Source organism: Bradyrhizobium sp. Leo78 (assembly GCF_059512425.1).
Map to the genome: position 1 here is coordinate 169,580 of NZ_JCAMOT010000003.1, position 112,399 is coordinate 281,978.

Annotated in this window: 110 protein-coding genes (1 of these 110 only partly in view); 72 read left to right on the forward strand and 38 right to left on the reverse strand. The window is 63.6% G+C overall.

The annotated features are described in order from the left end of the window. Positions 1-442, forward strand: the 3' portion of a protein-coding gene (locus AC5ZG1_RS05465; RefSeq protein WP_456645527.1) for a PAS domain-containing protein. It extends 113 nt beyond the left edge of the window; only the last 442 of its 555 coding nucleotides appear in the window; the start codon falls outside the window, past its left edge; the stop codon is at positions 440-442. Between the two features lie 63 nt (positions 443-505). Continuing rightward, entirely contained in the window at positions 506-949 is a 444-nt protein-coding gene (locus AC5ZG1_RS05470; protein WP_456645528.1) for a cupin domain-containing protein, read from the forward strand. A 113-nt stretch (positions 950-1,062) separates the two neighbouring features. On the opposite strand, the gene AC5ZG1_RS05475 is transcribed toward AC5ZG1_RS05470, so the two are convergent. Beyond that, positions 1,063-1,452: a COG4315 family predicted lipoprotein gene (locus AC5ZG1_RS05475; RefSeq protein WP_028163244.1), complete on the reverse strand. Its 390-nt coding sequence runs from the start codon at positions 1,450-1,452 to the stop codon at positions 1,063-1,065. Between the two features lie 271 nt (positions 1,453-1,723). Between AC5ZG1_RS05475 and AC5ZG1_RS05480 the strand changes: the two genes are divergently transcribed. The 3 genes from AC5ZG1_RS05480 (at position 1,724) to AC5ZG1_RS05490 (ending at position 5,901) form a co-directional block, all read left to right on the forward strand. Beyond that, a complete protein-coding gene (locus tag AC5ZG1_RS05480) occupies positions 1,724-2,875 on the forward strand; it encodes a DJ-1/PfpI family protein (protein WP_496132196.1) in 1,152 nt (383 codons plus the stop codon). A 104-nt stretch (positions 2,876-2,979) separates the two neighbouring features. Beyond that, positions 2,980-5,337, forward strand: a complete 2,358-nt coding sequence (locus AC5ZG1_RS05485; RefSeq protein WP_496132197.1) for an Orn/Lys/Arg family decarboxylase — start codon at positions 2,980-2,982, stop codon at positions 5,335-5,337. A gap of 6 nt (positions 5,338-5,343) precedes the next feature. After that, the gene (locus AC5ZG1_RS05490; RefSeq protein WP_464344936.1) at positions 5,344-5,901 is read left to right on the forward strand and encodes a GNAT family N-acetyltransferase; all 558 of its coding nucleotides are present in this window, start codon (positions 5,344-5,346) and stop codon (positions 5,899-5,901) included. 14 nt (positions 5,902-5,915) lie between these two features. Here the strand turns inward: AC5ZG1_RS05490 and AC5ZG1_RS05495 are convergent, their stop codons facing one another. The 3 genes from AC5ZG1_RS05495 to AC5ZG1_RS05505 form a co-directional block, all read right to left on the reverse strand. Continuing rightward, on the reverse strand, positions 5,916-6,320 hold the full coding sequence (locus tag AC5ZG1_RS05495; RefSeq protein WP_245287252.1) for a hypothetical protein: 405 nt from the start codon (positions 6,318-6,320) through the stop codon (positions 5,916-5,918). Positions 6,321-6,331: 11 nt separating this feature from the next. Then, entirely contained in the window at positions 6,332-6,553 is a 222-nt protein-coding gene (locus AC5ZG1_RS05500) for a hypothetical protein (RefSeq protein ID WP_130229773.1), read from the reverse strand. 125 nt (positions 6,554-6,678) lie between these two features. Continuing rightward, positions 6,679-7,632, reverse strand: a complete 954-nt coding sequence (locus AC5ZG1_RS05505) for a cation diffusion facilitator family transporter (protein WP_496132198.1) — start codon at positions 7,630-7,632, stop codon at positions 6,679-6,681. Positions 7,633-7,769: 137 nt separating this feature from the next. Here AC5ZG1_RS05505 and AC5ZG1_RS05510 point away from each other — a divergent pair, with 137 nt between their 5' ends. Both AC5ZG1_RS05510 and AC5ZG1_RS05515 read left to right on the forward strand, forming a co-directional pair. After that, positions 7,770-8,324 carry a DedA family protein gene (locus AC5ZG1_RS05510; RefSeq protein ID WP_496132199.1) on the forward strand — a complete coding sequence of 185 codons (555 nt, stop codon included), beginning with the start codon at positions 7,770-7,772 and terminating at the stop codon, positions 8,322-8,324. Positions 8,325-9,021: 697 nt separating this feature from the next. Further along, positions 9,022-9,654: a LysE family translocator gene (locus AC5ZG1_RS05515; RefSeq protein ID WP_496132200.1), complete on the forward strand. Its 633-nt coding sequence runs from the start codon at positions 9,022-9,024 to the stop codon at positions 9,652-9,654. Here AC5ZG1_RS05515 and AC5ZG1_RS05520 read toward each other — a convergent pair whose 3' ends face one another. The 21 genes from AC5ZG1_RS05520 to katG all read right to left on the reverse strand — a co-directional run bounded on the left by AC5ZG1_RS05520 (position 9,655) and on the right by katG (position 34,482). Continuing rightward, a complete protein-coding gene (locus AC5ZG1_RS05520; protein WP_496132201.1) occupies positions 9,655-10,281 on the reverse strand; it encodes an FMN-dependent NADH-azoreductase in 627 nt (208 codons plus the stop codon). A 12-nt stretch (positions 10,282-10,293) separates the two neighbouring features. Next, entirely contained in the window at positions 10,294-11,865 is a 1,572-nt protein-coding gene (locus tag AC5ZG1_RS05525) for an isochorismatase family protein (RefSeq protein WP_496132202.1), read from the reverse strand. Positions 11,866-11,885: 20 nt separating this feature from the next. Next, positions 11,886-12,734, reverse strand: coding sequence for an MBL fold metallo-hydrolase (locus AC5ZG1_RS05530; RefSeq protein WP_463328344.1), 849 nt, complete (start codon positions 12,732-12,734; stop codon positions 11,886-11,888). A 45-nt stretch (positions 12,735-12,779) separates the two neighbouring features. Then, positions 12,780-13,667 carry an amidohydrolase family protein gene (locus tag AC5ZG1_RS05535; protein WP_463328343.1) on the reverse strand — a complete coding sequence of 296 codons (888 nt, stop codon included), beginning with the start codon at positions 13,665-13,667 and terminating at the stop codon, positions 12,780-12,782. Beyond that, complete coding sequence (locus AC5ZG1_RS05540) at positions 13,664-14,782, reverse strand: vWA domain-containing protein (RefSeq protein ID WP_496132203.1); 1,119 nt, start codon at positions 14,780-14,782, stop codon at positions 13,664-13,666. Before AC5ZG1_RS05540 ends, AC5ZG1_RS05535 begins: the two co-directional genes overlap by 4 nt. Next, entirely contained in the window at positions 14,779-15,660 is an 882-nt protein-coding gene (locus AC5ZG1_RS05545) for an AAA family ATPase (RefSeq protein WP_496132204.1), read from the reverse strand. The genes AC5ZG1_RS05540 and AC5ZG1_RS05545 overlap by 4 nt, the downstream gene beginning before the upstream one ends. An 11-nt stretch (positions 15,661-15,671) precedes the next feature. Beyond that, on the reverse strand, positions 15,672-16,694 hold the full coding sequence (locus tag AC5ZG1_RS05550) for a xanthine dehydrogenase family protein molybdopterin-binding subunit (RefSeq protein ID WP_496132205.1): 1,023 nt from the start codon (positions 16,692-16,694) through the stop codon (positions 15,672-15,674). A gap of 2 nt (positions 16,695-16,696) precedes the next feature. Next, a complete protein-coding gene (locus AC5ZG1_RS05555; RefSeq protein ID WP_496132206.1) occupies positions 16,697-18,274 on the reverse strand; it encodes a xanthine dehydrogenase family protein molybdopterin-binding subunit in 1,578 nt (525 codons plus the stop codon). A gap of 12 nt (positions 18,275-18,286) precedes the next feature. Then, positions 18,287-18,766, reverse strand: a complete 480-nt coding sequence (locus tag AC5ZG1_RS05560; RefSeq protein ID WP_456642709.1) for a (2Fe-2S)-binding protein — start codon at positions 18,764-18,766, stop codon at positions 18,287-18,289. Between the two features lie 19 nt (positions 18,767-18,785). Further along, complete coding sequence (locus AC5ZG1_RS05565; protein ID WP_496132207.1) at positions 18,786-19,604, reverse strand: FAD binding domain-containing protein; 819 nt, start codon at positions 19,602-19,604, stop codon at positions 18,786-18,788. 16 nt (positions 19,605-19,620) lie between these two features. Beyond that, positions 19,621-20,064 (reverse strand): SRPBCC family protein, encoded by a 444-nt coding sequence (locus tag AC5ZG1_RS05570; protein ID WP_130223919.1) that lies wholly within the window; start codon positions 20,062-20,064, stop codon positions 19,621-19,623. A 191-nt stretch (positions 20,065-20,255) separates the two neighbouring features. Beyond that, positions 20,256-20,693 carry an SRPBCC family protein gene (locus AC5ZG1_RS05575; RefSeq protein ID WP_130223921.1) on the reverse strand — a complete coding sequence of 146 codons (438 nt, stop codon included), beginning with the start codon at positions 20,691-20,693 and terminating at the stop codon, positions 20,256-20,258. A 9-nt stretch (positions 20,694-20,702) separates the two neighbouring features. Further along, on the reverse strand, positions 20,703-23,585 hold the full coding sequence (locus AC5ZG1_RS05580; RefSeq protein ID WP_496132208.1) for a flotillin family protein: 2,883 nt from the start codon (positions 23,583-23,585) through the stop codon (positions 20,703-20,705). A gap of 21 nt (positions 23,586-23,606) precedes the next feature. Further along, positions 23,607-24,440 carry a phosphoenolpyruvate hydrolase family protein gene (locus AC5ZG1_RS05585; RefSeq protein ID WP_496132209.1) on the reverse strand — a complete coding sequence of 278 codons (834 nt, stop codon included), beginning with the start codon at positions 24,438-24,440 and terminating at the stop codon, positions 23,607-23,609. 3 nt (positions 24,441-24,443) lie between these two features. Continuing rightward, positions 24,444-26,663 carry an ABC transporter permease gene (locus tag AC5ZG1_RS05590; protein WP_496132210.1) on the reverse strand — a complete coding sequence of 740 codons (2,220 nt, stop codon included), beginning with the start codon at positions 26,661-26,663 and terminating at the stop codon, positions 24,444-24,446. After that, positions 26,656-27,438 carry an ABC transporter ATP-binding protein gene (locus AC5ZG1_RS05595; protein ID WP_208826079.1) on the reverse strand — a complete coding sequence of 261 codons (783 nt, stop codon included), beginning with the start codon at positions 27,436-27,438 and terminating at the stop codon, positions 26,656-26,658. Before AC5ZG1_RS05595 ends, AC5ZG1_RS05590 begins: the two co-directional genes overlap by 8 nt. After that, entirely contained in the window at positions 27,431-28,501 is a 1,071-nt protein-coding gene (locus AC5ZG1_RS05600; RefSeq protein WP_496132211.1) for a branched-chain amino acid ABC transporter permease, read from the reverse strand. Before AC5ZG1_RS05600 ends, AC5ZG1_RS05595 begins: the two co-directional genes overlap by 8 nt. A 1-nt stretch (position 28,502) precedes the next feature. Beyond that, the gene (locus AC5ZG1_RS05605; protein ID WP_496132212.1) at positions 28,503-29,513 is read right to left on the reverse strand and encodes a branched-chain amino acid ABC transporter permease; all 1,011 of its coding nucleotides are present in this window, start codon (positions 29,511-29,513) and stop codon (positions 28,503-28,505) included. 272 nt (positions 29,514-29,785) lie between these two features. Continuing rightward, positions 29,786-30,613, reverse strand: a complete 828-nt coding sequence (locus tag AC5ZG1_RS05610; RefSeq protein WP_028162202.1) for a helix-turn-helix transcriptional regulator — start codon at positions 30,611-30,613, stop codon at positions 29,786-29,788. 124 nt (positions 30,614-30,737) lie between these two features. Beyond that, entirely contained in the window at positions 30,738-31,988 is a 1,251-nt protein-coding gene (locus AC5ZG1_RS05615; RefSeq protein ID WP_456642701.1) for an ABC transporter substrate-binding protein, read from the reverse strand. A gap of 319 nt (positions 31,989-32,307) precedes the next feature. Further along, entirely contained in the window at positions 32,308-34,482 is a 2,175-nt protein-coding gene (gene katG, locus AC5ZG1_RS05620) for a catalase/peroxidase HPI (protein WP_496132213.1), read from the reverse strand. A gap of 126 nt (positions 34,483-34,608) precedes the next feature. Here katG and AC5ZG1_RS05625 point away from each other — a divergent pair, with 126 nt between their 5' ends. Next, entirely contained in the window at positions 34,609-35,556 is a 948-nt protein-coding gene (locus AC5ZG1_RS05625) for a hydrogen peroxide-inducible genes activator (protein WP_456642699.1), read from the forward strand. Here the strand turns inward: AC5ZG1_RS05625 and AC5ZG1_RS05630 are convergent. Further along, positions 35,553-36,563: a LacI family DNA-binding transcriptional regulator gene (locus AC5ZG1_RS05630; RefSeq protein WP_456642698.1), complete on the reverse strand. Its 1,011-nt coding sequence runs from the start codon at positions 36,561-36,563 to the stop codon at positions 35,553-35,555. The genes AC5ZG1_RS05625 and AC5ZG1_RS05630 overlap by 4 nt on opposite strands. 121 nt (positions 36,564-36,684) lie before the next feature. Between AC5ZG1_RS05630 and AC5ZG1_RS05635 the strand changes: the two genes are divergently transcribed. Next, entirely contained in the window at positions 36,685-37,557 is an 873-nt protein-coding gene (locus tag AC5ZG1_RS05635) for a phytanoyl-CoA dioxygenase family protein (protein ID WP_496132214.1), read from the forward strand. A gap of 87 nt (positions 37,558-37,644) precedes the next feature. Beyond that, on the forward strand, positions 37,645-38,994 hold the full coding sequence (locus tag AC5ZG1_RS05640) for an MFS transporter (RefSeq protein WP_496132215.1): 1,350 nt from the start codon (positions 37,645-37,647) through the stop codon (positions 38,992-38,994). Between the two features lie 83 nt (positions 38,995-39,077). On the opposite strand, the gene AC5ZG1_RS05645 is transcribed toward AC5ZG1_RS05640, so the two are convergent. Both AC5ZG1_RS05645 and AC5ZG1_RS05650 read right to left on the reverse strand, forming a co-directional pair. Then, positions 39,078-39,743, reverse strand: coding sequence for a VOC family protein (locus AC5ZG1_RS05645; RefSeq protein ID WP_496132216.1), 666 nt, complete (start codon positions 39,741-39,743; stop codon positions 39,078-39,080). Positions 39,744-39,788: 45 nt separating this feature from the next. Next, entirely contained in the window at positions 39,789-41,150 is a 1,362-nt protein-coding gene (locus AC5ZG1_RS05650) for an epoxide hydrolase family protein (protein WP_496132217.1), read from the reverse strand. A gap of 234 nt (positions 41,151-41,384) precedes the next feature. On the opposite strand from AC5ZG1_RS05650, the gene AC5ZG1_RS05655 reads away from it, so the two are divergent. The 6 genes from AC5ZG1_RS05655 to AC5ZG1_RS05680 all read left to right on the forward strand — a co-directional run bounded on the left by AC5ZG1_RS05655 (position 41,385) and on the right by AC5ZG1_RS05680 (position 46,101). Then, complete coding sequence (locus AC5ZG1_RS05655) at positions 41,385-41,531, forward strand: hypothetical protein (protein WP_165435076.1); 147 nt, start codon at positions 41,385-41,387, stop codon at positions 41,529-41,531. A gap of 361 nt (positions 41,532-41,892) precedes the next feature. Next, positions 41,893-42,330 (forward strand): hypothetical protein, encoded by a 438-nt coding sequence (locus AC5ZG1_RS05660; protein WP_130223950.1) that lies wholly within the window; start codon positions 41,893-41,895, stop codon positions 42,328-42,330. Further along, positions 42,327-43,184, forward strand: coding sequence for an alpha/beta fold hydrolase (locus AC5ZG1_RS05665; protein ID WP_496132218.1), 858 nt, complete (start codon positions 42,327-42,329; stop codon positions 43,182-43,184). The genes AC5ZG1_RS05660 and AC5ZG1_RS05665 overlap by 4 nt, the downstream gene beginning before the upstream one ends. 20 nt (positions 43,185-43,204) lie before the next feature. Next, complete coding sequence (locus AC5ZG1_RS05670) at positions 43,205-44,401, forward strand: ABC transporter substrate-binding protein (protein WP_130223954.1); 1,197 nt, start codon at positions 43,205-43,207, stop codon at positions 44,399-44,401. Positions 44,402-44,452: 51 nt separating this feature from the next. Next, positions 44,453-45,337, forward strand: coding sequence for an NAD(P)-dependent oxidoreductase (locus AC5ZG1_RS05675; RefSeq protein WP_496132219.1), 885 nt, complete (start codon positions 44,453-44,455; stop codon positions 45,335-45,337). An 8-nt stretch (positions 45,338-45,345) separates the two neighbouring features. Next, entirely contained in the window at positions 45,346-46,101 is a 756-nt protein-coding gene (locus AC5ZG1_RS05680; RefSeq protein WP_496132220.1) for an IclR family transcriptional regulator, read from the forward strand. A 13-nt stretch (positions 46,102-46,114) separates the two neighbouring features. Here AC5ZG1_RS05680 and AC5ZG1_RS05685 read toward each other — a convergent pair whose 3' ends face one another. Further along, entirely contained in the window at positions 46,115-46,795 is a 681-nt protein-coding gene (locus tag AC5ZG1_RS05685) for a GntR family transcriptional regulator (protein WP_496132221.1), read from the reverse strand. 141 nt (positions 46,796-46,936) lie between these two features. Between AC5ZG1_RS05685 and tcuA the strand changes: the two genes are divergently transcribed. The 3 genes from tcuA to AC5ZG1_RS05700 all read left to right on the forward strand — a co-directional run bounded on the left by tcuA (position 46,937) and on the right by AC5ZG1_RS05700 (position 49,815). Further along, complete coding sequence (gene tcuA, locus AC5ZG1_RS05690; protein ID WP_496132222.1) at positions 46,937-48,337, forward strand: FAD-dependent tricarballylate dehydrogenase TcuA; 1,401 nt, start codon at positions 46,937-46,939, stop codon at positions 48,335-48,337. Then, positions 48,324-49,430 (forward strand): tricarballylate utilization 4Fe-4S protein TcuB, encoded by a 1,107-nt coding sequence (gene tcuB / locus AC5ZG1_RS05695; protein ID WP_456642687.1) that lies wholly within the window; start codon positions 48,324-48,326, stop codon positions 49,428-49,430. Before tcuA ends, tcuB begins: the two co-directional genes overlap by 14 nt. 82 nt (positions 49,431-49,512) lie before the next feature. Beyond that, positions 49,513-49,815 (forward strand): putative quinol monooxygenase, encoded by a 303-nt coding sequence (locus AC5ZG1_RS05700; RefSeq protein WP_130224099.1) that lies wholly within the window; start codon positions 49,513-49,515, stop codon positions 49,813-49,815. Between the two features lie 12 nt (positions 49,816-49,827). Here the strand turns inward: AC5ZG1_RS05700 and AC5ZG1_RS05705 are convergent, their stop codons facing one another. After that, positions 49,828-50,415, reverse strand: a complete 588-nt coding sequence (locus tag AC5ZG1_RS05705; protein ID WP_028162218.1) for an ANTAR domain-containing response regulator — start codon at positions 50,413-50,415, stop codon at positions 49,828-49,830. Beyond that, entirely contained in the window at positions 50,412-51,587 is a 1,176-nt protein-coding gene (locus AC5ZG1_RS05710; protein ID WP_496132223.1) for a transporter substrate-binding domain-containing protein, read from the reverse strand. The genes AC5ZG1_RS05705 and AC5ZG1_RS05710 overlap by 4 nt, the downstream gene beginning before the upstream one ends. A gap of 420 nt (positions 51,588-52,007) precedes the next feature. On the opposite strand from AC5ZG1_RS05710, the gene AC5ZG1_RS05715 reads away from it, so the two are divergent. From AC5ZG1_RS05715 to AC5ZG1_RS05755, 9 genes are all read left to right on the forward strand, one after another. Further along, positions 52,008-53,408, forward strand: a complete 1,401-nt coding sequence (locus AC5ZG1_RS05715; RefSeq protein ID WP_496132224.1) for an amidase — start codon at positions 52,008-52,010, stop codon at positions 53,406-53,408. A gap of 17 nt (positions 53,409-53,425) precedes the next feature. Then, positions 53,426-54,424: an acetamidase/formamidase family protein gene (locus AC5ZG1_RS05720; protein WP_130223970.1), complete on the forward strand. Its 999-nt coding sequence runs from the start codon at positions 53,426-53,428 to the stop codon at positions 54,422-54,424. Between the two features lie 33 nt (positions 54,425-54,457). Next, positions 54,458-55,696 (forward strand): urea ABC transporter substrate-binding protein, encoded by a 1,239-nt coding sequence (locus tag AC5ZG1_RS05725; protein WP_496132225.1) that lies wholly within the window; start codon positions 54,458-54,460, stop codon positions 55,694-55,696. Between the two features lie 82 nt (positions 55,697-55,778). Next, complete coding sequence (locus AC5ZG1_RS05730) at positions 55,779-56,645, forward strand: ABC transporter permease subunit (protein ID WP_028162223.1); 867 nt, start codon at positions 55,779-55,781, stop codon at positions 56,643-56,645. An 11-nt stretch (positions 56,646-56,656) separates the two neighbouring features. After that, positions 56,657-57,730, forward strand: a complete 1,074-nt coding sequence (locus tag AC5ZG1_RS05735; protein ID WP_130223976.1) for a branched-chain amino acid ABC transporter permease — start codon at positions 56,657-56,659, stop codon at positions 57,728-57,730. 1 nt (position 57,731) lies between these two features. Continuing rightward, entirely contained in the window at positions 57,732-58,451 is a 720-nt protein-coding gene (locus tag AC5ZG1_RS05740; protein WP_463328315.1) for an ATP-binding cassette domain-containing protein, read from the forward strand. After that, a complete protein-coding gene (locus AC5ZG1_RS05745) occupies positions 58,441-59,151 on the forward strand; it encodes an ABC transporter ATP-binding protein (RefSeq protein WP_130223980.1) in 711 nt (236 codons plus the stop codon). Before AC5ZG1_RS05740 ends, AC5ZG1_RS05745 begins: the two co-directional genes overlap by 11 nt. Before the next feature lie 76 nt (positions 59,152-59,227). Then, positions 59,228-59,989, forward strand: coding sequence for an SDR family NAD(P)-dependent oxidoreductase (locus AC5ZG1_RS05750; protein WP_496132226.1), 762 nt, complete (start codon positions 59,228-59,230; stop codon positions 59,987-59,989). A gap of 88 nt (positions 59,990-60,077) precedes the next feature. Then, a complete protein-coding gene (locus AC5ZG1_RS05755) occupies positions 60,078-61,481 on the forward strand; it encodes an amidase (RefSeq protein WP_496132227.1) in 1,404 nt (467 codons plus the stop codon). A 15-nt stretch (positions 61,482-61,496) separates the two neighbouring features. On the opposite strand, the gene AC5ZG1_RS05760 is transcribed toward AC5ZG1_RS05755, so the two are convergent. After that, positions 61,497-61,652 (reverse strand): hypothetical protein, encoded by a 156-nt coding sequence (locus AC5ZG1_RS05760; RefSeq protein WP_496132228.1) that lies wholly within the window; start codon positions 61,650-61,652, stop codon positions 61,497-61,499. A gap of 161 nt (positions 61,653-61,813) precedes the next feature. Here AC5ZG1_RS05760 and AC5ZG1_RS05765 point away from each other — a divergent pair, with 161 nt between their 5' ends. The 6 genes from AC5ZG1_RS05765 (at position 61,814) to AC5ZG1_RS05790 (ending at position 67,395) form a co-directional block, all read left to right on the forward strand. Then, the gene (locus tag AC5ZG1_RS05765) at positions 61,814-62,383 is read left to right on the forward strand and encodes a cytochrome c oxidase subunit 3 (RefSeq protein ID WP_496132229.1); all 570 of its coding nucleotides are present in this window, start codon (positions 61,814-61,816) and stop codon (positions 62,381-62,383) included. Position 62,384: 1 nt separating this feature from the next. Further along, positions 62,385-62,651: a cytochrome C oxidase subunit IV family protein gene (locus tag AC5ZG1_RS05770; RefSeq protein WP_496132230.1), complete on the forward strand. Its 267-nt coding sequence runs from the start codon at positions 62,385-62,387 to the stop codon at positions 62,649-62,651. A 105-nt stretch (positions 62,652-62,756) separates the two neighbouring features. Further along, positions 62,757-63,209, forward strand: a complete 453-nt coding sequence (locus tag AC5ZG1_RS05775; protein WP_496132231.1) for a c-type cytochrome — start codon at positions 62,757-62,759, stop codon at positions 63,207-63,209. Between the two features lie 40 nt (positions 63,210-63,249). After that, complete coding sequence (locus AC5ZG1_RS05780; protein ID WP_130223990.1) at positions 63,250-64,596, forward strand: cbb3-type cytochrome c oxidase subunit I; 1,347 nt, start codon at positions 63,250-63,252, stop codon at positions 64,594-64,596. A gap of 62 nt (positions 64,597-64,658) precedes the next feature. Then, positions 64,659-65,471, forward strand: a complete 813-nt coding sequence (locus tag AC5ZG1_RS05785; RefSeq protein WP_496132232.1) for a CbbQ/NirQ/NorQ/GpvN family protein — start codon at positions 64,659-64,661, stop codon at positions 65,469-65,471. 10 nt (positions 65,472-65,481) lie between these two features. Beyond that, positions 65,482-67,395, forward strand: coding sequence for a nitric oxide reductase activation protein NorD (locus AC5ZG1_RS05790; protein ID WP_496132233.1), 1,914 nt, complete (start codon positions 65,482-65,484; stop codon positions 67,393-67,395). Positions 67,396-67,629: 234 nt separating this feature from the next. Here the strand turns inward: AC5ZG1_RS05790 and hemN are convergent, their stop codons facing one another. The 3 genes from hemN to nirK all read right to left on the reverse strand — a co-directional run bounded on the left by hemN (position 67,630) and on the right by nirK (position 71,179). Further along, positions 67,630-68,982 (reverse strand): oxygen-independent coproporphyrinogen III oxidase, encoded by a 1,353-nt coding sequence (gene hemN, locus AC5ZG1_RS05795; protein WP_496132234.1) that lies wholly within the window; start codon positions 68,980-68,982, stop codon positions 67,630-67,632. A 146-nt stretch (positions 68,983-69,128) separates the two neighbouring features. After that, entirely contained in the window at positions 69,129-69,992 is an 864-nt protein-coding gene (locus AC5ZG1_RS05800; protein ID WP_496132235.1) for an SUMF1/EgtB/PvdO family nonheme iron enzyme, read from the reverse strand. A 65-nt stretch (positions 69,993-70,057) separates the two neighbouring features. Continuing rightward, complete coding sequence (nirK, locus tag AC5ZG1_RS05805; RefSeq protein ID WP_496132236.1) at positions 70,058-71,179, reverse strand: copper-containing nitrite reductase; 1,122 nt, start codon at positions 71,177-71,179, stop codon at positions 70,058-70,060. 205 nt (positions 71,180-71,384) lie between these two features. Here nirK and AC5ZG1_RS05810 point away from each other — a divergent pair, with 205 nt between their 5' ends. Then, on the forward strand, positions 71,385-71,564 hold the full coding sequence (locus tag AC5ZG1_RS05810; RefSeq protein WP_349645054.1) for a DUF1858 domain-containing protein: 180 nt from the start codon (positions 71,385-71,387) through the stop codon (positions 71,562-71,564). A gap of 8 nt (positions 71,565-71,572) precedes the next feature. On the opposite strand, the gene AC5ZG1_RS05815 is transcribed toward AC5ZG1_RS05810, so the two are convergent. After that, entirely contained in the window at positions 71,573-72,295 is a 723-nt protein-coding gene (locus AC5ZG1_RS05815; RefSeq protein WP_130224004.1) for a Crp/Fnr family transcriptional regulator, read from the reverse strand. A 188-nt stretch (positions 72,296-72,483) separates the two neighbouring features. Here AC5ZG1_RS05815 and AC5ZG1_RS05820 point away from each other — a divergent pair, with 188 nt between their 5' ends. Next, a complete protein-coding gene (locus AC5ZG1_RS05820) occupies positions 72,484-72,939 on the forward strand; it encodes a pseudoazurin (protein ID WP_130224006.1) in 456 nt (151 codons plus the stop codon). A gap of 199 nt (positions 72,940-73,138) precedes the next feature. On the opposite strand, the gene AC5ZG1_RS05825 is transcribed toward AC5ZG1_RS05820, so the two are convergent. Further along, positions 73,139-73,270 carry a hypothetical protein gene (locus AC5ZG1_RS05825; protein WP_283806988.1) on the reverse strand — a complete coding sequence of 44 codons (132 nt, stop codon included), beginning with the start codon at positions 73,268-73,270 and terminating at the stop codon, positions 73,139-73,141. Between the two features lie 253 nt (positions 73,271-73,523). Between AC5ZG1_RS05825 and AC5ZG1_RS05830 the strand changes: the two genes are divergently transcribed. The 6 genes from AC5ZG1_RS05830 to AC5ZG1_RS05855 all read left to right on the forward strand — a co-directional run bounded on the left by AC5ZG1_RS05830 (position 73,524) and on the right by AC5ZG1_RS05855 (position 81,276). Next, positions 73,524-74,831, forward strand: coding sequence for a hypothetical protein (locus AC5ZG1_RS05830; RefSeq protein WP_496132237.1), 1,308 nt, complete (start codon positions 73,524-73,526; stop codon positions 74,829-74,831). Between the two features lie 21 nt (positions 74,832-74,852). Next, entirely contained in the window at positions 74,853-75,359 is a 507-nt protein-coding gene (locus AC5ZG1_RS05835) for a DUF2249 domain-containing protein (protein WP_130224010.1), read from the forward strand. Beyond that, on the forward strand, positions 75,356-75,670 hold the full coding sequence (locus tag AC5ZG1_RS05840) for a metal-sulfur cluster assembly factor (RefSeq protein ID WP_028162241.1): 315 nt from the start codon (positions 75,356-75,358) through the stop codon (positions 75,668-75,670). Before AC5ZG1_RS05835 ends, AC5ZG1_RS05840 begins: the two co-directional genes overlap by 4 nt. Positions 75,671-75,904: 234 nt before the next feature. Further along, positions 75,905-77,764 (forward strand): flagellar hook-basal body complex protein, encoded by a 1,860-nt coding sequence (locus AC5ZG1_RS05845; RefSeq protein WP_496132238.1) that lies wholly within the window; start codon positions 75,905-75,907, stop codon positions 77,762-77,764. Positions 77,765-77,807: 43 nt separating this feature from the next. After that, positions 77,808-79,700, forward strand: coding sequence for a flagellar hook-associated protein FlgK (gene flgK / locus AC5ZG1_RS05850; RefSeq protein ID WP_496132239.1), 1,893 nt, complete (start codon positions 77,808-77,810; stop codon positions 79,698-79,700). Between the two features lie 7 nt (positions 79,701-79,707). Continuing rightward, positions 79,708-81,276 (forward strand): flagellar biosynthesis protein FlgL, encoded by a 1,569-nt coding sequence (locus AC5ZG1_RS05855; RefSeq protein ID WP_496132240.1) that lies wholly within the window; start codon positions 79,708-79,710, stop codon positions 81,274-81,276. Here the strand turns inward: AC5ZG1_RS05855 and AC5ZG1_RS05860 are convergent. Next, positions 81,273-82,046 carry an IclR family transcriptional regulator gene (locus tag AC5ZG1_RS05860; protein WP_130224018.1) on the reverse strand — a complete coding sequence of 258 codons (774 nt, stop codon included), beginning with the start codon at positions 82,044-82,046 and terminating at the stop codon, positions 81,273-81,275. The two genes, AC5ZG1_RS05855 and AC5ZG1_RS05860, sit on opposite strands and share 4 nt — an antisense overlap. A 169-nt stretch (positions 82,047-82,215) precedes the next feature. Here AC5ZG1_RS05860 and AC5ZG1_RS05865 point away from each other — a divergent pair, with 169 nt between their 5' ends. The 30 genes from AC5ZG1_RS05865 (at position 82,216) to AC5ZG1_RS06010 (ending at position 112,340) form a co-directional block, all read left to right on the forward strand. Then, positions 82,216-83,181, forward strand: coding sequence for a Bug family tripartite tricarboxylate transporter substrate binding protein (locus AC5ZG1_RS05865; RefSeq protein ID WP_496132241.1), 966 nt, complete (start codon positions 82,216-82,218; stop codon positions 83,179-83,181). Positions 83,182-83,218: 37 nt separating this feature from the next. Continuing rightward, on the forward strand, positions 83,219-83,836 hold the full coding sequence (locus tag AC5ZG1_RS05870) for a flavin reductase family protein (protein ID WP_496132242.1): 618 nt from the start codon (positions 83,219-83,221) through the stop codon (positions 83,834-83,836). A 23-nt stretch (positions 83,837-83,859) separates the two neighbouring features. Then, positions 83,860-85,182: an MFS transporter gene (locus tag AC5ZG1_RS05875; RefSeq protein ID WP_130224024.1), complete on the forward strand. Its 1,323-nt coding sequence runs from the start codon at positions 83,860-83,862 to the stop codon at positions 85,180-85,182. Positions 85,183-85,207: 25 nt separating this feature from the next. After that, positions 85,208-86,068 (forward strand): fumarylacetoacetate hydrolase family protein, encoded by an 861-nt coding sequence (locus AC5ZG1_RS05880; protein WP_463328302.1) that lies wholly within the window; start codon positions 85,208-85,210, stop codon positions 86,066-86,068. Positions 86,069-86,072: 4 nt separating this feature from the next. Next, complete coding sequence (gene hpaH / locus AC5ZG1_RS05885; RefSeq protein WP_496132243.1) at positions 86,073-86,876, forward strand: 2-oxo-hept-4-ene-1,7-dioate hydratase; 804 nt, start codon at positions 86,073-86,075, stop codon at positions 86,874-86,876. Positions 86,877-86,899: 23 nt separating this feature from the next. Continuing rightward, positions 86,900-87,292: a RidA family protein gene (locus AC5ZG1_RS05890; RefSeq protein ID WP_130224030.1), complete on the forward strand. Its 393-nt coding sequence runs from the start codon at positions 86,900-86,902 to the stop codon at positions 87,290-87,292. A 10-nt stretch (positions 87,293-87,302) separates the two neighbouring features. Then, on the forward strand, positions 87,303-88,172 hold the full coding sequence (locus AC5ZG1_RS05895; RefSeq protein ID WP_496132244.1) for an amidohydrolase family protein: 870 nt from the start codon (positions 87,303-87,305) through the stop codon (positions 88,170-88,172). A gap of 269 nt (positions 88,173-88,441) precedes the next feature. Further along, on the forward strand, positions 88,442-89,107 hold the full coding sequence (locus AC5ZG1_RS05900; RefSeq protein ID WP_496132245.1) for an HAD family hydrolase: 666 nt from the start codon (positions 88,442-88,444) through the stop codon (positions 89,105-89,107). Positions 89,108-89,116: 9 nt separating this feature from the next. After that, a complete protein-coding gene (locus tag AC5ZG1_RS05905) occupies positions 89,117-90,070 on the forward strand; it encodes a sugar-binding transcriptional regulator (RefSeq protein ID WP_028162254.1) in 954 nt (317 codons plus the stop codon). A gap of 158 nt (positions 90,071-90,228) precedes the next feature. Further along, the gene (locus tag AC5ZG1_RS05910; protein WP_496132246.1) at positions 90,229-91,542 is read left to right on the forward strand and encodes an ABC transporter substrate-binding protein; all 1,314 of its coding nucleotides are present in this window, start codon (positions 90,229-90,231) and stop codon (positions 91,540-91,542) included. Positions 91,543-91,605: 63 nt separating this feature from the next. Continuing rightward, positions 91,606-92,514 carry a carbohydrate ABC transporter permease gene (locus AC5ZG1_RS05915; protein WP_463328298.1) on the forward strand — a complete coding sequence of 303 codons (909 nt, stop codon included), beginning with the start codon at positions 91,606-91,608 and terminating at the stop codon, positions 92,512-92,514. 3 nt (positions 92,515-92,517) lie between these two features. Then, the gene (locus AC5ZG1_RS05920; RefSeq protein ID WP_028162257.1) at positions 92,518-93,348 is read left to right on the forward strand and encodes a carbohydrate ABC transporter permease; all 831 of its coding nucleotides are present in this window, start codon (positions 92,518-92,520) and stop codon (positions 93,346-93,348) included. 18 nt (positions 93,349-93,366) lie between these two features. Continuing rightward, a complete protein-coding gene (locus tag AC5ZG1_RS05925) occupies positions 93,367-94,371 on the forward strand; it encodes an ABC transporter ATP-binding protein (RefSeq protein WP_456642186.1) in 1,005 nt (334 codons plus the stop codon). Between the two features lie 13 nt (positions 94,372-94,384). Next, complete coding sequence (locus AC5ZG1_RS05930; RefSeq protein WP_456642185.1) at positions 94,385-95,158, forward strand: SDR family NAD(P)-dependent oxidoreductase; 774 nt, start codon at positions 94,385-94,387, stop codon at positions 95,156-95,158. Between the two features lie 28 nt (positions 95,159-95,186). Continuing rightward, positions 95,187-96,854 (forward strand): FGGY-family carbohydrate kinase, encoded by a 1,668-nt coding sequence (locus AC5ZG1_RS05935; protein ID WP_496132247.1) that lies wholly within the window; start codon positions 95,187-95,189, stop codon positions 96,852-96,854. Beyond that, entirely contained in the window at positions 96,845-97,780 is a 936-nt protein-coding gene (locus AC5ZG1_RS05940) for a carbohydrate kinase family protein (protein WP_496132248.1), read from the forward strand. The genes AC5ZG1_RS05935 and AC5ZG1_RS05940 overlap by 10 nt, the downstream gene beginning before the upstream one ends. A 414-nt stretch (positions 97,781-98,194) precedes the next feature. Next, the gene (locus tag AC5ZG1_RS05945; RefSeq protein ID WP_496132249.1) at positions 98,195-99,382 is read left to right on the forward strand and encodes an ABC transporter substrate-binding protein; all 1,188 of its coding nucleotides are present in this window, start codon (positions 98,195-98,197) and stop codon (positions 99,380-99,382) included. A gap of 10 nt (positions 99,383-99,392) precedes the next feature. Then, on the forward strand, positions 99,393-100,259 hold the full coding sequence (locus AC5ZG1_RS05950; RefSeq protein ID WP_496132250.1) for a branched-chain amino acid ABC transporter permease: 867 nt from the start codon (positions 99,393-99,395) through the stop codon (positions 100,257-100,259). 3 nt (positions 100,260-100,262) lie between these two features. Beyond that, positions 100,263-101,303, forward strand: coding sequence for a branched-chain amino acid ABC transporter permease (locus AC5ZG1_RS05955; protein WP_496132251.1), 1,041 nt, complete (start codon positions 100,263-100,265; stop codon positions 101,301-101,303). A gap of 68 nt (positions 101,304-101,371) precedes the next feature. Continuing rightward, positions 101,372-102,178, forward strand: a complete 807-nt coding sequence (locus AC5ZG1_RS05960) for an ABC transporter ATP-binding protein (protein ID WP_496132252.1) — start codon at positions 101,372-101,374, stop codon at positions 102,176-102,178. Continuing rightward, positions 102,175-102,870, forward strand: coding sequence for an ABC transporter ATP-binding protein (locus tag AC5ZG1_RS05965; protein WP_496132253.1), 696 nt, complete (start codon positions 102,175-102,177; stop codon positions 102,868-102,870). The genes AC5ZG1_RS05960 and AC5ZG1_RS05965 overlap by 4 nt, the downstream gene beginning before the upstream one ends. After that, positions 102,870-104,258 carry an MmgE/PrpD family protein gene (locus tag AC5ZG1_RS05970; protein WP_496132254.1) on the forward strand — a complete coding sequence of 463 codons (1,389 nt, stop codon included), beginning with the start codon at positions 102,870-102,872 and terminating at the stop codon, positions 104,256-104,258. Before AC5ZG1_RS05965 ends, AC5ZG1_RS05970 begins: the two co-directional genes overlap by 1 nt. After that, complete coding sequence (locus tag AC5ZG1_RS05975) at positions 104,255-105,064, forward strand: SDR family NAD(P)-dependent oxidoreductase (RefSeq protein WP_130224056.1); 810 nt, start codon at positions 104,255-104,257, stop codon at positions 105,062-105,064. Before AC5ZG1_RS05970 ends, AC5ZG1_RS05975 begins: the two co-directional genes overlap by 4 nt. Before the next feature lie 74 nt (positions 105,065-105,138). Continuing rightward, the gene (locus AC5ZG1_RS05980) at positions 105,139-106,305 is read left to right on the forward strand and encodes a CaiB/BaiF CoA transferase family protein (protein ID WP_496132255.1); all 1,167 of its coding nucleotides are present in this window, start codon (positions 105,139-105,141) and stop codon (positions 106,303-106,305) included. Next, entirely contained in the window at positions 106,295-107,089 is a 795-nt protein-coding gene (locus AC5ZG1_RS05985) for an enoyl-CoA hydratase/isomerase family protein (RefSeq protein WP_463328286.1), read from the forward strand. Before AC5ZG1_RS05980 ends, AC5ZG1_RS05985 begins: the two co-directional genes overlap by 11 nt. Before the next feature lie 12 nt (positions 107,090-107,101). Next, positions 107,102-108,037, forward strand: coding sequence for a hydroxymethylglutaryl-CoA lyase (locus tag AC5ZG1_RS05990; RefSeq protein WP_496132256.1), 936 nt, complete (start codon positions 107,102-107,104; stop codon positions 108,035-108,037). Between the two features lie 11 nt (positions 108,038-108,048). Beyond that, positions 108,049-109,251: an acyl-CoA dehydrogenase family protein gene (locus AC5ZG1_RS05995; RefSeq protein WP_496132257.1), complete on the forward strand. Its 1,203-nt coding sequence runs from the start codon at positions 108,049-108,051 to the stop codon at positions 109,249-109,251. 10 nt (positions 109,252-109,261) lie between these two features. Next, complete coding sequence (locus tag AC5ZG1_RS06000; RefSeq protein WP_496132258.1) at positions 109,262-110,635, forward strand: MmgE/PrpD family protein; 1,374 nt, start codon at positions 109,262-109,264, stop codon at positions 110,633-110,635. Beyond that, positions 110,632-111,456, forward strand: a complete 825-nt coding sequence (locus AC5ZG1_RS06005) for an aspartate/glutamate racemase family protein (protein ID WP_496132259.1) — start codon at positions 110,632-110,634, stop codon at positions 111,454-111,456. The genes AC5ZG1_RS06000 and AC5ZG1_RS06005 overlap by 4 nt, the downstream gene beginning before the upstream one ends. Beyond that, complete coding sequence (locus AC5ZG1_RS06010; RefSeq protein ID WP_496132260.1) at positions 111,453-112,340, forward strand: MBL fold metallo-hydrolase; 888 nt, start codon at positions 111,453-111,455, stop codon at positions 112,338-112,340. The genes AC5ZG1_RS06005 and AC5ZG1_RS06010 overlap by 4 nt, the downstream gene beginning before the upstream one ends. Positions 112,341-112,399 lie beyond the last annotated feature (59 nt).

Genomic DNA, 112,399 nt, shown 5'->3' on the forward strand with positions numbered 1-112,399 from the left:
CGACATTTTCGTGCTGTCCTACGAGCATGAGGCGGGCTTTCCCTTTCGCGTCGCCGGCACGCGCGTCTGCGCCCTGCTCGGCCGCGACCTCAAGAACAAGAGCTTTTCGGAGCTGTTCACCGGTGAGAGCCGCCGCCAGGTCGAGGATGTCGTCGCCTTCGTCGCCGAGGAGATGCTGCCCGCCGTCGCCGGCGTCACGGCCTCGAGCCAAGCGGGCACGCCGGCGCATCTCGAATTGCTGCTGCTTCCCTTCAACAACCGAGCGCATGTGCCGGTGAGCCTCACCGGACTGCTGGCACCATTCGAGAGCGTTGCGACCACGCTCTCCGATTTCACGCTGACCTCGTGGCGCTATCTGCACCCGCCGGAAAGATTTGTGCCGCGCGCGCTGCGAAAGCTCGCGATCGCGCGCGGATTCATGGTCTATGAGGGACTGCGGTAACCGCTGACGCGGCTGCGCGATCCGGCTATCATCCCTTTGGTTCAACGAAACCGGAGGAACGCCATGGACGCTGCTACGCCGCAGGCGCATCAGACTGCCGACACGCATTCCCATCTCGTGCGCCCGCAGGAAATGGACTGGCAAAAGACCCGTTTCCCTGGCTGCGAGGCCAAGACGCTGCTGTTCGACCGCAAGACCGGCTTGATGACGGCCTTGATGCGCTTTGCGCCGGGTACGGTGCTGCCCGACCACGAGCACGTCAATATCGAGCAGACCTATGTCCTCGAGGGTTCGCTGGTCGACAAGGAAGGCCCCGCGCAGGGCATTGCCGCGAAAGCGGGCGAGTTCATCTGGCGTGAGGCCGGCAGCCGCCACGTCGCCTGGTGCCCCGAAGGCGGATTGATCCTCGCGATCTTCCAGGTGCCGAACAAGTTCTTCGAAGCCGACGGCCGCGTCGTCGACGCGGCTGGTGCGGACTGGGACGAGGCGTGGGGACACACGAAATAACGGGCCGCCGACTTCTTTGCATCCCCGCGCGAGGCAGGTGTGCAAGCCAACTAGCGTGAACGGCGGATCATGCTGCGCTGATCCGCCTCTCGCATTATTGCGAGCTCAGCTCATCACGGCTGCGCAAGATGCCAGGCGCCGTTGAGGAAGCCGTCGCCGGTGATGTCGCCGGGTTTCTGATCCTTGGCGAAGGTGTAAAGCGGCTTGCCCTTGTAGGCCCACTGCTTGGAGCCATCATCACGGGTGATGATGGTGTAGCCCTCGCCCGCCTTGTCGCTCGCCTCAGCCTTCAGCACCGGCCAGTTTGTCGCGCAAGGACCATTGCAGGCAGACTTGCCGTCAGTGTCCTTGTCAAAGGTATAGAGAGTCATGCCCTTCGCATCCGTCAGCACACTTCCCTTCGCGGTGGTTCCGGTCTTGGTCGGCGGTGCGGCAAACGCCACGGAGACCGTCGCCAGGGAAATGGCGGTGGCGAGTGCGAAACCAATCGATGGGTTCTTCATGATAGCTCCTGTAAGGAAATAGCTTGCATGAGTAGGACATACGGAGGCGCGTTCTATTCCGCCGGAGAGCACGAGGAATTTTTTCGCTACGTCTGCTTGACGAGGGGAATAATTCGGCAAGTGGCTTTCGGCGAAATTCACCGATCCGCCCCTGTCCATCCATTGCCCCCTGTGTCGGTTTTTGCCGGATTTGCGTCATTTCGGAGCGCGGCGTGAGCGAGTAAGTTGCGCGGAGGGGGCGAGGTGACGAATTCGTTGAGCGACGTAAGCAATGAACTGGCGGCTTTTCGCGTGGGGCGGTGTTGCCGCCGCCGCGCTTTTCTTGACCATTGGTGGTGGCTGGCTTCTGACGCTGCCCTCGCGAGCTGCGTCTGGAAACGCGCCGCCGATCGCAAGCCAGGAGGGTGACGCGACCATCGCGGCGTTGAAGCCGCCGAAACGGCAGCGGCCGCTGATCGCGATCGTCGGCATCAATGAGCAGACCGAAACCACCGACTATCTGATGCCCTATGGCATCCTCAAGCGCGCCGACGTCGCCGACGTGGTGACGCTTGCGACGAGACCCGGACCGGTGACGCTGTTTCCGGTGCTGAAGGTCGAGCCGGATGCCACCATCGCAGCATTCGATGCCGAGCACCCTGATGGCGCCGACTATGTCATCGTCCCCGCCATGAGCCGTGACGACGATCCGGTCGTCGTGCAATGGATCAGGCAACAGGCGCAAAAGGGCGCGATCGTCATCGGTGTCTGCGTCGGCACCATGGTGGTCGCCAGCACTGGACTGCTCGACGGCAAGCGCGCGACGACGCATTGGTACTCCCTGAAAGACCTGCGCGAGAAGCATCCGACGATCCATTACATCAGGGACCGCAGGATCGTGGTCGACCAGGGCGTTGCGACCACAACGGGGATCACAGCTTCGATGCCGATGTCGCTCACGCTGGTCGAAGCGATCGCCGGCCGCGAGAAGGCAGAAGCCGTTGCCCGCGACATCGGCCTGCCCCATTGGGATGCCCGCCACGACAGCGGCGCGTTCCAGTTCACACGACCGTTCGCGCTCACGGCGATCGGGAACACGCTCGCGTTCTGGAACAAGGAGCAGCTCGGCATCGCGCTTGCGCCCGGCATCGACGAAGTCTCGCTCGCGCTCGCCGCCGACGCCTGGTCGCGGACCTATCGTTCGCGCACCGTGACCTTTGCCGCGACGGCGGAGGCGCAGCCAAGCCGCAACGGCCTGCGCATCCTGCCCGATCAGGTCGCGGCCCAGTGGCCCGCCGAGCGATTGCTGCAACCGGTCGGATCACTGGCGCCGGCGCAGGCGCTGGAGCAGACCTTGCTGCGGATCGAGGCACGCTATGGCGGGCGCACGGCCGATTTCGTCGCCATGCAGCTCGAATATCCGAGGCAACGCGTACCGGATTGAAGCGGCGTCGGCTCGCCACCAACAATTTTCCCCCGCCGGCGCCACCGTCATCTGCCTGTCACGAAATGTGCCGACTTCTCGCTCGGACCATTTCGAGGACACCGATGGACTATTTCCGACGCTTCACCTTCCTGTTCGCGGCGCCCGTATTCGATCCGGAGGATCTCGAGGGCATCCGCTTCAACCAGATCATCGACGAGATCCAGCGCTCCGGCTTCGAGGTCGTGCGCGCCCGCAAGCTCGAGGATGCCGAGATCGCGGTGCAGACCGACGCGGCGATCGGCTGCATGGTGGTGGACTGGGGCAAGAAGGGGCTGGAGGGCAAGACCGCATCGCTGATCAATTTGATGCGGCGGCGCGGCCTCGACTTCCCGATCATCCTCCTGATCCGCCGCAAGCGGTTCGAGGACCTGCCGGTCGAGGTGCTCGACTTCATCGACGGCTATGTGTTCCTGTCCGAGGAAACGCCGCCGTTCATTGCCAAGAATTTGATCAGCCGGCTGAAGCAATATGCGGAGACGCTGAAGACGCCGTTCTTCGGCGCGCTGGTCGACTATGCCGAAGAGGGCAACCAGCTCTGGACCTGCCCCGGCCACAATGGCGGCGTGTTCTACAGCCGCAGCCCGATCGGACGCGTGTTCGTCGAACATCTCGGCGAGGCCGTGTTCCGCGATGACCTCGACAATTCCGTGCTCGACCTCGGCGACCTCCTGACCCATGAGGGCCCGGCACTGCGGGCGCAGAAGGAAGCCGCCAGGATCTTCGGCGCGGAGAAGACCTATTTCGTGCTCAACGGCACCTCCACGTCCAACAAGGTCGCACTCGGCTCGCTGGTCACCGACGGCGACCTCGTGCTGTTCGACCGCAACAATCACAAGGCCGCCCACCATGGCGCGCTGCTGCTCGGCGGCGGCATCCCGGTCTATGTGCCGACCGTTCGCAACGCCTGGGGGCTGATCGGGCCGATGCGCTGGGACATGCTCGACGAGACGTCGCTGCGCGAGCGCATCCGCAACCATCCGCTGGTCAAGGACAAGGAGGCCTGGAAGCGGCCCCGTCCCTTCCGCGTCGCCGTGGTCGAGCAGTGCACCTATGACGGCACCATTCATAGTGCGGAGATGATCCTGAGGCGCATCGGTCATCTCTGCGACTACATCCTGTTCGACGAAGCCTGGGCCGGCTTCATGAAGTTCCATCCGATCTATGCCGGCCGCTTCGCGATGGGACTTGCCGACCTCGGCCCCGAGGCGCCCGGCATCATCGCCACGCAATCGACCCACAAGCAGCTCGCCAGCTTCTCGCAGGCTTCGCAGATCCATGTCCGCGACCGCCACATCAAGGGCCAGAAGCGCCGGGTCGAACACCGGCGTTTCAACGAGAGCTTCATGCAGCACGCCTCGACCTCGCCGTTCTATCCGCTGTTCGCCTCGCTCGACGTCGGCGCGCAGATGATGAAGGGCCGCTCCGGCGAGGTGCTGTGGGACGACACGATCCGGCTCGGCATCGAGCTGCGCAAGAAAATCCGCGCCGCCCGCCGCGAGTTCGAGGAGAACGAGGCGCGTCCCGAGCGGCGCTGGTTCTTCGAACCATTCGTGCCGGATCGCGTGATGATCCCGGACGTCGCGCGCGAAGGCGGGGCGCACAATGTCGCCTGGGAAACCATCTCTACCGACCAGCTCGCGACCAACCCTGCGTTCTGGCAGCTCAAGCCTGACGATAGCTGGCATGGCTTCCCGGAGATGACGGCGGGCTTTGCCATGACCGACCCGAACAAGCTGACGCTGCTCACGCCGGGATTCGACCATGCCACGGGCGCCTATGCCGAACACGGCATCCCCGCCCCGGTGGTGGCGCAATATCTGCGGGAGAACCGCATCGTCGCCGAGAAGAACGACCTCAACTCCCTGCTTTTCCTGCTCACCCCCGGCGTCGAGGCGAGCAAGGCGGGGACGCTGATCTCGGGGCTCGTCGCCTTCAAGAAATTGCATGACGACAATGCGCTGCTCGAAGACGTGATCCCCGAATTCTTCCGCCGCCGGCCTGCCCGCTATGCCGGCGTGCGCCTGCGCGACCTCTGCGGCGACATGCACCGCTTCTTCCGCGCGGCCGATGTGAGCGCGCTGCAGCGCAAGCAGTTCCTGCCCGAGCATTTGCCCGAGATCGCGATGTCGCCGCGCGAAGCGTCACGCTACCTCGTGCGCAACGACGTCGATTATCTCCCGATCGGCGAAATTTCGGGCCGCATCGCCGCAACGCCGTTCGTGGTCTATCCGCCCGGCATCGCCACCATCGTGCCCGGTGAACGGCTGTCGGAACAGACGCGGCCGATGATCGATTACCTCAAGATGTTCGAGGCATCGTTCAATGCGTTCCCGGGCTTCGAGGTCGAGATCCAGGGCGTCTACAAGGAAATCGACGATGCGGGCCACGTGCGCCTGTTCACCTACGTGATTTCCGAGTGACGGCCGATGAACGAAGAGCGGATCATCGTCAGGGCCTCGCGCGAGGCCGATGTCGAAGCCATGCTGTCGATCTACCGCCGCCACATAAGGCGCGGCGTCGACGACAGCGTCGAGGACAGCGGGGTGCCGGAGCCGGATGATTTCCGCGACCGGCGCAAGAATTTCCGCAACCATCGCCTGCCCCATCTGGTCGCGACACGCGACGGCGAGGTGGTCGGTTATGCCTATGTGGTGCTGTTTCGGAAGCGGCCGGCCTATCGCTATGCGGTAAAGCATTCGATCTATGTCCGTCACGACCAGGTCGGCCGCGGCATCGGGCGCCTGCTGCTCGGCGAACTGATCGACGCCTGCGCGGCGGCCGGCTTTCGCCAGATGATCGGCTATATCGACAGCGACAACGCCGCATCGCTGGCGCTGCATCAGCGTTTCGGCTTCGCCCGCGCCGGGCTGTTGCCGGGCGTCGCCTATCGCTTCGGCCGCTGGGCCGACACCGTGATGGTGCAGCGCTCGCTCGGCCCCGGCACCACCGAGCCGCCGCCGCCAGCCCCGCTGTCGCGACGCTAAGCTGCGACGGCCGGCTATGTCGGCCGCCAGCGCACGGGGAAGCTCCGCGCCACCGCAAGCGCCGAGCGCTCGTTGGCCTCGAGCGCGATCTTCTGCGCCAGCATGACGTCTCCGGCCACCAGCGTATCCCTCGGCACGAAACACCAGCCCGCATGCAGCCGGCCGAGTTCGTCCAATTCATAGATGTTCATGCCGGTGCCGTGCCGGATCCGGTAGCGTTTGCCGGAGTGGCAGCCAACGACGTCGAAATAGCCGCTCGTCTCGTACTGCACGAGCTGCTCGGGCGTCAGCCATTCCTTCAGCAGCGCCAGACCGCGCGACTGGCTGTCATCCAGCACGCAATATTCGACGAACCGCCGCCAAGCCGCCCGCGAGAGCCGCGCGGCCTCGGCGAACGCCCGCGACAGCCTGCCGGACATGACGGACCGGCCTAGCCGCCGACAAGTCGCGGATAGAACAGCGTCTCTTCGGCCTTCGGATCGAAGGAACGGACCACGGTCGGCTGTCCCGACACGTCCCGCACCGCAGCGGTGTAGCCGCTCTTCATCAGTGCGTCGAAGCGCAGTTGCGCTTCGCGCAGGGCCTTCTCGTCGGCGGGATTGAAATTGTGCCGGCTGTCGCCAGTGTGATCCATCACGATTTGCGTCGCCATCCCCGCACTCCCTTGCTGGATGAAACTGCAAAGCTAATGAGAGATTAGGGCGAAAGTTCCGACTGCGCCAGTGCAAAGTCGCGAGAGACCTTTCGATTTCGCACGCCGGCATGATCGCCTCAATTTTAGCCACCGCCGAACCGGCCGCGGCGCACCGCCTCATAACGGTGGCGGGTTTGTGGCTTGATGAACAGCGAGACCACTTCGGGATGCGCCGCGCGGATCCGCTTCTCCAGCGCCTCGACGCAGCGCTCGATATCCGGAGTGCGCAATTCATCGGAAAATTCCAGGCTGAGGCTTGCCACAATCTGGTCCGGGGCGAGGTGAACGGTGGTGACGCCGTTGACGCCCTCGACGCACGGCTCCTTCTCGGCGAGCGCCACGATCGATGCGTTGATCGCACTGTGTGCGGGTTCGCCGATCAGGAGCTCCTTGGTTTCGCGAGCCAATAGCCAGGCGGTTGCCGCTAGCACCAGGCCGATCAGGATCGAGCCGACACCGTCGATTTCGGGCCGTCGCAGGCGGACCGACAAATAGATGCCGAGCGCGGCGATCGAGATGCCGACCAGCGCGGCCGTATCCTCCAAGAGCACCATGAAAGACGGCGGATCCTTGCTTTTCCGCACTGCCTCCAAATAGCTGCTGCCGCCCTTGGAAGCGCGAAATCCCTTCAGCGCGAACCACCATGAGGCGCCCTCGAACAGAAATGACAGCGCCAGCACGACATAGCTCGCCATCACATTCTCGATCGGGATCGGGGTCATCACATGCGAGACGCCCTCATAGAGGGAGACGCCGGCGCCCAGCGCGAACAGCAGGATCGCGACCACGAAGCTCCAGAAATACAGCTCGCGGCCATAGCCGAGCGGATGGCTTGCATCCGGCTCCAGGCTGGACCGATGGTAGCCGTAGAGCAACAGCGCTTCATTGCCGGTATCGACCAGCGAATGCACCCCTTCGCTCAGCATCGAGGAGCTGCCGGTGAACAGCGCCGCGGCAAACTTTGTCACGGCCACCAGGAGATTGCCCGCCAGGGCCGCATAGACAATTTTCTTTGATCGCGACGAAACCCGGGCCATGGTTCTCTTTACCGCAATTCCAAACTGCGGATGCCGCGACGCGTTCCGCAGGTTAGAGTGATGTTCCTGGAACCGGCTTCCCCATCGCGGATTTCCAGTGGCGGTGACGGCGAAGGCGGATCGGAAGCGGCGGTACGATGTCCCTCGAAGATTCCGCCCGGCATGTCGTCGAGTTCGTCAGGGATCACCGCGCCTGGGCGGCGCCGATCGTGTTCGCCCTCGCCTTCGCTGAATCGCTCGCCTTCCTCTCGCTGCTCGTGCCGGCTTGGGCGGTGCTGGTCGCGATCGGCGCGATGATGCGGAGCGGCGGCATCGCCTTCCTGCCGATGCTCCTCGCCGGCGCGCTTGGTGCAGCGTTCGGCGACTGGCTGTCCTACTGGATCGGCGGCAAGTTCGAGCATTCGATCGCCAGGATGTGGCCGTTCTCGCGGTATCCTCATCTTTTGGTGCAGGGCGAGGCCTTCCTCAAGAAATGGGGCGTGCTCGCGATCTTCATCGGCCGCTTCTCCGGCCCCTTGCGCGCCTCGGTGCCGATCGTCGCCGGCATGCTGCGGATGCCGCAGCAGCCGTTCCAGATCGCGAATTTCGTCTCGGCGTTCATCTGGGTCGCGGTGCTGCTGCAACTCGGCGACATCGGCGGGATCGTGTGGGCGTGGCTGTGGGAGCATGTGGTGCAGCGGTTTTGGCGGTGAGCGGCGCGCTCGCTGACGCCGTCATTGCGAGCGGAGCGAAGCAATCCATCTCGCCACTTGCGGAGGCATGGATTGCTTCGCTCCGCTCGCAATGACGGGTGGTGAGTTCCGATACAAATTTCAAACAGCGAGAGGATGTGCGTTCGCATTCTCGCGGCGCTTTGCGTCCGAGCTTTGCATCACGTTCCGCCCTCTCGAAGCACAGAGGGCGCAGGGAAAGCCGGGTGCTGGTTGCACCCGTGGGTCCCGTGCAACAAAAAGCACGGGGGTAGGACCACAGGTTCAACCGAAGCATTCCGGCTTTCCCTGCGCGATGGTGTTACGGTTTCCTTCGTGCTCTCCTTGGTGACCGGGCTTTCTTGCCACCATCGCCTCTCGCGCGGATTTCTTCGCGCAAAAAAACTTAGCGCCAGCGTCGGGGCGCCAGGACCACACGACTTCGCCGTCCGTGAGTGCCACGCTCGTCAGTCGTGACACTCCCGTCCACCGCATCTCACCGCAACGTTCGTGACGATCGCGACCCGCCCCTCATTCGCGCTGAGACGCGCGGAGTTAAATCACTGATTTGCCCGACGGGTTAAGCGATTTATTTTTGTGCGAAGGTCTGGACGCGGCAAATCACGTTGAAATCGTTAGAAAAAATGGCGGATAGCCGCATCGGTATCTGACGACCAGTCCACACTCGATCGACCAATTCGTGATCGAGATCAAGGCGGCATCGCTCGAAGTCGCGATAAATGGGCCAATGGACAAGGTTACTTTCGTCGCGGCCACGCTGTCGTTGCTGGCAACGCCAGGCCCAACCAATACGTTGCTTGCTACATCGGGAGCCGGCGTCGGACCATGTCGCTCGGCCCATCTGCTGGCGGCGGAGCTGAGCGGTTACCTGCTCGCCATCGTTTTGCTGCGATCCATCCTGGGCCCGGTCATCGCGACGGTACCCGAGTTCGGGATCGGCCTTCGGATCGCCGTCGTGATCTATCTCATCTACCTCGCTGCGATGCTCTGGCGTCATGGAGCTCGTCAGGTGGGCGACGCTGCGCCGGTGACCTTTGGCCGTGTCTTCGTCACCACCTTGCTGAATCCCAAGGCGATCATCTTTGCCTTCACGATCCTGCCATCGGCGATCGGTCCGGTCGAGCTGCTGCCCTGGCTTGCGGCTTTGGCGACCCAGATTGTCACAGTTGGCGCCGGCTGGTTTCTGCTCGGCACTTCGCTACGCCATGGGTTTGGCGGCAGGGTAGGCCCTGCGATCGGCTACAGGCTCAGCGCGATCGCGCTCGTTGTGCTGGCGGCAATGATCGGCGTGCATTCCCTCGGGATCGCCTGATCAGAAGTTCACCGCCATCTCGGCGAGACGGCGATGGGCATGCTCGCGCGCGATTCGGATTGGTTCGGCCGGGCCGGTGGTGGGCCCGATCGGCACGAAACGCACGCTGCTGATGCCGATGAAGCGGAGCGCCTCGCGCAAATAGGGCGTCGCCATATCGATGCGTCCGCGATTCATGCCGGTGATGAAGTCGCTGCCGCTGGCGAGGATGACGAGCGTCGGCCGGTCTTTGAGCAGCGGCAGATAACCTTGCGACGGATCGAAACGGAACGTCAGCCCGGGCTGGATGATGACGTCGAGCCAATGCTTGAGCTTGTAAGGAATGCCAAAGTTCCACATCGGTGTCGAGATCAGCACGCGGTCGGCGAGAGCGAGACGCAAGGCGATGCTCTCGGCGGCGGCGAAGCCGTCACGCTCGGCATCAGTGAAAGCCTGGCCCTTCAGGCGGGCGTATTTGGCATCGAGGATCGCGCCGGAAAATTCTGGTAAATGATCGCTCCAGAGGTTCATCAGGTCGATGTCCCAGTCCGGCCGCGCTTTCCGAAAATGCTCGAGGAAGATGCGCGCGCCGGCTGCCGATTCCGAATCGGCGCGCGGCGAGCAGGCGAGATGAAGGAGCTTGGGCACCCCTTGCGCCTTTCACTCCAGCGCCTTGATGACGATGTCGGCGTTGATCACGACCGCGACGTTCTGCAGCGCGAAGTTGATCGAGGCATTGTGCCAGTCCGCATTCATGGTCGAGCAGCAATCCTCCGGCACGATCATGAAATAGCCCTTGTCAGCGCCGGTGCGGGCGGTGTGCTCGACCGACATGTTGGTCCAGGCACCCGTATTGATGATCATGTCGCGGCCTGTGGCCTTCAAGATGGTTTCCAGCCGCGTGCCCTCCCAGGCGCTCATGCGCATCTTCTCGACGACGAAATCGCCCGCGCGCGGCTCGAGCCCCGACACCGGCGCGGCGCCCCAACTGCCGCGCACCATGGCCTTGCTGTCGACGAGGCCTTCGAACAGCGGCGCATTCAGCGTGACGCCCGGCGCGCCCGGCTCGACGATGAACCAGACATGGATGATGACGACGCCGCGCGAGCGCGCGACTTCCGCAAGGCGACGAACATTGTCGACGACGCGCTGTTGCCGCGCATGCGCCGGCGCACCTGATTCCGCGAACGCGCCGCCGTCCATGATGACGTCGTTCTGCAGATCCTGGATGATCATCGCGCAGCGCTGCGGATCAAGCCGCATCTCGCCATCGGTCAGGTGAGGGGCGGGCGCCGAAGAAGCCGCAGCAGCGCTACCGCGCCGGCCGCTCATATAGGGCTCGTGACGCGGACCGACCTTGGTCGGGATCGCGTAGACCGAATGGGTCGCGGTCAGATAAAGCGTGCGGAAGTCAGGACCGCCCCAGGCGAGATTGGCGACAAGCTCGGGCAGGCGCACCTTGCCGAGCAATTCGCCGCTGCGCGAATAGACCCAGACGCCGCCGGGCGCGGTGACCCAGACATTGCCGTGCTGGTCGCACTTCATGCCGTCGGGCACGCCGGGCTCGAACTCTGAACGGATGTTGCTGGCAAAGACGCGCGGATTAGCGAGCGCGCCGTCGGCCTCGACGTCGAAGGCGCGGATCAGCGCCTGCACGGTGTCGTTGACGTAGAGCACACGCTCGTCCGGCGAGAAACAGAGTCCGTTCGGTTGCTCGAACAAATTGCGGTCGACGAGCAGGCGGGGTGCGCCGCCACCTGGCGGCACGCGATAGACGCCCTGGAAGCCGAGCTGGCGCGGCCGCTCGACGCCATAGACCGGCATGCGGCCATACCATGGATCGGAGAAATAGATCGCGCCGCTCGAATGGACACAGACGTCGTTCGGGCTGTTGAGCTCCTGGTTCTCGAAATGCGAAGCGAGCACGTCGCGCCGTCCATCCGGCCGCTCGCGGATCAGCGAGGAGGTGGCGTGCTCGCAGACGATCAGGTTCAACTCCGAGTCATAGGTCATCCCGTTACATTTGTTGGAGGGGCGCCTGACCTCGACGACGCCGCGCCGCGCATCCCAGCGCCGGCGCACGTCGGCCGGCATGTCCGAGAACAGGAGATAATGATCGGTCGGATGCCAGATCGGGCCCTCCGTGAACTCGAAGCCGGTGCCCACCTGGCCGACCGGCGCATAGGGATCGATCAGGTTCTCGAATTCCGGCCGCAGCGTGACGTGCGTCATCGGCTAAAGTCCTCTTGCGCTCACGCCGGGAACCAGTGGCGCTCCGGCAGGCTCTGCACGATCGGGCCCGGCACCTGGTCGTGCAATCGGCCGACCACTGCACCGCCTTCGATCTTGGCGGGTCGGTCGTGGACCGGCAGCAGATAGCGCGAGCTGCTGAGCAGCTTCTTGATCGCGGCCTTCTCCGCGCGCTTGCTGGTGCCGTGGTTGCCGGTGGTTCGCGGCTCCCAGTCATGGATCTCGTTGAAGGGCGTCACGATCTGGTCGTTGAAATCATAGATCACGTCGCCGCAGATCGTGGCGATGCCATCGGCGGTGTGGACGTGGATATTCATCGAGCCCTCGGTGTGAGCATTGGCGGCGTCGCAATAGACGCCGGGCATCAGTTCGATCGGGCCGGTGATCTCGAGATCGAGGAAGCGCAGCGCGCCTTTGGTGTGCAAGCGGTCGACCAGGTGCTTGATGTCGGGCGCCGGATATTGCGGATGCATCAGGCCGGACACGGAATATTCCAGCTCGCGGCGGTTGAGAACGACGGTCGTGTTCATCGGAAACAGATCGTCCTTGCCGGCGTGGTCGATATGGAGATGAGTGTGGCAGACGAAGCGCACGTCGCCCATGCGTACGCCGTGACGCGCAAGCTGGTTCTCGATCATGTTCTCGTGGAATTGCAGGCCGCGCATGCCCAGCGTCTCCATGATCTGGTTGGAGCGATAGCCGGTGTCGACCACGACAGGATAGGGGCCGCCGAGGATCAGGAAACCGAGCGTCAGCACGCGCCGGGTGCGGCCGCAGTCGCGCCCGAGCACGAGGAAGCTCGACTCCAACTCGATATCGCCATAGTCCAGGATCTTGATTTCCAGCGGCATCCATTCCCTCCCGATTGATCTTGCTTTGTGCGACTTCGTGCGCCGTCATCCGATACGATAGACGCGCATCGCGGTGGCCCTGAAGATGGCGTCGCGCTGCTCACCTCGAAGCTGCACGGTGGCCGCGCGATAGGTGGCGATCAGTTCGCGGTAGCTGGTCCAGAGTTTCTCGATCGGAAAGTTTGAGCCGAACAGGCAGCGCTCGGCGCCGAAGACATTGACGGTGTCTTCAATGATCCCACGGATATGTGCGAGGTCGTTGCGATGGATGAAGGTGCCGAGCCCCGAAAGTTTCGAGACCACGTTCGGGCAGCGTGCGAGCCTTGCCATGCCGGCGCGCCAGGCGGCGCGGCCTTCCGGCGACAGGTCTTCCAGCATGCCGGCGTGCTGCAGGATGAAGGTTACGTCGGGGCAGGATTCGGCGAGGCCGGCGGCATCCGCCATCTGCGGTGCGAACACCTGCAGGTCAAAACTCCAGCCATAATCAGCAAGGTGGCCGACGTTGCGGCGGATCACGGGATCGGCGCAGAGATCGGCGCGCGCGGCGAAACGGTAGAGCGGATTTTCATGCCAGTGCAGCTGCATGCGCACGCCACGCACCAGCGGATAGCGCGCGAGGCGGTCGAGTTGCGGGCGCACGTCGCTGGCGGAGAAGTCGGCATAGGCGACGATGGCATGCGGCCAGCCGTGCTCGCCCGCTGTCTGCTGCACCCAGGCCGCCTCGTCCTCGAAGCGATCAGTGGGCCAGTTGGTCTGGACATAGACCGAGCGGATCACGCCGGTGCCGGCGAGGTCGTCGAGATATTCGCGGATCGGATAGTCGCGGCGGATCGGCTCATAAGGGCCGAAGATGCGCGGCTGCATCGGGCCGGACAGCCAGGCGAGATCCGCCTGCCGCCAGATGTGGTGGTGGGCGTCGACAATGTCGGTCATGCCGCTCTCCTTCCTCCGAGCGACAACAGATGCGATACGACGGCGGCGCTCGACCCGCCGTCGGAGAGGTCATCGACGAAACGCGCGATCGCGATCAGCGCTTCGGTCTGCGGCCGGAAGTCAGGTCCGCTCGCAAGCGGCGTCAGCCAACTCAGGGACCAGGCGCGTCGCGACAATTTGGCGACCGCGTCGCGCAAGGCTGAGATGTCGCCGCGCTCCAATCCGTCGGAGACCACGACCACGGCGGCGCCGCGCGCGTAGCCGCCAAACCGCGGCACGGCGAGAAATGCCTGCAAGGCGTCGCCGATGCGGGTGCCGCCGTCCCAGTCGCTGACGAGATGTGCGGCTGCGTTCAGCGCCTGCTCGCGACGCTTCAGGCGCAGCGCGCGGGTGACGCGCGTCAACCGGGTGCCAAAGGTGAACACCTCGACATTGCGGGCGGCCTGGATCAGCGCATGCGCGAGCTTCATGTTCTCCTCGGTGCGCGCCTTCATCGAGCCCGAGACGTCGATCAGGAGCAGAATCTTGCGCGGGCGCTGGCGGCGTTTCAGATGCCCGAGACGCAGCACCTCGCCGTCATTGCGCACGCTGTCGCGCAAGGTGCGGCGGATGTCGGCGAAGGGGCCGCGGCGCGCCCGCATCCGCCGGTGGCCGCGGCGACGCGGCAGCCGCCGCGGCGCTTCGCGCGCGAGCCGGCGCAGCACATCGCCGGTCGTGCCGTGGGCAAAGCGGCGCTCGACCAGCGCCTCGGTGCGGGCGGCGGCGAGGCCGGATTCGTTGGCCTCGTCGGCGAGCGGCGGTTCGTCCTCGCCGCGGCCGTCCTCCTGCAGGCGCACGATGTCTTCGTCTTCGCCCTCGGCCCGCTCGATGGCCTCAGCACCGCGGAAATGGATATCGAACAGCCGGTCATAGGTCGCGCGCCGTTCCGGCGGCGGCGCGAGTGTCGCGAGACCCGCGCGGCGGATGTGCTCCAGGCTGCGCGGCCCGAGCAATTCGATCGCGGCGAGGAAGGCGGTGGTTTGTTCTGGCGCGACGGCGAAGCCGTTGTGGCGCAGCAGCGCGACGAAGGAGATGAACGCTTGTGCGGCGCGCGGCAGTAGCAATTCGTCGGTCACGCTGCAGCCTCCGCTATCAGCGCATCGAGCCGGGGCGAGATGAAATGCAGATCCTCCTCGTCCTTCAGCGCGACGCCGATCGAGCGCTTGAACGCGTCCGGCCAGCGTGCGCCGCCCTTATGCAAGAGCGTCGCCGCCTCGGCCCAGTCGACGGCTTCCGCGATGCCGGGCGCCTTGCTCAGCGGTTCGCGCCTGAGTTTTTCGACCGCGGCAACGACAGCGCGGGCGGTGGAGTCGGCGACGCTGGAAGCCCGCATCATGACGATACGCGCTTCGCGCTCGGCCGAGGGATAGTCGATCCAGTGGTAGACGCAGCGGCGGCGCAGCGCCTCGTGCAGGTCGCGCGTCCGGTTCGATGTCAGCACCACGACCGGATGTTCCGACGCACGCACCGTGCCGCGCTCGGGAATGGAGATCTGGAAATCGGAGAGGAATTCGAGCAGGAAGGCCTCGAACTCCTGGTCGGCGCGATCGATTTCGTCGATCAAGAGCACGGTCGAGTCAGGCGCGCGCAGCGCAGCGAGCATCGGCCGTTCGATCAGGAAGCTCTCGCCATAGATGTCGATGGTCTCGTCGCCGGCCTGCCGGATCGCCAGCATCTGGCGCGGATAGTTCCACTCATAGAGCGCGGCCGCGGCGTCGATGCCCTCATAGCATTGCAGGCGGATCAATCTGCGGCCGAGCACGGCGGCGATCGCCTTGGCGGCCTCGGTCTTGCCGACGCCGGGCGCGCCTTCGAGCAGCAGCGGCTTGCCGAGCGCGAGCGAGAGATAGGCTGACGTCGCGATGCCGTCGTCGGCAAGATAGTAGGCTGCGCGCAGCGCCTTCTCCAGCGCCTCTGGCGAGTCGATGCCGACGATGTTGCTGCGAACCGGCATATCTGCTGCCTCTAGCGCCGCGCCTGCGGCCGCGCGCCGCCCTGCGCCTTGATCGCGCGCAGAACCTTTTCCGGCGTAATCGGCAGTTCATCGATGCGGACGCCGACGGCGTTGAAGATCGCGTTCGCCACAGCCGGCAGCACCGGGTTGGCGCACATCTCGCCCGGGCCCTTGGCGCCGAACGGTCCGTCGGCGGCGGGGCGTTCCAGGACCGCGATGTCATGCGGGCAGATGTCGCCGGGCCCCGGCATCAGATATTCGACGAAGTCGCGCGGGCCGTGGCTCGGGTCGGGATAATAGGGCTCGGGCGTCTCGTAGAGCGCGTGGCTGATGCCCATCCAGGCGCCGCCGACCAGTTGCTGCTCGACCAGCCGCGGATTGAGCGCACGCCCGAGCTCATAGGCGCTGTCCATGCGGACCATCGCGACTTCGCCGGTCTCGTCATCGACCTCGACCTCGGCGACCAGGCAGGCATGCGCGTAGCATGTGGCAGGCGACATCTCGCCGGTTTCAGGATCGACGTCGGAGAGCGGCACCAGGAAGATGCCGCGGCCGGAGATCGTCTTGCCCTGCTTGAACTGCGCGGCGATCGCCACATCCTTGGTCGAGATGGATCGATGCGGCGCGCCCTTGACGTGGATGTTACCGCGGCCGTCGGTATCGAGATCGGCGGCGTTGAGTTCCAGCTCTTCGGCGGCCGCTTCCATCATCACGCCACGAGCCTCGCGTGCGGCCATCATTACCGCATTGCCGACGCGATGCGTGCCGCGCGAGGCAAACGAGCCCATGCAGTGCGGCCCGGTATCGGAATCGGCGGTGTCGACATAGACGTCCTCGACCGGCACGCCGAGCGTCTCCGCGCAGATCTGCCGCGTCACCGACTTCATGCCCTGGCCGAGATCGATCGAGGACAGCGCCACCGTGAACTTGCCGCTGGGATTGGAGTGCACCAGCGCCTGGCTGGGGTCGCCGCCGAGATTCATCCCGATCGGGTAGTTGATCGACGCGATGCCGCGTCCGCGATGTCTTGTCATGGTCAGCGCCTCCTGGTGCCGAAGACGGAGGAGAAGCGCGCGGCGCCATGCGATGGCGCCTGCGGCCGCGGGGGAGGGGGCGGTGGCGACGGCGGAGGCGGCTCGCGCGAGGCGGCGGGCGCGCGGTCATAGGTCGTCCGTTGTTGCGACGGCGTCGCGACCGGCGCGTGGGAATCGCGTGGCGTCGGCGGGATCGCGGCGCGGCTGCCGCCGCCATCCTTGCGCGAGGAGGCGCGCTTGAAGTCCTCGCGGATCGGCCATTTGGCCTTCTCGGCGGCGACCTGGACGCATTCGATCAGCGCGCAGTTCTTGGCTTCGCGGCGATGCGCCTTCATGTCGCCGTCGCGATAGGCGTTGAGGATGCGGAACTCCATCGGGTCCATACCGACGAGATGCGCGAGCTTGTCCATCTGGCACTCGATCGCGAAGTCCATCGCGGTGACGCCGAAGCCGCGCATCGCAGTCGCTGGCGTCCGATTGGTGAAGACGCAATAGACGTCGCCGTAAACGTTGGGGATCGTGTAAGGGCCCGGCAGATGCGCGGCGCATTTGACGGCGGCGTAGCTGGAGAGGCGCGTATAGGCGCCGCTGTCGAAGTAGGCGCGGATCTTGCGCGCCACGATCCGCCCGTCGCGCATCACGCCATCCTTGATGTAGATGCGCTCGGCGCCGCGCGGCGGGCCATATTGCATCTCTTCCTCGCGCCCGAACATGTAGCGCACCGGACGCCCGGTCAGCATGGCGCCGAGGATGGAGAGCGGCTCGGTGAGCGTATCGACCTTGCCGCCGAATCCGCCGCCCACGGTGCCGCCGATGAAATGGAAGGTGTTCGAGGGTACGTCGAGGATCTTGGCGCAGGTGTCGAGCGAGAAGAACAGCGCCTGGGTCGAGGTGTAGACGATGTAGCGGCCGTTGGTGTCGGGTGCGGCGATCGAGCCGTTGGTCTCGGTCGGCGCGTGCTCGATCGGCGACATCTGGTAGCGCTGCTCCAGCACATGGTCGGCCGCGGCGAGGCCGCGCTCGACGTCGCCGAAGCGCAGCTTCTGGTGATCGTAGATATCGTGATAGATGAACGCGTTCTTCGGATAGGTCTCGTTGACAACGGGCGCGCCCGGCTTCAGCGCATCCTCGACTTCGAACACGGCCGATAGCGGCTCGTAGTCGATGCGGACCTTGGCCATTGCCTCATAGGCCTCGCGCGGGCTGTCGGCGACGATGGCGACGATCGGCTCGCCCTTGTAGCGCACCTTGTCGACCGCGAGCGACGGCTCGTCATCTTTGCCGAAATTGATCAGGCTGAGCAGGGTGTTGAGATTGCGCGGCACGTCGCTGCCGCGGATGATCCGGCGCACGCCCGCCGCCCGCTCGGCCTCGCTGGTGTCGATGCGGCGCAGCCGCGCATGGGCATGGGTGCTGCGAACCACCTTCAGATGCAGCATGCCCTGCAGCTTGTGGTCGTCGAAATAGGTCGAGGTGCCCGTGACATGCCCGAGCATATCCTGCCGCTGCGTGCCCTTGCCGATTTCCTTCAGATTGTCGTCGCGTTCGTCGGCGAAGATGTCCTTGCGCAATTCCAGCATGGCTCAAGTCCTTCAAGCGCGGGCACGACCGACCGAGGCGGCGGCGAGCACGGCGTTGATGATGGGTTCGTAACCGGTGCAGCGGCAGATATTGCCCGAGATCGCTTCGACCACATCGGCGCGGCTCGGCTGCGGGTTGCGGTCGAGCAACGCCTTGGCGGCCATCAGCATGCCCGGCGTGCAATAGCCGCACTGGGCGGCAAAATTGTCGGCGAATGCGCGCTGCAGCGGATGCAGGTTCGGGCCATCCTTGATGCCATCAAGCGTTTCCACCGAGCGGCCGGCGACTGTCTCGGCCAGTGTCAGGCAGGAGAGATGCAATTCGCCGTCGATCAGGACGCTGCAGGCGCCGCAGCCGCCCTGGCCGCAGCCGAATTTCGGCGTCATGTCGCCGATCAATTCGCGCAGCGCGACCAGGAGATTGGTGCCGCCGTCGACGAAGATCGCGACGTCGCGGCCGTTGTGTCGGAATTGCAGGGCGGTCTTGGCCATCGTGATTCTCTTGGTGATCCTATTCCTGACCGGACAGCAAACGTCTAAGGTGAACGCCGACGATCTCGCGCCGGTACCAGCCGGAGGCGAGCGCATTGTCGGCGGGCGAGGTGCCTTCGACCGCAGCCGCGGCGGCGGCACTGATCGTCGCTGCATCGAGCGTGCGCCCCTCCAGCGCCCGCTCGGCGGCACGGGCGCGAATCTGTGTCGGCGCCATCGAGCCGAGCGCGATGCGTGCGCCGACTATGCGGCCGCTGCTGACAGGCAGATGCGCGGCGAGCGTGATCACGGCGCCGCCCTTCGGCTTGATGCGGGCGATCTTGCGGTAGCGGAACGCGTCCGCGCTCGCCGGCTTCTGAAAGGAGACCGCGAGCACGAGCGTGCCGGTCTGCCGCTCGCGCGTCTGCAAAAATTCCTCGATCGGCACGTCGCGGCTGCCGAGGCCGCCCTGCACGGAAATCATCGCGTCGAGCGCCAGCAGCGCGACGGCGAAGTCGCCATATGGATTCGTGGCAAACAGATTGCCGCCGACCGTGCCCATGTTGCGCACCGCCGGGCCGCCGATCGAGCGGGCGGCAGCGTGCAGGAAGGCGAGATCGCGCTCGGCGAGGATGCGGGCAAAGGTAACGCCCGCGCCGATCGCGACGCGGGAACCGGTCGCATCGATCCGCGTCAGCGCGTGGTCGCTGGCGCGCACAATGGTGGAGATCGAAATATCGCCTTCGTTCAGCGCGCGCATCACCAGCGTGCCGCCGCCGAAATAGCGCGCGCCGCGATCTGATGAGAGCGCCGCGGCTGCCTCGCCGGTTGAGGTAAAGGTCCTTACCGTGACGGTCATGGGCATTCCTCCGCGCTCATGCGGCCTCCTTCAGGTGCCGGCGAATGGCGTCGAAGCCGGCCTGGTAGATCTCTTCGGAAACCGTCTGCGTGATGCTGGCGCTGTCCTCCGGCCGCGTCGTGAACCGCGATTCCCAGTGCCAGAAGGTGCGATCGCCGTCGGTGACGGGCAGCAGGCGGACATGCGCCACATAGTTGAACATCGGGATCGGCGTATCGAGCAGGCAGTAGCTGAAGGACTGCTCGAGGTCGGACAGCGCCAGCAACTGCTCGCGCAGCTCCGAGCCGTCCTTGAGCTTGAACCGCCTGATGCAACCGATCTTGTCGGCGCCATGTGCGCGCTCGATCGTGCTGGTCGCGACTGCCGGATGCCAGCGGTCGTGGCCGTTGAAATCGCGGAGCACGCCCCACACCGCCTCGGTCGGCGCATCGATGATCGTGCTCTTGACGATATGCGGCACGCTAGCCTCCGGTCACTGTCACCTCTCCCCGCAGGGGAGAGGTCGGATCGCATCGCAAAATGCGATCCGGGTGAGGGGCGGCGGTCTCTCGTGGGACCTGAACCCCCTCACCCGGCGCTTCGCGCCGACCTCTCCCCGATGGGGAGAGGTGGAACATCGTCGCGACAGCGGGTGGACTCAATCGCATCGCGCTAGCCTCCGAAGGCGCGTTTGAGGGCATCGAAGCCGCCCTGAAAGACGCCGCCACCGATATTGCCGACGAGTTCGGCCTCGCGCTCGGGCGTGCAGTCGAACTCGGCGGTCCATTCGAGGAAGGTCTGGTCGCCATCGGTGACCGGCGTCAGCCGCAGCGTCGCGACATAGTTCTCCACCCCCATCGGCGATTCCAGGATGGAGTAGGTGCAGAACATGTCGTAGTCGGACAGGCCCAGCAGCTTCTCGCGGATGCGGTCGCCGTTGCGCAGGCGGAAATCACGCACACATCCGATCTTGTCGGCGGGCTCGCCGCCTTCGATGCGGCTCTCGGCGATCGCCGGATGCCAGTTCGGCAGGCCGTTGAAGTCGCGCACGCGGGCCCAGACGCGATCGTTGCGGGCGTTGACGACGGTGGAGACATAGACCCTGGCCATGGCGCGTGCTCACTCCTTCTTGCGCGGCGGGCGCGGCTCGCCCGTGGCGGGACTTGCGGGCGGCTTGGCTTCGCCGCTCTTGCGGGTCGTGGAATCCTTGATGCCCTGCATGTCGCGCGCCTCGCGGATCAGGCCTGGCATCTTCGCAAGGCTGCCGCCCTCGACGCCGATATCGGACAGGATGGAGTCGATCAGGGGCGCCTGCACGCGGTAGCGCAGCGCGGAGTCGATCACTTCGTCGGTGGCGCTGCGGGACGAACCATTGCCGTGGCCGTTGCCGTTGAGGCCGTCGACCTGGAGGATGCGGATGCCCTCGATCTTCTCCATCGGCTTGACGCTCTCGCGCACGATGCCCTCGATGCGGTCGAGCAATTTGCGGCGGAACAGCGAGTAGCGCGCCTGGTCGGTGAGCACGTTCTCGGCCTCGTTGAGCAGCCGCTGCGCCTCAGCCTCCACCGCGGCGCGCACCCGCTCGGCCTCGGCCGCGATCCGCGTCTCCTCGGCCTGCTTCTCGGCGAGCAGCACTTCCACCGTCTTGCGGCGCCGTGCGATCTCGCTCTCGCGCGCGGTGACGACGCGCTCGGCAGCTTCCGTCGCGCGCACCCGCGCGTCTTCTGCCGCCACCTTGGCTGCGGATTCTTCCAGCGACTTCTGGTAGAGGGCGATCGCCTTGTCCATTAAGGCGGTCTCGACGTCCTTCTCGCGGTTGACCTCGAGCCGGCGCAGATCGCGCTCGCGGCCGACCCGGGCCTCGTCGAGGCCGCGGTCGGAGGCGATGCGGGCGCGCTCGACCTCCTCGCGGGAGGCGATCTCGGCCTCCTGCAGCGACTGGACGCGCGCGACCTCGAGCTGCTCGATGGCGCGGCGGCGTTCGATCCGTGCTGCCTCCAGCGCCTGCTCGCGCGAGACATCGGTGGTCTCGACTTCCTTGCGCGCCACGATTTCCGCCTGCCTGACCTGGCGGTCGGCATCGATGCGCTCGGACCGCTTGGCGGACAGCGCGATCACCCGCTCCTCGTCGGCGATCTCGATCGTCTTCTTCTGGTCGATATTGAGCACCTCGCGGGTCCTGGAGGAGGCGATCCGCTCGGATTCCAGCGCAAGCTCCACCCCAATCCGCTGGCGCTCGATTGCGTCGCGCCGCTTGAGGTCGGCTGCCTCGATCGCTTCGCTGCGCGCAATTTCGAGGGCGCGCGTCTCTCGCTCGGCCTGAATGCGCTCGGCGGCAACGGACTTCTCCTGCGCGATGCGCGCGGCCTCGATGGCCTCGCGCGAGGCAATGTCGGCTTCTTCCACGGCGCGGTTGCGCGCAATCTCCAGCGAACGGATGCGTTCTTCCTGGGCGATACGGGAGGCCTCGGTGGTTTCGCGCGCGGCGATGCCGGCGACATCAAGCGCCTGGTTGCGTTCGATCTCCAATTGCCGCGTGTTCTGCTCGGCGGCGATCCGCTCGGCGGCAAGGGTGCGCTCGCGGGCAATGCGCGCGGCTTCCACGGCGCGCTGCGCTTCGATCTCGGCTTCCTGAATGGCGCGGACCTGCTGGATCTCCAGCGCGCGGGTACGTTCGTCGGAGGCGATGCGCTCGACATTGACGGTCATGGTCTGGGTGATGCGCGCCTTCTCGGTCGCCTCCTTCGCAGCGATCTCGGCTTCCTCGACCGTGCGCGTGCGCTCGATTTCGCGGCGCCGGGTCTCTTCCTCATTGGCGATACGGGCATCTGTGACGACGCGATCCTGCTGGATGCGGGCCTTCTCGATCGCTTCGCGCGCCGCGATCTCGGCCTCCTCCACGGTGCGCATTCGCTCGATCTCACGCTGGCGCACCTCGCGCTCGGAGGCGATCCGCGCGGTGTCGACCGAGCGCTGATTGGCGATCCGGGCTTTCTCGATCTCCTCGCGGGCCAAGAGCTCCCGTTCCTCGACCGCACGCGTCCGTTCGATTTCCTTCTGCCGGGTCTCGCGTTCGGAGGCGATGCGGGCCTCCGTGATCGCCTGCTCGTTGGCGATGCGCGCCTTCTCGATCGCTTCGCGCGCGGTGATCTGGGCCTGCTCGGCCTCGGTCTCGCGCAGCGCGCGTTCGCGCGCCACTTCGGTGCGCTGCAGGGCGCGGCGCATCTCGATGTCACGCTCCTGTTCCAGCCGCGCGGTCTCGCTCTCGCGCTCGATCTCGAGAGCCTGCCTCTCGGCCTCCAGATTGCGGGAGCGGATCTTGATCATCGAGTCCTGCTCGATGTCGTTACGCAGTTTGCGCTTGGCCTCGATGTCCTCCATCAGGCGGGTGAGACCTTCGGCATCGAAACGGTTGGAGGGATTGAAGAACTCGAGGTCGGTTTGGTCGAGATCGGTGATCGCGACGGATTCGAGCTCGAGGCCGTTCTGGGCGAGCGCCTCAGCAGCGGCAGCCTTGACGCGGGCGACATAGTCGCCGCGCTGCTCGTGCATCTGCTCCATGGTCATTTCGGAGGCGACCGAGCGGATGGCGGAGACGAACTTGCCGGAGAGGAGCGTATGGAGCTGTTCCGGCTCCATGGTGCGGCGGCCGAGCGTGGCGGCTGCGATCGACACGGCTTCGCGGGTCGGCTGCACGCGGACGTAAAAATCCGCTTCGATATCGACGCGCATGCGGTCGCGGGTGATGACGGCGTCCTGCCTGGAGCGCACGATCCCCATCGGCAGCACGTTCATGTTGACCGGCGTGTAGTCGTGGATGAAAGGCAGCACGAAGGCGCCGCCATTGATCACGACGCGTTCGCCGAGGAAGCCGGTGCGGACAAAGGACACTTCCTTCGACGAGCGGTGATAGAGCCAGTTGACGATGTAGACGATGACGACGATCGCGATGATCGCCACGATGAGCCAGAGGATCAATTCGCCGATGAGAATCCCTGACATCCTAACCTCCCTTGCTCGGCGCTAGCGGGCGCCGATCGCCTTGAACTTGCGTACCTGATCCGTGAGCGCCCGTTCGACCGGCAGGCGCTCCATCGAGGAGGCGCCATAGAAGCCGTGGCATTTGCGGGTCTTCTTCATGATGAAATCGGCATCCGCTGGGTCCGCGATCGGACCGCCATGCGCGAGCACCAGGATGTGCGGATTGACGCTGAGGGCGGCCTCGGCCCAGGCATCGATGCGGGCCGGGCAATCCTCGAGCTTGAGCGCGGTCTGCGCGCCGATCGAGCCGCCGGTGGTCAGGCCGAGATGGCAGACGATGATGTCGGCACCGGCGATCGCCATGGCGGCCGCTTCGGCCTCGCTGAAGACGTAAGGCGTCGTCAGCATGTCCTTGTCGTGGGCTTTGGCAATCATCTCGATCTCCAGCGCATAGGACATGCCGGTCTCCTCGAGATTGGCGCGGAAGATCCCGTCGATCAGGCCGACGGTCGGAAAGTTCTGCACGCCGGAGAATCCAAGCGCCTTGAGCTGGTCCAGGAACAGGTCCATGTCGCGGAACGGGTCGGTGCCGTTGACGCCGGCGAGCACCGGCGTGTTGGTCACGACTGGCAGCACTTCGCCCGCCATCTCCAGCACTATTGCGTTGGCGTCGCCGTAAGGCATTAGCCCGGCGAGCGAGCCACGGCCGGCCATGCGGTAGCGCCCGGAATTGTAGATCACGATCAGGTCGACCCCGCCGGCTTCCTCGCATTTGGCGGAAAGGCCAGTGCCGGCGCCGCCGCCGACGATCGGCTCGCCCCTGGCCGCCATGTCGCGAAACCTCTTCAACAGCGCCGCGCGTTCAAACCTGGCCATGGGTCACCTCGCCACTCTCCGCCGTCCACCGGCGCGTCCGAGCAGAGGACGGAACGCGGCTACGATCGCAGCCGCAAATTCGGGATCGTTGATGTTGCGCCTGATGCGAATGAGCTGGCGGTTGCCGGTCTGGCGCACCGTCCGCTCCAGTGCGCGGAACAGCGCCGCGTCGGCGTCAGGATCCCAGAACGGCTGGCCCGACGCATCGAGCGCGGAGACGCCGCCCTCGGGCAGGAAGAAGCGCACGGGCCCATCCATCTGGTTCAGCCGTTCGCCGATCCAGCGGCCCATGCGCTCGTTCTCTTCCACTGTCGTCCGCATCAACGTGACCTGCGGATTGTGGACGTGGAATTTGCGCTGGCGGTAGCGCTCCGGAATGGTGTCGGGCGCGCCGAAATTGACCATGTCGAGCGCGCCGACCGAACCGACATAGGGCACGCGGCTGCGGATGATCGCGCCAAAGCGATCGTCGGTCGCCGGGAAGACGCCGCCCATCATGAGATCGCAGATTTCGGTGGTGGTCAGATCAATGACGGCAGCGAGCTGTCCGGAATCGACAAGCTTCTCCATCGAGCGGCCGCCGACGCCGGTGGCGTGGAACACCAGGCACTCGAAATCGTCCTTCAACGCGGCCGCGATCTTCTGCACCGCAGGCGTGGTCACGCCGAACATGGTGATGCCGACGGCAGGAAGACTGCTGCCGGTGTCGCGCTGGCGGGCGCTGCGCTCGTCGAGACGCGCTTTGACTATGCCGACCAGCGCATTGGCGCCGTTGGAGAGCACCGCGCGCGAGATCGAGTTGAGGCCTTGGACGTCGGTGACCGAATACATCATCATGATATCGGCCGGGCCGACATAGGGGCCGACGTCGCCCGAGGCGACGGAGGAGATGATGATCTTGGGCACGCCGATGGGCAGGGCGCGCATCGCGGGCGCGACCAGCGAGGCGCCGCCGGAGCCGCCGGCCGAGATGATGCCGGCGACGTTGCCCTGCCGGCGCAGCCATTTCGCGAAAGCGTCCGCCATCGCGTTGACCGAGGCGCCGCGATCGGCGCCGAACACGCCCGATCCGCCGCGGCCATGGTTCAGCGCGATCTCCTGGGCCGAGACGTCGCAGGTCGTCTGCTTGCCGCTGGTGGAGACGTCGACCAGGCGAGTGCGCAGCCCGCTTGCCGCGATGATGTCGCGGATGAAGCGGAGCTCCGGTCCCTTGGTGTCGAGCGTGCCGACGACCAGCACGGCCGGCGGGCCCGCGGTCTGCACGGTGGCCGCAGGTTCGCGTCGCTGCCGGGTGCTCTCTTCGAGCCGTGTGACGCCGGCCGAATGCGTTCGCGCGGCGGCCTCGATGCGGGCGATCGGCACCGGCTGCGACCAGCGCGTCGGCGGCGTGGGGTTGGAGATGTAGATGCGGACCGGGCCCTTGGCACGTGCAGGCTGCGGCGCGGCGTTCGGCTCGGGCTTTGCGGGGCCGGCGTCGATATCGGCTGCAACATCGCCATGGAGCCCGACGCCGAGTAAGCGCTGCTGCAACTCGCGGTCGGCGGCCAGCCGCACGGAATCGATGATGCGGTTGATGCGGCCGTTGACCATGATGGCGACGTTCTTGGAGACCGCCGTCGCCACGCCGATGTTCTGCTCGATCACCAGCACCGACATGTCGCCGTCTTCGCCGAGGCGGACCAGCATCTCCTCGACCTGTGCGACGATCACCGGCGCCAAGCCCTCGGTTGGCTCGTCCATGATCAACAGATGCGGATTGGTCAGCAGTGCGCGCGAGATCGCGAGCATCTGCTGCTCGCCGCCGGAGAGCTGGCTGCCGCCATGATCCTTGCGCTCGGCCAGGCGGGGGAAGGTGTCGTAGATCCGCTCGATCGTCCACGGGCCGCGGCGCATCCCGCCGGCGAGCTGCAAATGCTCGTCGACGCTGAGCGAGCGCCACAGCCGCCGGCCCTGCGGCACATAGCCGACGCCGAGCCGCGCGATCCGGGCCGGGCTCATGTGCGTGACGTCCTCGCCGCGAACGCGCACCGAGCCGCCGCTGGCTCGCACCAGGCCCATGATGGTCTTGCACAGCGTGGTCTTGCCCATGCCGTTGCGGCCGACCACCGAGAACACGCCGGAATCCAGCGTGAGGTCGACGCCCTGCAGCGCATGCGAATGGCCGTAATAGACGTCGAGGCCTCTGACCTCCACGGCGGGCGCGGCGCGGCGGGCATTATTCATGGCCGCCTCCGAGATAGAGCTCCTGCACTTCGGGATCGGACTCGATCTCGCGCGGCAGGCCCTCCTTGAAGACGCGGCCGTTGTGCATCATCGTGACGCTTTCGACGACGCGCAGCGCGACATCCATGTCGTGCTCGATGATGATGTAGCCGATATGCGCAGGCAACGAGGTCAGGATCTCGATCAGCTCGAGCCGTTCCGCCGGCGACAGGCCCGCCGCCGGCTCGTCGAACAGGATGAAGCGCGGCGCGCCGGCGAGTGCGAGCGCGATTTCGAGCTGGCGCTGCTGGCCATGGGCGAGCTCGGCGACGCGCTGGTCTTTCACGGCGGTGAGGTGGACCGCCTGCACCAGCGTCTCCGTCGCATGCATCAGCGCATCGTTCGCTCCCGGACGCAGGAAGGAGAAGCGTCCGCGCGAGACGCCGCGGCAGGCGAGGTAGACATTGTCCTGCACGGTGAGGCCCGGGAACAGCGCCGATATCTGGTAGGTACGGCGCAGGCCGCGGCGGATCCGCTCATAGGGCGGAAAGCGGGTGACGTCCTCGCCGAAGAAGCGGATGGTGCCGGACGAGGGCGGGAAATCGCCAGTGATGCAGTTGAACAGCGTGGTCTTGCCGGCGCCGTTGGATCCGAGCACCGCGCGCCGCTCGCCGGGCCGCACCGTCATCGTCACGTCGGTGAGCGCGGCCAGCGCGCCGAACAATCGCGTCACGCCACGCAATTCCAGCGCGGCGCCGGCGCCGACCGCGGAGAGGCGATGGGCGACGCTATCCATGGCGGCGTCCAGCGGTGCTGCTTGAGGTTCGTGTCTGGCGGCGGCGCCAGCGCTCCCAAAGGCCGATCACGCCATCCGATGACCAGAACACGATGGCGAGGAAGCCGAGCCCGATCAGAAGGCGGAAGCGATTGCCGTCGAGTCCGAACTTGATCAGGACATCGAGCGCGAAGGTGCGCAGGATGACGAAGATGAGCGCGCCGATGAAGGGGCCGACCGGCCGGGTGATGCCGCCGACCACGGCGATGATCAGGATGTCGATGCAGCGCTCGACGCCGACTGAGCCGGGCGAGATCTGCCGATAGTTCCAGACCTGCAATACGCCGCCGAGCCCGGCAATGAAGGATGCGAACGCATAGGCCGCGACGCGGTGCGCGTTGACGTTGAAGCCGAGTGCCGACATGCGGCGGGAATTGTCGCGCACGCCCTGCAGCGCCAGCCCGAATGGGGCGCGCGCGACATATTGGACCGCGAAATAGCAGAGCGCGGCGACGCCGAGGATTAGATAGTAGAAGGGGATATCGGAGCGCCAGTCGACGCCCCAGAACTGCGGCGTGGCGACCGTGTTGATGCCGGTATGGCCGTTGAAGATGGCCCAGTTCTGGTTGGTGAAATAGTAGAACGCCGCGCCGATCGCGAGCGTGATCATGATGGTGTAGATGCCCTCGGTGCGGACCGCGAGCGCGCCGCCGAGCGTGCCGAAGATCGTCGCGAGCACGAGCGCCATCGGCGTTGCCAGCCACCACGGCCAGCCGAGGCTGATATTGGCGTTGCCGCTGACGCCGAACACCGCGACCATGTAGCCGGCGAAGCCCGCAATGGTGAGCTGCATCAGGCTGACCATGCCGCCATAGCCGGCGAGGAACATCAGGCTGAGCGCGATGATGCCGAGGATCAGCGAGGTGCCGAAGATCTCGATCAGGAAGAAGCCGTTCGCGATCAGCGGCATGATCACGAGGATCAGCGCGACCAGCCAGGCAGCGGGGTTGTTGAGTTCGGGCCAGGCGCGGAACTTCGGACGTTCCACCGCAGTCGCTGGTGCATGAAGCTGCGTCAACGACATGTCATCGCCTCGCCAGCAGGCCCTGCGGCCGCAGCGCCAGGACCAGGACCATGATCAGGAAGGTGACGACGATGGCGTAGGTCGGGATGTAGACGGAGCCGAGCTGCTCGGCGAGGCCGATGATGACAGCGCCGAGCGCTGCGCCCGGGTTCGATCCCATGCCGCCGACGATCACGACCACGAGGGAAGCGAGCAGGAAGCGCGTATCCTCGCCCGGCGAGATCGACTGGAAGGTGCCGCCGACCACGCCGGCGATGCCGGCAAGTCCGGCGCCGAGCGCAAACACCAGCACGAACACGGCCTGGATCTGGACGCCGGTCGCGGCCAATATGTCGCGATCATCGACTCCCGCCCGCACGATCATGCCGATCCGCGTGCGGTTCAGCGCCAGCCACATCGCGATGCCGATCACGACGGAAGCGGCGAAGATCGCGAGCCGCACCATCGGATATTGCAGATAGACCGGATCGCCGGAGGATTTGACCGCGGTGATGAACGGAAGCTGCACCGGGCCGATCAGCCAGCTCGGCGTCGGGATCTGGTAGAAATCGCCGCCGAACACCCACAGCATCAAATCCGCGAACACGATCGCAAGCCCGATCGTCACCATGGTTTGCCGCAGGTCCTGCCCCTCCATGCGGCGGAACACCAGGATCTGCAGGAGCACGCCGACGAGGCCGACCGCGAGGAAAGCAACCGCGAAGCTCAATATCCAGGAGCCGGTCCAGGCGCTGATGGCGTAGCCGACATAGCCGCCGAACAGGTAGAGCGAGCCATGCGCCAGGTTGACGTTGCGCATCAAGCCGAAGATCAGCGTGAAGCCACTCGCCACCAGGAAATACAGGCCGCCGAGCGTGATGCCGTTGAAGACGGCATTGAGAAAGACCCGCTTGCGGCCGATCGCCTGCTCCAGGCCCGGCGGCCAGACCGCGAAGACCAGCCACAGCAGGAGCGCGACCGCGATGATCGCGATCAGCGCCCATGCCGGATGGCGTTCGATGAACCGTGCCATCGACGTGCGTTCCCTCAAGGCTCGCGATCGTCTTTTTCGGATCGCGTTGTCCGCATCTTAGTGCGGGCCGAGCGGGCGGATTTGACCGGGAGTATCTTTTATCGGCGCCAAAGATCAGGTCGAATCCGCAGGCGACGCTGCGCTCCCTCTCCCGCTTGCGGGAGAGGGCTGGGGTGAGGGTGTCTCCGCATTGGGACTCCCGATGCGGAGAGAGCCCTCACCCGGCGCTTACGCGCCGACCTCTCCCGCAAGCGGGAGAGGTGAAGTCGGCGCTACGGGCGCAGCACCTTGGCGGCGCGGCGATAGTCGGTCGGGGCCATGCCGACATTGGCAGCGAAGAAGCGGGTGAAGCCGCTTTGCGAGGAGAAGCCGAGATCGTAGCCGATATCGGCGATCGGCGCTTCGGTGGCGACCAGCGCGTCCAGCGCCTGCTCCATCATCACCGTATTGCGATAGAGGTGCGGCGTGACGCCGGTCTGGGTGCGGAACAAGCGATAGAAGTGCGGCCGCGACAGGCCGGAGGCGCGGGCGATCGAATCCAATTCGATCTCGGCGCCGGGGCTTTCGGACAATAGTTTGACGGATTTGCGGATGCGAAAATCGGTGATCGCCGCAGTCGTGCGAATTTCCTGCCGGGCTTCGGTTTGCCGCCAGCTTTCCTCGTAGCTGAGATCGATCAGGCGCCGCAATTCGCCATCGAGGCTCTTGAGCGAGGGGGCACCGCACACAAGCGCCGCGGTGTGGCGGATCAGCCGGTCGAGCGTGTCGCTGCGTTTGAAATGAGTGCGGCCGAAGCGCAGGCCCTGCGTGCACGGCGTGTCGGGCGCAAACCATTCCGCGTTGACATAAAGCACGAAGAAGATCGCGCCCCTGTCCATGTCCGCCGGCAGGAAGTTGTGCGGCTCCCACGGGTTGACTGCGACGACGGAATCCTCGGTGAGGAGCCGCCGCTGATCGCAGACGTCGATCTGCGCCGGTGTGCCGCCGACATGGAAGATCAGATGTCCTTCGCGGTGCGCATGCACGTTGAAGGGACGGTTCAACTGATAGACCGTCGCGCGACCGAACCGGCCGTGGAAGACGGCAAGCGCTTTGCTCATGCCCTCCCTCCCGCGGGATGTTCTTGTCTTTTGCAACCAGCGTTCAACATCCGGGAAGAGAACGCAAGCGCAACGACGCCTCGCTCCCGTCGCCGACGGTCAGTTCGCACCTGCAAAAATTAGGTCAGTACTTCTTGCATTCCGGAATAGTGCGGCTCGGCAGGCCGATCTTGGCGAACACCGCCGGATCGTAACCGAGCGTCTGGTTCACGTTCGGGATCACCTTCACGACCTTGCTGAACAGGGCGCCCTTGCCGTCATCCACCACCTCGGTCACGAAATTGGTGCCGATTGCCTGCCGGTTGGAATCGAGCTTGATCTTGCCGTTGGGCGCGTCGAGCTCGATCTTGGCCAGCGCGTCCTTGAGCTTTGCCTGGTTATTGCTGAGGTCGCCATTGACCTCACGCAGCGCCAGGATCAGCGCCATGGTCGAGCCGTAATAATTGGTGGCAAGCAGCGAGGGGCTCGGGAAGCGTTTGTTCGGCGGGAAGGAGTCCTGATAGGCCTTCACGAATTTCTGCCAGCCGGGATCCTCCCAGGTGTCGGCCTGGCCGCTCGCGGCGATGGTGCCGATCAACGCGTTCTTGGCGTTGCCCTTGGAGGACAGGATGGTCTGGTCGATCATGATCGAGCCGCCCATCAGATGCGCCTTGCCGCCGGCCTGCTGATACTGGTTGAGGAAGTTGACGGCATCGGCACCGCCGAGGCCGAGATAGATCGCATCGACATCGTCGGGCAGAGCGGCGATCACGGAGGCGAAGTCCTTGGTGCCGAGCGGCACCCATTGCCGGTTCGTGACCTGTCCCCCGGCGCCGCAGAATTCAAGCACGAGACCGAACACCTGAGTGTAGATGAAGGAGTAATCCTCACCGACGGTCGCGATCTTGCGATAGCCCTTGGTGTCATAGGCGTATTTGCCGAGACCGACCTGCCACTGCGCGCCGTCCATGTTGTAGCGGAAGAAGTTCGGGGCCGGGTCGACATAGGTCGTCTCCTGCGCACCGGACGCGGCGTTGACGAAGGTCAGCTCGGGGCGGGACTTGGCAAAATTCTTCACCGCGATGCCTTCGTCGCCGGAGAGCGGCGAGAGCAGGATCTGCACCTTGTCCTGCTCGATCAGCTTGCGCACCGCGCGCACCGCGGAATCGGGTGTCGCATCCGTCGAGGCGATGACGAATTCGAGCTCCTTGTCGCCGACCTTCTTGCCGAGCGTATTGAGCGCGGTCTGGAAACCGCGGATGCCGTCCTCGCCAAGCACGGTGTAGGTGCCTTCGAGCGTTGCGGTGACGCCGACCTTGATCTTCTCCTGCGCGACTGCGGCGCCCGAAAGCAACAGGCTGCCTAGCGCGATCAGTCCCACACTGCCTTTCAACATCGCTCTCCTCCTCCCATTTTGCAGCGTCTTGCATGCGGCCCGCGTGTTTGCGACGGCCGCGACGTCTGGTTGTTGGGCGAAAGCTAACCGATGGCGGATGCAGCGCGGACGTCTCCGCGCCGCGCGGCTTGACGGGCAGTCTCATTTTGCATGCTGCGCCGCAGCGGGATCTGGTGGAGGATTGTCGTGCGGGCGGTTCAGTCGAGGCGGATAGGTGGGGCCGACGCAGGCACGGCACGGTGGACGCAAAGAGGGCGGCGTTTCGAGTTGAAACGCCGCCCTGATTTCTTGGTTGTCGCTTGCGACAGCCTTTGGCGCCTCAAGCGGCCGCTCTGAGGTCGTAGCGATCGAGGTTCATCACCTTGGTCCAAGCCGCCACGAAGTCCTTCACGAACTTCTCCTTCGAGTCGGTGCAGGCATAGACTTCGCCGATCGCGCGGAGCTGCGAGTGCGAACCGAAGATCAGGTCGACGCGGGTCCCGGTCCACTTCAGCTCGTTGCTCTTGCGGTCGCGGCCCTCGTATACGCCATTCCCGACGTCACTCCACTGCGTGCGCATGTCGAGCAGGTTGAGGAAGAAGTCGTTGGTCAGCGTGCCGGGCTTGGTGGTGAGGACACCATGCTTCGACTGGCCGACATTGGCGCCGAGGACGCGCAGTCCGCCGAGCAGGACCGTCATCTCCGGCGCGGTGAGCCGCAGCAGTTGCGCGCGGTCCACCAGGGCTTCCTCGGGCTGCATGAACTGATGCTTTTTGCCGATGTAGTTGCGGAAGCCATCGGCCCGCGGCTCGAGCGGGGCGAAGGAGGCGACATCGGTCTGCTCCTGCGAGGCGTCCATGCGTCCGGGCGCGAAGGGGACCTTCACGTCGGTGCCGCCGTCCTTGGCGGCCTTCTCCACCGCGGCGCTGCCGGCGAGCACGATCAGGTCGGCGCGCGAGACCTTCTTGCCGCCCTTCTGCGATCCGTTGAACTCGCTCTGGATGGCTTCGAGCTTCTGCAGCACGCTCTTGAGCTGCGCCGGCTCGTTCGCCTCCCAGTCCTTCTGCGGGCTCAAGCGGATGCGCGCGCCGTTGGCGCCGCCGCGCTTGTCCGAGCCGCGGAAAGTGGACGCCGAGGCCCATGCGGTCGAGACCAGCTGCTGCACCGACAGGCCGGAGGCGAGGATCTTCGCCTTCAGCGCTTCGACATCCTTGTCGTCGATCAGCGGATGATCCACGGCCGGGATCGGGTCCTGCCAGATCAACGTTTCCTTCGGCACCAGCGGGCCGAGATAGCGCACGATCGGACCCATGTCGCGGTGGGTGAGCTTGAACCAGGCGCGGGCGAAGGCGTCCGCGAACTGGTCGGGGTTCTCATAGAAGCGGCGTGAGATCTTCTCGTAGGCCGGATCCATGCGCAGCGACAGGTCGGTGGTCAGCATAGTCGGCAGACGCTTCTTCGACTTGTCGAAGGGATCTGGAATGATAGCTTCGGCTCCCTTTGCCTGCCACTGCCAGGCACCGGCCGGGCTTTTCACCAACTCCCATTCGTACTTGAACAGGTTCTCGAAGAAGTAGTTGCTCCACTGCACCGGGGTCTGGGACCAGATCACCTCGGGGCCGCCGGTGATCGCATCAGCGCCGATACCGGTGCCGAATTTGCTCTTCCAGCCGAGGCCTTGATCCTCCAGCGCACCAGCTTCCGGCTCCGAACCGACGAGCGACGGATCGCCGGCGCCGTGGGTCTTTCCGAAGGTGTGGCCACCGGCGATCAGCGCAACGGTTTCCTCGTCGTTCATCGCCATCCGGAAGAAGGTCTCGCGGATGTCGTGCGCCGCGGCGACCGGGTCCGGCTTGCCGTTCGGGCCTTCCGGATTGACGTAGATGAGGCCCATCTGCACCGCGCCGAGCGGCTCGGCCAGCTGGCGCTCGCCGCTGTAGCGTTCGTCGCCGAGCCAGGTACCTTCCGGACCCCAGTACAGTTCTTCCGGCTCCCAGACGTCGACGCGGCCACCCGCGAAGCCAAACGTCTTGAAGCCCATCGATTCCAGCGCGACGTTGCCGGCAAGAACCATCAGGTCGGCCCAGGAGATCTTGCGGCCGTATTTCTGCTTGATCGGCCAGAGCAGGCGGCGGGCCTTGTCGAGGTTGGCGTTATCCGGCCAGCTGTTGAGCGGGGCGAAACGCTGCTGACCGGCGCCGGCGCCGCCGCGGCCGTCTGTAATGCGGTAAGTGCCCGCGCTGTGCCAGGCCATGCGGATCATCAGGCCGCCGTAGTGGCCGAAGTCGGCGGGCCACCACTCCTGGGAGTCCGTCATCAGGGCGGTCAGGTCCTTAATGACCGCGTTCAGGTCGAGCGTCTTGAATTCCTTGGCATAGTCGAACTCCGCGTCCATCGGATCGGACAGGTCGGAATTCCGGTGCAGGACCTGGACGTCCAAGTGGCCTGGCCACCAGTCACGGTTGGTAAATCTGTGTTTTCCGCCCGCGACCGGGCATTTTGTCTTGTCATCCATCATCGCCTCCTTCGGCAGTTTCTGGTCGGGTCTGGTTGGCAGTTTCTGGTCGGTCTTGAACGACTCTAAACGACCGTTATCATCAGGTGAAATTGACTTTCGTGATTGTACCGATAAGATATCCTGATGATCCAGTTTACCCTGCGACAGCTTCGTTATTTTGACGCGCTGGCGCGTCACGGCCATTTCGGGCGTGCGGCGGAGGCATGCGCCATCACGCAGCCGGCGCTCTCGATGCAGATCAAGGAATTGGAAGAGGCGCTCGGCGGCGTGCTGCTCGAGCGCAGCGCCCGGCAGGTCGTGCTGACGAAGTTCGGCGAAGAACTCGCCCAGCGCGTCCGCGAAATCCTGCGTTCGGTCGATGAACTCGGGGACTTCGCGCGGGCGTCGCGGGACCAGCTCGTCGGGCGTTTGCGCATCGGCATGATTCCTACGATTGCTCCCTATCTGCTGCCCAAGGTGATCGGCAATCTCACGCAGATGCATCCTGAACTCGACATTCACGTCCGCGAAACGGTGACGCCGAAGCTGATCAAGGAGCTGGCGGAAGGCCGGCTCGACACGGCCATTGTCGCCCTGCCGGTGTCGGAACCTTCGTTGACCGAGGTCGCGCTGTTCACGGAAAATTTCCTGCTGGTGCGGCCGGACGAGGATGAGGGAACGCCGGTGCCGAGCAGCGAAGCGCTGCGCGAAATGAAGCTTCTCCTGCTGGAAGAAGGACATTGCTTTCGCGAACAGGCGCTGTCGTTCTGCAACATGAAATCATCGCCGCCACGCGAGGTGCTGGAAGCAAGCTCGCTGTCCACGCTCGTTCAAATGGTCGGCGCCGGCATCGGCGTCACCTTGATTCCGGAAATGGCCGTGGGGGTGGAGACGCGCTCGGCATCGGTATCGGTCGCCCGCTTCAAGGACCCGCAGCCGTCGCGAACCATCGGCATGGTCTGGCGCAAGACCAGTCCTTTGTCCAGGCAGCTCATGCAGATTTCCGAAGTGGTTTGTCTGTCAGCCGATGCGTTGCGCGAGCAGCGCATTCCAAAGTCTTCAGCGCGATCACGATCGCCGATCGCGCGCTAGCCGCTGTCGCGCAGCACGAGTTCGAAGCCGAGATCGATCCGGCGCTCGCCGCCGCGCTCGAGCGTCAGTGTCGCGGCGGTGCGGCCGATCGCATCGCCATGGACGCTGATGGTGCTCAGACTCGGCGAGATCAGCCGTCCCATCTCGAGATCGCCGAGGCCGACGACCGCGACCGGCTGCGCCGCGGCCGGGCCGTCGCGCAGCAGCCCGGCCTTGCGCAGGCCGGCCATGAAGCCGATGGCATGAGCGTCATTGGCTGCGAACACGGCATCGACACCAGGCAAGTTCGCATGCGCGGCGACACTGCCGGACGCGTTGCGTTCGAGGATCAGCCGGCGCGGCGGTTGTAACCCGTGCGCCAGTGCGTGGTCCTCGAAGCCGAGCCATCGCCGCGTGCCGCGCGGGTCGTCGCCGCCGATGAAGGCAAGATGCTGACGGCCCTGCGCGATGAAGTGCCGCGCGACCGCGACGCCGGCCTCGTAATTGTCGAAACCGGCAACGGCATCGATCGGATCGATCGGCAGCTCCCAGGTTTCGACGATCGGAATCCGCGCGTGACGCAGCAGGCGCTTGCCGTCCTCGGTCGCGGGCGAGCCGACCATGATGATCGCTTCCGGCCGCCGCGACAGCAGCGCCGCGAGCATGCGGTCCTCGCGCGCGGCGTCGTAGCGCGACTGCGCGAGGATCACGGAATAGCCGAGCGGTTCGAGCTTGTCGGAGAGGCCCTGCACGGTGTCGGCAAAGATCGAGTTGGCGATCGTCGGCACCAGGACGCCGACCGAATTGGTCTTCGCACTCGCGAGCGCTCCGGCGACCAGGTTGGGCACGTAGCCGAGTTCCCGCATCGCCTTCTCGACCCGGGCGCGGGTTTCCGGCGCGACCAGATCCGGCAATCGGACCACCCGGCTCACGGTGATCGATGAGACGCCGGCGCGTTTCGCCACCGCCGACAGCGTCGGGGCCGCCTCGTCGGAAATGATTTCGGTCTCGGTCAGGTTGGAACCCATGGTGGCGGTGAATCTGCACGATTCCGGATTGCGCATCTATAGTGACAGCGCTAGCATTGCATATGATAGCGCTAACATTCGACCATGGTAGCGCTAGCATAACAAAAGGAGGAACCGCCGTATGATTTCAGACGAAGTGGTCCAGACCTACCGGCGCGATGGGGTGATCGTCGTCCCCGAGGTGCTCGATAAGGATACTCTGGCGCGGGTCCGCACCGTGCTGGCTGAACTGGTCGCCGGTGCCGCTGATGTCACCGAGCACACCGACGTCTATGACCTCGAACCCGGCCACACCCAAGAGAACCCGAGGGTCCGCCGCATCAAGGCGCCGCACAAGGTGCACCCGATCTTCGATCAGATCGTGCGCAGCGAGCCGGTCATCTCCATCCTTACCAAGCTGATCGGCCCTGGCCTGCGCCTGCATGGCTCCAAGCTCAACATGAAATCCGCGCAGTACGGCTCGCCGGTCGAGTGGCATCAGGACTGGGCGTTCTATCCCCACACCAATGACGACATCCTTGCGATCGGCGTGCTGCTCGACGACTGCGATCTGGAGAACGGTCCCATGCTGGTGACGCCCGGGTCGCATGTCGGCGACACCATGTGGGATCATCATGGTGAGGACGGTTGCTTCGCCGGCCTGATCGACCCTGACTCGATTCAGGACGAGATCAAGCGTGCGGTGCCCTGCATCGGCAAGGCCGGCAGCATGTCATTCCATCACGTGCGCGCGCTGCACGGCTCGGCGACGAACACCTCAAACCGCCCGCGCAACCTTCTGCTCTATGAGGTCGCGGCAAGCGATGCCTGGCCGCTGGCCGGCGTGAAGGACTTTGCCGAGTTCGATAGCCGTCTGCTCGCCGGCGGCTCGGTTGTCGCGCCGCGCATGACCAGCGTTCCCGTGCGCATGCCGCTGCCGCCGCCGAAGCGCCAAGGCTCGATCTACGAAACGCAGTCCGCGTCGAAAAAGAGCTACTTCACGCGCGCTGCCTGAAAGACATCTGACGAAGCCCGCGGGGAGCAACACCCGCGGGCTTCCCGCTTGCGACGATCAATAAACAAACAACAGGGATGGAAACCAATGACCGAGCTCAAGGCCGGCGGCGCCGGCCAATCGCGTTTACGTGTGATCCTTGCTGCGAGCGTCGGCTCCGCGCTCGAATGGTATGACTTCTTCCTCTATGGCACGGCGGCTGCGCTGGTGTTCGGCGAGCTATTCTTTCCCAAGAGCGATCCCGTCGTCGGAACGCTGCTGGCGTTCCTGACCTTCGGTGTCGGCTTCGTGGTGCGCCCGTTGGGCGGCATCATTTTCGGCATCATGGGTGATCGCTATGGCCGCAAGCCGGTGCTGGTCGCGACGCTGCTGATGATCGGCGTCGGCACTACCGCGATCGGGCTGCTGCCGACCTACAATCAGATCGGGATCTGGGCGCCATTGCTGCTGGTCGCAATGCGCGTGGTGCAGGGCCTCGGCGCCGGCGCTGAATATGGCGGGGCGGTGATCTATCTGGTGGAGAATGCGCCGGCGAGGCATCGCGGCTTCTGGGGCGGCTTCGCGCCGCTTGGCGTATCCGTCGGCAATCTGCTTGCCGCCGGCGCCTTTGCGCTGGTGACCATGCTGCCGCGCGAGGCGATGCTGAGCTGGGGCTGGCGCCTGCCGTTCCTGGCGAGCTTCCTGTTGATCCTGGTCGGCATTTTCGTGCGCCTGCGCGTGACGGAAACGCCTGTCTATACCGAGGCCGTCGTCGCGCGAGGCAAGGTCGAGCGCAATCCGGCCATGGAGGCGCTGCGCCAGCATCCGCGCAACTTCCTGGTCGTGCTCGGCGCGCGGATGGCCGAGAACGGGCTCGGCTATTTCTTCCCGGTGTTCGGCCTCAGCTATGTCATCACCACCGTGGGCGTCCCGAAATCGGAGGCGCTGAGCGCGCTGATGCTCGCGTTCACCGTCGAATTGTTTGCGATCCTCGGCTTTGCGGCGCTGTCCGATCGCATCGGACGGCGGCCGGTCTACATGTTTGGCGCGCTCGCCGGCGTGGCGCTGGCTTTCCCGTTCTTCTGGATGGTCGGGACCAAAGAATGGATCTGGATCGCGGTGGCCTTCATCCTGGCGAGGGCCGTGGTGACGGCCGCGATGTTCGGACCGCAAGCCGCTTACTTCGCCGAGCTGTTCCCGCCGCAGCGGCGCTTTGCCGGATTCGCGTTTGCGCGCGAGCTCGGCTCGCTGCTTGCGGGCGGTCCGGCGCCGTTCGTCGCAACGGCGCTGGTCGCGGCCTATGGCAGTTGGTGGCCGGTCGCCTGCTACGCGATGTTCCTGTCGCTGTGTACGGTGATCGCGGTGTGGATCGGGCCCGAGACCTATCGGGAGGATATCGCCGCCGACGAGCCGGTGGCGCAGCACGACTTGCCCGTGGCGATGCCGCAGCGGGCCTGAGGGCAGCGCAGCCACTCCGCGTCCAGTCGCCGCTCTGCTTCATGGAGCGGCGACTGACCGACGCGCTGCGGGCAACGCCGTTGCTATGATGGCAATGGCTTGCCGGCCTGTTCATTGACGATGTACTCGGCGTACCAGTCAGGCCAGTTCTCATCGCGCTGGCCGCCATTCCGCTTCTCGTGCTCGCCATGTGCGGCCGCCGCACGCCGGAGCGCGCTCGCGAGATCGGTACGCGAGGCGAATGTCGTGCCGTCCGTGTCCACCCGTCCCGGCAAACGCGCGGTGATTTCCTGGACCAGCCAGCCGTTGCCATCAGGATCGCTGAAGGAGACAAACGACTGGTAGCTCCCACGCTCGGGATCGGGGCCGCTGACCCGCAGCCGGCCAAATAGATAGGGTTCGTCAGTGCCAGTGTGCACGTCGCCGCCGCCGTGGAAGGCCTCGCTGACCTTGACGCCGCGACTGAGCAGATCGTTGCGGGCGGCTTCGATGTCGGAGACGACCAGATAGAGGCCTTGCGCGGAGCCGGGCGCCGCCGCGGTGACGTTCTTGCCGAAGATGACTGAACAGGGCGAGCCAGGCGGCGTGAACTGGATCACGCGCCAGTCACCGGCGGCGAAGTCGGCATCGAGCCTCCAGCCAAGGTTCGCGTAGAACTGCTTCGCGCGGTCGACATCCGAAACGGGAATGACGAGGATCTCCAGCTTCATGTCGACCCGTACTCTCACGCCTTCGGTTGCACCGGTCATGGATATCTCCCTGATGTTGGTCGTCGGTTGGCGTGCCTGTTCATCTCACATCGATTGCCGCAGCGGCCTGAACGCGGCTCGGATCTCCGCGCTGAAGAGCTCCGGCTGCTCCCAGGCCGCGAAGTGGCCGCCCTTCTCGACCTCGTGGAAATGGATGAGGTTGCGATAGGCGCGTCGGGCCCAGGTCTCCGGGGCTTGATAGCTTTCCCCCGGAAATACCGTGATGGCAACCGGCGGCGAGATCTCGGAAGTCTTTTCTCCGGCCGCCAGCACAGGGCTGCGCCCACCGCCGTATTCCCAATAGATCCGCGCCGCCGACGTTGCGCTGTTCGTCAGCCAGTAAAGCGTGATGTCGTCGAGCACCTCGTCAGGCGACTTTTCTGGATCGCTGTTGTCGTAGGTCCAATTCGTGAAGCCGGGATGGCCGAGCATCCATGCTGCGAGACCTGTCGGAGAGTCCGCCAAGGCGTAGCCGATGGTCTGGGGCCGCGCGCCCATGATCACCGCGTACGACCTGTTGCCTTTTTTGGCTGCCGCGCTGAGCGCGTCGAACGCCGCGCGTTCCTTCTCGGACAGTCCCTCCGGCGCCGGCCCACCGGCGGCGATCACAGCGGCAATCTCCGATGGCACGACCGCCGGCAGGTTGATGTGGATGCCGAGCAGGCCTGCCGGCGCCAGGCGCGCCATCGCGCTCGACACGGGCGAGCCCCAGTCGCCGCCCTGCGCGACGTATTTCGTGTAGCCAAGGCGCTGCATCAGCTCCGCCCAGCTTCGCGCGATGCGGTCGGGACCCCACCCGGTGTCGGTCGGCTTGCCGGAGAAGCCAAAGCCCGGCATCGAAGGGATGACCACGTCGAAGGCGTCCTGCGCGCGTCCGCCGTGGGCAGTCGGATCCGTGAGCGGACCGATGACCTTGAGGTTCTCGAACACCGAGCCCGGCCAGCCATGGGTGATGATGACCGGTAGCGCATTGGGATGCTTGGAGCGGACGTGAATAAAATAAATATCGAGGCCGTCGATCTCGGTCATGAACTGGGGCAGAGAGTTCAGCTTCGCTTCCGCCTTTCGCCAGTCGTAGCCTTTGCCCCAATATTCGACGAGCGGCTTGAGCTTGCCGAGTTGGATGCCCTGCGACTGGTCGTCGACCGTCTCGCGGTCGGGCCAGCGCGTCGCAACGATGCGCCGGCGAAGCTCGACGAGGTCTTGCTCGGGGATGTTGATGCGGAAGGGCCGGATCGCATCGTTTGTGTCGGCCGGCGCCGGATAGGCAGGAAACAAGTTGGCCGCGCCTGCGACAGCGATTCCCATCGCGGTGGCAGTCAGCAACTTGCGCCTGTCCTGGTTGACGATCTCGGGATTTGTTTGCTCCGCCGCGACTCCGACGGGTGTCTCGATGCGAGCGGTCATTGAACTGTCTCCTTTGAATCAGAAGTCGTCGACAAAGCAGCGATCAGTTCGGCAGTCGTCACCGTTTCGAGGAAATAGTCGGGGACTTTCGGTTCCTTCTCTCACGCGATTTCACGATCATTTTATGCCCGCATCGGGACAGATGGGATGCGGATCCGGACAGGATTTACGATCTATTTGAAATGATAGTTGTCATCCAACGGGGAACTGCCCCAGTCTGGCTTGGAGCCGCATATGGGTGAAGTCGTTCGATTTGTTCCAAAGTCTGAGCTCGAGCGGGCCCGGCTTATCCGGGAAGCGCGTGCGATCTACGACGCCATATTCCCGGCGGCGGATGAAGCCAGCTCACAGCAGGACGACGAAACGCCGCAACGCCGGTGATTTTACCGTAAGACGGCTGCCTTGGCGCGCATTGAGCGCTCCGGCCTCGATCGAAATATATCATTGGCGCCAGCAGCGGCGGTCGACGCGCTTGCATTCGACGTCTTCCCGCGATCAACCGCGCTGACATCGCCTCATTACAGAGAATCTCCCCGGCGCGTTAGCCGGGCACGGATCATCCCGCCGCCATTGTGGTGATGCCCGCGCTCCCTCGGATCGCGCGGAAATACCTTTAGCGCTGGCTCGACCGCCAACCGCGGCCGAATCCCCTTGAGTTCAGCCAGGAAGTGCGTTTAAACGGGTGACAGAAAAATAGAACATCGTTCTGCTCTGCAGAACGGGCGGCCCGGAGGAATCGAGCGTGAACCCTGATGCGGCATCGACCGACCGGCCATCTGTTGCGTTCGACAATCAGGTGGTCGATGCGTTCAAGACCATTCCAGAGTTGCTGTCGCGCGACGAGAAGCTGATCGGCCGCGGCCGGCTGCTTGACGTGGAGTGCCTGCTCGGACCCACGGTGCAGCCCTTTCACGTGACCATTTGCGGCGGGCGCATCCTCGATATGACTCCCGCGCCGGTGCTGATGCGGTCCTGGCGCTTCGCCTATCGCGCGACGCCGGCCGCGTATCGCGCCTATTGGCAGGCGGTGCCGCCGCCGGGCTGGCACGATCTGCTCGCGCTTACCAAGCGCGGGGAGGCGACACTGGAAGGCGATCTGCATCCCTTCATGTCGCACCTGCAGTACTTCAAGGATCTCCTGGCGCTGCCACGTCGCAGCGAATTGGTGAGCGCGCCATGAGCGGCTCTGTCGAACCGATCGTCGGACGCTACGTCCATGTCGAGATCGATGGCGAGATCAACCGCATCTATTTCGAGGAGAATGGCACCGGTATTCCCCTGGTCTGCCTGCACACCGCCGGCTCCGATGCGCGGCAGTGGCGCCATTTGCTGGTCGACGAAGAGTTCACGAAGCGATTCCGCATCATCGCGTTTGATATGCCCTGGCACGGCAAGTCGAACCCGCCGGACAGCCAGTATGGCAACGAGTACAGGCTGACGACCGCGACCTACACGGCCATCATCCGCGCCTTTTGCAGCGCGCTGAATCTCGATCGGCCGGTGGTGATGGGCTGCTCGATCGGCGGCCGTATCGTCCTCAATCTTGCGATCTCGCACGCCAGCGAGTTTCGCGCGTTGATCGGCCTTGAGGCCGCCGATTTCCAGCAGCCCTGGTACGACACGGCATGGCTGAACCGGTCCGATGTCCATGGCGGCGAAGTTTGCGCGGCGCTGGTCTCGGGCCTGATCGCGCCGAACGGTCCAGTGGTCGCGCGCGACGAGACCCTTTGGGGCTACAAGCAGGGCGGTCCCGGCATCTTCAAGGGCGATCTCTATTTCTACCGGGTCGACGGCGATTTGCGCGGCCGCGTCGGCCAGATCGATGTGCGCCAGTGCCCGCTCTATCTCTTGACCGGCGAATACGATTTTTCCTGCACGCCGGAGGACACGCTGCGTACCGCCGCGAGCATTCCCGGCGCCAAGGCCACGATCATGGAGCGGCTCGGCCATTTCCCGATGAGCGAGAATCCAGCGCAATTCCGCGCCTACATCGCTCCAGTGCTGCAGGACATCCTGAACGGACAGAATACTTGAATTAGGTAGGGAGCGTATTGATGAAGTTACGTTTGATAATCGCGGCCGTGCTGGCCGCGCAGGTGAGTGTCGCGTCGGCAGCCGATAACGTCATTCGAATCGGCGTGCTCAACGACCAATCCGGTGTGTTCGCCGACAATGGTGGCCGCGGCTCGGTGGCCGCGGCGAAGCTCGCGGCGGAGGATTTCGGCAACGAAATCCTCGGCAAGAAGATCGAGATCATCACCGCCGATCACCAGAACAAGCCGGACATTGCCTCCGCCACCGCGCGCAAATGGTTCGACAATGAAGGCGTCGACATGATCGCTGATGGTGCCGCATCGTCCGCCGGCTTTGCCATCCTCGAAATCGCGCGGCAGAAGAACAAGATTTTCGTCATCAGCGGCCCAGGCTCGTCCGACTTCACCGGAAAGTCCTGCTCGCCGATCAGCTTTCACTTCAACTACGATACCTATGCGCTGTCGAAGCTGACCAGCGATGCGATCACGCGCGCCGGCGGCAAGACCTGGTATTTCGTCACGGCAGACTATGCGTTCGGCCATGCTTTGCAGCGCGACGCCACCAAGTTCATCGAGGCCGCCGGCGGCAAGGTGATCGGTTCGGCCGCGCACCCGCTCGGCACGGCGGACTTCGCCTCGTTCCTGCTGCAGGCGCAAGGCTCGAAGGCCGATGTCGTCGGGCTTGCGACCTCGGGCGCGGACGTGCAGACCGCGATCAAGCAGGCCGGCGAGTTCGGCATCGTCGAAGGCGGGCAGAAGCTGGCGGGTCTCCTTGTCTTCATTACCGACGTCAACTCGCTCGGGCTGAAGGCGACGCAAGGCCTGCAGGTGACGACCTCCTTCTACTGGGACCTCAATGAGGTGACCCGCGCCTGGTCGAAGCGCTATGCGGCGTTGATGGACGGCAAGGTCGCCAGCATGGTCCAGGCCGGCGTCTATAGCGGCGTCCACCACTATCTCGCCGCGGTGAAGGCGGCCGGAACGACGGATGCGACCGCCGTTGCCGCCAAGATGCACGAGATGAAGGTCAACGACATGTACAACAAGGATGTCGTGATTCGTCCTGATGGACGGGTGCTGCACACCATGTATCTCGTGCAGGTGAAGAAGCCGGAAGAATCGAAGTACAAGTACGACTACTACCGAATCGTCAGCTCGAGGCCTGGCGAAGAGGTGTTCCGGCCCATGAGCGAAGGCGGCTGTCCGCTGGTCAAGTGAAGTTATCGAGACGGGCGGGGCGCCGCCCCAAAGTGTGAGGAGAATGCCTGCATGACAGGGACAATCGGGTTCATCGGTCTTGGCGTCATGGGCGAGCCGATCTGCCGCAATCTGGTGCGCAAGAGCGGACAGAAGGTGCTGGCGTTCGACCTTTCGGCGGAGCCGCTGGCCCGGATCGTCGCCGATGGCGGCGTGGCCGCCGGGTCGATTGCCGATGTTGTCAGCGGCAGCGAGATCACCTTCATCTGCCTGCCGAGCGCGAGGCATGTGTCATCGGCCTTCGAGGGCGGCATCGCGCAATCGATCCGAAGCGGTCAGACCGTGATCGACCTCGGTACCTCCGAAGTCGGCATGACCCGCGAGTTTGCGCGGCGCCTGGCGGAAAAGCGCGCGCTGTGGATCGACGCGCCGATCGCCCGCACCCGCCAAGCGGCGCAGGATGGCACGCTCAGCGTGATGGTTGGCGCCACAGTCGATGCGTTTGCCAAGGTCGAGCCGGTGATCCGGCATTTCGCCACCGACGTCACGCTCTGCGGCGGCACCGGCGCCGGCCAGGTGACGAAGATCCTGAACAACATGGTGCTGTTCGAGACGGTCAATGCATTGGCAGAAGCTGTTGCCGTCGCGAGCCACAGCGGCGTCGAACCGAAACTGCTGCTGGAAACCCTGTCCAAGGGGTCGGCGGACAGTTTTGCGCTCCGCAATCACGGCATGAAGGCGATCGTGGCGAAGGAATTCCCGCTGCGGGCATTCTCGACCGAATATGCACTGAAGGATCTGACCTATGCGCTTGAGCTGGGCGGCCAGGCCGGCCTGAACCTGCGGGGCGCAGCGCTCCTGCGCAGCATTTTCGAGGAGACGATCGACAAGGGGATGGGGGATGCGTATTTTCCAGTCATCGCAAAGCTGATCGATCCCGCCGGCTTCTCCAAATAGGAAGCACCATGCGTTCGCCCGGCGTTGCCGCCGTCGACCGTGCGCTCACTATCCTGGGGGCGTTCGAGGAAAGGCCGGAGCCGATGAGTCTCGCCGAGCTGTCGCGGCACACCGGGATGTACAAGAGCACGCTGCTGCGGCTGATGACCTCGCTGCAGGAATTCGGCTATCTCGTGCAGCTCACCGACGGCCGCTACCATCTCGGGCCGACGCCGTTCCGATTGGGCGCGATCTATCAGCGCGCCAATAATCTGCATGACCAGGTGATGCCGGTCCTGCGGCAACTCGTGGCCGCGGGCACGGAAAGTCCGTCGTTCCACGTCCGACATGACGGCAAGCGCCGCTTGTGCGTGTTTCGCATCGATTCCCAGCACTCGACGCTCGACCGCGTCGAGGCCGGCATGCTGCTGCCGCTCGACCGCGGCGCCGCAGGACGAGTCATCCTGGCGTTCGATGGCGAGAGCGGCGAGGCCTACGATCCCATCAGGAAGGGCGGCATTGCGGTTTCGTTCGGCGAGCGCGACCCGGACTGTGCCGGCATTGCCTGTCCCGTGTTCGGGCCGAACGGCAAGCTCGTCGGCGCGCTGTCGCTGTCCGGCCCCAAGCCGCGCTTCACCAAGGACAGTATCAAGACGATGTCATCGCTGCTGTCGCAAGCGGCGGCGCGGCTGACGCGCTCGCTCGGCGGTCCGACCGAGCTCCTGGACCGCGCCACCCCACCGCTCGAGGGGACGGCGCGTACGCAGCGGCGGGCAAGGAAATAGCGCGCAGCATGCGCTATTGCTTCTGCAGAAGTTTCAGGCGGCAGCGCAGCGCTTCCCGGATATGGGTGCGCGCCAGCTTCTCCGCCTTGTCGCTGTCGCGGGCCGCGATAGCGCTGATGATGGCGCGATGTTCCCTGCGGCTGGTCGACGGGCGGCCGGCCACGGAGAATGTGGTGGGGCCGAGCAGCGCAATCCAATCCTGCAGCTCCCTGGAAGCATTATCGAGATAGCGATTGCGGGCAGCGCGGCAGATCGCTTCATGGAAGGCGCGGTTGAGCTCTGCCATCTCGACTGGATCGTCCGGGTGTTCCGCAAAGGCCTGCTCGATGTCGGTCAGGGCATCGATCTCGGGCTGCGAGGCGTGTTCGGCGGCGAGCCGGGCGGCCGAGCCTTCCAGGATCTCGCGCATGGTATAAAGCTCGAGCACCTCGCCGATATCGAGGCTGCGGACGATCAGCCCCCGTCCGCCCGCCGGCGCCACGAAACCGCGCGCCGCAAGCCGACCCAGCGCTTCGCGTACCGGCGTGCGGCTGACCTTCAGCCGCTGTGCCACCTCTTCTTCCCGCAGCCGGTCTCCGGCCCGATAGGCTCCCGCCTTCAGCGCCTCGCACAATGAGCGGAACACGGCTTCCCCGAGCTGAACGCCGGAACCGCGCGAAATCGATCCGATCGCCTTGTTTGGCCGCTTTGCCATCCTGTCTCCGGTCGCAAAGCGCATCAATCCCATGCAAAGACGGCGCTTGCGGTGCTTATGTATATCTTTGTATACAGAAATGGACAATGGTGCAGGCATCCCGGAAAGCGCCGAAAATGGCCTTTCGGTTGGGCAGAGGGAATGAGCAGCAAATACAGCAAATACGATGTGCTGGTGATCGGTGGCGGCAACGCGGCCATGTGCGCGGCGATCAGCGCGCGCCGCGCGGGCGCTTCGGTGCTGGTGCTGGAGGGGGCGCCAAAGTTCTACCGCGGCGGCAATACGCGCCATACGCGCAACATGCGCTGCGCCCACGACGCCGCGACCGAGATCCTCACCGGCCCCTATACCGAGGAGGAATTCTGGGACGATCTCTTGCGCGTTACCGGCGGGGAGACCGACGAGGACCTCGCCAGGTTCATGATCCACGAGTCCAAGGATATCCTGAACTGGATCGTGGAACAGGGGGTGCGCTGGCAGGCCTCGCTCGGCGGCACGCTCAGCCTTGGCCGCACCAATTCATTCTTCCTCGGCGGCGGACGCGCGATGCTGAACGCGCTCTATCTCACCGCGGAACGGCTTGGCGTCGACATCCGCTATGATGCCGAAGTCGTCGATATCAAGGTCGAGGACGGCGTGTTCCTCTCGGCCGAACTGAGGCGGCCGATCGACGGCACAACGGAGGTAAGCGCCTCAACGCTGGTGGCCGCCGCCGGCGGTTTCGAAGCCAACATCGAATGGCTCAGGGAATATTGGGGCGAGGCCGCCGACAACTTCCTGATCCGCGGCACGCCCTACAATCGCGGCTCGATCCTGAAGGTGCTATTGGCCAAGGGCGTGCAGGAGGTCGGCGATCCCACGCAGTGCCACGCGGTGGCGATCGACGCCCGCGCGCCGAAATTCGACGGCGGCATCATCACACGCCATGACTCCGTCGTGTTCGGCATCGTCGTCAACAAACACGCCGAGCGCTTCTACGACGAAGGCGAGGATATCTGGCCGAAGCGCTATGCGATCTGGGGCCGGCTGGTCGCCGCACAGCCCGACCAGATCGCCCACATCATTTTCGATTCGACCGTCGTGACCAGCTTCATGCCGACGCTGTTCCCGCCGATCGCGGGCGGTACGATCGCCGAGCTTGCCGGCAAGCTTGAGCTTGATCCGGCGGCGCTGGAAAAGACCATCACCGAGTTCAACGCCGCGGTGCGGCCCGGCACCTTCGATCACACCATCCTGGATGATTGCCGCACCGAAGGCATCGTGCCGCCGAAGACGCATTGGGCGCGCCGGATCGAGACGCCGCCTTATCTCGCCTATCCGGTGCGGCCCGGCATCACCTTCACCTATCTCGGCACGCGCGTGAACAAGCAGGCGCGGATGCTGATGAAGGATGGCAAACCTTCCGCCAACATGTTCGCCGCCGGCGAGATCATGGCCGGCAATGTGCTGGGACGCGGCTATGCCGCCGGGATCGGCATGACCATCGGCAGCGTGTTCGGCCGGATCGCAGGACGGGAAGCGGCAAAGAATGCACGGAACTAGGATCTTGCAGGAAGCCGATCGTCTGATGACGGTCTGCAATTCGTGTCGCTATTGCGAGGGGCTGTGCGCGGTCTTCCCCGCGATGGAGATGCGCCGGTCGTTCTCTGATGGCGACCTCAACTATCTCGCCAATCTCTGTCACGCCTGCGGCGCCTGCTATGTCGACTGCCAGTTCTCGCCGCCGCATGAATTCAACGTCAATGTGCCGAAGACGCTGGCGGTGGCGCGCGCCGAATCCTATGCCGCCTATGCCTGGCCGCGCGCGCTGTCCGGCGTGTTCGCACGCAATGGGCTCGTCATCAGCCTGATTGCCGCCTTCAGCATGGCCGCTTTCATCTTCGGCTTTGCCGCCTTCAACGGGCCGACGCTGCTCTTCGGCGTCCACACCGGCCCCGGCGCCTTCTACAAGCTGATGCCGCACAATGCGATGGCGGCGCTGTTCAGCGCGGCTTTTCTCTATGCGATCCTGGCTCTCGTCATGAGCGTGCGCGCATTCTGGCGCGATATTGGCGAGCCGATCGGTGCGCGCGCCGATGGCGGCTCGATCTTCCAGGCGATTCGCGATGCCGGTGAGCTGCGCTATCTCCATGGCGGCGGGGTCGGCTGCTACAATGAGGACGATCGGCCCACTGATCGGCGTAAGCTCTATCACCATCTCACCTTCTACGGCTTCCTGCTGTGCTTTGCTGCGACGTCGGTCGCCACGCTCTATCACTATCTTCTGGGACGCGAGGCGCCGTATGCGTGGTGGGACCTGCCGGTCGTGCTTGGCTCGCTCGGCGGCATCGGCCTGATCGTCGGGCCGATCGGGCTGCTCCTGGCGAAAGGACAGCGTGATCCCGCGCTGCTCGATGATACCAGCTATGGCATGGATGTCGGGTTCATCGCCATGCTGTTCCTGACGGGCATCACCGGAATGGCGCTGCTGCTGTTGCGCGAGACGCCGGCGATGGGACCGCTGCTCGCGCTGCATCTCGGCGCCGTGTTCGCGCTGTTCATCACCATGCCCTATGGCAAGTTCGTCCACGGCATCTACCGCTTCGCCGCGTTGGTGCGCTATGCACAGGAGCGGCGTCACGGCTTGAGCGATTAGGCGAACAGATGGCATGTTCGCGCTGCGCGAGCCGGACGATGATCTGGCGCCGCCGATCATCCGTGAGCCGGGGGAGGGCGACATGTTGACCATCACCGCGATTATCCGGGCCAAGAAGGGCCATGAGGCCGTCATGCGTCAGGCGCTGCTCGAAGTCGCAGCGAGCGTTCGCGCGAACGAAACGACGACTGTCGGCTATTACATATCGCAGGACACGATCGACCCGTGTGTGTTCACGACCTACGAGCGCTACGTCGATCGCGCAGCGATGGATATGCACAACAATTCCGACGCCGTCCTCCGCTTCTTCGGCGTCGCCAAGCCCATCATCGATGGCGAGGTGACGCTGGTGACCGGCACGGAAATTTCCAGGAAGAACGATTAGATCATCGCGAATCTATCCTGTCGCGCGGGGCAGGCTGCCGTTCGCGGCGATTTCGGCCGACATCTGCTCGATGGTTTTGCGCTGCTCCATGGCAGCTCGCCGGATCAGCGCAAAAGCGGCAGGTTCGGCAACGGAGTGCGTGTGCATCACCTGAAGGACGGCAGCCAATACGACGCGGCGCGAGCGCAGGCGTTCTTCCAGCTTGAGGACTTGTTGCTTCAATTCGTTGGTGCGTTCGGCCCGCTCGAACGCCATCACCAGTGCGGCGTAGATGCCGGCTGAGCGCAGCGGCTTGACCAGAAATGACGCCGGGTCGAGTTCCAGCACCAGCTTCAGCCGGCTTGGAGTCTCCGTGCCGAGCAGGGCGATGACAGGACATTGTCCAAGCAAGGCCCGCTGCGTCGGCGAGGTCAGCGGCAGGAATTCATCGTCGATCAGCGTCACATCCGACTGACACGCGAGAGCGCTTCCTTGCTCCCATGTCAGGACGTCGATTCCCAGACGTTCGAACTGGCGCCTGACGATCGACAGGTCGCGCTCGTCCTTGATGGCGACGAGGGCCTTGCGGCCGCGGAGGGAAAATGAAGACGGTTTGCTCATTTCACAACCCGCAAATGAAGCGCACTCGGCGACGTTCCGTCCCTTGACTTCTCACGCACGGGTCCGGCGGCGATGTCGAGCTGCGTCAAATAGGGATCCGGCTTAACCGGTGCGTCGGACTCCCAGAAGATGTCGAACTGTCCCTGCGCATTCGAGACGGCCAGACGCGGCGTAAGGACGCAATGGTTATTGGCACCATCGATCCAGACCGGTCCCTGCGGCGAATTGTAGCGATAGCCGGCGGCCGCGCGCCGCACCTCACCAATGTTAGACGTCCCGGCCCGATGCAGCGCGCGCGCCAAGAGATACACCGCGACATAGGTGGATTGTCCATCGACGGAGGGGCTGCTGGCTTCGCCATGACGCGCCTTCCAGCGCTGCACGAAGGCGAGGTTCTCGGGCAGGCGGATGCTCTCGAAATAGGCTGACGACGTGATGCATCCGGCGGATGCGGGTCCGACTATCTTGAGCTCCGGCTCGCAGAGGCTGCAACTCAGCATCGGAATGTCGAGACCGGCCGCCGTGGTAGCGGCATGAAAGGCGCGGATGAAATCGTAGCTCGAACTGCCGACGAGCGTATTGAAGACGACGGGCGGCTTGCGGCGGACGATTTCGTCGACGATGTGCCCGACTGCGCTTTCGCCCAGCTCGAGCAGCCGTTCGGCAAGGATGCTTCCCTGCGCCGCTGTTACCAGTTCGCGGGTGACGCGATTGGTCTCCCAGGTCCAGACATAGTTGGATCCGACGCAGAAGATGTGTCGTGACAAATTGTCGAGCACGTAGCGCACGAGCGGCAGGACATTGTGGTTTGGCGACGCGCCGACATAGATGACATTGTCGGAACATTCGAACCCTTCGTAACGTGCGGGATACCAGAGCAGGCGATCGGTGCGCTCGACGATCGGCAGAACTTGCTTGCGCGAGGCCGAGGTGTAGCAGCCGATAATATGCTCGACGCCCACGTTGCGAATGAGGTCATCGCAAACCGTGTGGTATTCCGAAATGACCCCGCGGGGATCGCGGACATGCGCGGTGAGCGAGAAATCAAAGTCAGGGTGATTGTTGATCTCGTCGACCGCCATCAGGGCGCTCTTCAATATCTCGCGCCCCATGGCCTGATAGGGCCCGGACTGCGAACATATGATGCCAACTGGAACCGACGGCTTTGTCATTGATGGCTTTCGACGAGACGGAGCCCTGAGGAAATCATCATCGCCGATATCGGTGCAAGAGGTCTTGCCGATTTACTGCGCATGACGCTCGCGAAATTTGTGCAACCTCCCTCGTTGACAATGCGCTAGGCACGAACCTAGAATTTTTGACTGCCGGGCTTACTGTCGAACCTTAATTTGCTTCGGTCAGGCCGATGACGTCCTGATCCCAGCGGCGACTGCTCCGTTCGATCTTGAGCCCATGCGATAGACCATAGCAGCGGCATTTGAGCCATTCGTCACCTCATTTCGGAGGGGCGGGTGGCTTTTTTCTTTTGCCGTACAAGAAACTGGCGAAACATGCGTGTCGCCAGGCCGATGGCGCGTGCGCGACGATCGGCCTGATGCGCCTGGGAAGCGACGAGCGAGGAACAAAAGGCGATGCCGACGACAGATATTTGCTATCTCGGGTTGGTCGAGGTTGGGCAGCAGATACAGGCGAAGAAGCTGTCGCCTGTCGAAGTGACAAAGGCGATGCTTGAACGGATTGATCGGCTCGATCCCAAGCTCAAGAGTTACGCCTGTGTCATGGCTGATTCCGCGCTTGCGGAAGCGACGGCAGCAGAAAAGGAAATATCCTCTGGCAAGGTCAAGGGGCCGCTGCACGGCGTGCCGGTTGCGATCAAGGATCTTTGCTGGGTCAAGGGCGCACCGGCCGCGCATGGAATGACCATCCATCGCGACTTCCGTCCGAGTGAGGATGCCACGGTCGTTGCGCGCCTGAAAGAGGCGGGCGCGATCATCCTTGGCAAGCTGCAGCAGACCGAAGGTGCCTACGCCGATCATCATCCGAAGATCGACCCACCGAAAAATCCATGGAACATGGATTTGTGGTCGGGCGCGTCGTCGAGCGGTTCGGGTTCCGCCACCGCAGCCGGCCTCTGCTTCGGCTCGCTCGGCACCGACACCGGCGGCTCGATCCGCTTTCCGTCCGCAGCCAACGGCATCGCGGGGCTGAAGCCGACCTGGGGGCGCGTCAGTCGCTATGGCGCGTTCGAACTCGCGGCGACGCTGGATCATATCGGGCCAATGACGCGCAGCGCGGTCGATTGCGGTGCCATGCTCGGCGCGATCGCGGGCGAGGACGCCAAGGACACCACCGCCGTGCCGCTGGCCGTGCCGGACTATCTTGCCGGCCTGTCCGGCAGTCTGCGGGGCGTTGCGATCGGTGTCGATCGGCGCTGGACCAGCGAAGGTACCGATGAGGCCGCAAGCAAGGTCCTCAGTGAAGCTTTGCGGGTCGCGGTGGACCTCGGCGCAGAAATCAGCGAGATCGCCTTTCCGGATACCAAGGCCATTGTCGACGACTGGTTTCCGCTTTGCGGCATCGAGGCAGCGGTTGCGCACGAGGCGACCTACCCTTCGCGCAAGGGCGAATACGGTCCCGCGCTTGCGGGGCTGCTCGACCTCGGCCTGCAGCAGTCCGGCACCGACTATCAGAAGATTGTACTGCGGCGCGAAGCGTTTCGCGGCGCGGTGCGACGGTTGTTTGAGACGGTCGATCTCATCGCTGTGCCGGCCCAAGCCTTTGCCGCACCCACGCTCGCGACGATGGCAACGCTCGGCGAAGACGCTTCCCTGATCGCCGGATTGCTGCGCTTCACCTGTCCGTTCGACATGACCGGAAGCCCGACCATTACGCTTCCGGGCGGTTTCGCCCCAAACGGCGGCCCGGTCGCCTTCCAGTTTGTCGGCCGCCACTTCGATGAAGCGGGTCTTGTCCATGCGGGTGACGCGTTCCAGCGCGTCACCGATTGGCACAAGCATCATCCCGCTCTCTGATCCAAGGAGCCGTTCGCATGACAGCAGAAGATTGGTTGCAGAGTTCCATCATGTCGAAGCGCGGCCTCGCCAAGGGGGTGGCCGGCACGAAACGTAGTTTGACGATCGAGCAGCAGGGGGGCTTTCACTACGTCTACGGACCCTACGCGAAGCCGACGCTGTCGATCGATCCGGGAGAGGTCGTTGTCGTCGAGACCGAGGACGCGTTCGGCGGCGTGCTTACGAGCGAGAGCGACAGTCCGACGGCGAAACTGAACTTTCCCTACCTCAACCCGCAATGCGGGCCGATCGCGGTGAAGGGCGCCAAGAAGGGCGATTGCCTTGCCGTCTATATCCACGACGTTGAGACTCGCGGCGAGCAGCCGGCCGGAACGACCTGCATCATCCCTGAGTTCGGCGGGCTTGTTGGGACGAGCTCGACAGCGATGCTCAATCCACCGCTGCCTGAGCGCGTCCGCAAGCTGCATGTCGACAGGAACGGCGTGCGCTGGAACGACAAGATCACGCTGCCCTATGAGCCGTTCATCGGCACGATTGGTGTCTCGCCCGAGATCGAGGCAATCTCCTCGTTGCAGCCGGACTATCATGGCGGCAACATGGACCTGCCCGATGTCGCACCCGGGGCCGTTCTTTATTTGCCCGTGCATGCCGAGGGCGGGCTTCTTTACGTCGGCGACTGCCATGCAACACAGGGCGATGGCGAACTCTCCGGCGTTGCGCTCGAACAGCGTGCGACGGTCACGCTCCAGATCGATCTGATCAAGAACTGGAGCTTTGCCTGGCCGCGTCTGGAGACGCGCGATTTCATCATGACCATCGGCAGCGCACGCCCGCTCGAGGATGCGGCCCGCATCGCCTACCGCGAACTCACGCGATGGATGAGCGCGGATTACGGCTTCGACGAGATCGACGCGTACATGCTGCTCAGCCAGACCGGGCGCATGCGGCTCGGCAACATGGTCGACCCGAAATACACGATGGGTGCATCGATCCTGAAAACCTACCTCAAGGCGTAAATTTCAGCCGCTTTTCAACAAGGGGACATTTCAATGAAATCAGGACATCTGCTCCGGACCGCTCTTCTTGGCATCGTGCTGGGGACGGCGGCGTTCGGTGCCGCGCAGGCAGCCGAGCCGCCGCTGAAGGTCGGTCTGCTCGAGGACGTCTCTGGCGATCTGGCATTCATGGGCATGCCGAAACTTCACGGCTCGCAGCTTGCGGTCGAGGAGATCAACAAGAGCGGCGGCATCCTCGGGCGGCAGATCGAGCTCATCCATCTCGATCCACAGGGCGACAATGCCCGCTATCAAGAGTTTGCGCGACGTCTGCTCAGTCGCGACAAGGTCGATGTGCTGATCGGAGGCATCACGTCCGCTTCGCGCGAGGCCGTCCGGCCGATCATCGATCGGACGACCACGCCGTATTTCTACACCAACCAGTACGAAGGCGGCGTCTGCGACGCGAGCATGATCAGCATGGGGGCGGTCCCCGAGCAGCAGTTCTCGACGCTGATCCCCTGGATGGTCGAGAAGTTCGGAAAGAAGGTCTACGTCATCGCTGCCGACTACAATTTCGGACAGATCTCGGCGGAGTGGAACCGCAAGATCATGAAGGATCTCGGCGGCGAGGTCGTCGGCGAGGAATTCATCCCGCTCGGCGTTTCGCAGTTCGCGCAGACGATCCAGAATATCCAGAAGGCGAAGCCGGATTGGCTCCTGACCATCAATGTCGGCGCCGCCCAGGACTCGTTCTTCGAGCAGGCCGCCGCGGCAAAGCTCAATTTGCCGATGGGCTCGTCGATCAAGGTCATGCTCGGCTTCGAGCACAAGCGGTTCAAGCCGCCGGCGCTCAACAACATGCATGCGACCGCGAACTGGTTCGAGGAGATTGATACGCCCGAAGCCAACGACTTCAAGAAGCGCTGGCACGCGAAGTTCCCCGATGAACTCTACATCAACGACATGGGCTACAACGCCTATAACGCGCTCTACATGTACAAGGCGCTGGTTGAGAAGGCGAAATCGACCAAGCTCGAGGACATGCGCAAGGTGATCGCAACTGGTGAGGCGTGCATCGATGCACCCGAAGGCAAGGTCTGCATCGACCCGAAGAGCCAGCACACTTCTCACCGCATGCGTCTGATCTCCGTCGGTCCTCAACATGAGGTGACCGTCGTGAAGGACTACGGAACGATCAAGCCGTACTGGCTTGGCGACATCGGCTGCGACCTCACCAAGAAGAATGACAAGGACCAGTACACGCCGAGTCATTTGCCCAACAAGTCGTGACGCCACTCATCGGATCATGACTTTGGATTGCGCGGACGGCGCATCGCTGCGGCGTCCATGACGAAGGAGCGGGAGACCGACGATGTCGGCTGAACTATTCTCGGTATTTTACCAATTCGCCGACGTCTTCGCGTTTCTGATCCTCTCGGCGGCAGGTCTTGCGATCGTGTTCGGCATGATGGGCGTCATCAACATGGCGCATGGCGAGTTCATCATGTGCGGGGCCTATGTGACGGTCGGACTTGTGAAGCTCGGCGTCCCGCTTGCCATTGCGCAGGGGCTTGCCGCGGTGACGGCTGGATTGATCGGGGTTGCCGTCGAATACCTCATTGTTCGTCGGCTATATAAGAGACCGCTGGATTCCTTGCTCGCCACCTGGGGACTCAGCCTGATCGTCACGCAATCGATGCTGCTGATCGTGGGATCGTCGGTCACGGGGATCGGCACGCCGGAGGGCAGCTTTGCGATCGGCGGCTACACATTCTCGACCTATCGACTCGTGCTGTTCGCGTGTGCGGTCGCTGTGCTGATCGGTCTCTACGTGATCTTCATGAAGACACGGTTCGGCGTAATGGCGCGCGCGACGATGCAGAATGCCGCGATGGCAAAGGCGTTGGGTGCGCGCACCGGGCGGATCTACGCAATCAGTTTCGGCATCGGCGCCGGGCTCGCCGGCCTTTGCGGTGCGCTTTACGCGCCGACGATGACGCTGATTCCGACGATGGGTGCTACGTTCGTGGTGGAGAGTTTCGTCACCGTCGTGGTCGGCGGGGCCAATGTCCTGCTTGGTACCGCGCCGGCCGCCGTGTTCCTGGCGATGATTCGAATGGCCCTCAATGCAAGCTATGGGCAGATCATCGGCCAGATCGGCATGTTGTTTGCAGTGATCCTGATCATCCGTGTCTTGCCCGAAGGCCTTTCCAGCGTGCTGGTCCGTCGCGGACGCTGAGCGGGGGTGTGATGTTCAAACTGCTTGATGGTCCGCAGACCTTGGGACGTGGATGGACGTTCTGGTCCTGCTTTCTCGCCGTGCTGGCAGCCGCGTTGATCTATCCGGTCTTCGCGGACTCCTACGATGTCGGCAACTTCTCCTACTTCCTGATCTGGGTTTTCATGGCGCTCGGCCTCTGCCTGATGTGGGGCTATGGCGGCATGCTGTCGTTCGGCCAGACATTCTTCTTCGGCATCTCCGGTTATGCCTATGGCGTATTGGCCATCAACATGGGCGGAGGTTCGACGACGATCGCAGCGCTGGTGCTGTCGGTGCTCATCGCCATGATCGCGGCAGGAATCCTCGGTTATTTCATGATCTGGGGCGGCATCAGCGGCATCTTCTTCGGCATCGTGACGCTGTCGGCGACGCTGGTGCTGGCGTTCTTCCTTGGACAGACCGCCGGGCCGGAATGGCACATCGGCACTGCGCGGCTGAACGGCTTCAACGGCATGAAGGGCATGGACCCGCTCACCGTCGGCGATTTCTACATCGAGGGATCCGCGCTGTACTACGTCATGGTTGCGCTGATCGTGATCGTCTACATCGCGCTGCGCATGCTGGTGAACTCGCGCATCGGCAACGTGATCGTTGCGACGCGCGAGAACCCGCAGCGCGCCGAGATGCTCGGCTACGACGTCCGCAAGTATCAATTGCTTACATTCGTCATCGGGAGCGGGCTCGCCGGCCTCAGCGGCGCCCTTTATACGTCCTGGGGGCAGTTCATCACCCCATCGAGCATCGGACTGCCGGCCGCCGCCATGCCGATCGTGTGGGTCGCATTCTCCGGACGAAGCGATCTGACGGCGACGCTGGTCGGCTCGTTCCTGCTGCTGTTCGGCTTCCAGACCATCACTGTCTATAGCCAGCAGGCTGCGCTCGTGCTGATGGGTACGCTTCTGCTCGCCACCGTGATGCTGGCGCCGCAGGGTTTTGTGCTGGGTGTCGGCAAGCTCGTGGTCGATCGCTGGACCGGGCGCCGGCGGCGTGACGCGAATTCCACTCTGGCGGACACCGGTCGCCTGCAATCGGATGAGGCCTGACATGGCACTTGTCGATGTGAAGGGCGTGACTAAACGCTTTGGCGGATTGACGGCGGTCTCCGACGTCGATCTGACTATCAATGCCGGGGAGGTTCATTGCCTGATCGGCCCCAACGGCGCCGGCAAGAGCACGCTGTTCAAGCTGATCGTCGGCCTCTATCCGCCGACCAAAGGCAGCATCTTCTTCGACTCCATCGATATCACCGAGGAGCGCCCCTTTGCGCGTGTGCAGCGGGGCATGAGCATCAAGATGCAGGCGCCGAGCGTGTTCAAGGAGCTGCCAGTCCGGCAGAATATCCAGATCGCGCTGCAGGGGCGCCTCTCGGGCGCGGAGCGCGACGTTGAGGAGGAGCGGCTGCTCACGCTTCTTGATCTTGCGTCGGACAGCGGCAAATTGGCCGGTGCTCTTTCGCACGGCCAGCAGCAGTGGCTCGAAATCGGCATGGCGCTGGCGCTGCAGCCGCAGCTATTATTGCTGGACGAGCCGACCGCCGGCATGTCGCCGGAGGAGACGTTCAAGACCGGGGAGCTCATCAAGTCGTTCAATGCCGAGGGCATGACGATTCTCGTCGTCGAGCACGACATGGCGTTTGTGCGGCAGATTGCGCAACGCGTGACCGTGCTGCATCTCGGCAAGATCTTCGCACGAGGCAGTCTCGAGACCATCATTCAGGACGAGAAGGTCGCTGAAATCTACCTTGGTAAGACGCATGCCCACTGATCGGATTCTGGACGTATCGGAACTCTGGGCGGGCTACGGCGCCACGCCGATCCTGCAGGGCGTGAGCATGTCGGTGTCCCGCGGCGAGATCGTCGGCGTGATCGGTCGGAACGGCGTCGGCAAGTCGACGCTGATGCGGTGCCTGATCGGGCTTCTGGAGACGTGGCGCGGCACGATCACCTTCTTAGGTGAAGATGTGACCCAGTTGCAGGCCGACGCCCGGGCGCGCGCCGGCTTCGGTTACATCCCGCAGGGACGGGATGTGTTTCCGCAGATGAGCGTCGAGGAAAACCTGCAGGTCGGCGAACTAATCGGCGGACCAGAGGGCAAGAAGCTGCCGGAGCTCGTCTATGAGTATTTTCCACGATTGAAGGAGCGGCGGCGGCAGGTTGCCGGCACCATGTCCGGAGGCGAGCAACAGCAACTTGCGATCGGCCGGGCTCTGATCGGAAATCCGACCTTGATGATCCTCGACGAGCCGTCCGAGGGTATCCAGCCGTCGATCGTGCAGCACATTTGCGACGCGCTGAAATCGTTCCGGGCTGAGCTGGGAACGACGATCGTTTTCGTCGAGCAGAACCTGGATACGATCCTGGAGATCGCCGAGCGCTGCTACATCATGGAAAAAGGCAAGATCACGCGGTCGCTGGCCGGCGAGGACGTCAACGCAGACAATGTCCGCGCGCAACTGCTGTTATGAGCCTCACCTTTGCAGGAGCGCGCCTTGTTCATGAACGCGTCATTTGAAATCAAAATGATCAGGGAGGGAGACGAACATGGATTTAGGTCTTAAAGGAGCCAACGTTCTCGTCACGGGCAGCACCAAGGGCATCGGCAGGGCGATCGCCGAGACCTTCGCCAATGAGGGCGCCAATGTCGGAATTTGCGCGCGCAATCAGGCGGACGTGGACAGCACGGTCGCGGCGCTCAAGGCAAAGGGCGTTGCGGCGTTTGGCGGTTCGGTCGATGTATCCAATGGTGCGGCACTCAAGGCCTGGGTGAGCAACATGGCATCGAAGCTCGGCGGCATTGATGTCGTCGTCGCCAATGTCAGCGCCCTCTCGATAGGGCAGGACGAGGAAAGCTGGGAGAAGGAGTTCTCGACCGACATGATGGGAACCGTCCGCCTGGTGAATGCCGCGATGCCATATCTGGAAAAGAGCGGCGCTCCTGCGATCGTGACGATCTCCAGCGTGTCGGGACGCGAGGTCGATTTTGCGAGCGGCCCCTACGGCACTTTCAAGGCGGCGATCATCCACTATACGCAGGGCTTGGCCTACCAACTTGCCGGGAGGGGCATACGCGCCAATTCCGTGTCTCCGGGCAACACCTATTTCGAGGGCGGTGTCTGGAACATGATCAAGGACAACAATCCCGAACTGTACAAGAGTGCGCTGGCCCTCAATCCGACAGGACGGATGGGCACGCCGCAGGAGATGGCGAATGCCGCAGTGTTCCTTGCGAGTCGGGCCGCCAGCTTCATCACGGGAACGAACCTTGTCGTGGACGGTGCCTTGACACGAGGTGTCCAGTTCTAGGCGGAGTTTGAACGCGACATCCTTGCGCTCGATGACGAAGCATATAGCGCCGGCGCGAGCGCATTCCCGATGACAACAGGAACTCGATATGTCTGCGGATCAACTGCACTACAAGTCCATATCTGAACTGTCCGAACTGTTTCGCCGCAAGGAGCTGTTGCCTTCAGAGGTTACTGAAGCAACGTTGAACCGTATCGACAAGCTCGATGGAGGCTTGCACGGATATGCCGTCGTCCTCGCGGAGCGGGCCATGGCGCAGGCAAGGAAGCATGACAGCGAGATCGCCAAGGGCATTTGGCGCGGCCCGCTTCATGGCGTTCCGATCGGTCTGAAGGACCTGTGCTACACGACATTTGCGCCGACGGCGGGCGGCACCAAGGTTCATGCGACGTTCGTGCCGTCCTTCAATGCGACGATCGTTGATCGGCTCGAGCGCGCCGGCGCCGTCACGCTCGGAAAGCTCAAGATGACCGAAGGCGCCTATACGAGCCATCATCCTGATGATCAGGCCCCGCTCAATCCCTGGAATGCGGACTATTGGGTCGGCTCCTCATCGACCGGATCGGGCGTCGCCACCTCCGCCGGTCTCTGCTACGGATCGATCGGAAGCGACACCGGCGGTTCGATCAGATTTCCTTCGGCGACCTGCGGGTTGACCGGAATCAAGCCGACATGGGGCCGGGTGAGCCGCCATGGCATTTTCCCGCTGGCGGACTCGCTCGATCATATCGGACCGATGTGCCGAAGTGCCGCGGACGCCGCAGCGATGCTGGGCGTCATCGCAGGCGCGGATGCCAACGACCCGACGGCTTTGCAGGCTCCCGTCCCGAATTATCTGGCCCGGATCGGCGATGGCCTACGCGGCCTCAGGATCGGGGTGGATCGCAAATACACGCAGGAAGGAATCGACCCGCAGGTCGTAGCAGCCTTGCTGGAGGCCGAGCGCACGCTGGCGGAGCTCGGTGCCGAAATCCGTGAGGTTCGATTTCCCTCCTACGAGAAACTCGTCAGCCTATGGATCCCGATGTGCTCGGTCGAGACGGCGGAAGCGCATCTGGAGACCTATTCATCACGCAGATCGGAATACGGTCCGGACCTTGCGCAGTTGATCGAGCAGGGCAGGTCGGTCAGCGGTGTCGAAATCGCGGCTATTCATCATGAGCGCCTCAAGTTCTGCGGCAGCCTGGCAGCATTGTTTGGGGATATCGATCTTTTGCTCATTCCGACGATGCCGGTGCCGATTCCAACCCTTGCGAAAATGAGTGAATACGGCGCCGATCCGAACGTGCTCTTGAGCATCCTGCGCTTCACCGCGGTGTTCGACTTCAGCGGGAGTCCGACGATCACGCTTCCTATGGGGATGGCGTCGGATCGGATGCCGCTGAGCATGCAGCTGGTCGGCCCGCATCTCTCAGAGGATATGCTCGCGCGCGCAGCTCACGCGTTCCAGTCGGTCACGGACTGGCATACCCTCCGGCCGCCGATTGGATGACCGTTCGGAGACCGGCTACTGGGTCAAGAAAAGCAACGCGGCGATTGCGGCCGACAGTGCAATCGCCGCGACCGTCCCGGTGGTCGACAGGACACCCATCGCGCGCAGCGCACCGGCGAAGATCATGATCAGAGGCGTCGCGGTGATAAGGCCGACCTGCGCGTCGCTCATGGTTCCAACTCCGATTACCTGCAATTTGACGCCGTCCGCCTTCGCGCGACCGTGCCGACCCGAAGCCTACGCGGCAGGCTGCCCCCGTCTTTGTCCGGGGACAAAGATCGCGGCTCCCATCGCCGATAGCCATCCGAGGCACAACCCCGCCCGGAGGATCCATGTCGGCTCAAGATTGCGAAGTGCAGGAAGGCGGCCTGCTGGCTGAACTCCCCGGCGACCCCATGATCTGGGTGCTGATCTTCAGCGAGCTTGCGGTCTTCGGCCTGCTGCTCGGCGCATTCGTCGTCGCCCGCGCCGTCAATCCTGCCATCTTCGCCTCCGGCCAGGCCGTCCTTGATCCGGGCCTCGCGGCGCTCAACACCTTGGTTCTGGTGACCAGCGGGTGGGCCGCCGCACGTGGAGCGGCAGCCGCTCGCGCGCGTGCAGCGGCGGCGTGCCGTCGCTGGCTGGGGCTCGCGATCGCGCTTGGAGGCGTATTCGTCGCGATCAAGCTGCTCGAATACGATAGCGAGATCGCGGCCGGTGCGGGACTGGAGACCAGCACGTTCTTCACGCTGTATTTCCTGCTGACCGGCTTCCACCTGCTGCACGTCGTGCTCGGCATGGTGATCCTCGCAGTGGTTCAGCGCGGTGCGGAAGGCGACGCGGTCGAGACCGGAACGTCGTTCTGGCACATGGTCGACCTGGTCTGGATCCTGATGTTTCCGATCATCTATTTGGTGCGCTGAAATGATGGCCCGTCATCCGCTCGACACGACCCTGATCCTCCTGATTGGCCTCGCGATCGCGACGCTGATCGCTTCCCGAAGCGTGCCGATTGCATGGCTCGGCAATATCGTCGTGCTCGGGCTCGCGGCCCTGAAGGGGCGATGGATCCTGCTCGACTTCCTCGGACTTCGCTCCGTGCCCGCGATCTGGCGCGGACTGATCACCGCTTGGGTGCTCGCCGTCGCATCGTTCACCTGGGCGGCCTCCGTCGCCAGATTGCTGATCTGAGGCGTCGAATGTGGCGCTGGTTGCTCCAGCACAAAGAACCGACGGGACTGCTGCGTAGATTGGCCGGGCGCTCGCACCATCAACAAGAACGGGAAAGGATAGGTGATGGCTGAACGCCTCACGAAAACGGCTGCCCGGAACGTCTTCTACGGGGGATCCGCCTTCTTCTTTGCGATCTTCCTCGGCCTGACGGCCCACAGCCACTACTACATGGTGAACACCTCGACCAACGCCTCGACGCTGACGGATGCGGTCGCGCGCGGCAAACATGTCTGGGAGAAGAACTCTTGCATCAACTGCCACACGCTGCTCGGCGAGGGCGCCTATTTCGCGCCTGAGGTCGGCAACGTGTGGGATCGCTGGGGCGGCAAGGAAGATCCGGCCGCGGCAAGGGACATCCTGAAGTCGTGGATGCAGTCGCAGCCATCAGGCGCGCCCGGCCGGCGGCAGATGCCGCAATTCAACCTGACCGACCAGGAACTCAACGATCTCGCCGACTTCCTGCAATGGACCAGCACCATCAAGCGCCAGGACTGGCCGCCCAACAAGGCCGGATGAGCACCGCGTCCCGACAGCCCTTCAACAAGAGAGCTTTTCGATGAAGTACCAGACCCAGAAAGTCGCGATGCTGTATTTCTACGGCGCGCTGACGCTTTTCCTCGCCCAGGTCATCTTCGGCCTGCTTGCAGGCACGATCTACGTCCTGCCGAACACGCTTTCAGTCCTCCTGCCCTTCAATATCGTCAGGATGATACACACCAACGCCCTGATCGTGTGGTCGCTGATCGGCTTCATGGGCGCGACCTATTACCTGCTGCCGGAGGAGACCGAGACCGAGCTCTTCAGTCCGCTGCTCGCCAAGATCCAGTTTTGGATGTTCTTCGGCGCCGCGGGCGCCGCGGTCGTCGGCTATCTCTTCCACTACCATGAGGGGCGTGAATTCCTCGAGCAGCCCTTCATCATCAAGGTCGGCATCGTCGTCGTCTGCCTGATGTTCCTGTTCAACGTGACGATGACGGCGCTCAAGGGGCGCAAGACCACGGTGACGAACATCCTGTTGTTCGGCCTGTGGGGCGTTGCGATCTTCTTCCTGTTCGCGTTCTACAATCCGGCGAATCTCGCGGTCGACAAGATGTACTGGTGGTACATCGTGCACCTGTGGGTCGAGGGCGTCTGGGAGCTGATCATGGCCTCCGTGCTCGCCTTCCTGATGATCAAGCTCAACGGCATCGACCGCGAGGTGGTCGAGAAGTGGCTCTACGTCATCATCGGCCTGGCGCTGTTCTCGGGCATCCTCGGCACCGGCCACCACTTCTACTGGATCGGCGCGCCGGGATACTGGCAGTGGATCGGCTCGCTGTTCTCGACGCTGGAGGTCGCGCCCTTCTTCACCATGGTGATCTTCACCGTGCAGATGACCTGGAAGGCCGGACGCAAGCATCCGAACCGCGCGGCGCTGTTGTGGTCCGTCGGCTGCTCGGTGATGGCGTTCCTCGGCGCAGGCGTGTGGGGATTCCTGCACACCCTGTCCTCGGTGAACTATTACACGCACGGCACCCAGGTGACCGCCGCACACGGGCATCTCGCGTTCTTCGGCGCCTATGTGATGCTGAACCTCGCGGTGATGGCCTACGCGATCCCGGAGATCCGCGGCCGCGCGCCCTACAACCAGTGGCTCAGCATGGCAAGCTGCTGGATCATGTGCACGGCGATGCTGACGATGACCTTCGCGCTGACCTTCGCCGGCGTCGTCCAGGTCCATCTGCAGCGCGTGCTCGGCCAAGGCTACATGGAAGTGCAGGACCAGCTCGCAATGTTCTACTGGGTCCGTCTCGGCTCCGGCGTGTTCGTCGCGATCTCCGCGCTGATGTTCGTCTGGGCCGTGCTGGTGCCCGGACGTGAGAAGCGGTCCTTCGCCGGCGGAGCGCTGCAGCCCGCCGAGTAAAGCAACGCGGCGGCCGCGCACGTCGCGGCCGCCATTCCCCTGGATGTCCCGGAGAACCAATCATGAAATCCGTCCTTCAGGCTGTGGCAGGCCCCGCTTCTGAGGTTCCGGCCTATGTGCCGAGCGGAAATGAGTGCGCGTTGTTCGAGCACGCGTGGCGTCACCGCCTGCCGGTGCTGCTGAAAGGCCCGACCGGCTGCGGCAAGACCCGCTTCGTGGCCCACATGGCCGCACGCCTCGGCATCCCCTTGCATACCGTCGCCTGCCACGATGACCTCACCGCGGCCGATCTCACCGGCCGCTACCTGCTCAAGGGCGGCGACACGGTCTGGACGGACGGTCCCCTGACCCGGGCGGTGCGCGAAGGCGGCATCTGTTATCTCGACGAGGTGGTGGAAGCCCGCAAGGACGTGACGGTGGTGCTGCATCCATTGACGGACGACCGCCGGATCCTTCCGCTGGAGCGCACCGGCGAGGAGCTTGTCGCGCCGCCAGGCTTCATGCTGGTCGTCTCCTACAATCCCGGCTACCAGAGTCTGCTGAAGGCATTGAAGCCGTCGACACGGCAACGCTTCGTTGCCATCGAGTTCGACTTTCTGCCGCCGGAGCAGGAGATCGCCGTCGTAGCGGCGGAAAGCGGGCTTCCGCCGGATCGCGTGCGGCCGCTGGTGCAGCTCGCCGGACGTCTGCGCGCGCTCAAGGGACATGACCTGGAGGAGGGTGTCTCGACGCGCCTCATCGTCTACTCCGCCACCCTCGTCGCGGCCGGTGTTTCCGTCACCGAGGCCGTCCTCGCCGGCATGATCGAGCCGCTAACTGACGATAGCGACGTCAAGGCCGGGCTGGTGGAGGTCGCACGGGCCGTCATTGGATAGGTGAGCGCCGATGCTGGATTTTCTTGAGCTGGAGGAGACTGTCGGCCGTGCGTGGCATCGCCTGGTCGGCGCGACCGCGTCCTATCCGGTGCACGCCGATCACGCCGTCGCACTCTCCGAGATGCAGGGACAGATCGCCGTCATGTTCCGCGCGCTCGGCGGCGAGGCCGGCGTCGCTCTCGCCGGCGCGGGCGCCCGCAAATCCGGGCACCGGCTCGCCTGGAGGCAGCGAATTGGCCTCGGTGACGAATCCCTTGCCCATCCCGGACGGGACGCGGCGACCGTGTTTCTGCCCGAGCGCATCGCCCTGTTTCCGGATCGCGACCTGAACGCGGCGCTGTATCGTTGGCTCGCTGCCTGGTTTGCCACCGTGCCGCTGGAGGCGATAGACGAGAGCGATCCGCTGCGGCGCGATCTCCTCATCCTACGTCGCGCCCGTGCCACGGCCGCCGTGGTCGCCGCCCGTTTTCCGGGACTGGCCGGCTCCTACACACGACTTGCGGCGGCGGTGGCATCTGCCCGGCCGCAGCGGCCATTGCCTCGCGCGGAGCGCGAGGTCGAACAGATCGTGCTTGCGCTGCTGGGCGCCGCGGCGCCGCCACGAGGGGACCTGTGGTTTTCGCTGATCGGCGAGAACGCGTTGCCGGAACGCGCGCCGCCCGGATATCGCCCGGTGCTGCCGTGTCCGTTGTGGGGCGATTGCTGGACCCGCGACCTCGCCCAGATATCTCAAGATCAGGATGATGTCTCGCACGACGCCCAGGCGGACGCGCCGGACTCGCGAAAGCGCTTTGCGACCCGCGAGCGGGAGAACGGAGCCGACAAGAGGGATCCGTTCATCCTCAACCGGTTCGAGAAGATCCTGGCCATGGCGGAGATGGTGAACGTTGATCGCCCCTCCGACGACACCGAGGACGAGAACGCGCGCAAGGCGGCCGACGATCTGGAGGAGCTGTCGATCGGGCGGCGCAGCGGAAAGCCTGCGACGAAGTTGAAGTTCGATCTCGACCTGCCGCCGGAAGCGGTCGACCCCTCGCGGCTCGACGGCGAGCGGCTGTACCCGGAATGGGATTACCGCAGCCGCAGCTATATGCAGGACCACTGCCGCGTGTTGACGGCGCATGCGAGCCAGACCGGCGAAAGCTGGGTGGCCGACCAGGCCACGCGCCGCCGCATCCGCCAGGTGCGGCGCCAGTTCGAGGCACTGCGGCCCCGCCACGAGCTCGCGCGGGCACAGCCTGACGGGCACGACCTCGACATCGACGCGCTGGTCCGCGCGCGTTGCGATCTCCGTGCCGGTAGCGGCGCGCTCGATCGCGTTCACCTCGCGATGCGACCGCAAGGTCACGATCTGGCGGTGACGCTGTTCGTCGACGTATCGCTCTCGACCGACGCCTGGGTCGATGGGTACCGCGTCCTGGACGTGGAGAAGGAGGCGTTGCTTGTCCTGGCGCACGGATTGTCGGCCTGCGGCGATCACCACAGCATCCTGACCTTCACCTCGCGCCGTCGCTCCTGGGTGCGGCTCGAGACCGTCAAAGCGTTCGGAGAGCCGATGAGTGCGCAGGTCGAGCGGCGCATCGGGGCACTCAAGCCCGGATACTACACTCGCATCGGGGCGGCGGTGCGCCACGCCGCGTCCGAACTCGCAGCGCAGCCGCAGCGGAAGAAATTGCTGATCGTTCTCACCGACGGCAAGCCGAACGACGTCGACCACTATGAGGGGCGGTTCGCCATCGAAGACACCCGCAAGGCCGTCCAGGAAGCGCGCCGGCTCGGCGCCGCAGTCTTCGGCGTCACGATCGATGCGACCGCCCAGAGCTATTTTCCGACGCTGTTCGGGCGCTGCGGCTACGCAATCGTCGGCAACATCCGGCGCCTGCCAGCCGCCTTGCCGGCGCTCTACCGCCAGCTGACGCAATAGTTAGAGCGCGATGACCTTTGTTTGAATCGGGGTGACCCAGTGCTTACCTCTCCCCATCGGGGAGAGGTCGGATCGCATCGTGAGATGCGATCCGGGTGAGGGGGATGAACTCCATCGAGGAACCGTAACCCCTCACCCGGCGCTGCGCGCCGACCTCTCCCTATGGGAGAGGTGAAGCACTTCCGACGTGGCGCCAACGCGACCTGATCTCAACACGCTCTTGCCTTGGCAATTCTAAACCGCACGACTGTGTGTGGCCACGGATCGTGGAAGATGCGCGTCGAATGCCGAGGCGACGCTGCGGACCAGGAATTCGGCGCCATCATTGACCGCGAGGCGGTCACCGAACATCGTCACAGCGCCATCGGCGATGAGGCTCTCGATCCGCGACCGATCGACGATAGCTGACTGTGGATCGCGGCCGTGCAGCCGCGATACCTTGGGGAGGTCAACCGCAAGATCGCACATGATCCGTTCGATGATGTCGGCGCGGAAGCGGTCTTCCTCGGTGAAGGCGTAGCCCTTGACCGTGGCGAGCCGGTCCTCGACGATGCGCGCAAGATAGTCGCGCGTCGGCACGGCGTTCTGCACGAAACCTTGCGGCATGCGGCCGATGGCGCTGGCGCCGAGGCCAATGAGGGTGTCGGCCGAATCGTCGGTGTAGCCCTGGAAATTCCTCCGCAACCTGCCTTCTTGTCTCGCCACGGCAAGATTGTCTGTGGGAAGGGCGAAGTGATCGAGGCCGATGCGCATGTAGCCCGCATCGAGCAACGCCTGCGCGATCGTTTCGGACTGAAGATGCCGCTCGATGCTGTCAGGCAAGGACTCTTCGGCAATCTTGCGCTGGTGCTTCTTGAAGGAGGGAATGTGCGCGTAGCCGAACACGGAGAAGCGATCCGGACGTAGCTCGACACATTTTGCAACCGTGTCCAGGCACGAATCCACCGTCTGCAGCGGCAGGCCGTAGAGCAGGTCGAAATTGAGCCTGCTGATGCCGGCCCGGCGCAGCCGCTCGACGGACGCGGCGGTCTGCTCATAGCTCTGGTGCCGATTGATGGCGCGCTGCACGGCCGGATCGAAGCTTTGGACGCCAAGGCTCGCGCGGTTGACGCCGCAATAGCCCAGCGCCTCCGCCATCGGCTCGGTCAGCGTGCGCGGATCGATCTCGACGGCGATCTCGGCTTCCGGCAGCACGAAGAACGAATAGCGCAAAGCGCCGACGAGGTCCGCGAAGGTCTCCGGCGACATGATTGTCGGCGTGCCGCCACCGAAGTGGATATGGGAGAGCGGCAGCCTTTGCCCAATCGTCTCGGCGACAAGGAGTGCCTCCGTGCGCAGGCCCGACGCGTAGATAGCAATCGGCTCGTCACGCTTGCTTACGGATGTATGACATCCGCAGTACCAGCACATGGCTCGGCAGAACGGGACGTGGAGATAGAGTGACGCCGGCTGGCGAATGGGTATCGATTTGAGCCACTGCCGATAATCGACTTCGTCGATCGCAGGTGAAAAATGCGGGGCCGTCGGATAGCTGGTGTAGCGCGGCAGCCGGTCCTGCCCGTAGGATTGCGCCAAGTCGGATCGCATCTGCCTTCCTCCTTCGTCTCCGCATGATCTATCGGACCCGTGGTGGAATGACTTTGTTCTAGCTCAATCGCATATCAAGTTGAGAGGTAGCCCCGGTGAGGCTGCGCTCCCTCTTTCGCAAGGGGGAGAGGTGAAGAATCGGCCGCTCAGGTTCGCGGCAGCAGCGTCGCCACATTCCGGGAGATCGCAGCAGTGACCGAGCTGGAAGGCTCGACGACCAGCCTGAAGCCGAGATTGGTCGGCGGAATGCCGACGGCGCATCCGCCGGACTTGGGATCACGGATGAAGTCGGTCATGTAGGCGCGGTGGGCTCCCTCCACGACGCGGACCCCACAATTCGTGTTGGTGATCCGCTCGCCTCTGTCGTCGAGCGAGGCGCGAACGAAGCAGCTATCCGTCCACTCCCAAACATTGCCGGCCAGGTCGTCCAGTCCGTTGCTGTTCGTGCCGAACGTGCCCCCCGGCTGCGCGGCCTTTTCGGCGGGCTTGGAGCGGGCGGATTCGGCTTCATATCTGGCGATCCAGGCCTGCGCCGGATCCGCCGGGTCGACCAGCGGCAACGCTTCGTCGCGCGCCTTCTCGGCGGCCGCGAATGTCCACTCCTCGTCGGTCGGTAGACGATGGGTAATGCCGGTCCTGCGCGAAAGCCATGCGGCATAGGCCGAGGCGTCGTGCCAACTGACGCCGACGACGGGCACGTCCAGGGAGCCGTTGGGGACCGGCACCTTTGGACAGGCTCCGTCGTCGACGCAGCGCACGTACTCGGCGACCGTGACCTGCCGCTTCATGACGATGAGATCAGCAGGCAGGCGGAGTTTGCGCAGGGGTCCTTCGACCGGTCTGTCATCCCGCGAGAAATCGCCGGCAGCCCGATAGCTGAAGGAAGCGGGAGAGAGGCGTACGGTTCCGTTGTCATCTTGCGGAGGCGCGGGCGAGAACACGGTCGCCAGGATCGGCGCGGTCAGCGCGCCAGCGAGCATGGCCGTCTTCATTTTCATCAGGATGAGCATGATGTCGCCTCCGATTGGTGAAACGGCCCGCGGGTAGGGACCGCGGGCCGTTCCTTCAGCTCCACCTACCGGCTTAGGGTTACCGGGTCGGCGGCGCCGAGCTTGTCGGCCGGGATCGGGCCGGGAGGAGAGACCTGCTTCATGAGGTCATCGCTCCATTTGCCTTCCACCTTGATGTGCGCTGCGGCTCCGAGTTCGAAGGCCTCGATCAAGTTGTGGTTGAGGTAGGCGTACACGCCGGGCTGACGGAAGGTGTATATCGCGGCTGCCGCCGAACCGCCGCGCACCAGCCAGGTCTCGAGATCCTTCTCCGGCGGGTTGTTGAACTTGCCGGTCTCCCAGACATAGTCGCCGTGCCCGCCGATCAGGTGAGGACGGGTGTCGCGGTTGGCCTGCGAATGCACGATCATCACGGTCTCGCCGACCTTCGCAGTCAATGCATTCTTGCCGGTCAGCGCACCGACCCGTCCGTTGAAGACGACGTGCGTCGGGATCAGCTTGCGCATCACCTCCGTGGTATCAGCATAGGACTCGCCGACCGTATCGTAGGTCTTGTACTTGCCGTTCGCGTCCTTCGGTATGTAGAGGTCGTTTTCGCCGATGTAGAATATCTTGTCGTAGTGCAGCGGCTTGCCGTCACGGTCCTTCAATCCATCACGCGGCAGCACCATCACTGTGCCATGCATGCCGGAGACCACGTGCCATGGGACCATGCCCTCCGGAGCGCAGTGATAGACGAAGACGCCCGGACGGGTCACCTTCCAGCGCAGTACCGCCTGTTCGCCCGGATTGACCTTGGTCAGCGCGCCACCGCCCAACGCTCCGGTCGACGAGTGAAGGTCGATGTTGTGCGGCATGGAATTGGTTGCGGGATTGACCAGCGTCAGCTCCATGTAGTCGCCTTCGTGCACCACCATCATCGGGCCCGGCATCGAGCCATTGAAGGTCATCGCATGAAACTTGGTGCCGGCGTCGTCGACCACGACTTCCTTCTCCTGGACCGTAAGCTTGAACTCCACGATCTTCGGTCCGGCCTTGGTCGCCTGTTCGTGCGGATGTACGAAGGGCGGCGCGACCAGCTCTACTCGTTCGCGCGGCAGCTTGAGGTCGTCGGCAGCCAACGCCGGCGCGCTTATCATCAGCGCCGCGATCGCGGCTCCCATCAGGGCGGTCCTTCTCGTCAGCATGATGCACTCCATCGCTTAATTCGTCCTAATTCGATGCGTGCATCATGTGCGATCTGGTGGCCAGACACTTTGCTCTGGAACAAGGAGATGTCGATTTATTCGACGAAGCGATCTGCTTAAGAATTTGCGGACGATCAAAGATAATTGGAAGCAGACACGTTAAGGTAGCAGCATGAAATCGAATGCAGTACCTACCGCGGATATGATGGTCGACGACGTGATGCGTCGATGGCCGCTCGCGATAGGCGTCTTTCTCGACTTCAGGATGTTATGTGTCGGCTGTCCGATCGGCGCTTTCCACTCGATCGAAGAAGCATGCGGCGAACACGGCGTAGACACCGACGTCTTCGTATCGAAGCTTATGGATACGGCCCGAGCGGCTTAGATCATGATCTAAGGCGCGCGCTTGTTTGCCTGAACGGCTTCTTCACCTTCGGCGAGACTATGCAGCCGATGTGTGTCGCACAGAACGATGCGCTGCCTGCCACCCTCGACCAGGCCCTGCTGCTCCCACGCGCTGAGAATCCGGCTGACGGTATGCAGCGTCGTTCCGGTCATCTCGGCGACGTCCTGCCGGCTGATCGGGAAGTCGATCTCGACACCGGCATCGACTTTCTTGCCGGCCTGTTTGGCGAGGCGCAGCAGCGCATGGGCGACGCGCTGCTCGACCTGCTCGCTCGACATCTCCATGACGCGTGCCTGCGTATCTTGAAGACGGCTGCCCACAGTCTGAAGCGCGGTGCTGGCGAGGCTTGGATATTTGACGATCAGGCGGTGCCAGGAAGAGGAAGGCCAGGCGAGCGCGATGCTGTCCACGGCGGCGACGGCGGTTGCCGGATAGTGCGTCAGGTTCATGGCCTGTGCGACGCCGAAGAGCTCGCCGGCCGAGACGTAGCGGACCACAGACTGCTGCCCCTGCGATGTGGTCTTCTCGACGCGAAGATGTCCATGAAGCAAAACGAAGAAGCGATCCGCTTCCGCACCCTGGTCGAACACCGCGGCTCCCTTCGGGTATCGAATCGAGCGCGCCTCGCGCAGCAGTTCGTCCTGTTCGGTCGGCGTAAGCCCGGCGAACATCGGCAGGTTCGCGACCAGCGAGCGGTCGACTGCGGCCATGGATATCCTCGTTCCAATATGCCGCGGGGACTGTCCGCGGCCGATGCAAGCCTCAACGGCTCGTCAGGTTCTTAGTCCAGGATTCTACGACGAAGTTGAGCTGGCGCAACCTGGGCCGGGCGAGGCGGGGATATCTGACACGCGGGAGCCCGGTGGAGTTCGGGCGCAAGTTTCAGGAAATGGAAAGCATGAGACAGATTGCGATATTGGCGGGCGCTGCGGCGGTTCTAATCCTGGCCGGAAGCGCCCAGGCGGCGGACGTGGAAGTCAAGCTCCTGAACAGGGGGACCGAAGGTGTGATGGTATTCGAGCCGTCCTTCGTGAAGATCGCACCCGGCGACACCGTGAAGTTCCTGTCCACCGACAAGGGTCACAACGCCGAGTCCATCAAGGGCATGCTTCCTGACGGCGCAACGCCCTTCGTCGGCAAGAACGGCGAAGATATCGCCGTCAAGTTCGACAAGGAGGGTGTCTACGGCGTGAAATGTCTGCCTCACTACGGCATGGGCATGGTCGCCATGATCGTGGTCGGAACGCCCGGCAACGTCGATCAGGCCAAGGCGGTCCCACAGAGCGGCAAGGCAAAGCAGGTGTTTGCGACGCTCTTCGACAAACTCGAAGCCGGCAAGACCGCGTCCAAGTGACGGTTGACCGGCCCCAGCTTCGCTTCCGAGCCGGATGGACGAGTACCGCCTCGTCCATCCAAACGTCGTAACAGACGCCGGAGTCGCCGGCACGAGAAACGCAGCGCCAGGAACCCGTCCGTGCGTGCACGGTCGGGTTCAAGATCGCAATCCTCATTGCGAAAGGCCTCAGGCGCATTGATATAGCGCAAAGCCGGACCTACTGACGCACCTTCTCTTCGACCGGACAGCAGGCAGCCTTGCTCTCGGGGAAAATCAGGATCGACGTTCGGTCCTCGAGCTTCCGTAGAATATCGTCGGTGATGGCCTCGAAAAGTTTGCGTTCGATCACGCGATCTCTTCGGCTGCGTCGTCGCAATCTTTCGAAAATCCGCATCGCGTCCTCCGTTGATGACGCTTCCAATATTGCAGATCAGGGGCGTTGTGATCTTTGTCGGGGATCAAACACCTACGTGAAGGACACTGCAATTTGTGCTCCGACAAAGAGCCTGTGATCGCGGCGACCTACGGTTACCGCCATCAAGCGACGATGCAGAGAAAGTTCTGAGATCACTATGATCGGCGCCAGCATATCACGATGGACGATGAGCTACTTCGCGATGGCGATCGCCTGGCTGTTCGTCGCGCTGGCGCTGATGGTTGCGGGCGTCGGCTCTCCCGCGGCCGATCTTGCATCGCCGGACACGCTCGTCCTCGTGCACGTGGTCTGCATCGGATGGCTGAGCCTCGCAATGTGCGGCGCGCTGTTCCAGTTCGTGCCTGTGCTCGTGGCGAAGCCGCTGTTCTCGGAGAAGTGGGCTTTGCCTGCTCTGGGTCTTCTGACCGTCGGTCTTGCCTCGCTGCTCGCGGGCTTCCTGGCATTGGGTGGTCGGCTGCCGGCCTGGCTGTGGCTGCTTCCGCTCGGCGCAGTCCTGCTGGTCGCTGGATTCGGGCTGATCGTCGTCGATCTCGGGCTGACCGCATGGCTGCGGCCGGTGGGGCCGGCTCGCTTTGTCCTCGTTGGCTTGGCCTCGCTCTGTGTCACCGTCGTCTTCGGCGCGATGTTCGCGTTCGCGCTGGCGGGGTGGGCGGGATCGGCCGGGCAATCGATTCTGGCTGGCGGCGTGCCGCTGCACGCGATCGCCGGTCTTGGCGGCTGGCTGACGATGACGGCGATGGGCGTCAGTTACCGACTGTTGTCCATGTTCATGCTTTCGCCTGACGTCGACGACCGGAAAAGCGGCACGACGCTATTGGCCGGCGGGCTCGCGATCGCCGTCACGGTGGCCGGCGGTGTCCTCGCGGTCGAGCTCTTGGCCGGATTGGACGTGGTGCTATCGATTGCCGCCGTCCTCGGCCTCGCAGCTGCCGCTCTATACGGGCGCGATGTGTTCGCAATCTTCCGCACTCGCAAGCGGCGCCAGCTCGAGCTCAATACGCGGATGGCGACGCTGTCCTTCGCGAGCCTGGCGGGGACTGCGCTTCTGGGTGCAGCGCTTGTCGTGACCGGCGACTTTACCGCGCATGTCGGAGCGTTCGTCTTCCTCGCTGTCTTCGGCTGGCTGTCGGGCCTGGTCCTCGCCAAACTCTACAAGATCGTAGCTTTCCTGACCTGGCTCGAGACCTATGGTCCGGTGATGGGACGAACTCCGACTCCCCGCGTTCAGGACCTCGTCGCAGAGCGGAGGGCATCGAAGTGGTTCGTGATCTACTACGCGGCCGTCTGGATGGGAACGCTGATGCTGCTGGTCGACCAACCGTCGGGATTCCAAGCGGCTGCGATGGCGATGACGGCCGGAGTTATCGGCATCGTTCGCGAAGTGATCCGGACACGGCAGCTCGCTGATGTCGCGAACCCGCTGCGCTTTCCGGGCGGCGCCCGCGCGCCCCATCTGCTGTTTGCAAGGAACTAAAACGAAACGGAGGGAAGAAGCATGACCGAATACATCGACGTAGATGTCCGTCCGATCCTGCGCACCGGCGGCGAGCCGTTCTCGGTCATCATGGCCGCAATCGAACGCCTGGAGCCAGGGCAGGGGCTCCGCCTTTACGCCACGTTCAAGCCGATCCCGCTATTCGCCGTGATGGCAGAGAGAGGGTTCATGCATTCCGAGCGCGCGCTCGACGGCGGCGAATGGGAAGTTCTGTTCACGCCGGCGGAGGCGACGGAGAACACGGCCGCTCCGAGCGGAACGCCGAGCTTCGACAATTGGCCGGAGCCCGCCGTGAAGCTCGACAATCGCGATCTCGATCCTCCTGAGCCTATGGTCCGGATCCTTGCGGCCGCCGAGAAACTGGGTCCCGGCGAGACTCTTTCCGCGCTGCTGCGCCGCGAGCCCGTCTTTCTGTTCCCGCAGCTCGAGAAGCGTGGATATCGCTGGCTCGGCGGGTTCACGCCTGATGGCGCGACCTACGAACTGACGGTGAGGGCTCCGTCATGACAAGCGAACTCGCCAGCCGGATTCGGGACGCGCTGCGTGTCGTGATCGATCCCGAGCTCGGTCACAACATCGTCGATCTCGGCTTCGTCTATGACATCTCGGTCGTCGGAGACGCCGTCCGCATCACAATGACGGCGACCACCCCAGGATGCCCCGCGACCGGTTTCCTGCAAGAAGGCGTGACGAGCTGTGTCGCGGAGGTGCCGGGCGTCGGCTCGGTCGATGTCGAGATGACGTTCGATCCGCCGTGGACGCCAGAACGCATTGAGCCGGCCGTCCGCGACTCGCTCGGCTTCGCTACAGTCAATTGACCTCGGGAATACGACATCCCCGGCAAGGGACGTCGCATTCACGACACGCGAACAGGTCGGCAAAAGTTGCTCGGTCCGGCAATTTTGATCCGGCTTCGCCGGTATCTCGCAGATTTACCTATCTGACTTCATTGTGCTTTTTCGTTGGCAGGCGGCTTGCAACGATCGCAGCGGTTGCGGCCATGACACCCAAAACATCCCGGCGGCCGCCCGGATCCAATTGGAGATGATGTAATGGGTATCTTCGGCGCCCTGACCACGTCCGTCGCCGGACTGCGGGCAAACTCGTACGCGCTGGAAAACATTTCCGGTAACATTGCGAACTCGCAGACGACCGGCTTCAAGCGGATCGACACCAGCTTCCTTGATCTCATTCCCGACACTGGCACGAACGCACAGCTCGCCGGAAGCGTGGTTGCGAACTCGCGCAGCACCAACACGATTGCCGGCTCGGTTCAGTCGGCTTCGGTCTCCACCTACATGGCGATCAACGGCGACGGCTTCTTCGCCGTGCAAAAGCCGGGCAGCATGTCCGACAACCAGCCGATATTCGACGGCGTCAACCGGTACACAAGGCGCGGCGACTTTACGCTGGACCAAAACGGATACCTCGTTAACGGTGCAGGCTATTATCTCGAGGGCGTGAAGATTGATCCGACGACCGGAAATCCCGCCGGAAGTACGCCGGAAGTCCTGAGGTTCCAGAACGATTTCCTGCCGTCGCAAGCAACCACCAAGATCGACTATCGCGCCAATCTCGCCAGCACCCCGCTGACAGCCAAGCGCCAAGCGTCAGTGCCAGGCTCGGAATTGCTGAGGCCCGCCGATTTCATATCCAATCCACGAACCCTTGGAACGGCCGCGACGCCGTTTGCCAATACACCCGTGACCGGTAATGCGCGGAACAACCTCGAGACGATCGCGAAACCCATTTCCGCAGCAACGTCCCTCGTGAGTGCGGCGGGCACGGATTCGCTCACGGCGGGCTTTGCCAGCGGTGACACTCTGGTGCTGAAGACCACCACGGGCGGTGTCACGACAACCAACACGATCTCATTCTATACTGGAGCCGCGCCCGCGCCTGTCGCTGGCACGACCTTTGTCGATCTCTCCACCGCGACGGTTGGAAGCCTTTTAACCACAATTGACGGTCTCACAGGCAATGCTTCGCCATCACCGGCGTCCAGCGTGTCGAGCACCGGCGCAATCACCTTGAATACGGGTACGGCAAATGACTTCAGCCTGGCCGCAGGTTCATCCGCATCGGCTGTCGCAGCGTTTCAAGCGCTGGGCTTCTCGGGCACCGTTGTCGGGATGCGTGCGGGCGGCGGGACAGCCGGCACCGGCGTCGTCATTGGCAGCGACAAGCAAGCCTTTCTGGATGAGTCGATAAGCGGGGGCGCGAGGACCGTGTATGACGGCAACGGCGCTCCGGTGAACCTGCAGTTCCGATGGGCCAAGGTCGAATCGTCCACCATGGGTGGGACGGACACCTGGAACCTATTCTACCAGGTCAATTCCAACGCGACCGGAAACACCGTCGCCTGGCAGAACGTCGGAACGGACTTCAAGTTTGGTCCGAACGGGCAGATGCAGCCGGTGGTCAGTCAGATCACGCTGGCCGGGCTTACCGTGGATGGGACCAGCCTGGGTAACGTCACAATGGCATTTGGCACCGGCGGACTAACGTCGTTTGCGGATACCAATGGCAACGTGCAGGTGAACCAACTGCAGCAGGACGGTTACGCCGCGGGTCAACTGCAAAGCGTGTCGGTCAGCGACGAGGGACGTGTCGTCGGCACCTACTCGAACGGCCGCACCATCGATCTTGCGGAGGTCTCCATTGCCACCTTCAACGGCGCCAACTTCCTGAAGCGCGTCGACGGCGGCGCCTTTGAAGTGACCAACGAATCCGGCGACGCGCTCTATGGAAAAGGCGGGAGCATTTCGGGCTCGTCGCTTGAATCTTCGAACACGGATATCGCCGACGAATTCACGAAATTGATCGTGACGCAGCAGGCCTATTCCGCAAACACCAAGGTGATCACGACAACGAACACGATGGTCCAGGATCTCCTCAACGTGATGCGGTAATTGACACCGGGCTCGTACGTAACCGCTTGAGAGTAGTCTTGTCATGAGTCTGAATGACGCCCTCGCCATCGCCATGTCCGGCCTTCGCGCCAATCAGGCAGCGATTTCGCTGGTCTCGTCGAACGTCGCCAATGCGGAAACGCCCGGCTACGTTCGCAAGACGGTCGACCAGGTCACATCCTATGCCGGTGCGCATGGCAGCAACGTTGTCGTCGCCGGGATCAATCGTGAACTCGATCAATATGTGCAGGCGCAGTTGCGCACGGAAACGTCGGGCGCGTCGTACGCCTCGCTTCGCTCGAACGTTCTGCAGCAACTGCAAAGCCTCTATGGAGATCCGGGTTCAATCGGAACGCTGGAGAGCGCATTTAACAACCTCACGACAGCGCTGCAGGCGCTCAATACCAGCGCTGACAGCCAGTCGGCCCGAATAGGCGTTCTCAACGCGGCGTCGACGCTGACGCAACAACTGAACTCGATGACGCAAGGTATTCAAACCTTGCGCGGGACCGCAGAGACCGGCATCAAGGACTCGGTCACGACGGCGAACAATCTGCTCAAGCAGATAGCGTCAATCAACAACAAATTGATGGCTAATCCATCCGGCGGCACGTCTACCGATGCGTCGACCGCCGCATTGCTCGATCAACGCGATCAATATGTGAATCAGCTTTCAGAGCTGATGGACATCCGTGTCACGACCAATAGCGTCAACCAGGTCACAGTTTTTACTGGCTCCGGCATCCAGCTCGTGGGTAACGAAGCCGCGACCCTGTCGTTCAATGCTCAGGCCACCGTTGGTGCAAATACAACGTGGAGCAGCGATCCTAATCAGAGCCAGCTTGGCTCCGTCGTACTTGAGTTTCCGGGCAGCGGCGCATCGATCGATCTCACGGCTACCGGTGCGATCAAATCGGGCAAGATCGCGGCTTATACCGAGCTACGAGACAAGACGTTAGTCACGGCACAGAACCAGCTCGACCAGTTTGCTGCGTCGTTGTCGAGCGCGTTGTCCGATCAGACAACAATGGGCACGCCGATAACGGGCTCGCCAGTCCCGGCCGGAACGCCTTCGGGGTTTGCGCTCGATATCTCGGGCATGAAATCCGGCAACGTCATCCATCTCACTTACACTGATGCGGCGACCAATCAGCAGCGCGAAATCTCCTTCGTGCGCGTTGATGACCCCGGCGTGCTGCCGTTGTCGAACGATACGACCGCGAATCCGAATGATCAGGTGATCGGGATCGATTTCTCCGGATCGTTCTCGTCGGTGCTCGATCAGCTCAATGCTGCACTGGGCGGCAGCGTCACATTCAGCGGAACAAGCACATCGCTGAGCGTTCTGAGCAATCCCGCTTTCGCCCGGATCGATAGCGCTTCGGTTACGGTCACCAAGAACCCGAATGCGTTGAACGATGGCAGCCCGCAGATCGCCCTCTTCACTGACAGCGGGGCACCTTACAGCGGTGCGATCAGCGCGTCCGGATCTCAGATAACGGGTCTTGCCGGACGCCTGACGGTCAACAGCGCGCTCATCAACGATCCTGCCAAGCTCGTGACGTACGGGAGTTCGACGCCCGCAGGAGACACCACACGGCCCTCGTTCATCCTCAATCAGCTAAGCAACGCGAGTTACACGTTCGGTGCGCAGAGCGGGGTTGGTAGTGCGAGCGCACCGTTCAAGGGCACGCTGCTCAGCTTCATGCGGCAATTCACCAGTCAGCAGGGGGCGGACGCCGACGCGGCGAAGCAGCTTGCCGATGGTCAGAACGTCGTGCTCAGTACGCTCCAGCAGAAGATGTCGACGTCCTCGGGCGTGAACATGGATGAAGAGATGGCGCATCTCTTGTCGTTACAGAATGCTTATTCGGCAAACGCGCGCGTGATGTCGGCGGTCAACGACATGTACAAAACCCTGATGCAGGTATTGTGAGGCAGCAATGACGATATCCGGGGTTAGTCAACGCACATCCTACATCGGCTCGGGCATTCTCGATTTGCGCAGTCAGCTTGATACGCTGACGCAGCAACTCGCGTCCGGCAAGATCTCCAATACTTACGCGGGGCAGGGTAGTGGTCGCAGCCTTGCGATCGCGCTACGCGCGCAGATCACAGGGATAGGAGCCTATTCCGATACTGCGACCAATCTGAACACGCGCATTGGTGTCACTAACCTTTCACTGCAGCAGTTGGTGAAGATCGGGTCGGAAGTGAAGGGCGCCGCCGTCAGCGCAAGCTCGGATCTCGACGATGCGGGTCATACCTCGGGGCAGAAGACCGCATTGCTCGACTTCACCGATTCAGTCGACATGCTCAACGCGAAGTCAGGCGATCGCTATCTGTTTTCCGGCCGTGCTACGGATACCGCCCCTGTGGCATCGGCCGATGAGATCATGAACGGTCGTGGCGCGCAGGTCGCCGGACTGAAGCAGGTCATCGCCGAGCGAAAGATCGCTGATCTCGGTGTCAATCAGAACGGTCGCGTCGGCAGTGCCGTCGGTACGCCGGCAACTTCAGTTGTTCTCACCGAGGAGGATGCAACACCGGCGCCTCCGCAGCAGGCGCAGCCGTTCGGGATCAAGCTCACCGGCGTATCTACAAATATAACGGGCGCTACTGTCACCCAGCCCGTCGACCTGCCCGCGACTGTTCCGCCGGCGCCGCCGGCGACACCGGTGCAGAAGTCCATGTCGGTCGATCTTGGCGCGACCAATCCGAAGCCGGGTGACCAGGTCAAGTTCACCTTCACCATGCCTGATGGCACCAAGGAAGATATCGTCATGACGGCATCGAACACCACGCCGCTTGCCGCCAACAGCTTCCTGATTGGTGCCGATACCACCGCGACCGCGGCCAATCTGAACACGGCGCTCGGGACCTCGATGAAGAATCTGGCGAACGGTCCGATGGTGGCGGCGTCGGCGATGGAAGCCGGTGAGAACTTTTTCGATCAACCTCCGCTGCGCGTCGGGACGACGCCGCTTGCGTCGGCCACCACGCTTGTGGCCGGCACTCCCGACAACACCGTGATCTGGTACAACGGCGAACAGAATACTGCGGCGAACGGACCGGCGCGCGGATCGGCAGTAGCCCAGATCGATACATCCATCACGGTGCAGTATGGCGCCAGAGCCGACGAACCGGCATTGCGGTCGCAACTGCAGACGGTGGCAGTATTCGCGGCCGTAACCACGTCGGCGACGGACCCCTATGCCAATGCCCAGGTCACTGCGCTCAACCAGCGCGTCGCAAACAGTTTGGCGACGGTGCCGGGGACCCAGACGATTGAAAATATCCAGGCCGACTTCGCCGGCGCGCAGGGCTCGATCAAAGCGGCCACCGATCGGCAGGTTCAGACCAAGGCGATGGCGCAAACGATGCTGGATTCTATCGAAGGCATCAATGACGACGAAGTCGCGACCAAAATCCTGGCACTGCAGACTGCACTGCAGGCGTCTTATCAAACGACATCGATGCTTTACCAGATGAGTCTGGTCAAGTTCCTCTAAGGGAGAGACTCAATTTTCTTCTCGATCGCGAGTGCCGCCTCCAGCAAAATCTCGGCGACCTCTTGCTCTCGGCGCGGTCCGAGTCTCGTGCGAACGGCTGATACGGTGATCGCCGCGGCCGGCTGGCGATCGGGGGTCTTGATCCAGGTGGACAGCGATTTCGTTCCCTGCACCAGACCGGCCTCGCGCAGATTATAGCCTCTGCGCTTAGCCAAGGCGATTTGTGAAAGCACCGTCGCCACGCTGGTGCGATACCCGGCAAACCGCACTTCATTGGCAGTCACGATCTTGCGGGCGTCGGGCGTCGGCATCGCGGCAAGAATCGCAACACCTGCACTGCTGACGCCGAGCGGACGTCTGGCGCCGACTTCGATCGACAGCACCTGGATCGGATAGGAGCCGATCCTGCGATCGACGCACAGCGTATCATTGCCGGTACGTACCGTCAGGAATAACGTGTCGCCGACCCGCTGCGAGGTTCGCGCCAGGATATCGTCCGCCGCGGCAAGCAGGGGTGAACGCGAGGGGCGCGCCAGCGCCAATTCCGGCACCTGTCCGCCGATCGCATAGCGGCCGGTCTTCTCGTGCCGTTCGACGATGCCTTCCTCGATCAGCACGTGAACGATCCGGTGCACCGTCGGCCGCGTCAGCCCGGTCGCCTGCACCACTTCGGTAAGCGGTACTCCGCTCTCCCTGCCAGCGGCGAGGATGCGCAGCACCATCAGCGCTCGCCGGATCGCCTGGGCACCTTGCCTCGGTTCCGTGGTCATGGCTTGCTGTCCATAATGTGGACAGAATTGGAGCAAAGCCGTCGACAAGTAAAGCCCGCTCGCCGAATGATCTCGCATCGCATCGAGGCGTCGGCTAGACGATCCCGATCGGACACTCAACAAGAACAGGGTGGAGACCTCATCCGCCGCGGCTTTGGGAGGATGTCACATGAGGTTTCTCGCTGTTGCGGTCGCTGCCATTGCGGCGATAGTCGCTGGACCGGTCGCAGCCCAGACATGGCCGGAGCGCAATGTCCGCCTGATCGTGCCATATCCCGCCGGCGGCAATGTCGACAGCGCTGCCCGCATCGTAGCTGACAAGCTGCAGCAACGGCTCGGGCAGGCATTCATCGTGGAGAACAAGTCCGGCGCCGGTGGCCTGATCGCGGGCGAGGCGTTCGCGAAATCGGCGAAGGATGGATACACGCTGTTCATTGGCGCCAACGGCCCGGTGCTGTTCGCCCCCGAGATCAACAAGCGCGAGGCCTATGTCTGGAAACGGGATTTCCTCCCGATCACGACCATCTCGATGACGCCCTTGGTGCTCGAGGTTCATCCCTCCGTTCAGGCAAAGACGTTGAAGGAGTTTCTTGACCTGGCGCGCCGCGAGCCGGGCAAGCTCACGATGGCGTCCCCGGGAGCGGGGACGACCAATCATTTGCTCAGCGAACTGGCGCAATCGGAGCTCGGCCTGCAATGGGTCACAGTGCATTACCGTGGCAACGCGCCGGCGACCAATGACTTGATCGGCGGGCAGGTGCAGTTTGCGTTCGACCAGGTTTCCGTCGCGCTGCCCTTCGTCAAGAGCGGCGCGGTCCGTGTGCTTGCAGTCACCAGCGCGCATCGCCTCGCCTCGATGCCCGACGTGCCGACCTTCGCCGAACTCGGCTACAAGGATTTCGATGCGCAGACCTTCACCGGCCTGTTCGCGCCGGCCGGTACGCCTGACGCGATCGTAACGAAGCTGCACGACTCCATGGCGGAGATCCTGAAGGATCCCGCGGTCGTCGAGAAATTCGACAAGCTCGGCGCCGAGGCCGTCGCGATGTCACCTGTGGAGTTCACGGCCTATTTGACACGCGAAGACGCCAAGTGGATTCCCATCGTCCGCAAGGCGAACATCCGGGCCGATTGAGGCCGGCGCGCATACGCCAGTCAAGCTTCGAGGCAGCATGCAGATTGACCCCTCAGAACTCGGCGCGGAACGCATCTACCGGCTGATGACCGGCATCGTCGTGCCGCGGCCGATCGCCTGGGTGACCAGCATGTCGCGCAAAGGTGTGCTCAATCTCGCCCCCTTCAGCGCCTTCACCTTTGTCTCGCAGAAGCCGCCGATGCTCGCCATCAGCATCGGCCGCAAGGCCGGCGTCTACAAGGACACCGCGCATAATATTCTCGATACCGAAGAATACGTCATTCACATCGCCGACACGCCGCTGATGACGGCGTTGCATGAGAGTTCGGTCGAGCATCCGCCCGAGGTGAGCGAAGTCGAATTGCTCAAGCTCGAGACCGTGCCGAGCGAACGCATCAAGGTGCCGCGGCTCGCCGCGCCGCCGGTCGCCATGGAATGCCGGTTTCGCCAATGTCTCGAATTCGGCGAGGCTCGCAGCCGGCTGATTGTCGGCGAGGTCCTGATGTTCCATCTCCGGGATGGGCTCGTGAACAACGGCAAGGTGGAAACCGAGGCGCTTGATCCGATCGCGCGTATCGCAGGCCCACGTTATGCCCGGCTCGGAGAGATCGTCACCCTGCGCGCCGTGTTCCAGGCACCGAAGTCGACCGATTGAGATCGTATACCAGTAAGACAGATATGACCGAACAATCCTCGCTTTCCGCAATCGGCAGCTACACGACCGGCGAGCGCGCCGCGATCATCTTCTCCTGCATGCTGGGCTTTGCGCTCGATCTCTACGACGTGCTCATCATGCCGTTCCTGATGAGCTCGATACAGTCGTCGCTAGGCATTTCGCTGACCCAGGTCGCGAGCGTGACGAGCCTGACCTTGATCGGGTCGGTGATCGGCGGCGCGCTATTCGGCTGGCTCGGCGACCGCATTGGCCGCAAGCAGGCACTGCAGCTCACGCTCGGCGTGTTCGCCGCCGGGTCGATCGCATCGGCGTTCGCCTGGGACTATTGGAGCCTGGCATTGCTCCGCTTCATCACCGGCATCGGGCTCGGCGGCGAATGGGGCGCCGGCATGGTGCTGTTCAATGAGGCCTGGAACAAGGATCGGCGCGGTATCGGCAGCGCCTTCATCCAGGGCAGCGCGGTCGTCGCGAGCGCCGGCGCCTCGATCATCGGGGTCTGGGCCACCACGTCGTTCAGCGTGGAATGGGGATGGCGCATTGCGCTCCTGACCGGTGGCTCGCCGATCCTGCTGATGATCTTCATCCGCTTCTTCATGCCGGAATCCAAGGCGTGGCTGCAGTTCGATCGCGCGCGCAAGAGCGGCTTGGTCGAGCGCAAGGTCAAGACCACCAATACGATGCTGCTGATGTTCCAGGGCCGGTTGCTGCCGATCTCGCTGATGTGCCTGGCGTGGATGATGGCCTACATGTTCTGCTACTACGGGATCGTCGTCTTCATGCCGACACTGATGCAGAAGTCGCTCGGTGCGCCGCCTGAAGTCGTGCGCAACATCTCGGTGATCGCCTCCGTCGTCGGCGGCTGCTCGTATATCAGCATGGGCCTGCTCAACGACGCCTTCGGCCGGCGGTTCGGCGCGCTGTTGCCGGGTCTTGCGTGGGGCGCGATGGCCTGCGGCCTCTATGTCTTTGCGCATGACAGGTTCGCCGGCAGTCTGTTTGGCTTCCCGATGTTCTGGGTTTACATCGCCTTCGTGATCGGCAACTCGGCGCTCGGCGTGGTCGGCACCTGGCTGTCGGAAATCTATCCGATCGAAGTGCGCTCGACCGCGGTATCCTTCATCTACATGGCGGGCCGCGGCATCGGCAGCTTTGCGCCGATCGTCGTTCCGCTGGCGGCCGGTTGGTTCGGTGGCCAGCTTGCGCTCGGCATGATGATCGTCGTGCCCGCCATCATCATCTTCCTGGCGATGACCCTGTCCCTGCCCGAGACGCGCGGGCGCGAACTGGCGGCCGCCGGTGCCCAGCGTAGCGGCCAGACTGCGTGAAACTCTCGCCGAAGGAAAGCATGCGATGCGACTATTGAGCTATCTCGTGAATGGCCAGCCACATTATGGTGTGGCTGATGACAATGGGGTCGTCGATCTGACGGTACGGATCGGCGCAGAATTTCCCGATCTGAAGACGCTGATCGCACGCGATGGCCTTTCGTCGGCCCGGCAGGCTTCGGCCGGCCAGCGTCCCGATCATGCGCTGGACGAATTGACGCTGCTGCCGCCAGTATTGGCGCCGGAAAAGTTCTGGTGCATTGGCGTGAACTACAAGGACCGCAACGCCGAATACAAGGACAACTCGGACCTGCCGAAATATCCGAGCCTGTTCGTACGCAATTCCTCGTCGGTGGTCGGATCGGGGCAGGGGATCGAGAAGCCGAAAGTCTCCGACCAGCTCGACTATGAGGGCGAACTGGTCATCGTGATCGGCAAGCAGGGTCGGCACATCGCGCGCGAAGATGCCTTCTCGCATATCTTCGGCATGACGCTGTGCAACGAGGGCAGTGTGCGAGACTGGCTGCATCATGGCAAGTTCAACGTCACGCAGGGCAAGAATTTCGATCGCTCCGGCAGCATCGGCCCCTGGATTGTGACGTCGGATGAATGCGATCCGCGAGGACCGCACGACATTATCACCCGCGTCAATGGCGAGGTCAGGCAGCAGGACAGTACCGAGCGGCTGATGTTCCCGTTCGATTTCCTGATCGCCTATCTCTCCACATTTGCGACCCTGAAGCCCGGCGACATGATCGCGACCGGTACGCCGACCGGCGCCGGCGCCCGGTTCGATCCGCCGCGTTGGCTCAAACCCGGTGATGTGGTCGAGGTGGAGTCGTCGCGGATCGGCGTGCTGCGCAACGCGGTGGTTGCGGAGCAATAGCGCCATGCTCGATCCCTCCATCATCCGGCACCTCGCAGAGCGGCTTGACGAGGCCGAACGGACCAAGACACTCATCACCATGTTCACGCGCGAGCATTCCGATCTCACGATCGAGGATGCCTATGCGATCCAGCGCGCCTGGACGCGTCTGCAGCTCGATCGTGGCCGCGTCATCAAGGGCCACAAGATCGGCCTGACCTCGAAAGCGATGCAGAACGCGGTCGGCATCGCCGAGCCCGATTATGGCGTTCTGTTCGCCGACATGTTCTATCCGGATGCGAGCGCGATCCCGTTCGATCGCTTCCATGCGCCGCGGATCGAGGTCGAGCTTGCCTTCGTGCTGAAGGCGCCGCTGCGTGGCCCGGACTGCTCCATCTTCGACGTACTCAACGCCACCGATTACGTGACGCCCGCGCTCGAAATCCTCGAGACCCGCATGCATCGCGTCGATCCCGAGACCGGCCAGACCCGTAAGGTCATGGACACGATTTCGGACAATGCCGCCAATGCCGCTCTCGTGCTCGGCGGCCGTCCGTTCCGGCCGCTCGAGGCGGATCTACGCTGGATCGGCGCGCTGCTGTTCCGCAATGGACAGGTCGAGGAGACCGGGCTTGCCGCCGGCGTGCTCAACCATCCGGCCAACGGCGTCGCCTGGCTCGCCAATCGCCTGGCGCCGCATGACGAGCAACTGGCCGCAGGTGAGGTCGTGCTCGCCGGATCGTTTACGCGACCGGTCGATATCCGCCGCGGCGATACCTTCCACGCCGACTACGGACCGTTCGGCTCGGTGTCCTGTCAATTTACCTGAACCAGACCAGCAGAGGGAAAGCGATGACCGGCCAAGCACGGCGCAGAAGCATCCACATCGGCGGATTCAAACACGCCAATCCGATCCCGAACGCCTCTCGCATCGGCAATCTCGTGATGTCCGGCGTCATCCTCGGCCGCGATCCCGCGACCGGAGCGATGCCGGAGAGCCTGGAAGCGCAATGCGCCAACATGTTCGCGCATATGAAGGCGACCGTCGAGGCTGCCGGTGGCAGCACCGACGACATCATCAAGATGACGGTCTGGCTCAAGGACCGTTCGCAGCGCGGGCCTGTCAATGCCGAGTGGCTGAAGATGTTTCCCGACGAACACTCACGCCCGGCGCGTCATGCGCTGCCGATGGACATGGAAGGCGGCGCGCTGGTGCAGTGCGATTTCACCGCCGTGATTGACTAAGGAGTTTGCCGTGCCGACCTACTTGCCCTTCGATCCAAATCCGCGCCGGCCTTCGAAACTGCCGCCGCCAAAGACTGTCGACAGCCAGTTTCACGTGCTGGGGCCGCTGGAGAAATATCCGGTACGTCCGGGCGCTGCCTATCAGATGCCGACCGCAACCTGGGAGGCGGCGCTGCGGATGCACAAGGCGCTCGGGATCGAGCGCGGCGTGATCGTGCAGACCACGACCTATGGCGCGGACCACACAGTCGTGCTCGACGGTCTCGCGGCAATGGGCCCGAACTATCGCGGCTGCGCCAACGCGCTGGTGTTTGCCGAAGCCGATGATGCCTACCTCGCCAAGCTGCATGAGGCAGGGGTCCGCGGCGCGCGCTTCAGTTTCCGGCAGGAACTAGGGGCCATGCTGTCGGACAAGGATTTTGCGCGGGCGATCGCGCGCATCCGCGAGCTCGGCTGGTACGTCAAGATCCAGCCGGAGAAGGACGGCATCATCTCCAGCGTCGAGAAGTACCAATCCCTCGACGTGCCGGTGTTGATCGATCACATGGCGCGTCCCGACCCGACCCGCGGCAAGAACGATCCGAATCTGCAGAAGATGCTTGAGCTGCTGTCGAAGGGCAATTTCTGGGTCATGCTGTCGCTCGGGGAGAAGACCTCGAAGGCCGGTCCGCTCTGGGAAGATGTCATCCCCATCGCGCGCACCTATATCGAAGCCGCGCCGGACCGCTGCGTCTGGGCCACCGACTGGCCGCATCCGGTTTCGGTTGTGCAGCCGCCCAACGACGCCGATCTGCTCGAACTCATGTACAAGTATGCGCCTGAGGAGACGATCTTGGAAAAGATCCTTGTTCACAATCCGGCAAAACTATTCGGATTCTAGAGCTCGGCCTCGGGACGTCCTGCTTGCGGTCTGCCGCGCGTAGTTGCGCCCGCCGATCTGGCGGTCGCCGCGCTCCTGGCGTTGTGCTTCACGGTCAACGGCGCGGTAAGCGAGTCACGTGCGCTTTGGGGTAACAGGGCAAGTCGAGCAGGGTTTGCGAAAAGGATCCGGCTGCTTGAACTCTATCCCGGAGCGGACACATTGCTGCGCCGCCTCAGGTGGGTCGGTGGGCTATTGCTCAACTGATGAGCATATGATCCTATTATGGGATGGAACCCAGCCGACTAAAGCCTGATCTGGTCATCTTCGACTGCGACGGCGTCCTCGTGGACAGTGAGATATTGAGCTGTCAGTGCCTGTCAGAGGTGCTTGGCGAATTCGGCATCGAGCTCAGCAGGGACGATGCCCTCGAACTGTTTCTTGGCCGCAGCACGACGGCCATCCTGCAACACTACCAGGCGGACCAACGCCTCGTTCCCGAGAACTTTCTGGTCGCGTTGAAGGCGCGGGTGCTCCAACGGTTCAGGCGTTCGCTGCGACCTGTCCTTGGAGTGGGGTCATTGATCTCCAGCCTGCAAATGCCGTTTTGTGTTGCATCGTCCAGCGATCTCGACCGGGTATCGCTTTCGCTGGTATTGACCGGTCTGGCGCCGCATTTCGGCGACAGGGTGTACACGGCGCAGATGGTGGCGCGCGGCAAGCCGGCCCCCGACCTTTTTCTCTATGCAGCTGCGCAGATGCGCGCCGCGCCGCAGCACACGCTTGTCATCGAAGACAGTGTCAGCGGCGTGACCGCAGCAAAGGCCGCCGGCATGACCGTATGGGGCTTTATCGGTGGCAGTCACTACCAGTCTGGCGATCGGCATAGCAAGCTGCGCGATGCCGGCGCAGATCGTGTCTTTGACCGGATGGCGGACTTCTGGGACGAAAGATAGCGGGCTTTCATGGCAGCACTGGAGAACGAGAAATCCCGTCTTGACGACGCCGCGCGCGCCGGCTGGCTCTATTTCATCGCCGGCCATACGCAGGATGAGATCGCCAAGATGCTGCAGGTCTCGCGCGCGTCCGCGCAGCGTCTGGTATCGCTTTGCCTCGCAGAACGCCTGATCACCTTCCGCCTCGAACATCCTATTGCCGCATGCATGGAACTGGCGTCGAAGCTCAAGGATCGCTTCGATCTCGTTCACTGCGAGGTGGTGCCGTCGGACCCGGCATCGCCGCATTCCACCGCCGGCATCGCGGAACGTTGCGCCAACCTGCTGGACTCAACCCTGCGCCTGGAAACCCCGGTCATTGTCGCATTGGGCACCGGGCGCGCGGTGCGCGCTGCAGTGGAGCGAGTCACGCCGATCGAGCGGCCGAATCACCAGATCGTCTCGCTGGTCGGAAACATCTCGGCCGACGGCTCGGCGAGCTTCTTCGATACGGTGGGACGCCTTGCCGATCGCACCGGTGCCCGCCACTATCCGATGCCACTGCCATTCCTGATGTCGACGGAAGACGAGCGCAACCGCATGAACCGGATCGAGCCAATCGCCAAGATCCAGGCGATTGCCGCGAGAGCCGACCTGCGTCTCATCGGCATCGGTCAGATGGACCAGAAGGCCCAGGTGCATGTTGACGGCTTCGTCAGCCGCGAAGAGCTGTTCGAGATGATGCGGCTTGGCGCCATCGGCGAAGTCACGGGTTGGGCCTATGACGCCAAGGGCCGGCTCATCAAGGGGGGCACGAACAAGCGGTTGACCAGTATCCCCCCGCAAGTGCCGGCGCGGACCACTACGATCGCCGCGGCGATCGGGCAGGCCAAGGTTCCGGCGATTAGCGCCGCGCTGATCGGGCGCCTCGTCAACGGTCTCATCACCGACGAAGCAACGGCCCGGGCTATCCTCGATCGATAGCGCCGGCACGATCGTCGTGCCTTCCTGAACAAGGCGGATTTTCTCTCCGGCGCTGCGGGCAGCCGGATCGCGTGCGTCAGCTTGACAAGCTGAAACGTTGATGTGAACATACGCCCAACGCGTGGGCATATGCTCAAACGCGATGATGGGAGGTTACCGTGAAAAACGTCCATGGCGCCCTTCTGGGCGCGGCTGCGCTCTTGCTCTCAACTCCCTCACTCGCCCAGACCGCCCTGACGATTGCCACCGTCAACAACGGCGACATGATCCGCATGCAGGGATTGACGAGCGACTTCACCAGCAAAAATCCGGACATCACGGTCAAATGGGTGACGCTCGAGGAGAACGTGCTGCGCCAGCGCGTCACCACCGATATCGCGACCAAGGGCGGCCAGTTCGACGTCCTGACCATCGGCACCTATGAGGTGCCGATCTGGGCCAAGAAGAACTGGCTGGTGCCGCTCGACAAGCTCGGCGCCGACTACGACGTCGCCGATCTCTTGCCGAGGATCAAGGACGCGGTGTCCGTCTCCGGCAAGCTTTATGCGGCGCCGTTCTATGGCGAAAGCTCGATGACCATGTATCGCACCGACCTGTTCCAGAAGGCCGGGCTTACCATGCCCGAAAATCCGAGCTGGGATTTCGTGGTCAGTGCGGCCAAGAAGCTGACCGATAAGGAGGCCGGCGTTTACGGCATCTGCCTGCGTGGCAAGGCCGGCTGGGGTGAGAACATGGCGTTTCTCACCGCCATGGCCAATTCCTACGGTGCACGCTGGTTCGACGAGAAGTGGGTGCCGCAGTTCGACAAGCCCGAATGGAAGAAGACACTGGCAACCTATGTCGATCTGATGAAGGAGGCGGGGCCTCCCGGCGCCAGTTCGAACGGCTTCAACGAAAACCTGGCGCTGTTCAATGCCGGCAAATGCGCGATGTGGATCGATGCAACGGTTGCGGCGTCGTTTGTGACCAATCCAAAGGACTCCACGGTCGCCGACAAGGTCGGCTTTGCGCTCGCGCCGAACGCCGGGCTTGGCAAGAACGCGAACTGGCTGTGGGCCTGGAACCTCGCGATTCCCGCCGGCTCCAAGAAGGTCGAGGCCGCAGAAAAGTTCATCGCCTGGGCGACCGGCAAGGACTACGCAAAACTGGTTGCGTCGAAGGAGGGCTGGGCCAACGTGCCGCCGGGTACGCGAACGTCGCTGTACCAGAACGCTGACTACCTGAAAGTCGCGCCGTTCGCCAAATTGACGCTGGCGTCGATCGATGCCGCCGATCCGAACAAGCCGACGGTGCAACCGGTGCCTTACGTTGGCGTGCAGTATGCGGCGATCCCGGAATTCCAGGGTATCGGCACCTCGGTCGGCCAGCAGTTCTCCGCGGCGCTGTCGGGCTCGACCAGCGTGGACGCGGCGTTGTCGGCGGCGCAGGCGTCGACGGAGCGGGAAATGAAGCGCGCCGGCTACATCAAATAGGTGGCTCCCTTGGCTCAGACTCCCGAGCTAAGCCCCTCGCAGCCATCCGGCAGCTTGCACCGGATGGCTGCACCGGCTTTGCAGTCGACGGAAACGGGAACCGGGACCCGACAAACGCAACTGCTCGCACGGATGCTGCTGACGCCAGCGGTCGCGCTGCTGTTCATCTGGATGATCGTCCCCTTGGCGCTGACGATCTATTTCTCGCTGCTGCGTTACAATCTGCTCGACTCCGAATCCGCTCAGTTCGTTGGCTTTGAGAATTTTCGCTATTTCCTGACCGATCCGGCTTTCCTCGCTTCGCTGCAGAACACACTGGTTCTGGTCGGGTCCGTGCTTGGACTGACCATCCTGCTTGGAATTCCGCTCGCGCTGTTGCTCGACCAGCCGGTCATCGGCCGCAACATCGTGCGGCTGATGGTGATCGCGCCATTCTTCGTGATGCCGACGGTCAGCGCGCTGATCTGGAAGAACCTTCTGATGCATCCGGTGTCAGGCCTGTTCGCCTGGATCGCAAAGCTGTTCGGCGCGCCACCGATCGACTGGTTCAACGACGTACCGCTATTCGCAATCATCCTGATCGTCTCCTGGCAATGGCTGCCGTTTGCAACGCTGATCCTTCTGACAGCGCTGCAATCTCTCGATGAGGAGCAGAAGGAGGCGGCTGAGATGGACGGCGCCGGCGCGCTGTCGACCTTCATCTACATCACGCTGCCGCATCTGGCCCGACCGATCACTGTCGTGATCCTGATCGAGACGATTTTCCTTCTGACCGTGTTCGCCGAGATCTTCGTCACCACCGGCGGAGGGCCGGGATTGCAGACCACCAACATCGCCTTCCTGATCTATTCGCAGGCGCTGATCCAGTATGATGTCGGCGGTGCCTCCGCGGGCGGGTTGGTGGCAGTGGTAATCGCCAACATCGTGGCTTTCTTCCTGGTCAGGATCGTCGGCCGGAATTTGGAGGCCTGACGCATGGCGCGGATGGCAACAAGCAGGCATGTGGCGGTCTCGACCATTGCGGCGTGGCTGGTCGGCTTCCTGATCTTCTTCCCGATCCTGTGGATGGTGTTGGCGAGCTTCAAGACCGAACTCGATGCCTTCGCCATACCGCCAAAATTCCTGTTCTTTCACTGGACCACGGAAAATTATGCCGCCGTGCAGGAGCGCAGCGACTATGTCCATCATGCGCTCAACTCCATCATTGTGGCAGGCGGCTCGACGCTGATCGCGCTGCTGATTGCGATTCCCGCCGCGTGGTCGATGGCGTTCTCGCCGACCAAACGCACCAAGGATGTGCTGCTCTGGATGCTATCGACAAAGATGATGCCGCCGGTCGGCGTGCTGGTGCCGATCTACCTGATCTACCGCGATTTCGGCTTGCTCGATACTTTGACTGGTCTCGTCTTCATCCTCTGCCTCGGCAATCTGCCGATCGTGATCTGGATGCTGTTTACCTATTTCAAGGAAATCCCAAAGGACATCCTCGAAGCCGCACGCATGGACGGAGCAACGATCAGCCGCGAACTCGTCTATGTGCTGACGCCGATGGCCGTACCGGGGCTCGCATCAACATTGCTCTTGAATTTAATCCTCGCCTGGAACGAGGCGTTCTGGACGTTGAACCTCTCGACGCTGCAGGCCGCGCCGCTGACCGTGTTCATCGCGTCCTATTCGAGTCCCGAGGGGCTGTTCTGGGCCAAGCTCTCGGCCGCTTCCACGCTCGCGATCGCGCCGATCCTGGTGCTCGGTTGGTTCAGCCAGCGCCAGCTCGTCCGCGGCCTGACTTTTGGCGCGGTCAAGTAAAACGGAAAGGCTGGAGCCATGGGTCAGATCACGCTTCAGAATGTCCAGAAATCGTTCGGGCCCGTTCACATCATCAAGGGCGCCGATCTGGATATCTCGGATGGTTCCTTTGTCGTTTTCGTCGGCCCCTCCGGCTGCGGCAAGACCACTCTTCTCCGCCTGATCGCCGGGCTCGAGGACGTCAGCGGCGGCAATATCCTGATCGACGGCAAAAACGTCGTTGACGTTCCGCCTGCCAAGCGCGGCTTGTCGATGGTTTTCCAATCCTATGCGCTCTATCCGCATATGAGCGTGCGCGGCAACATCGCCTTCGGCCTGAAGATGGCGGGTCTGCCGAAAGCCGAGATCAACCGGAAGGTGGAGGCCGCGGCAGCGACCCTTAATCTGACGCCGTATCTCGATAGAAAGCCGCGCGAATTGTCGGGCGGCCAGCGCCAGCGCGTCGCGATCGGGCGCGCCATCGTCCGTGAGCCGAAGGCGTTTCTGTTCGACGAACCGCTGTCCAACCTCGACGCCGCGCTGCGCGTGCAGATGCGCCTGGAGGTCACGCGGCTGCAGAAGCAGCTTGGCACGACGGCCATCTATGTCACGCACGACCAGGTGGAGGCGATGACAATGGCGGACAAGATTGTGGTGCTCAATGGCGGCAAGATCGAGCAATACGGGACGCCGCTCGAACTCTACGAAAAGCCGGCCAATCTGTTCGTCGCCGGCTTCATCGGCTCGCCGAAAATGAACTTCATCTCCGGCGAGGTCGCAGGCCGCCATGACGCGGCCACCATTGGCGTTCGCCCCGAGCACCTGAAAATCGCGCGCGACGGCGAGGGATGGCCGGGAAGCATCATGGTCGCCGAGCATCTCGGCAGCGACACCTTTCTCTATGTCGACGCTGGCGCAATCGGAACACTCACCGCGCGCCACGTCGGCGAGCTCGATTTGAGCGCCGGCGACCGTGTCCTGCTGTCGCCGGATCCCGGCCGCCTGCATCGGTTCGATGAACGCGGCAAATCGCTGCGGGCTTAACAGGAAGACCAAGATGTATCTGGAAAAATTCAAACTACCCGGCAAGACCGCAGTCGTAACCGGGGGCGGGCAGGGGATCGGCCTCGCCTGTGCCGAGGCGCTGGCCGAGGCCGGCGCGAGGGTTGTGATTGCCGATCGCGATGCGGCGGTAGCCGGCGAAGCGGGTGCCTATCTGAGCGGGAAAGGCTATCAGGCCGAGGTCGCGGTCGTGGACGTGACGGATTCACGGCGCGTTACCGAGATTGCCGACGAACTCGTCGCTCGCTACGGCCGGGTCGATGTCCTCGTCAACAATGCTGGCATCGCGCGCAGCGAGACTCCGGCCGAAACCGTGACCGACGAGCACTGGCTGAATGTCATCGACGTCAATCTCAACGGCACCTTCTGGTGCTGCCGCGCCTTCGGCAAGCACATGCTTCAGGCGCGGACGGGCAATATCGTCAATATCGGCTCGATGTCCGGTTTCATCGTCAATAAGCCGCAGGAGCAGTGCTACTACAACGCCTCCAAGGCTGCGGTGCACCATCTGACCAAATCGCTCGCAGCCGAATGGGGCGCGCGCGGCGTGCGCGTCAACGCGGTGGCGCCGACCTACATCGAGACGCCCCTGAACGCATTCGTGAAGGACAACCCCCGCATGTACGACGCCTGGATCGGCGGCACCCCGATGGCGCGGATGGGGCAGGTCGAGGAGATCGCCTCGGTGGTCCTGTTCCTGTCATCGGAAGCGGCCAGCCTCATGACGGGAAGCATCGTTCTTGTCGATGGTGGCTATACTTGCTGGTAAGCTTGCGTCAAAACTGACGGGAGCGAACATGCGGCAAGCCTTCATCGGCATCGACGTCGGAACCTCCAGCACGCGCGCGGGCATCTTCGACGAAAACGGAGTCCTGCTCGCAACTGCAAAACACCCGATCGCGGTCTGGCACGAGGCAGGCGACGTTGTCGAGCAGTCGTCGTCAGATATCTGGGCGGCTAGCGTCTCGGCCGTCCGCAGCGCGATGGCGGAAGCTGCGATATCGCCGGAGCTCGTGAAGGGCATTGGCTTCGACGCGACCTGCTCGCTGGTCGTGCTCGATCGGCATGGCGGACCGCTGACGGTGAGTACATCCGGCGGCAAGCAGCGCAATGTCATCGTCTGGATGGATCATCGCGCGATCGAGGAAGCGCGGCTGATCAACGATACGCAGGATGAGGTGCTGCGCTATGTCGGCGGCTCCATCTCGCCCGAGATGGAGATGCCGAAGCTGCTCTGGCTGAAGCGGCACCTGCGCGACAGTTTTGATCGCGCCGGGCATTTCTTCGACCTGGCCGACTTCCTCTCGTGGCGCGCGACGGGGTCGTTCGCGCGCTCGACCTGCACGGTGACCTGCAAGTGGAACTACCTCGCGCATGAAGGGCGTTGGAGCGCGCCATATTTTCAGCGCGTGGGCTTGCAGGAATTTGTCGAGGACGAATATCGCAGGATCGGCACCGAGATCGTCGCTCCTGGAACGCCGCTGGGGTTGGGCCTGACGGAACAGGCGGCACGGGATTTCGGGCTGAGACCGGGGACGCCGGTCGGCGCCTCGCTGATCGATGCGCACGCCGGCGGGCTCGGCGCGATCGGCGGCCGGGACGCATCGGGTGCTGAAGTCGATGTCTGCGATCGCCTCGCCTATATCATGGGGACCTCCGCCTGCATCATGGCGACAACGGTCGATCCCTGTTTCGTCCCCGGCGTGTGGGGACCGTATTACTCGGGCATGGTGCCCGGCTTCTGGCTCAACGAAGGCGGACAATCGGCGGCGGGTGCTGCGATCGATTATTTGATCCGCTCCCATCCCGCCTACGCCGAGGCAAGCGACGCGGCAAGGCGGAACGGCGTGGAGATCATCCAGATCCTCGAGGAGCGGATCATGGCCCGTGCTGGGCAGGCGAGCAGGGCGGCGCTGCTGGCGCGCGACCTTCATGTGCTGCCGGAATTCCTCGGCAACCGCTCGCCTTATGCCGATCCCGATACGCGCGCCGTCATTGCCGGCCTCGATCTCGATACGGATATCTGCGCGATGGAGCGTCTGTTCGTGGCGGGATTGTGCGGGCTCGCCTATGGCCTCGCCGACGTCATCGATGACTTCAAGGCGCAGGGGGTCAACAGCAAGCTCATCGTCATGGGCGGCGGCGCAGGAAGGAGCCCGCTGGTGCGGCAGATCATGGCCGATACGACCGGCCTCACGGTGGCACTGCCGCAAACGGCGGAGCCGGTCCTGCTCGGCGCGGCCATGCTCGGCGCCGTCGCTGCCGGCGCCTATGCCTCGCTCGGCGAGACCATGGCCGCGATGTCGGCGCTCGGTCGCCTGACCGAGCCGGCCGCGCCGGGCATGGAAGAATTCCACCGCCGAAAGCGCGAGGTCTACAGGTTGTTGCGCGAGCTTGATCGCGGAAGCCGTGAGACGATGGGCGGTTTTGAGATCATCTCGAAAGGTCGCGAACGATGCTGCTGAGCTGTGGCGATGCGCTGATCGATTTTGTGCCGGTTACGACCGCAGACGGTCACGAAGCGGTACGACCGGCAGTCGGCGGGTCTTGCCTCAACGTCGCGGTCGGACTGGCGCGGCTTGGCGCGCCGACCGGCTTTGTCGGTGGCGTCTCGACCGATCTGTTCGGCCGCATGATCGCCGACCACGCCGCCGCATCCGGCGTCGACCTTCGCTACGCCACCCGCAGCGATCGCCAGACCACGCTTGCTTTCGTCCGAATGGTCGCAGGCGAGTCGCAATATGCGTTTTATGACGCGGAGACGGCCACCCGGGAATGGACCTATTCGCACGGCAAAATTCCGTTCGAGACGATCGAGGCCGTCCACATCGGCTCAACGACGCTGGTCAACGAGAGGGGAGCCGCGGAAACCGCCGCGATGGTCGCCGATGCCAAATCATCGGCGACGATTTCGTTCGACCCGAACTGCAGGCCCAATCTGGTCAAGGACAAGACAGCCTATCTCGCGCGCATGGACGGGTTTGTCGACAGCGCGGACATCGTTCGCATGTCGGACGTTGACTTCGACTATCTCTACGGGAAAGAGGCTTACACGGCGAAGGCGCAAGAGTTCCTGGCTGGAGGCGGCAGCCTGTTTGTCGTCACGCGCGGAACGAAGGGAGCCCAGGCCTGGCATTCGGCGGCCGGTGCCATCGAAGTCGGGTCACCCGCGATCACCGTCGTGGACACGATCGGCGCAGGCGACAGCTTTCAGGCCGCGCTGCTGTTTGCGCTGCATAAGCAGGGCAGACTCGGCAGGAGCGGACTGAGGGACACCAACGCGAACGAGCTTCGCTCCGCGCTGGCATTTGCCTGCAGTTGCGCTGCGCTGACCTGCACGCGGGTTGGGGCAGATCCGCCCCGCAGCAACGAAGTTGCTTGGACGTGTTAGAGGCGTTGGGCGCCTCCAGGTGCAAGGCGGCTTAGGCGACCGCAATAAACATCGCGACGCTCGAAAGATACGCGGGGCCAATAATCGACGTTACGCCACCGGTGAGCCAACCTTTATAGTTTTGTTAAATCGTTTCATTGACAGGGCGTCCATAACGGCACATAGTCTCTAACTAAGTGCTGAAAGAACAATCAGAGGGAAAGGGACGCCGACGCTCGGGCTGAGTGCAGACTTCGCTCAAGCGGCCAAGCTGGAATAATTACAAAGCAAAATCAATATATTGCTTGAGTGTTGCGTCCATCCCCTGGTGGGGGCGACGCGACTGCGCGAAGCTAAGTGTCGCGCGCCTCGCAACGCGCGCTGGCATAAAAACAAGCAAAAATAAATGAAACGATCCATAACGGGAGGGTGGAAATGAAGATAACGCGTCGTGACTTGCTGTTGGCCGGCGCCGCAATCAGCGCTTCGAGTGTCGTGTCCGGGCCGTCCGTGCTCGCCGCCGGACCGGAGCTCAAACTGGGCGTCGTCGGCGTGCTTTCCGGGCCGGCTGCGCAGTGGGGGCTCGCCCTCAAGGGCGCGGCGGAGTTCGCGGCTGCGGAGGCCAATCGCGACGGCCTGGTCAAGATCGACGGCGCGCCGTGTCAAGTCAGTGTCGTTGCGATCGATAGCAAATACACCGCAGAGGGCGCCGCCGCGGCAGCAAATACGCTCGCGGGGCAGGGCGTGAAATTCATCATCGGTCCCATCGGTTCACCCGAACTCACCGGGCTGAAGCCCATCGCCAAACGCAATTCGATGTTGGTGATGGGCAATGGCTACGCCAAGGATGCGCTGGGTCCGCAGTGGCCGTTGGTGTTCCATGTCGGCCCTGGTCCGTCGGGATGGGCCGATCCGATCATCAAGATCGCCAAGCAGAAATTCGGCATCAAGAGCGTTGTCCTCGTTGCTCCGAACGACCAGGGGGGCACGGATATCGCAAGCGTCGATGCGGACGCCTACAAGAAGAACGGTATCGCTGCGACTGAGGAGTACTACCAGCGCGGCACCACCAATTTTGCGCCGATCGTGACGCGCATCATGAACGCAAAACCGGAGGCCGTGGATCTCGCGTCCTCGCCGCCCGGCGACGCCGGCATCATGGTCAAGCAATTGCGCCAAGCCGGGTTCGAAGGACCGATCGGGCGCCTCGGTGGCCCAGGCTATGGCGAGATTTCGCGAGTTGCCGGCGGCGACGCCGTGCTGAAGGACTTCTATTGGTACGAGCCGGTTCTGGTCGACGAGAAGGTCCAACTGATCGCCGACGAATACAAGAAGCTGTTCGGCACCGAGCGGCCTGAGAACAATTTGTTTTTCCAGTGGGTGTCCGGCACTCGCATGGTCTTAAAGGCGATCGCGAAAGCGGGCACGATCACCGACACCGAAAAGGTGGCTCAGGCTCTCCGTGCATTGCCCGTGGACGATCCAAATGTCGGTTCAGGACATTGGATCGGCAAGGAATTCTTCGGCATCAACCAGGAGCTATCGTTCCCATTCGGCGTGGGATTGGTCACTGACGGAAAGTTGCAGCCGATCGTTCCGGTCGAAGCGGCCACGGGCAAGTAGCGGAGTTCCTGTGGAAGGCATCGTCGCCACCGGCCTCATCGGCATCAGCCTGGGCGCGCAGTATGCGCTGCTCGCCCTCGGCTTCACCCTGATCTTCGGCATTCTCGGCGTGGTCAATTTCGCCCATGGCGGATTCTACGTGCTCGGAGGCTATCTCGCTTATTCGGCGGTGACCTATCTTGGTCTGCCCTATGCGCTGGCAGTGATCGCCGCCGCGCTCGGCACGACGGCGCTGGGTTATCTCTTCGAGCGTTTCGTCCTCGATCACGTGATCGACGATCACTTGGCGACACTGATGCTGACGCTCGGTCTCTATTTGATGATGTCGAGCGGCCTTCTGGTGATCTTTGGACCGCAGTCGCCTGCATTCAGCTTTCCCCTGACGGGTGTCCTGCGCGGGCACGGCTTCTACGTCCCGATCGAGAATCTCGTGGTCCTTGCCGTCTGCCTGGTGGGTATCCTGTCGATCTATGCCCTGATTTACTACACCGACTTCGGCCGCGCCTTGCGTGCGCTTGCTGACGACCGTGCCGTCGCCACGGCGCAGGGACTACGTCCAAAGCTTCTGTTTCCGACAGCGTTTGCGCTGGCCACCGGGCTTGCGGGTCTCACTGGCGCGCTGGTCACGCCGATCCTGTCGCTTGCACCGCATGTCGGCGATCCCGTGCTGGCGACATCCTTCCTCATTGTCATTCTTGGTGGTCTCGGAAGCATTGGCGGCGCAACCGTTGCGGCCTTTCTCGTCGGCATGGTGGAAGCGTTCTCGGCGGTCTATCTGGGCGGATCGAAAGGCGCTCTCGCATTGTTCGTGCTCGTCCTGATCATGTTGGTGGTCAGGCCGTCCGGCCTGTTCGGCCATCGGGTACGTGGAGCGTGAGCCATGGCAAGCATTGATCTTGGCGCCGCGCGCAGCGGCTCCATCGCCGAGACGGCAAGCGTTGTCATCATCGCCGCTGCCTTCGTCATCCCCTGGATCAGCCAGAACCCCGCGATCTACTCGCTGGCCAATCAGATCCTGATTGGGGTCACCGCTGCGTTCAGCGTCTACATCATGCTGCGCATGAACCTGATGACCTTTGCGGTGCCCACGTTCATGGCGATCGGAGGCTATACCGCGGCGATCCTCGGTCTCCGCCATGGTGTGACGGATGTTCTGCTGCTCGGCATTGCCAGTTTCGTGGTGCCGGCGCTGTTTGCACTGCCGCTCGGCGCGTTGGTGCTCCGTCTCACGGGCGTCCACTTCGTGCTGGTCACCTTCGTCCTCACGGAGATCACACAGCTCGTGCTGTTCGAGATGCCGGGCTGGACTGGAGGAGCCAACGGCTTGGTCGGTATGCCTGCCGTGACATTCTTCGGGATCGAACTCGGCGATAATCGCGCCGTGCTCCTGGTCACGACCGGCCTGGCGCTCGCGGGTGCGCTGATCACGGCCGCAGTCACTCGCCGCTTGCGTCAGCATTTTGCGGCGATCGAAGAGAACGAGTTGCTGGCGCAATCTCTCGGGCTCGTCGTCTGGCACTACAAGGCATTCGGCTTTGCGATCGCGGGCGGTGTCTCCGGGCTCGCCGGCTTTGCGTTGGTCAACATGCTGCTCACCGCGCATCCGACCTCGTTCAGTCCACTCTCATCGGTGAACTACATCGCCTACGCGATCATCGGTGGCAAGAGCACCATGCTCGGGCCGCTCGTCGGCGGGGCCTTGCTGATCTGGGCAGGAGAAATCTTTGCGCTGCGCGGTGAGTTTTCCCAGCTCCTGTTCGGATTCCTCATCGTGGTCGTGGTGCTGGCGGCGCGAGAGGGCATCGTTGGCACCGTGTCGCGGTTTCTCCGGTTCCTAAGTTCGCGCGTTCTCCGCCGATCCACCATCAACCCCGGGTCCGGCGCCCTGGGGGCCCCGGCCGCCACGGAGTCGCAGCCATGACGAGGAGCAGAGAGCCGGTTCCCAGACAAGCGGCACGAACCGAGAGCAGTTTCGGAGAAGGGTTTGTGATGCTCCCGGGCGACGTCCTCGGTGTCATGGGACCGCGGCTCGACCGACGCGAATCTGTCGTTGGCATCGCGAACTCATCGATGCGTCTCGAGGTCACCGGCATCTGCAAGCGTTTCGGCGGACTGCACGTCTTCAACGACGTGAGCTTCTCGATCGTGCCGGGAGAGGTGCTTGGTGTGATCGGCCCCAACGGTGCCGGCAAGACCACCTTGATCAACGTGATCTGCGGCATGCTTCCGCCAACCAGCGGCCGCGTCCTGCTCGGCGGCCGCGACATGACGGGAAAGCCGCTCCACGCCGTGAGCCGCGCCGGCATCGTGCGCAGCTTTCAGCAGACCAATACGTTCCGCACGGCCACGGTGCGCGAGAATATCTCGCGCGCGGTGCGCTTCAGCAATGGCGGAGAGGACGCGTGGCAGGCCATCACGCCGCTGATCGATGAATTCGAGCTTGTCGCGCACCTCGACGAACAAAGCGACAAGCTGCCTTACGGTTTGCAGAAGATGCTCGGCCTCGTGCTTGCCTGCGCGGTGCGGCCGAAAGTGCTGCTGCTGGATGAACCGGCGGCCGGTCTTGAACGGCGCGAGCGCCTGCGTATCGATGCCTTCGTCCGTCATGCCGTAACGGAGTTGGGGTGCGGCGTTCTGATCGTCGAGCACGACATGGATCTGGTGCGCAGGCTCTGCCCGAAGATCCTGGTGCTGGATTCCGGCCGCGTGCTGGCCGAGGGCTCGCCAACAGAAGTGCTGTCGCGCAAGGACGTCATCGACGCTTATCTCGGGACGACGGACGAGGCAGAGGCATGATGCTCGCGGTGCAAAATCTCGAAGTGCGCTATGGCAGCATCACGGCCCTGCGGGGGGTCTCGATCGAAGTTGCGGAGGGCGAAACAGTCCTGCTGGTGGGTGCCAACGGAGCAGGCAAATCAAGCCTGATCAATGCCGTCATCGGTCTTGCCGGCGCTGCGCGCGGCACGGTGCGTTTTGCAGGCCGGGATATCAACGCGCTCGCATGCGATGGCAGAGCGCGGGCCGGCATGGGTTATTCGCCGGAAGGCCGCCGCGTATTTCCGACCATGTCGGTCGCCGACAACGTTCTGAGCGGTGCCTGCGGGCGAGGCCGTGCCGCACAACGCGAAGCCTGGGACTGGCTCTGCGGTCTCTTTCCGATGCTGCGGGAACGCGCGGCCCAGCCGGCGGGACAGTTGTCCGGCGGTCAGCAGCAGATCGTGGCTCTGGCCCGGGCGATGAGTTCGTTTCCCAAGCTGCTGCTGCTGGATGAGCCTTTCCTCGGGCTTGCGCCGGTGTGGATCGCGCGGATCAGCGAGGCGATCCACCACATGCAGGCGCGTGGCACCACGATCCTCATGACCGAGCAAATGGCCCGGCCGGCGCTCAAGCTTGCCACCCGCGGCTATGTGATGCGCGGCGGCGAGATCAGGCGAAGTGGCTCGGTGGCCGAAATACGCGATGTCGCGTTGGCCGAGGAGTATCTGTAATGGCTCAAATCAATGCAACAACGCGTCTTGGCGCCTTTGTCGCATCGGCGGCTGAAGTAGAACTCGCGGCCGAGATCGCGGTGAAGGCGGCGACCTGCCTGCTCGATTCACTCGGACTTGCTTTGGCGTCACGGGACGAACCGACGGCCGCGGCGGCGCGCGCGATGACGACGGATGTCGCACCTAGCTCGCGAAGTGCGCGGATCTGGGCCAGCGGCAAACACGTGCCACTGTCCGAAGCGGTGCTTGCCAATGGCATTGCCGTCCATGCGCATTTCCAGGACGATACCGATCACGATTCATGGACCCATCCCGGATCGTTGATCTCGCCGGTCGTCGTGTGCTTGGGCGAGGCGCGCGACGCGCCGTTGCGGGTCGTCCTCAATGCGCTCACGGCCGGATATGCCACGCTGAAATGGCTCGGCGCGGGCGAGAGCGTTGCGCGCGGTCTGATCGGGCGAGGCGTGCGCACAAGTCCAACATTCGGCACTATAGCCGCGGCCGCGGCCGGTGCCGCGGCGCTTGGTCTCGATTCGCTGAAGGCTACGAGCGCGGTCGCGATTGCGGCTTCCACGACAGGAGGTACGCTTGAGCCGGTGCGCTGCGGATCCGACGAATGGCGTGTGCAGAATGGGCGCGCCGCTCACGGCGGGTTCATCGCCGCTGAGCTCGCCGCGCGCGGCGTGCAGGGTGCACCCGATGCGCTGGAAGGGCCGAAGGGTTTTCTGCGCTCACTTGGTGGCCTCGACCGCACGCCCGAGACCTGGCTGAAAAATCCCGATCCCGCGACGATGATCGGCGTCATGGCCAAACCGTTCGCCACGCTCGGCGATAACATGTCCGCTGTGATTGCAGCCAGCCTGCTCAACCGCGACGGCATCGACCTTGCGCGCACCAGGCGGATCACGGTGACGATCTGGCGTCCCTACACCGAGTATCCCGGAACATCGTTCAAGGGACCATTCACGAGCATCGTCCAGACGCAGGCCAGCACCGCCTTCGCGGTCGCCGCCATGCTCCGCTATGGCCGGCTCGACTACGAGATGGGCGCCGAACACCAGCGGGATCCGGAGATCCTGGCACTGGTCGAGAAGACGACAGTGCTGCCTGACGATGTCGGGACACATCTTGATGCAACCGTCGAGGTCGAGACGGATGACGGCGGCCGCTATCGCCGCATCGCGCGCGAAGCGCCCAGGACATTGGTCTTCCAGGATGAGGCGCGCGCCACCGAAGTGTTCGAAGCCCGCATGGCGCGATCGGGATTTCCATCCGGCGCCGCAAGCCAGCTGGCTGCGGAGGTCTTCGCCTCCGCGCGCAACGGCGGAGCGATGCCGATCCGCGCGCTGCTCGATCGTGTCACCTCGTTTCAGGGAGAAAACAGATGAAACTCGGATTGGAAGGCAAGACAGCCATCGTCACCGGCGGCAGCAAGGGTATCGGACTAGAGACGTGCCGGCTGCTGGCCGAAGAGGGCGTCAAGGTGCTCATCTGCGCACGGCGCGGGGATGCGCTCGCCGAGGCGCGCGCCGACATTGAGAAGACCACGGGCGCGAAGGTCGAGACCTTGTCGCTCGACGTGACTGATTTGAAGCAGATCGAGCAACTGCCGATGGTCGCCCGCGACCGTCTCGGTCGCATCGATATCCTCGTCAACAATGCCGGCACCGGCACCTACAAGCCCTTCCTCGAAGTGACCGACGAGGAATTGCAGTACGGCATGGCGATCAACTTCTTCGCCCAGTTTCGCATCTGCCAGCGCATCATTCCCGTCATGATCCAGCAGAAAGGCGGCAGCATCGTCAACGTCTCGGGCGAGACCGGCATCATGGTGACGATGCCGCCTTTCCTGTCGTCCTGTACCGGGCCGGCCAAGTCGGCTGAGATCAGGTTCTCCAAGATTCTGGCCAATGAATTCGGGCCGCACAATATCCGCATCAACTGCGTGGTTCCGGGCTTCGTCAACACGCCGGAACGGTTCGCGAAATGGGAGCGCGAGCTCGCCAGGCGCAATCTCAGCGCCGAGGAAGGGGAGGCCGAACGGCAGCGCTGGTCGGAGAACAATTCGATGCGCAACACGCGCTGGGGCACGCCACAAGAGCTCGCCAATCTGATCGTGTTCGCGCTGTCGGACCGGGCGAGCTTCGTCAACGGCGCGGTGCTCGTGGCGGACAACGCGATGGACAAGTCCTGAGGCGTGGGGGCGGAAAGCTTGGACGGAATGATGATGGCGAAACGGGGATGCTGCATCCCATCGAGGAGAACGTAATGCCCGAGATCGACAAGCCGCTGAAAGGCATCACCGTCGTGGAGCTCGGTCACAGCGTGGCCGCGCCTTACGCCGGGCTGATCCTGGCCGATCTCGGCGCGCGCGTGATCAAAGTCGAGAACCCGAAGAGCGGCGACTATGCGCGCGGCTGGGGGCCTCCGTTCTGGAACGAGACCGCCAGCGCCTTCCATTGCCTCAACCGCGGCAAGGAGGACGTCACGATCGACTTCAGCGATGGGCGTGAATGCCGCGAGTTGAAGTCACTCATTCTGTCGCAAGCCGACGCCGTGATCCAGAATCTGCGGCCCGGCATTCTCAGCAAGTTCGGGCTCACGGCCGAGGCGTTGCGTGCCGAGAAGCCTGCGCTGATCTGGTGTGACATTGGGGCGTTCGGCAGCAAGGGGCCGCTCGCGAGCAAGCCGGGTTACGATCCGCTCGCGCAGGCCAGCACGGGGATCATGAGTGTCACGGGCGAGGGCGGTCGGCCACCGGTGCGGGTCGGCGTTTCCCTGATCGACATGGGCTCGGGCATGTGGGCCGTGATCGGCTTGCTCGCCTCGCTGGTTGCGCGCAAGAGCGGCGCCGAAGGACGGATCGTCTCGACGTCGCTGTACGAGACCGGCCTTGCCTGGATGACCGTGCCGCTCGCCGGTTACGCCGCATCCGGCGAAGTGCGCAAGCCCTACGGCTCGGGCACGGCGGAGATCGTGCCCTATCAGGCTTTCGAGGCATCCGATAGCTGGCTGATGATTGCCGCCGGGAATGACAATCTGTTCCGCAAGCTCTGCAGTGCATTGGGGCTCGATGCGCTTGCGTCCGATCCGGCCTTCGCCACGAATGCGGCGCGCGTCGTCAACCGCGAGCGGCTGTTGCCGCAGATTGGAGCCGCGGTTCAGCGATATTCGGGTGAGGCGCTCGGCAAGCTGCTTGACGACGCCGGGGTGCCCAATGCGCCGCTGCTTGGCATTGATGAAGTCGCCAAGCATCCGCAGACCCGCGCGCTCGACATGACGGTGCGTTGCGATGACGACGACATCGACCTGGTCGGCATTCCCCTCGCGTTCAACGGGGCCCGCCCTCGGGCGCGCACGCCGGCTCCGACACTCGGTCAGCACAACGCTATCCTTCGGACATCCGCCAGCAGGGAGACCGCCAATGCGAAGTGATTTCGAAACCATCACGTTGGAACGGCGGGACAATCACATCCTGCTGGTTACCTTGAACCGGCCCGACGCCGCCAATGCCATGAACACCCAGATGGGCCTCGACCTGATGGAGCTGTTCGAAGGGCTGACCGTCGATCTCGAAGGACTCCGCGTTGCGGTTCTGACCGGCAGCGGCGCGAAGGCGTTTTGCGCCGGCGGTGATCTCAAGCAGCGTAACGGCATGACGGATGATGCATGGCAGGCCCAGCATCTCGTGTTCGAGCGCATGCTGCGCGCGATCCTGGCTTGCCCGATTCCGGTCATTGCAGCGGTGAACGGCGCCGCATATGGCGGGGGTTGCGAGATCGCGGCGGCGGCCGATTTCGTCTACGCCGCCACCAACGCACGCTTTGCGCTGACGGAGGTGACGCTCGGCATCATGCCCGGGGCGGGCGGGACGCAGAACCTGCCGCGTGCCATCGGCGAACGCCGCGCCAAGGAAGTCATCCTCTCCGGCCTGCCGTTCTCGGCCGAGGAGGCGGAGCGCTGGGGACTGGTCAATCGCGTGCTGCCGCCCGACGAATTGCTGACGGCAACGCTGGCCATCGCCGAGCGGATCGCCGGCAATGGTCCGATCTCGGTGCGCCAGGCCAAGCAGGCGATCCACCGCGGCCTGCAGATGTCGCTTGCGGACGGTCTTGCTTTCGAAATCGAGGCCTACAACCGGCTGGTTCCGACGTCGGACCGTCGCGAAGGCGTCCTCGCATTCAACGAGCGTCGCAAGCCGAACTTTCAGGGCAAGTAATGGAGGCGCGAGGTGCGTGAGAGAGCTCATGTTCGCGAGGTTGGGCCGAGGGATGGATTGCAGCTCGTGAAGGCGATCCTGCCAAGTGCGCGCAAGCTCGCCTGGTGTCGAGGCATGGTCGAGGCGGGCATCAACGACATCGAGGTGACGTCCTTCGTGCCGCCAAAGGTGATCCCTCAGTTTGCCGATGCGGAGGAGGTGGCGCGCGGCGCGACCGCGATCACCGGCTGCCGGCCTTCCGTGCTGGTGCCGAACCTGCGCGGTGCGGAGCGCGCATTGGCGCTGGATCTGGCGCAGGTCAACTATGTGCTGTCGGCGAGCGAGGAGCACAACCTCGCCAATGTCCGTCGCAGCACCGAAGAGTCGCTGCAAGATTTCGCGCGCATCGTCGCAGCGCGTGATCAACACGCCGGCGCGCGGATTGCGCTCGGCGCCGGGATTGCCACGGCCTTCGGTTGCACCATTTCAGGATCGGTGTCGGAGGCGCGGGTCGTCGAGATCGCGGTGCGGCTTGCCGAAACGGGAGCCGATGAGATCATCGTCGCCGACACCGTCGGCTACGGTGATCCGGGCCAGGTCCGCCGGTTGATGAAGGCGGTGATCGCCGCTATCGGCCGCGTTCCGGTTGCCTGTCATTTCCACGATACCCGGGGCCTCGGCCTCGCCAACGTCACCGCCGCGCTCGAAGCCGGCGTTCGTGCCTTCGATGCGTCGCTGGCGGGACTTGGCGGCTGTCCCTTCGCCCCCGGAGCGACCGGCAACATCGATACCGAAGACACCGTGTTCCTGCTGGAGCAACTCGGCTTCGATACCGGCGCGGATATCGAAGCGCTGATCGCATTGCGCGGGGAAGTCGAAAGCTGGCTGCCGGGCGAGCGGTTCTCCGGCGCCATCGCTCGCGCTGGATTGCCGAAGACCTATCGCACGCCTGCCAGGGTTGCCGGCTGAAAGGATACTGCATGAACTATCACGACACTTCCCATCCGGCTGAGGCCGAAGTCACCGTTGTCGTGGGCGAGGATTTTCCGGAGCTGCGCAGCACGGTCCGAAAAATCTGCGAAAGATTCCCCGGCGAATACTGGCGCGCGCTCGATGAGCGCAGCGGCTATCCGGCCGAATTCGTCGCCGCTCTGACCGAGGCCGGCTTCCTCGGCGCCCTCATTCCGGAGGAATACGGCGGCTCGGGCCTGCCGCTGCGCGCGGCTGCTGTGATCCTCGAAGAGATCAATGCCAATGGCTGCACGGCGAGCCCAGCGCATGCGCAGATGTACATCATGGGCACGCTGTTGCGTCACGGCAGCGAGAAGCAAAAGCGCAGCTATCTTCCGGATATTGCCGACGGAAAGTTGCGGCTGCAGGCCTTTGGCGTCACCGAGCCCAACACCGGCTCCGACACCACCCAGCTCAAGACACGGGCGGAGCGCCAGGGCGACGTCTACGTCATCAATGGCCAGAAGATCTGGACCTCGCGCGCGCTCTATTCCGACCTCATGCTGCTGCTTGCACGCACCACGCCGCTCGATCAGGCGAAGCGTCGTACCGAGGGACTTTCGGTGTTCCTCGTTGATTTGCGTGAGGCCAAGGGCAATGGCGTCGAGATCCGCCCGATCAAGGCGATGATCAACCACAACACCACCGAAGTCTTCATCGAGAACCTGCGGGTCCCGGCCGAGAATTTGATCGGCGAGGAGGGAGAGGGCTTTCGCTACATCCTCGACGGCATGAACGCCGAGCGCATCCTGGTCGCTTCTGAATGCGTCGGCGATGGGCGCTGGCTGCTCAACAAGGGCGTCGCCTACGCCAATCAGCGCAGCGTGTTCGGCCGCCCGATCGGACAGAACCAGGGTGTTCAGTTTCCGCTGGCGCGGGCCTACGCCGAGCTTGAGGCGGCCGATATGATGTGCCGCCGCGCCGCGGCGCTCTTCCAGGCCGGCCGCCCCTGCGGTGCCGATGCCAATATCGCCAAGCTGCTTGCCTCCGAAGCGACGTGGAAGGCGGCCGATACGACGTTCCAGACCCATGGCGGCTTCGCCTTTGCGCAGGAATACGACGTCGAGCGCAAGTGGCGCGAGGTCAGACTTTACCAGACGGCCCCGATCTCGACCAACATGGTGCTCGCCTATGTGGCGCAGCACGTGCTCGGTCTTCCCCGATCCTATTGAGGAGGCGACCATGCTTGATATCACACGCGAGACAGCAAGTTTCGTCGCGGGGCTGAGGCCGGCAGACTTGCCCGATCGGTGCAAGGAGGCCGCTCGTACCGGCATCATCGATTGTGTCGGCGTTATGATCGCAGGCGCAGCCGAGCAACCGGTGCGCATCGTCTCGGCCATGCTCGCACCGTCCACACAGAACGACGGGGCGCCTGAACTTCCCTCGGGCCGCAACCTCGCGGCGTCAGATGCCGCGCTCGTCAACGGTGTCGCGGCGCACGTGCTCGACTATGACGACGTGGCGCTTGCTGGTCATCCGAGCGCGGTGCTCGTTCCAGCCATACTTGCCGAAGGCTGGTCGCTTGATTCGAGTGGTGCCGATGCGGTCGCCGCCTATGTCGCGGGCTATGAGCTATGGGCGCAGCTCGCAGATCTCGAACCAGGACACCTGCACGAGCGTGGTTTCCATCCGACAGCGGTGATGGGGGCGCTCGCAACCGCAGCAGCATGCGCCCGCTTGCGTGGGCTCGGTCCCGAGAAAACGGCGCACGCCGTCGCCATCGCCGCCTCGCTGGCCTCAGGTCTTGTCGCCAATTTCGGCACGATGACGAAATCGCTGCACGCTGGCCGCACCGCGCAATCGGGCGTGCTCGCTGCACGGCTGGCGGACCAGGGATTCACCGCTTCGCTGGATGTGCTGGAACACCGAACCGGGTTCCTGCGCGCCCATTCTCCGTCCGGTACCCCAAGGATCGAGGACGGCACGCTCGACATCGGCAGGAACTGGCGGCTGGCCGAGCTTGGAATCAATGTGAAGCGCTATCCGACCTGCTATGCCACGCATCGCTCGATCGACGCGATGCTCGGCCTCGTCGACCTGCACAAGCTGAACCCATCCGAAGTCAGCGAGATTCGGGTTCATACCGGCGTTACGCAAAAACTGATGTTGCGCAACAGCAACCCGCAGACGGGGCTCGAAGCAAAGTTCAGCATGGAATTCGCGATGGCCGCCGCACTCATCGCGCGCCGGGTCGGTCTTGCCGAGTTGACCGATGAATTCGTCACACGGCCGGATGTCGGTGCCACCTTCGCAAAGGTGCGCTGCACGACGACCGATGAGATTATGCCCGGCGACCAGCCTTTTGCGCCGTCGGACCAGGTGAGCGTTGTGCTCACTTCAGGCGAGGTGTTGGAACACACGCCGGTCGTGCATGCCAAGGGCAGTTGGCAGATGCCGCTCACGCGCGAGGAGCTGAGGGAAAAATTCCTGGATTGTACGACGCGCGTGTTCAGCCGCGCCCACGCGAGCGATTTGTTCGAGCAGCTCTGGCGTCTGGAAGAGATCGGCTCGTTGCGCTCGCTGCGCCTGACAAGCGACCGGACCGACGCATGACAAGAGCAGGATACGGCGGAGGCTCGAAGCCTCGCATCTGGCACCAGTCGGTCAACGAACTCGAGCATTTGGCGGTTTACAAGTGCGCGCTGGAGGCGCACGCGGCCGACATCCTCGGTGACGATGCCGAGCTTGTCGTGCATGGCCTTCCCTCGGGGAGCTATCGTGGAGCGTCGGCCACGGCGGTGCTCGGCAATGCCTATGCCTATCACCGCATTCTCGGCCAAGTGATCGATAATGCGATCATGGCGGAGCGGGAGGGCTATGCGGCCTTCGTGATCGGTTCCTTCAGCGAGCCGTTCTTGCGTGAGATCCGTTCCGCCGTCGACATTCCTGTCGCCTCGCTCACGGAGAGCGGCCTTCTCGTCGGTTGCTCGCTCGGACGCTACGTGGCGCTGGTGTCAAATGCGCCGGCCGTGCAATGGATGACGAAGGTTGCGGTCGACAAGCATGGGCTTGCCGCACGTGTGCTCGATGTCGTCGCTCTTGATCCGCCGCTTGATGAGCCGGCGCTGGCCGCCGCTTATGCCGACCCTGCGCCTGTGATCGGCAATTTTGCTGCCGCAGCCGAACGCCTGGTCGCGCGCGGCGCCGATGTGATCATTCCGGCCGAAGGCGTGCTTGCCGAGCTTCTCGTTCGTCATGGCCTGCGCGAGATCGCTGGCGCACCGGTGATTGACGTGTTCGCGGTCACCTGGGCTTACGCGCTCATGGAAGTTCGACTTTGGTCGAAGGCCGGGCTTCGCGTCGGCCGAAGCTGGCATCACAGACGCGACGATCCTGCCGTGATCGCGCGACTTTGGGAGGAGAGTGTCCGATGAGCAGGTTTCCCGAGACGCAAGTCGCTGGCGTCTACCACCGCAGACTGGGAGACGTACTAGTCACGGGCTTAAGTGACGGTTACGTCGACATGGGGTACTCGATCTTCCGCAACATTCCGGAGCAGGAGACCAAGGCCATTCTCGCCCGCGATCACCGGATCTCGCCGCCGCGCATTTCAGTGAATGCTTTCGCGTTGCGGGTGAACGGCCGGACCTACCTGATCGATTGCGGCTCCGCCGATCTGATGGGACCGACCTGCGGTTGCCTGCCTGACAATCTCGCGGCTGCGGGCATCGAGCCGGCCTCCGTCGATGGCGTGCTGCTCACACATGTTCATCCCGACCATTCCAACGGCCTGACCGATGCGGCGACTGGCACGAGACTGTTCCCCAATGCCGAGGTCATCGTGCATGAAAACGAGATCAATCACTGGTTCAACGACGAGGCGATGGCGAAGGCCGCGGAGCGACCCCGCCGCCGCTATTTTGAGGCCGGCCGGACTCAGCTCAAGCCTTATATGGCTGCCGATCGCGTCCGCACTTTCCGCAATGGCGAGGTGCTGCCGGGCGTCACCGCAATTCCGATCCCCGGTCATACGCCCGGCCACACCGCTTACGTCGTCTCCTCCGGCGGCCGGTCGATGGTTGTGTGGGGCGACACCGTGCATGTGCCCGAAATCCAGGTGGCGCTTCCGCACGTCACCATGGAGTTCGACACCGACCCCGACTCCGCGGCCAGGGCGCGCCAGATGATTTTCGACATGGTGGTGACTGACGACATGCTGATCGGCGGAATGCATTTGCATTTTCCCGGCTTTGGCCATATGCGACGCGAGGGCGGACAATATACTTTGGCCGCGGAGCAGTGGGCCTTCGAGATCTGATCGGTGCGTCCGATGGTTGAGGCCGCGGAATTCACTTCAGCGCCGCATGCGCTAAAATG

What these genes read in the sequence shown, in the direction of transcription:
- AC5ZG1_RS05900 (WP_496132245.1), top strand. Translation starts at nt 88,442, where the DNA reads ATGGAACCCAGCCGACTAAAGCCTGATCTGGTCATCTTCGACTGCGAC.
- flgK (WP_496132239.1), top strand. Translation starts at nt 77,808, where the DNA reads ATGAGTCTGAATGACGCCCTCGCCATCGCCATGTCCGGCCTTCGCGCC.
- AC5ZG1_RS05815 (WP_130224004.1), bottom strand. Translation starts at nt 72,295, where the DNA reads ATGGCCGCAGTCGACCGCTCGCTGGTCGCGAACCTGCCGATGTTCGCC.
- AC5ZG1_RS05880 (WP_463328302.1), top strand. Translation starts at nt 85,208, where the DNA reads ATGCGACTATTGAGCTATCTCGTGAATGGCCAGCCACATTATGGTGTG.
- AC5ZG1_RS05535 (WP_463328343.1), bottom strand. Translation starts at nt 13,667, where the DNA reads ATGACCGACATTGTCGACGCCCACCACCACATCTGGCGGCAGGCGGAT.
- AC5ZG1_RS05955 (WP_496132251.1), top strand. Translation starts at nt 100,263, where the DNA reads ATGGCAAGCATTGATCTTGGCGCCGCGCGCAGCGGCTCCATCGCCGAG.
- katG (WP_496132213.1), bottom strand. Translation starts at nt 34,482, where the DNA reads ATGGATGACAAGACAAAATGCCCGGTCGCGGGCGGAAAACACAGATTT.
- AC5ZG1_RS05665 (WP_496132218.1), top strand. Translation starts at nt 42,327, where the DNA reads ATGAGCGGCTCTGTCGAACCGATCGTCGGACGCTACGTCCATGTCGAG.
- AC5ZG1_RS05755 (WP_496132227.1), top strand. Translation starts at nt 60,078, where the DNA reads ATGTCTGCGGATCAACTGCACTACAAGTCCATATCTGAACTGTCCGAA.
- AC5ZG1_RS05730 (WP_028162223.1), top strand. Translation starts at nt 55,779, where the DNA reads ATGTCGGCTGAACTATTCTCGGTATTTTACCAATTCGCCGACGTCTTC.
- AC5ZG1_RS05585 (WP_496132209.1), bottom strand. Translation starts at nt 24,440, where the DNA reads ATGGCCAGGTTTGAACGCGCGGCGCTGTTGAAGAGGTTTCGCGACATG.
- AC5ZG1_RS05595 (WP_208826079.1), bottom strand. Translation starts at nt 27,438, where the DNA reads ATGGATAGCGTCGCCCATCGCCTCTCCGCGGTCGGCGCCGGCGCCGCG.
- AC5ZG1_RS05555 (WP_496132206.1), bottom strand. Translation starts at nt 18,274, where the DNA reads ATGCTGGAATTGCGCAAGGACATCTTCGCCGACGAACGCGACGACAAT.
- AC5ZG1_RS05940 (WP_496132248.1), top strand. Translation starts at nt 96,845, where the DNA reads ATGCTGCTGAGCTGTGGCGATGCGCTGATCGATTTTGTGCCGGTTACG.
- AC5ZG1_RS05490 (WP_464344936.1), top strand. Translation starts at nt 5,344, where the DNA reads ATGAACGAAGAGCGGATCATCGTCAGGGCCTCGCGCGAGGCCGATGTC.
- AC5ZG1_RS05710 (WP_496132223.1), bottom strand. Translation starts at nt 51,587, where the DNA reads ATGACAAAGCCGTCGGTTCCAGTTGGCATCATATGTTCGCAGTCCGGG.
- AC5ZG1_RS05810 (WP_349645054.1), top strand. Translation starts at nt 71,385, where the DNA reads ATGGTCGACGACGTGATGCGTCGATGGCCGCTCGCGATAGGCGTCTTT.
- AC5ZG1_RS05975 (WP_130224056.1), top strand. Translation starts at nt 104,255, where the DNA reads ATGAAACTCGGATTGGAAGGCAAGACAGCCATCGTCACCGGCGGCAGC.
- AC5ZG1_RS05500 (WP_130229773.1), bottom strand. Translation starts at nt 6,553, where the DNA reads ATGGCGACGCAAATCGTGATGGATCACACTGGCGACAGCCGGCACAAT.
- AC5ZG1_RS05630 (WP_456642698.1), bottom strand. Translation starts at nt 36,563, where the DNA reads ATGGGTTCCAACCTGACCGAGACCGAAATCATTTCCGACGAGGCGGCC.
- AC5ZG1_RS05725 (WP_496132225.1), top strand. Translation starts at nt 54,458, where the DNA reads ATGAAATCAGGACATCTGCTCCGGACCGCTCTTCTTGGCATCGTGCTG.
- hemN (WP_496132234.1), bottom strand. Translation starts at nt 68,982, where the DNA reads ATGCGATCCGACTTGGCGCAATCCTACGGGCAGGACCGGCTGCCGCGC.
- AC5ZG1_RS05865 (WP_496132241.1), top strand. Translation starts at nt 82,216, where the DNA reads ATGAGGTTTCTCGCTGTTGCGGTCGCTGCCATTGCGGCGATAGTCGCT.
- AC5ZG1_RS05925 (WP_456642186.1), top strand. Translation starts at nt 93,367, where the DNA reads ATGGGTCAGATCACGCTTCAGAATGTCCAGAAATCGTTCGGGCCCGTT.
- AC5ZG1_RS05655 (WP_165435076.1), top strand. Translation starts at nt 41,385, where the DNA reads ATGGGTGAAGTCGTTCGATTTGTTCCAAAGTCTGAGCTCGAGCGGGCC.
- AC5ZG1_RS05480 (WP_496132196.1), top strand. Translation starts at nt 1,724, where the DNA reads ATGAACTGGCGGCTTTTCGCGTGGGGCGGTGTTGCCGCCGCCGCGCTT.
- AC5ZG1_RS05680 (WP_496132220.1), top strand. Translation starts at nt 45,346, where the DNA reads ATGCGTTCGCCCGGCGTTGCCGCCGTCGACCGTGCGCTCACTATCCTG.
- AC5ZG1_RS05615 (WP_456642701.1), bottom strand. Translation starts at nt 31,988, where the DNA reads ATGTTGAAAGGCAGTGTGGGACTGATCGCGCTAGGCAGCCTGTTGCTT.
- AC5ZG1_RS05765 (WP_496132229.1), top strand. Translation starts at nt 61,814, where the DNA reads ATGTCGGCTCAAGATTGCGAAGTGCAGGAAGGCGGCCTGCTGGCTGAA.
- AC5ZG1_RS05525 (WP_496132202.1), bottom strand. Translation starts at nt 11,865, where the DNA reads ATGACGCACGTCACGCTGCGGCCGGAATTCGAGAACCTGATCGATCCC.
- AC5ZG1_RS05700 (WP_130224099.1), top strand. Translation starts at nt 49,513, where the DNA reads ATGTTGACCATCACCGCGATTATCCGGGCCAAGAAGGGCCATGAGGCC.
- AC5ZG1_RS05575 (WP_130223921.1), bottom strand. Translation starts at nt 20,693, where the DNA reads ATGGCCAGGGTCTATGTCTCCACCGTCGTCAACGCCCGCAACGATCGC.
- AC5ZG1_RS05965 (WP_496132253.1), top strand. Translation starts at nt 102,175, where the DNA reads ATGATGCTCGCGGTGCAAAATCTCGAAGTGCGCTATGGCAGCATCACG.
- AC5ZG1_RS05930 (WP_456642185.1), top strand. Translation starts at nt 94,385, where the DNA reads ATGTATCTGGAAAAATTCAAACTACCCGGCAAGACCGCAGTCGTAACC.
- AC5ZG1_RS05860 (WP_130224018.1), bottom strand. Translation starts at nt 82,046, where the DNA reads ATGACCACGGAACCGAGGCAAGGTGCCCAGGCGATCCGGCGAGCGCTG.
- AC5ZG1_RS05750 (WP_496132226.1), top strand. Translation starts at nt 59,228, where the DNA reads ATGGATTTAGGTCTTAAAGGAGCCAACGTTCTCGTCACGGGCAGCACC.
- AC5ZG1_RS05720 (WP_130223970.1), top strand. Translation starts at nt 53,426, where the DNA reads ATGACAGCAGAAGATTGGTTGCAGAGTTCCATCATGTCGAAGCGCGGC.
- AC5ZG1_RS05705 (WP_028162218.1), bottom strand. Translation starts at nt 50,415, where the DNA reads ATGAGCAAACCGTCTTCATTTTCCCTCCGCGGCCGCAAGGCCCTCGTC.
- AC5ZG1_RS05775 (WP_496132231.1), top strand. Translation starts at nt 62,757, where the DNA reads ATGGCTGAACGCCTCACGAAAACGGCTGCCCGGAACGTCTTCTACGGG.
- nirK (WP_496132236.1), bottom strand. Translation starts at nt 71,179, where the DNA reads ATGCTGACGAGAAGGACCGCCCTGATGGGAGCCGCGATCGCGGCGCTG.
- AC5ZG1_RS05770 (WP_496132230.1), top strand. Translation starts at nt 62,385, where the DNA reads ATGATGGCCCGTCATCCGCTCGACACGACCCTGATCCTCCTGATTGGC.
- AC5ZG1_RS05550 (WP_496132205.1), bottom strand. Translation starts at nt 16,694, where the DNA reads ATGACAAGACATCGCGGACGCGGCATCGCGTCGATCAACTACCCGATC.
- AC5ZG1_RS05745 (WP_130223980.1), top strand. Translation starts at nt 58,441, where the DNA reads ATGCCCACTGATCGGATTCTGGACGTATCGGAACTCTGGGCGGGCTAC.
- AC5ZG1_RS05605 (WP_496132212.1), bottom strand. Translation starts at nt 29,513, where the DNA reads ATGGCACGGTTCATCGAACGCCATCCGGCATGGGCGCTGATCGCGATC.
- AC5ZG1_RS06005 (WP_496132259.1), top strand. Translation starts at nt 110,632, where the DNA reads ATGACAAGAGCAGGATACGGCGGAGGCTCGAAGCCTCGCATCTGGCAC.
- AC5ZG1_RS05580 (WP_496132208.1), bottom strand. Translation starts at nt 23,585, where the DNA reads ATGTCAGGGATTCTCATCGGCGAATTGATCCTCTGGCTCATCGTGGCG.
- AC5ZG1_RS05980 (WP_496132255.1), top strand. Translation starts at nt 105,139, where the DNA reads ATGCCCGAGATCGACAAGCCGCTGAAAGGCATCACCGTCGTGGAGCTC.
- AC5ZG1_RS05610 (WP_028162202.1), bottom strand. Translation starts at nt 30,613, where the DNA reads ATGAGCAAAGCGCTTGCCGTCTTCCACGGCCGGTTCGGTCGCGCGACG.
- AC5ZG1_RS05560 (WP_456642709.1), bottom strand. Translation starts at nt 18,766, where the DNA reads ATGGCCAAGACCGCCCTGCAATTCCGACACAACGGCCGCGACGTCGCG.
- AC5ZG1_RS05640 (WP_496132215.1), top strand. Translation starts at nt 37,645, where the DNA reads ATGACCGAGCTCAAGGCCGGCGGCGCCGGCCAATCGCGTTTACGTGTG.
- AC5ZG1_RS06010 (WP_496132260.1), top strand. Translation starts at nt 111,453, where the DNA reads ATGAGCAGGTTTCCCGAGACGCAAGTCGCTGGCGTCTACCACCGCAGA.
- AC5ZG1_RS05740 (WP_463328315.1), top strand. Translation starts at nt 57,732, where the DNA reads ATGGCACTTGTCGATGTGAAGGGCGTGACTAAACGCTTTGGCGGATTG.
- AC5ZG1_RS05945 (WP_496132249.1), top strand. Translation starts at nt 98,195, where the DNA reads ATGAAGATAACGCGTCGTGACTTGCTGTTGGCCGGCGCCGCAATCAGC.
- AC5ZG1_RS05470 (WP_456645528.1), top strand. Translation starts at nt 506, where the DNA reads ATGGACGCTGCTACGCCGCAGGCGCATCAGACTGCCGACACGCATTCC.
- AC5ZG1_RS05780 (WP_130223990.1), top strand. Translation starts at nt 63,250, where the DNA reads ATGAAGTACCAGACCCAGAAAGTCGCGATGCTGTATTTCTACGGCGCG.
- AC5ZG1_RS05565 (WP_496132207.1), bottom strand. Translation starts at nt 19,604, where the DNA reads ATGACCGTCACGGTAAGGACCTTTACCTCAACCGGCGAGGCAGCCGCG.
- hpaH (WP_496132243.1), top strand. Translation starts at nt 86,073, where the DNA reads ATGCTCGATCCCTCCATCATCCGGCACCTCGCAGAGCGGCTTGACGAG.
- AC5ZG1_RS05760 (WP_496132228.1), bottom strand. Translation starts at nt 61,652, where the DNA reads ATGAGCGACGCGCAGGTCGGCCTTATCACCGCGACGCCTCTGATCATG.
- AC5ZG1_RS05995 (WP_496132257.1), top strand. Translation starts at nt 108,049, where the DNA reads ATGAACTATCACGACACTTCCCATCCGGCTGAGGCCGAAGTCACCGTT.
- AC5ZG1_RS06000 (WP_496132258.1), top strand. Translation starts at nt 109,262, where the DNA reads ATGCTTGATATCACACGCGAGACAGCAAGTTTCGTCGCGGGGCTGAGG.
- AC5ZG1_RS05600 (WP_496132211.1), bottom strand. Translation starts at nt 28,501, where the DNA reads ATGTCGTTGACGCAGCTTCATGCACCAGCGACTGCGGTGGAACGTCCG.
- AC5ZG1_RS05830 (WP_496132237.1), top strand. Translation starts at nt 73,524, where the DNA reads ATGAGCTACTTCGCGATGGCGATCGCCTGGCTGTTCGTCGCGCTGGCG.
- AC5ZG1_RS05920 (WP_028162257.1), top strand. Translation starts at nt 92,518, where the DNA reads ATGGCGCGGATGGCAACAAGCAGGCATGTGGCGGTCTCGACCATTGCG.
- AC5ZG1_RS05870 (WP_496132242.1), top strand. Translation starts at nt 83,219, where the DNA reads ATGCAGATTGACCCCTCAGAACTCGGCGCGGAACGCATCTACCGGCTG.
- tcuB (WP_456642687.1), top strand. Translation starts at nt 48,324, where the DNA reads ATGCACGGAACTAGGATCTTGCAGGAAGCCGATCGTCTGATGACGGTC.
- AC5ZG1_RS05835 (WP_130224010.1), top strand. Translation starts at nt 74,853, where the DNA reads ATGACCGAATACATCGACGTAGATGTCCGTCCGATCCTGCGCACCGGC.
- AC5ZG1_RS05485 (WP_496132197.1), top strand. Translation starts at nt 2,980, where the DNA reads ATGGACTATTTCCGACGCTTCACCTTCCTGTTCGCGGCGCCCGTATTC.
- AC5ZG1_RS05495 (WP_245287252.1), bottom strand. Translation starts at nt 6,320, where the DNA reads ATGTCCGGCAGGCTGTCGCGGGCGTTCGCCGAGGCCGCGCGGCTCTCG.
- AC5ZG1_RS05645 (WP_496132216.1), bottom strand. Translation starts at nt 39,743, where the DNA reads ATGACCGGTGCAACCGAAGGCGTGAGAGTACGGGTCGACATGAAGCTG.
- AC5ZG1_RS05840 (WP_028162241.1), top strand. Translation starts at nt 75,356, where the DNA reads ATGACAAGCGAACTCGCCAGCCGGATTCGGGACGCGCTGCGTGTCGTG.
- AC5ZG1_RS05960 (WP_496132252.1), top strand. Translation starts at nt 101,372, where the DNA reads ATGCTCCCGGGCGACGTCCTCGGTGTCATGGGACCGCGGCTCGACCGA.
- AC5ZG1_RS05790 (WP_496132233.1), top strand. Translation starts at nt 65,482, where the DNA reads ATGCTGGATTTTCTTGAGCTGGAGGAGACTGTCGGCCGTGCGTGGCAT.
- AC5ZG1_RS05985 (WP_463328286.1), top strand. Translation starts at nt 106,295, where the DNA reads ATGCGAAGTGATTTCGAAACCATCACGTTGGAACGGCGGGACAATCAC.
- AC5ZG1_RS05635 (WP_496132214.1), top strand. Translation starts at nt 36,685, where the DNA reads ATGATTTCAGACGAAGTGGTCCAGACCTACCGGCGCGATGGGGTGATC.
- AC5ZG1_RS05625 (WP_456642699.1), top strand. Translation starts at nt 34,609, where the DNA reads ATGATCCAGTTTACCCTGCGACAGCTTCGTTATTTTGACGCGCTGGCG.
- tcuA (WP_496132222.1), top strand. Translation starts at nt 46,937, where the DNA reads ATGAGCAGCAAATACAGCAAATACGATGTGCTGGTGATCGGTGGCGGC.
- AC5ZG1_RS05675 (WP_496132219.1), top strand. Translation starts at nt 44,453, where the DNA reads ATGACAGGGACAATCGGGTTCATCGGTCTTGGCGTCATGGGCGAGCCG.
- AC5ZG1_RS05800 (WP_496132235.1), bottom strand. Translation starts at nt 69,992, where the DNA reads ATGCTCATCCTGATGAAAATGAAGACGGCCATGCTCGCTGGCGCGCTG.
- AC5ZG1_RS05545 (WP_496132204.1), bottom strand. Translation starts at nt 15,660, where the DNA reads ATGCCGGTTCGCAGCAACATCGTCGGCATCGACTCGCCAGAGGCGCTG.
- AC5ZG1_RS05845 (WP_496132238.1), top strand. Translation starts at nt 75,905, where the DNA reads ATGGGTATCTTCGGCGCCCTGACCACGTCCGTCGCCGGACTGCGGGCA.
- AC5ZG1_RS05875 (WP_130224024.1), top strand. Translation starts at nt 83,860, where the DNA reads ATGACCGAACAATCCTCGCTTTCCGCAATCGGCAGCTACACGACCGGC.
- AC5ZG1_RS05785 (WP_496132232.1), top strand. Translation starts at nt 64,659, where the DNA reads ATGAAATCCGTCCTTCAGGCTGTGGCAGGCCCCGCTTCTGAGGTTCCG.
- AC5ZG1_RS05510 (WP_496132199.1), top strand. Translation starts at nt 7,770, where the DNA reads ATGTCCCTCGAAGATTCCGCCCGGCATGTCGTCGAGTTCGTCAGGGAT.
- AC5ZG1_RS05685 (WP_496132221.1), bottom strand. Translation starts at nt 46,795, where the DNA reads ATGGCAAAGCGGCCAAACAAGGCGATCGGATCGATTTCGCGCGGTTCC.
- AC5ZG1_RS05855 (WP_496132240.1), top strand. Translation starts at nt 79,708, where the DNA reads ATGACGATATCCGGGGTTAGTCAACGCACATCCTACATCGGCTCGGGC.
- AC5ZG1_RS05915 (WP_463328298.1), top strand. Translation starts at nt 91,606, where the DNA reads ATGGCTGCACCGGCTTTGCAGTCGACGGAAACGGGAACCGGGACCCGA.
- AC5ZG1_RS05905 (WP_028162254.1), top strand. Translation starts at nt 89,117, where the DNA reads ATGGCAGCACTGGAGAACGAGAAATCCCGTCTTGACGACGCCGCGCGC.
- AC5ZG1_RS05890 (WP_130224030.1), top strand. Translation starts at nt 86,900, where the DNA reads ATGACCGGCCAAGCACGGCGCAGAAGCATCCACATCGGCGGATTCAAA.
- AC5ZG1_RS05820 (WP_130224006.1), top strand. Translation starts at nt 72,484, where the DNA reads ATGAGACAGATTGCGATATTGGCGGGCGCTGCGGCGGTTCTAATCCTG.
- AC5ZG1_RS05970 (WP_496132254.1), top strand. Translation starts at nt 102,870, where the DNA reads ATGGCTCAAATCAATGCAACAACGCGTCTTGGCGCCTTTGTCGCATCG.
- AC5ZG1_RS05715 (WP_496132224.1), top strand. Translation starts at nt 52,008, where the DNA reads ATGCCGACGACAGATATTTGCTATCTCGGGTTGGTCGAGGTTGGGCAG.
- AC5ZG1_RS05530 (WP_463328344.1), bottom strand. Translation starts at nt 12,734, where the DNA reads ATGCCGCTGGAAATCAAGATCCTGGACTATGGCGATATCGAGTTGGAG.
- AC5ZG1_RS05505 (WP_496132198.1), bottom strand. Translation starts at nt 7,632, where the DNA reads ATGGCCCGGGTTTCGTCGCGATCAAAGAAAATTGTCTATGCGGCCCTG.
- AC5ZG1_RS05935 (WP_496132247.1), top strand. Translation starts at nt 95,187, where the DNA reads ATGCGGCAAGCCTTCATCGGCATCGACGTCGGAACCTCCAGCACGCGC.
- AC5ZG1_RS05735 (WP_130223976.1), top strand. Translation starts at nt 56,657, where the DNA reads ATGTTCAAACTGCTTGATGGTCCGCAGACCTTGGGACGTGGATGGACG.
- AC5ZG1_RS05475 (WP_028163244.1), bottom strand. Translation starts at nt 1,452, where the DNA reads ATGAAGAACCCATCGATTGGTTTCGCACTCGCCACCGCCATTTCCCTG.
- AC5ZG1_RS05650 (WP_496132217.1), bottom strand. Translation starts at nt 41,150, where the DNA reads ATGACCGCTCGCATCGAGACACCCGTCGGAGTCGCGGCGGAGCAAACA.
- AC5ZG1_RS05670 (WP_130223954.1), top strand. Translation starts at nt 43,205, where the DNA reads ATGAAGTTACGTTTGATAATCGCGGCCGTGCTGGCCGCGCAGGTGAGT.
- AC5ZG1_RS05590 (WP_496132210.1), bottom strand. Translation starts at nt 26,663, where the DNA reads ATGAATAATGCCCGCCGCGCCGCGCCCGCCGTGGAGGTCAGAGGCCTC.